Source organism: Nocardia sp. NPDC050378, assembly GCF_040655675.1.
Classification (GTDB): domain Bacteria; phylum Actinomycetota; class Actinomycetes; order Mycobacteriales; family Mycobacteriaceae; genus Nocardia; species Nocardia coubleae.
In genome coordinates this window covers 398381-513723 of record NZ_JBFAKI010000002.1, presented here as the reverse complement: position 1 = coordinate 513723, position 115343 = coordinate 398381, and the positions used below count along the sequence as shown (strand labels likewise).

The window sequence follows — 115343 nt, the reverse complement described above, 5'->3', positions numbered from 1 at the left end:
CGGAAACTCCAGTTCGTACATATGCGACTGGTCATCCATCGCGTTTCTCCTTCCTGCGCGGTCCACCAACGCTCGCGGCGGGGGAGGCTCGTCCATTGTCCCCCATGCGAGCACGACCGACGCACACGGCCGGAGGACGGCTCGTCCTGCTTCCAACAGCCGCACGCGCCCCGGCATTCCCTCCGGCGTGGCGCGCGGCGACCGCTCGGTCCGGTGGGGCACAGTGAAGAGTGTGAACGTGGCGCGCACCTCGCTCAGCAGGGCCGTTCCGACGACGGCTGGTCGTCGGCGAGTCACGGCCTGTGCCGTGCTGATGGCGGGGGCGCTGACCGGGTGCGCCGACGCGGTGAGCGGCATCCCGGTCGCCGAGAGCGTCACCTCGATGCACCATGTCGAGGCCGCTCCCACCGATCTGCTGCCCGCCCCGCACGAGTTCCCCGCCGCCTATCCGGCTGTCGTGCTCACGCCCCAGGCCGCCTCGGCCGCGGCGGAGGATCTGGACGGTGTCGGGATGGGTGCGACCGTGAGCCCGGTCGAATGCACACCGCCGGAGCCCGAGCCCGGTGCCGAGCCGCCCGCCGTGGCGGTGGGGACCGACGAGGTCAGCCGGGCCAGTCTCACCGTCGAACTGTCGCGGACCACCGAACTGCTCGCGCGGGTGCGTGACCGGTTGCGGGCCTGCGAACAGATCCGGGTGCGCCGGGCGGGAGCGGGGTCGACCGTCACCACGGAGGTCTCCGCGCACGTACCGGCCGGTGCCGACGAGGCGATGACCTTGCGGCGCAGCGTGATTCCGGATGTCGGTGGGGCCGGGCTGACGCAGACCATGTACACCTCGGTCGGGCGCGTCGGCGACATCCGGATCACCGTGACCTCGATGACCTTCGGCGCGGGCGAACCGGACGAAGCCGCCGTCGACGAGCTGTTCACCACGGCCGTGCGCTCCGTCCGCACGCGCTGATCGGCCGGTACCACGCGGCACCGACATTTCCGGTGCGCCCGGACCCGTGCCCGCGGTGGTTGTGCACAGGTTCGCCGCTGTGCACAGGGCGGCGATAAGCCCAGTTCGCGCCATCGGTGCCGGGACGGTGGGCGAGGACGCTCGAGCCATGACATCTTCGACCAACCCGACCCGCCGGGCCAATCGCAGCGGTCCCTTTCGCCGGGCGCTCACCTGTGCCGAGACAGGGCCCGGTTACCGGGATCTGCCTACCCCCGCTGTCCGCGTCGACGAGCCCGGCGATCTCATCGCCGCGCTCCCGGCGATGCTCGGTTTCGTACCCGAACGCTCCCTCGTCGTCGCCGTCCTTCACCCACACCCCACGGCCGCCGCCGCGATCGACGCGGTGGTGCGTTTCGACCTCGACGCCGTCACCGATCCCGACCACTACGAGCATTTCCTCGGCTGTCTCGGGTCGATCTGCCTGCGCGAACAGGCCAGCGGGGTATTCGCCGTCTTCATCGACGACCGCCGGCGATCCTTCCCGGCCACCGCGGCGCGCGGCCACGCGCTGCTCGCCGCGATCGGTGCGCAGGGGATCGAGGTGCGTGGGGCCTGGGCGGTGCGTGCCGTCGCCGCGGGCGCGCGATACCGCAGTCTGCTCGGAACCGGCGGCGGGCTGGTCGCCGACCCGGACTCCTCGATGGTCTCGCTGTCACATGTGCTCGACGGCAGGCAGATACGACGCTCCCGCGGCGAACTCACCGCGCTCGTCGAACCCGACGAACAGTTGTGCGCGCGGGTTCGACGCAAGCTCGGGCCGGCCGTCGCCCGCTACCGCGGCGGGCTCGCGACGGCCCAACGGGTGGGGGAGGGCGCGGTGTTTCAGCGTCGCGCGCTGGAGTGGGTGCTGTGGCAGATCGCCGACGCCGCCTCCGGACCGCCACGCGCCGATCGCGAATTCGCCAGGCTGGCCGCCACTTTGCGCGATCGGGCGGTGCGGGACGCGCTCTACGGGCTGGCCGTCACCGATCACGCCGAAGCGGCGGAAGGGTTGTGGGCACAGCTGGCCAGGGCCACCCCGGCGGGCGACCGCGCCGAGGCCGCCGCACTGCTCGGCTTCAGTGCCTACGTGCGCGGCGACGGGCCGTTCGCGGGCATCGCACTGGCCGCCGCCGTGGATGCCGACGGCGACCATCCGATGGCGGTGCTGCTGGAAACCTCGCTGCAGTCGGGTCTTCGGCCCGAACGGTTGCGCACGCTGGCCGAGTGCGGGCGCCAGATCGCCGCCGATCTCGGGGTCGACCTGGGGCCGGTGCGGCCGTGAGCGGGCCGCACCGGTCGGCCGGGTCAGCGGGCGCTGTGTGCCTTGTCGCCGAGCGAACGCAGAAATTCCCAGGCGTCGGTGACGATCTCGTCGATGTCGTTGTGCTCGGGCGTCCAGCCCAGCTCGGCGATCGCCTTCTCGCTCGAGGCGATCAGGACGGCCGGGTCGCCCGCGCGCCGGGGGGCGTCGATGGCTTCGATGGGCAGACCGGTCACCCGCTCGCACGCCGAGATCACCTCGCGCACCGAGAAACCGGTGCCGGAGCCGAGGTTGAGGACGCGGTGACTGCCCGGCTGCGAGGACGACAGGGCGAGCAGATGCGCCTGGGCCAGATCACGGATGTGGATGTAGTCGCGAACACAGGTGCCGTCGGGGGTGGGCCAGTCGGTGCCGTACACCGAGATCACCTTGCGGTGACCGAGCGCCACTTGCAGCACGAGGGGGATCAAATGAGTTTCCACCACACGGTTTTCGCCGAGCCCGGCGTAGGCGCCCGCCACATTGAAGTAGCGCAGGCTCGTCGCGGCCAGCCCGTAGGCCACCGCGTACGAGGTGATGGCGTGGTCGATCGCCAGTTTGCTCGCGCCGTAGGGGTTGGTCGGGCGGGTGGGCGAGTCCTCGGTGATCGGCACCTGTTCGGGCTCGCCGTAGACCGCCGCCGTCGAGGAGAACACCAGACGCCCGGTGCCGGTCTCGCGCATCGCGTCGAGCAGGGTCAGCGTCTTGGCCACGTTGCCGTGCCAGTACTTGGCCGGCTGCTCCACCGACTCGCCGACCAGCGACTGGGCGGCGAAATGCAGGACACCGTCGAAGGATTCGGCGCGCAGCAGCGCCGGGGCGGCCTCGGCGATATCGCCTTCGACGAATCGCGCCCCCGCCGGGACACCGTCGGCGTTACCGGTCGACAGGTCGTCGACCACGACCACCTCGTTGCCCTGCTCGAGCAACACCGCGGCGCACACGCCGCCCACATAGCCGGCGCCGCCGGTGACCAGAAGTTTCACGAATCAGACCAGCCTCACCTGGACGGCGTGCGCCATCTCCTCGGACAATTCGAAACCGTGGTGCCCGGGCACCGTGATCAGCACCGCACCCGGCTTGGTCTCCACGGTGACGCGCGCGTCGGGAACGACACCGGCCTCCCGCAACCGGCCGATGACCTCGGGGTCGGTCTGGATGTGCTCGGCCAGCCTGCGCACGACCACCGCGTGCAGCGCACCGTTGGGCAGGTCCGAGAGGCGGATGAGCTTCTCCTCCACCGGCGGCGGATCGGCGAGGCCGAGTTCGTCGAGGCCGGGGATGGGGTTGCCGTAGGGCGAGGTGGTCGGATGGTTGAGCACCTCGATCAGGCGCCGCTCCACCTCCTCGCTCATCACGTGCTCCCAGCGACACGCCTCGGCGTGCACGTTCTGCCAGTCCAGCCCGATGATGTCGACCAGCAACCGCTCGGCGAGCCGGTGCTTACGCATCACCGCGACCGCCATCGAGCGACCCTTGTCGGTCAGCTCGAGATGGCGGTCACCCGCGACGAGCAGCAGGCCGTCGCGTTCCATCCGCGCGACAGTCTGGCTCACCGTCGGACCACTCTGCTCGAGCCGCTCGGCGATTCGTGCCCGCAAGGGCACCACGCCCTCTTCCTCGAGGTCGTAGATGGTACGGAGGTACATCTCCGTGGTGTCGACCAGATCTTTCACCTGATAACCCCTTCGTCGGCACGATTCTACCCACGGGCGAACACCGGTCCGTGCGCTGGACCGGCGGCCCTATTTCTACTGCATGTCAACGTCTCACGGGGCCCGCTGCTTCCGGCTAGCGTGGCGAGCATGGTCACTGTGCCACCGAGCCGAGCGCCGGGAACTCTCGTCTGGACCGAGCGATTCCTCGGCTACACCTGGAGCCCCGAGCATCCGATGAAACCGGCGCGCCTGCGGTTCACCATGTCGCTGGCCGAAAGTCTCGGCCTGCTCGACGGTATCGAACCACTCGCCCCTGCCGAGGCTACCCAGGGCGAGTTGATGCGGGTGCACAGCAGCGCCTATATCCAGGCGGTTCGCCGAGCCGGTGCGGGACCGGCCACGCCGGAGGACACCCTCTACGGCCTGGGAACCGCCGACAATCCGGTCTTCCCGCACATGCACGAGGCCGCGTCGGTGATCGTGGGCGGCACACTGGCCGCGGCGCGCGAGATCGCGGCCGGGCGTACCCGGCGCGCGGTGAGCATCGGCGGGGGCATGCACCACGCCATGCCGGATTCGGCGGCGGGGTTCTGCATCTACAACGACGCCGCGATCGCGATCTCCTGGTTGCTGGACAACGGATTCGACCGGATCGCCTACATCGATGTCGATGTCCATCACGGCGACGGTGTGCAGCGCGCCTTCTATGCCGATCCACGCGTCCTCACGGTGTCGCTGCACCAGCATCCGGCCACGCTGTGGCCCAATACCGGGTGGCCGGAGGAAACCGGGCTCGGCAGCGCCGAGGGCACCTCGATCAACCTGCCGTTGCTGCCCGGCACCCGGGACGCGCAGTGGCTGCGCGGTTTTCACGCGGTGGTGCCCGGTGCGATCGCCGCGTTCCGGCCGCAGATCATCGTCAGCCAGTGCGGAGTGGACACCCACCGCGAGGACCCGCTCGCCGATCTGGAACTGACTGTCGACGGTCAGCGCGCGGCCTTCCTCGCCATGCGCGAGCTGGCCGACCGCCACGCCGAGGGCAGATGGCTCGCGCTCGGTGGCGGTGGCTACGGGGTGGTGCGGGTGGTGCCACGGGCGTGGACGCACCTGCTCGCGGCCGCGCTGGATCGCCCCTTGGCGCCGGACACCCCGATTCCCGAGAGCTGGCGCGAGCAGGTACGCGCGGCGGCGCCGCGGATCACCCCGCCGACGACGATGAGCGACGGTGGCGACCCCACCTACCGCCCGTGGGACGGGCCGGGTGGCACCCCCGAGATCGGTGACGCCGACGAGGTCCGGGCCCAGCGCGCGGTCGACACCGCCATCTCGGCCACCCGACGGGCCGGTTTCTCGCTGCTCGGTCTCGACCCGGAGGATCCCCGTGACTGAACCACTGCTGCCCGACACCCCCGATACCCCCGCGAACCCGCCCGCGCCGCCGCCGCAGTTGTTCGGCGATGTGCTGGCGGCCGACGGCGGGGTGGTGCGGATCCGTCCGATCGTGCCCGCCGATGCCGACGCGCTGGCGGATTTCCACGCCCGGCTGTCGGACCGCACCCGCTACCTGCGCTATTTCGGTCCCTATCCGAGAATCTCGCCGAAGGACATGTACCGCACCACCCATGTCGACTATCACGACCGGGTGGGTTTGGTCGCGGTGCTCGGTACCGCGATCATCGCGGTGGCCCGCTACGAACTGCTCGACCGGCCGGGACCGCGCGCGGCCGAGGTGGCGTTCGTCGTCGCCGACGAACACCAGGGGCGCGGACTCGGGTCGATCCTGCTCGAGCACCTCGCGGGTGCCGCCGCCGAGAACGAGGTGGAGACGTTCACCGCCGAGGTGCTGGCCGAGAACGAGGCCATGATCACGGTGTTCCGTGACGCCGGCTACCAATTGCAGCGCAGCCGCGACGGCTCCGAGGTGCACCTGGAGTTCGCGATCGACCCCACCGAGGCCTTGCGCACCGTGCGGGACGCCCGGGAGGCGGCGTCGGAGGCGCGCAGTGTCGGGAATCTGCTCGCCCCCGGTTCGGTTGCGGTGATCGGCGCGTCGCCGGAGAGCACGCGGGTCGGTGGCGCCGTGCTGGCCAATCTGCTCGCCGGGGGCTTCGCCGGCCCGGTGTTCCCGGTGAATCCGCATCGCCGGTCGGTGCGCGGGGTGCGCGCCTACGCCACCGTTCGCGAGATTCCCGACGAGGTCGACCTCGCCGTCGTCGCGGTGCCGCCCGCCGCGATCGGATCGGTGCTCGACGACTGCATGGCCAAGGGCGTCAAAGGCTTGATCGTGCTCACCGCCGGGTTCGGGGAGACCGGGCCCGCGGGACTGGCCGCTGAGCAGGACCTGGTGGCCGCCGCCCGGGGGCACGGGATGCGAGTGGTCGGACCGAGCGCGCTCGGCATCGCCAACACCGACCCGGCCGTAGGGCTCAATGCCACCCTCGCCCCGGTACTGCCGCAGCGTGGGCGGATCGGGTTCTTCTGCCAGTCCGGCCCGCTCGGCGCCGCCATTCTCGCCGAGGCAGCCACCCGCAATCTCGGGGTGTCGACGTTCGTGTCGGCGGGCAACCGGGCCGATGTGTCGGGCAACGACCTGCTGCAGTACTGGGACACCGCCGCCGACACCGAGGTGATCCTGCTCTACCTGGAGAGTTTCGGTAATCCGCGCAAGTTCTCCCGGCTCGCGCGGCGGGTGGCGCGCGGCAAACCGATCGTGGCCGTGAGCAGCGGCAGACTGGCCGCCGGCGCCGATATGGATCGCACAGTGGTGCGTGACCTGTTCGCCCAGGCCGGAATCATCCAGGTGGACTCCATCTCCGAACTGTTCGACTGCGCCGCCCTGCTGGCGTGTCAGCCGTTGCCGCGCGGACCGCGGGTAGCGGTGGTCGGCAACAGCGCTGCCCTGAACTGGCTGGCCATCGACGCGGCCACCAGCGAGGGCCTGCGTATCCACCGCCCGCCCACAGCCGTCGACCGCGGCCCCGGAGCCCGGCCCACCGAACGCGGACCGGGCGGTCCGGAAAGCGACGTCGGAGGTGTGGCGGCTGACGGGCCGGTGGATCTGGGGCCGGAGGCGACCCCTGCCGACTTCCGGGAGGCTGTGCTGGCGGCTCTGCGCAGCGAGGACGTCGATGCGGTGATCGTGGTTGTCGCGCCGCCGGTGCCGGTGCATATGGGTGGGTTCGCGGATGCGTTGCGTGCGGCTGCGGCCGCCGCACCCGACCGGGACAAACCGGTGCTCACCACCTTTGTGGCGGAATCCGGAATCCCCGATCTGCTCGCGGTGCGGTCGACCGGTGGTGCGCCAGGACGCGGATCCATCCCGTCGTATCCCGATCCGGAACGTGCCGCCCGTGCGCTGGCCAGGGTCGATCGCTACGCGCGCTGGCGGGATCGGCCCGTCTCGCCGGTGGTTCGTCCTCCTGGCATCGACACCGCCGCGGCGACCGCGCTGGTGGAGCAGTGGTCGGCCGAGTCGTCGGGACGGTGGCTCACCGATGACGAGGCGGTGCGGTTGCTCGAGTGCTACGGCATCGACATCGTCGACTTCCGGGCGGTGCGTGACGCGGAGCAGGCGGTGGCCGCAGCCGAGGAACTTGGCTACCCGGTCGCCGCGAAGGCCACCGGTGAGCTGTGGCGGCGCAGACCCGATCTGATCGGGGTGCGATTGGATCTGTGGGGGCCCGACGCGGTCCGTCAGGCGTACACCGATCTCGTCGCGATCTGCGGCGATCCCCTGCTGCACGTGCAGAAGATGGCCACCAAGGGCGTCGGCTGCGTGCTGAGCGTCACCGACGACCCGTCGTTCGGTTCGGTCGTCGAGTTCGGCTTGTCCGGCATGATCATGGACCTGCTCGGCGACCGTGCCTACCGCGCGCTACCGCTGACCGCCGACGAGGCGGCCGCCCTGATCGACGCACCGCGCGCCGCACCACTGCTCTCGCCCGGCCCGGCCGGACCGGGTGTCGACAAGGCAGCACTCATCGAACTGGCCCAACGCATTTCGGCCCTCTTCGACGACATCCCCCAGATGCGCGAACTGTCCTGCGACCCCGTCCTGGCTTCCCCCGGCTCGGCCGAGATCATCTACGCCCGCGCCCGCATCGGCCCCCAACCCACCCGCTTCGACACCGGCCCCCGTCGGCTGGCATGAACGACCACACGCCCACGTCGGCGCACCTGGCGCCCGCTCAGTGGCGGTCCATGCCACCGACGGAGCGGTGGTGAACGGACAACGCCGACCGGTTCGCGACCCCGGAGGGGGATGGAGTCACGGACACCGGTCGGCGTTTCGGAAGACGACCCCTGAGGGCCGTCAGGTCTGGGTCAGCGCCGGCAAGTCACCGTCTACACGACGACAGCGGGATCGGCACGGCGCCGACAGGGGGATCAGCTCGCGTAGGCACGCAGACGGTCGGCGCGCTCACCCTTGCGCAGCTTCGACATGACCTCGCGCTCAATCTGGCGCACCCGCTCGCGCGACAGGCCGAACAGCTTGCCGATCTGGTCGAGGGTGCGGGGCTGCCCGTCGTCGAGGCCGAAGCGCAGGCGGATGACCTGCTGTTCGCGTTCGTCGAGGGTGGCCAGAACACTGCGGACGTCGTGGTGGAGCAGGCCCGCGATCACGGCACTCTCGGCCGAGGTGGCCTCGGAGTCCTCGATGAAGTCGCCGAGGGGTGCTTCCTCGTCGTTACCGACGGGCATGTCCAGGCTCACCGGGTCGCGGCTGTGGTCGAGCAGGTCGGCGATCTTCTCCACCGGGATGCCCGACTCGTTGGCCAGTTCGGCATCGGTGGCCTCGCGACCGAGCTGCTGATGCAGTTCGCGCTTGATCCTGGCGAGCTTGTTCACCTGTTCGACCAGGTGCACGGGCAGCCGGATGGTGCGGCTCTGATCGGCCATACCCCTGGTGATGGCCTGGCGGATCCACCAGGTGGCGTAGGTGGAGAACTTGAAGCCCTTGGCGTAGTCGAACTTCTCCATCGCGCGGATGAGGCCGAGGTTGCCCTCCTGGATGAGATCGAGCAACGGCATGCCGCGGCCGGTGTAGCGCTTGGCCAGCGAAACCACCAGGCGCAGGTTGGCCTCGAGCAGGTGCGAGCGGGCGGCTTGCCCCTCACGCACCAGAACGGCCAGGTCACGCTTGCGGGCCGCCGATAACCGCTTGCCGGTCTCGAGCAGGTGCTGGGCATACAGGCCCGCCTCGATACGCTTGGCCAGCTCGACCTCGTCGGCCGCCGTGAGCAGCGCCGTGCGGCCGATCCCGTTCAGGTACACGCGTACCAGGTCGGCGGCGGGGCTCTGGGCGTCGATATCGGACTCGCTGGGGCGCACTCGAGTAGTGGCGGGGCTTGTCATGACTTGCCTCCTGTCGGTGGTGTCTCACTCCGATCAACGGACCCGACTTAGAGAAAGTTCCCGATCCCGTGCGTAATAAACCGCTCTGAGCTGCGGATTTATCCGTGCACGGCTGAGAAGTTCCTGAGAAGGACGCCGTCGTGGAACGCGTGCCCCGTCCGGCCCGGTCTACACCGGCCGTATCAATCCGTGGCGGACGAGACCGGCGACCACGCCGAGGGCCTCGGCCGCGAACTCGGGGGTCACCTGCTCGGCTCCGTCGGCGAGCGCGAGCAGTTCGATCAGTTCGTACAACGGCAGACCGTCGGCCCGCATTCCCGCGACGAGCGCGACGGTCGTCTCGTCGACCTCGTGCTGCCAGCGCGGACCGTCGCCGCGGTGCAAGCGCGCCACCTGCTCGGCCCAGCCGTCCGCACCCGGCAGGTACACCCGTTCCAGGGCAGTGGCCGGGCTCGGCGCGAAACGTGAACGCCACGCGAGGTTTTCGTCCGCGGCCACCGCTCGTAACCAGGCCGAACGGGCGAAATAGTCGCCCACTTCGGCTCCGAGCGGGTCGTCGAAGCCGTGTGTGAGGTCCTCGGCCAGCAGTTCGGTCGGCCCGTCGATGGCCCGCAGGTAGACGAAGCCGAAGCCGATGCCCGCCACGTCGGCGGCCTCGAAGGCATCGAGCCAGCGTGCCGCGCGTTCCTGCGCCTCCGGGTCGCGCGGGTCGAGGCCCGCGTCACGCAACCAGGTGCCCACATACAGTCCGGGATCGGCGACATCGCGCTGCACCACCCAGGCGTCGACGCCGTGTTCCGGCAACCACGACGACACCCGCTGGCGCCAGTCCTGCCCCTCGACATGCACCCAGGCGGCGAGCATGGCCGCCGTACCGCCGGGTGCGAGCAGCCCGGCGGCCTGCCCGATCACCAGCTCGCTCGCTCCGTCGAGCGCGAGCCCGGAGTCGCGGTAGGTGTGTTCGATGCGTGCGGGTCCCACGACGAAGGGCGGATTGGCGACGATCTGATCGAACCGCCTGCCCGCCACCGGCTCGAACCACGACCCTTCGAGCAGCTCGATCTCGAGTTCGTTGAGCGCGGCGGTGGCCTGTGCCAGCCAGAGCGCGCGCGGATTCACATCGGTGGCGGTGATCTTGTCCGCGTAAGCGGCCGCGTGCACGGCCTGCACACCGCAGCCGGTGCCCAGATCGAGCACGGTGCCAACCGGTTCGGTCGGGGTGGCCCGCAGCAGCGAGAGCGAGGCGTGGCCGACGCCGAGAACGTGCTCCTCGGTGAGGGTTCGCCTGCGCATCGAGTCGTCGAGATCGGACAGGATCCAGCGGTTCCCGTGGCCGGCGTCGAGCGGGCGCAGGTCGAGTGCGGCGCTCACCTCGTCGCCGTCGCTGGTGAGCAGCCCGGCGGCCACGGCGTCGTCGACGCGCACCGGCGCCAGCGCCGCGGCCACGTCGGCTTCGGGCAGTGCGTCGCCGAGCAGCAGCAACCGGATCAGTGTGCCGAGCTCACCGGCGTCGCGCGCGGCGCGACGCACCGGCACCGGCTCCGAACGACCGAGCGCCGCATGCACATCCGGACCGAGCGCGTCGACCAGCCCGTCGGCGGTGTAGTCGACCCGGGTCAGCGCCGCGCGCAGATCCGGGCACAGTGCGGTGAGCAGGGAACCGGTGGTGGTGGGGTTCGTAGGCACCCGACCACTCTGCCAGCCTCGGCGAACCGTGCCTCGGCCAGCTCAGGAAGGCTTGCGGGAGGTCACGCAGTAGGGGCTGCCACTGGGATCGGCGAGGACGATCCAGAACTCCTCGTCCACGAGACGGGTGGCGCCGAGGGATTCGTGCCAGGTGGCGACGGCGGACATGTCGGTGGCCGCGAAATCGATGTGGGCGCCGGGGTGCCGAGGCTCGCCGAGGCGTTGCAGCAGGAACTGCAGTGGTTGTCCGGGATCGCGCAGGCGTGTGAACTCGGGGCGTCGGGTCGATTCGGGGGACCACCCGGTGAGCGCGTGCCAGAACGAGGTGTCGGCGTCGAGGTCGGTCGGCGCGAGGTCGAGGCAGATCTGATCCAGTGCCGCGACGTTCCCATCGGGCGCCGTGACCCGTGCCATCGCATCGGTAGCGGGGGACGGGCCGGCAGGAGTGAAACAGAAGGTCTGTCCCGCAGGTGATTCCATCACTGTGTAGTCGGGATCGACCAGAACGACCTGGGCCCCGAGTGCCGTCGCCTCGGCTACCGCGGCGGGGATGTCGTCGACATCCAGGTCGAGGTGGATCCCGCCTGCGCCGCCCACCCGCTGCATCTTCAGCCACGCGGGCCCGGTCGACGGCCGCAACGTGACGAACTCGCCGTGCGCTCCCCGCGGCGGCGACACCGTCGACCCGGTCGCCTCCGCCCAGAACCGTACGCACTCGTCGTAAGTGGCCGCGGGCCGGTCGATGAACGCCCAGGTCCAACGAATCATAGTGTCTCCCTGGTAGATCGGAGGTTCGAGACACCGCCACGTAAAGCAAGGCCCGACCGTCACGAAACCGGCGGAGACCGTGCGGCACGGGCGTCGGCGGCTCCTTTCGCACGGTATGCCGTGCAGGCCGCGCTGTCGACCGAAACGCTGCGCCCGGTCGCCGCGACCCGGCCGACCGATCGAATTGGCCGGATATCGACGAAACGTGTCACTCCGGCCACTCGTTCGAAACGGCAACATCCATCATGATCACCAGGGTGACCGACCTGCGCCCACTCACTCCGCCCGCCGGTGAAGTCCCGATCGAACCCGAACCAGCGGTGGTCGGCCGGCTCGTCGACGAACCCCGCCGCGTCCTGCACCCGGCCTGGATCGTCGCGGGCGTCGGCTTCGTCGCGCTCCTCGGCGCGGCGGCGTTCCGTTCGGTTCCCAGCGTCCTGATCGAACCGTTGCACGACGAGTTCGGGTGGTCACACGCGACGATCTCGGCCGCCGTCTCCCTGAACATGCTGCTCTACGGCCTGATCTCGCCGTTCGCCGCGGCGCTGATGGACCGGTTCGGTATCCGCCGGGTGGTGTGCGCGGCGCTGGTGCTGATCGCCGCGGGCGCCGGGCTGACGGTGTTCATGACCCAGGCCTGGCAGTTGCTGATGACTTGGGGTCTGCTGGTCGGTATCGGCGTCGGCTCGATGTCCATGCCGTTCGTCGCCACCATCACCGGCCGCTGGTTCGTCCGCAGCCGGGGCTTGGTGACGGGCATCCTGACGGCGGCGGGCGCGACGGGACAACTGGTGTTCCTGCCACTGGTCTCGATGCTCGCCCACGACCACGGCTGGCGCCTGCCGTCGATGATCGTCGCGGCCGTGGCCCTGGCGGTGGCGCCGCTGGTGTGGTTGTTCGTGCGCGACTATCCGAGCGATGCGGGCGTGCGCGCCTACGGTGCCGAACCCGGCTCGGACGTCGGGGTGCGGCGACCGGTCGCCGGGGGCGCGGGCCGCGCGCTGCGGGTGCTCGCCGCAGCCGCCCGTAGGCCCGGATTCTGGTTGCTCGCAGGCGGTTTCGCGGTCTGCGGCGCATCGACGAACGGCCTGGTCGGTACCCATTTCGTCACCGCCGCGCACGACCACGGCATGCCACCGACCACGGCGGCCGGGCTGCTGGCACTGGTCGGGGTCTTCGATGTAGTGGGCACCATCGCCTCGGGGTGGCTGTCGGACCGGGTGGACCCGCGCTATCTGCTGCTCGGCTACTACTCGCTGCGCGGGCTGTCGCTGCTGATCCTGCCGTCGCTGCTCGGCCCACACACCCAGCCGAGCATGTGGGTGTTCATCATCTTCTACGGCCTGGACTGGATCGCGACGGTCCCGCCGACGGTGCTGCTGTGCCGGGAACTGTTCGGTGCCGACGGTCCGATCGCGTTCGGCTGGGTGTTCGCCGCCCACCAGGTCGGTGCGGCGATCGCGGCCACCGGCGCGGGCTTCATCCGCGACCTGAACGGTTCCTACGACCTGGCCTGGTACGTGGCGGGCGGGTTGTGCGGCGCGGCGGCGCTGATGTCGATCCTGATCAGGCGGCCCGGCCGATCACTCGAGGGCTTTGCGTGAGCGCGCCTCCAGGGCGATCTCCTCGCGGCGCCCGTCCCAGCGGCTCGGTTCGTCCTTGGTACGTGGCGGTCGGTCGTTGGCGACCAGCACCGCGATCCACGGCAGCGGTACCGACGCGGCGATGATGAGGATCGAGATGAGCGGGTTCTCGAACACGCTGTAGGCGATGGCCGCCAGGATCAGGCACGGGATCCGGAAACCCATGATGATCATGTAGCGGCGTACCCGGGCGCGATGCTGCTCGTCGAGCGAGGTCGCGGCCTCGGTGATGAGCACGGGATGCTCACCGGAGTCGCGGAAGAACCCCCGCGAGGCACCTTTGCCCGGCAGGTGCACTTCGGGTTCCGGGGTCGGATCGCCGGCGCCGGGGGACTCGCCGTTGGACTGCATGCTCCCGAGTCTCCCACTTGCCGTCGCCGGACGCACACGCGGCTGGTCAGCGAGCCACCGCCCGGATGCGGCATCATGGAAGGCATGAGTACGGACACTCTGGTACGCCCGGAAACCACGACCGACGAGACGACCGGTGACGACGTCCCCAAGTTCTTCCACTACGTGAAGAAGGACCGGATCGCCGAAAGTGCCGTGATGGGCACCATGGTCGTCGCGCTGTGCGGTGAGGTGTTCCCGGTGACCCGTTCGCCCAAGCCCGGCTCACCGGTCTGCCCGGACTGCAAGAAGGTCTACGAGCGCTTGCGCAAGGGCGGCGACTGAGCCGGTTCCGCCGTCGGTGACGCCGGCGCCTCCGTCGAGGCGTCGGCGCTTTCGTCGTGCTCGCTGTCGCTTTCGTCGTCACCCAGTACCTGACTGGTGATCCATTCCTTCACCTGTTCGATGCGGGTGGCACGCGCGGGCCAGAACTCCTGCACCGCCGCGTTGAACTCCGCGCCGAGGATCACGGCGAAGCCGAGGAAATAGGTGAACAGCAGGAAGGCGATCGGGGTGGCCAGCGCGCCGTAACTCACCCCGGTGTCGGTGATCCAGGACAGGTAGCGGCGCAGCAGGTCGCTGGCGGCCATGAAGAACACCCCCGCCACCAGTGCCCCGGCGAATAACCGGTGCCACGGCAGCGATTTGTGCAGCGCGAGCTTGTAGAGCGTGGTGAGCCCGACGATGAGCAGCAACCCGACGATCGGGTAGTAGAACGTGTCGATCACCCGCAGCCCTGGCTCCCGCCAGGCATCGGGCAGGACCCGCCCGATCCGGGTGGGACCGAGCGCGATCATCGGCAGCAGCAGCACCGCCGCGACCAGGAACTGCACGTACAGCAGCAACGCGAAGATACGCTGCCACACCGGGTGACGGGCGTCCTGCTGACCGTGTGCCTCGACGATCGCGTCGACGAAGGTCGCCATGGCCGAGGACCCGGCCCACAGCGACAGCACGAAACCGAAGGACACCACCGCGCCACGGCCACGGCCGAGCACATCGTCGACGGTGGGTTCGATCAGATCCGACACCACCGACGGGCTGAAGAAGTCCCGGCTGAACGCGATGATCTTGGCTTCCACGATCTGCACGGTGTCGGGCCCGAACAGCCCGCCCACGTAGCCGAGGCTGCCGAGCAGGCCGAGCAGCAGCGGGGCCAGCGACAGCGTCTGCCAGAACGCCGCCGCCGCCGACTTGGCGAAAATCGAGTTGTCCCAGCACTTGTGTGAGACCCGGACGATCAGCTGCCACGCCGTGCGCAGCCAGGACAGCCACCGCGCGCGTTCGCGCGGATGTTGCCCGGCGGGCAGGGGTGCGGCCACGGCACCGCCCGGTCGCGGAGTGGTCGGCGGATACGCGGCGTCGGTCGCGTGGGCCTCGTTGTTGCTCATGTCGTTGTCCAGCATCCCGCACCGATGTCGACCATGGGGTGCGGGACGAGCATCGTGTCGGTGGGTAACAGGTAAATGGCCGGTGACCTCGGCCGGGATGTGACGCCCGTCGCGCACGCCGCGTCGGTGTTGGCGACACGCCGTATCGGGCGGCTAGGGTCGTCTGCGTGACTGGGTCGGGTGGCGTCGCTGCGGCGAGAGAAGCGGGTACACCGGGCGATTCGACGGCGGGTGGTGCGTCGGGCGGTTCCCTGCGCGCCTGGCAGCGCCGAGCCCTGACGAAATACCTGGCCACCAAGCCGCGCGACTTCCTGGCGGTCGCCACGCCCGGTGCCGGTAAGACGACCTTCGCGCTGCGGGTTGCCGCCGAGTTGCTGGCGGATCGGACGGTGGATCAGATCACCGTCGTCGCGCCGACCGAGCACCTCAAGCACCAGTGGGCCGCCTCCGCGGCGCGCTCGGGTATCCAGCTCGACTCCCGCTTCTCCAACTCCACCGGCGGCACCTCAGGTGACTACCACGGTGTGGTCGTCACCTACGCCCAGGTCGCCGCGCACCCCACCCGGCACCGGGTGCGCACCGAGAACCGCCGGACCCTGGTGATTCTCGACGAGATCCACCACGCGGGCGACGCGAAATCCTGGGGTGAGGCCACCGAGGAGGCGTTCGGTGACGCCACCCGCCGCCTCGCCCTCACCGGAACGCCCTTCCGCAGCGACGATTCCAAGATCCCGTTCGTCACCTACGAACCCGACGAGTCCGGTTTCCCGCGTTCGCGCGCCGACCACTCCTACGGGTACGCCGACGCCCTCGCCGACGGCGTCGTCCGTCCCGTGGTGTTCCTCGCCTACTCCGGTGACGCGCACTGGCGCGACAGCGCGGGCGAGGAACACACCGCCCGCCTCGGCGAGCCCCTCAGTGCCGAACAGACCGCCCGCGCCTGGCGCACCGCGCTCGACCCCGCGGGCGACTGGATCTCGGCGGTGCTGCGCGCGGCCGACACCCGGCTGCGGCAGTTGCGGTCCTCCGGCATCCCTGATGCCGGTGGCCTGGTCATCGCCACCGATCAGGAACGCGCCCGCGACTACGCCGAACTGCTGGAACACATCTCGGGCGAGCGGCCCGCGCTGGTGCTCTCCGACGACCCGCAGTCCTCGCAGCGCATCGGTGAGTTCGCGAGCAGCACCCAGCCGTGGATGGTCGCGGTGCGCATGGTGTCCGAAGGTGTCGACGTGCCGCGCCTCGCGGTGGGTGTGTACGCCACCAGCGCATCGACTCCGCTGTACTTCGCCCAGGCCATCGGGCGTTTCGTGCGCGCCCGCAAGCCTGGGGAGACAGCGAGCGTGTTCCTGCCGTCGGTGCCGGTGCTGCTGGATCTCGCCGCGCAGCTCGAGTTGCAGCGTGACCACGTGATCGGCAAACCGCACCGCGAGAAGAACGCCCTCGACGACGAACTGCTCACCGAGGCGAACAAGACCAAGGACGAGCCGGGCGAGGAGGAGAAGTCCTTCGTCGCCCTAGCCGCCGACGCCGAGCTCGACCAGGTGATCTACGACGGATCCTCCTTCGGTACCGCCACGTTCGCCGGCAGCGACGAGGAAGCCGACTACCTCGGCATCCCCGGTCTGCTCGACGCCGATCAGATGCGGGCGCTGCTGCGCGACCGTCAGTCGCGTCAGCTGTCGGAGCGCAGCGCCGCCGTCGCCGCACCTCAGCCCGCCGCCGTGGCCGAACGGGTCGCGACCTCGGACAAGCTGGGCGAACTGCGCCGCGAACTCAACAGCCTCGTCGCCATGCACCACCACCGCACCGGGAAGCCGCACGGCGTCATCCACGGCGAACTCCGCCGCGAATGTGGTGGTCCGCCAACGGCTCTGGCGACAGCCGATCAGCTCACGGAACGCATCGCGGCACTGCGCCGACGGTAGCGGCCGGCGCGTACGTGGGGTTGAGCTGCTTGTCGTGCGAGCACACGTTGTGGGCCGGGCGGCGTGCTCGTCGGCAGGGGCGGGTCGCGCCCACGGTGCCGCACCACGATCTTGTCGGCCAGGGCGGTCGACAACCCCCGGTGTGGCGGTACCGGCAGTCGCCTACGTCCGGGTTCGACAGATCTAGGCGGTTCGGGCTCCGGCGAGAATCTGGAGCGCGGAGTCGGCGGCGGCGGTGAGTTCGGAGTGGCCCACGCCGTCTCGTGCCTGGACGGACAGCCCGTAGAGGACAGTGCTGAAGAAGGCGGCGAGCGCGGCGGTGTCGGTGCCCGGTGTCAGATCGCCTTCGATGACGCCGCGTTCCAATCGGGCCTGGATGTCGGCCGTGGTGCGGCGGCGGGCCTCGGTGAGGAACTCGCGCACCGAGGCATTGCGGGTGGTGTAGGTGGCACCCGCGAGGACCACCATGCAGCCCTGAGGCAGGCCGGGGTCGGTGTACATGGCGATGTTGTCGTGCAGCATGGCCGCGATCGCGGCGTAGGCGGTGGGTTGCTCGCTCAGCGCCCGCGCGGTGCGTGCTCCTTCGGAGCTGCCGTAGAGCGCCACGGCTTCCCGGAACAGGGATTCCTTGTCGCCGAAGGCCGCGTACAGGCTGGGTGAGTTGATGCCCATGGCGGTGGTGAGATCGCTCATCGACGCGCCCTCGTAGCCGCGTTCCCAGAACACCTCCATGGCCCGGCGCAGGGCGACACCCCGGTCGAAAGCGCGGGGGCGACCACGTTCTGCCATGGGAAACCTTTCTGTGCCGATCGGTAAATATACCGCGATCGCCGCGGCCCAGCATTTCTGTATCGATTGATAAGAAAAACCTTGACGCGAGCCGGTCGGATGCGCTTCTCTCTTTTATGTATCGATCACTACAGAAGTGGAGCAGCCTTCATGTCGCACAGCACCACCGTCGCCCTGGTGACCGGCGCCAGCCGGGGAATCGGCGCCGCCATCGCCCGGAAACTGGCATCTATGGGCGCGGATGTGGCGTTCACCTATCAGCGCGACGAGGTCGCCGCGAAGTCCGTCGCCGCCGACATCGAGACGCTGGGCAGGCGCGCCCTGCCGATCCAGGCCGACAGCGCCGATGCCGATGCCGTCGTCGCGGCCGTCGACCGCACCGCCCGCGAACTCGGCCGTCTGGACGTGCTGGTGAACAACGCGGGCATCTTCCCGGCCAAGCCGTACGAGAAGTTCACGCTCGCCGAGATCGATCGCGCGCTCGACATCCACGCCAGGGCACCGTTCGTCGCGGGCCAGGCCGCACTGGCCCACCTCGGCGAAGGGGGGCACATCATCTCCATCGGATCGAACCTCACCGACCGCGCCCTGTTCGGGGGCCTGGCTCTCTACAACCTGAGCAAGTCGGCCCTCAACGGCTACACCAAGGCGCTGGCCAGGGAGTTGGGCCCGCGCGGCATCACCGTCAACCTCGTCCAGCCCGGCCCCACCGACACCGACATGAACCCGGCGGCGGGCGAGCACGCACCCACGCAACGAGAGTTCAACGCGCTCGGCCGTTTCGGCACCCCCGACGACATCGCCGACCTGGTCGCCTTCCTCGCAGGCCCGTCGGCCCGCACGATCACCGGCGCAGTCATCACCGTCGACGGCGGCACCAACGCCTGACCCAGCCGGTTCGAATTACCGCCGACCATCAGGCGCCCATTTGGTACACGCCACGCGCAGCTGCCTGACACCCCACGGCATCGCCGATGCCCTACGCCGCTTGGATGTCGCCACGCCGCACCCAGCCCCCACGGGCCGAAGCCCCCGCCACGGTGCCACCTGGTGTGGCTGTTCCGCGGGGCACGGTTGGTGCCAGGGGGCGCGGTTGGTGCCACGGGGCGCGGCTGATGCCACGCGGCTCGCCCGACGCGGAGCCGCCGGGCGGGTTCAGCCGGTGACGGAGAAGAAGTAGGCAGGGTCGAGGGTGTGGATGGGGGTCCAGGGTGACTCGGCGACGGGCGCTTGCGGGTCGTGGGCGGTGTCGAAGTATCCCTGCAATTCCAATGCGAGGCGGGGGGTCTCGTCCACCTGACGGGCGATCGTGTAGAGCACCGCGAGCACGTGGAGGCAGCGCGGGGTGCGCGCGGAGCAGGAGCAGTCCGTGCTCACCAGGGTCGGGGCGGGGGAGTGGCCCGCGTCGAGCAGGGCTCGGTGCATGTCGTCGGTGACGACGGTCGCATCGGGGATCACCTGCTCGATCGCGGTCACCGCCGCGCGCGAGAGCGGCGCCACCTCCACGTGCGCGATCGAGGCCTGCCCGCCCCGATGCAGGTGCGCGCGTACCGTGCGGCCCTCGATCTCGGTGCGCACCCCGTTGTTGCGGGCGACACTGCGGGCGCGCGGCAGCAGCGGTTCGGGGCGGGTCTGGCGCAGCGGTTCGGCCAGCCGCACCCAGTCCTTACCCCACGGCGTGTACCCGAACTCGTTGTCTGCCATCAGTTCTCTCGCTTCCGTCGCAGGATGTCGACCAGGGCGTCGTCGTCGAGGCGAGCCAGTTCGGCGATGCCCGCGGCATCGGACAGGTCGGTAAGGGCCGACTTGCGGGTGTGCATGCCCGCGATGTGTTCCTCCACCGTGGTGGCGCTGGTGAGCGTGGTGACGGTGACCGTGCGCGTCTGCCCGATGCGGTGCGCCCGGTCCGAGGCCTGGGCCTCCACCGCCGGATTCCACCATCGGTCGAAGTGGATCACGTCGGCGGCGCGGGTGAGGGTGAGACCGGTGCCCGCGGCGCGCAGGCTCAGGATGAGAACCGGTGGGCCGTCGGGTGATTGGAACTCGCGAACGATCGCCGCGCGCTGATCGGCGTCGAGCCCGCCGTGGAAGAACGGCGCCCGCACCCCGAACTGTTCGGCCAGGTGGCGCACGAGCAGCTCGCCGGTCTGCCGGTACTGGGTGAAGATCAGCGTGGGATCACCGGTGTCGAGATTGGTCGCCACGATGTCGGTGCACAGCTCGAGTTTGCCGGAGCGCCCGGACAATTCGCCGAGGTCGCCGGTGACCAAGCCGGGGTGGTTGCACACCTGTTTGAGGTGCGTGAGCGCGGCGAGCACCCGGCCTTGTCGTTGCAGACCCGATCCGAAACCCTCGTCCAGGGCCGCGGCGAGCACCGTGTCGTAGGCCTTCTCCTGCTCCGGGGTGAGGTCGCACAGCAGGTCGCTGTGGATCTTGGCAGGCAGCGACGCCGCCACTTGAAGCTTCTTGCGGCCGAGAAGCACCGGTTCCACCGCGTCACGCAACCGCGCGGCCGCATCGGCCGAACCCTCCTCGATCGGCCGCACGAACCGGCGGCGGAACTGGGTGCGGTGCGCGAACAACCGGGGCACGGTGAGGTTGAGCAGGGCGAACAGTTCGTCGAGATGGTTCTCCACCGGGGTGCCGGTGAGCGCGACCTTGGCGTCGGCGGGCACCGCGCGCGCGGCCCGCGACACCTGGGTGCGCGGATTCTTCAACGCCTGCGCTTCGTCGAAGACGACGGTGGCCCACTGCTTCTCGGTCAGCGCCGACCCGTGCAGACGCAGCGTCGGATACCCGGTGACCACGACGGTCCCCGCGTCTGCGGGCACCGCACCGCCACGCCACGACACCACCGTCAGCCCGGGTGCGAACCGTGCGATCTCGTGCACCCAGTTCCCGACCAGCGAGGTCGGACACACCACCAGCTGCGGGCCCGCGGCCCGCCCCTGGAGGAACCCGATCGTCTGCACGGTCTTGCCGAGGCCCATCTCGTCGGCGAGCACCGCCCCGCCGTACGCGGCGACGGTCTCGCGCAACCACCCGACCCCACGCACCTGATACGGGCGAAGGGTTGCCTCGAGTACCCCGGCGAGGTCCGCCGCCGCGGCTTCGGTCTCCCGCACCACCCGCACCGCCCGCTCGGCCGACACGACCGCCGTTCCCACGGCGTTGGGCACCGCATGCGCCGCGATCGGCAGCTCGACCGGCGCGTTCGCGGCCGACCGTGCGTTCGCGGTCGGCCGCCCGCTCGCGCCGAGGTCGGTCGAGGCCCGCTCGTCGTCCGCGCCAGCTTCACCGGTGGTGGGCGCCTCCCGATGGCGATGGTCGACGTCTGTGCGGGCGTCGTCGAGGAGCATGCGCCAGGCCTGGGCCGAGGGGCCCAGATCGGCGGCGGGCAACTCGAGCAACTCCGAACCGGTCACGACGGCAGCGGGTACCTCGACCGGCTCGAGCGCCCTGCGCTCACCGACCGGCAGCGCCAGAATCAATGTCTCGGGGTCTCCGACGTCGTTCGGTGGGCGCCCGGCACGGAGTCCGCTCCAGGTCCACAGGGCGAACAGGTGACGATCGGGTAGATAGGTGGCCTGGATGGCGGGCAGAACATTCTCCTCTGATCGGGCAGCGCGAACAGGCTAATAACGTACACTGTACTGAATTTGTTCCCGACCGACCGGAAAGGTTCCGCGCGTGCCGACCGACGGCAGATCCACCGACCAGGCCGCCCAGCTCGTGCAGCTGCTGTGGCGTCATGCCCTGCCGGCCAAGCCCGGCGCGCGCGGACCCAAACCCGGCCTCACGGTCGACGCGGTCGTGGCGACAGGCATCGCCCTGGCCGATCGCGACGGCATCGGAAAGCTGACCATCCGCGCGGTGGCCGCCGCCCTGGACGTGCGTGCCATGAGTCTCTACACCTATGTGCCGAGCAAGGAGGCGCTGCTGGTGCTGATGGTCGACGCCGTGGCCGCCGAGGACGAGCCGATCCCCGCCGAGCTGCCGCTACGCGAGCGCATGATCGCCGTCGCGGACCGGGTCCGCGCCGAGCTCCTCGCTCACCCGTGGCTGCTCGAGGTGTCGCCGTGGCGCCAGGTCCTCGGCCCGGCGAGGATGCGCCGCTACGAGAACCAGCTGCGCGCCATCGACGGCGCGGGGCTGTCGGATCTGGCGATGGACCGCGCCATCGCGGTGCTCACCGATTTCGCCACCGGCAATGCCCGTCTCGCCGTCGCGGCGGCGGGCGCGGCCGACCAGCTCAGTGATGCCGATTGGTGGCGGGTACACGGCCCGCTGCTGGCCGAGGTGATGCCCGCCGACCAGTTCCCCCTCGCCGCGCGTGTGGGCACCACGGTGGGCGAGCACTATCAGGCCCCCGCCGATCCGGACGGCGCCTACGCCTACGGTGTCGCGACCCTGGTCGACGGCATCCTCGCCGACACCGCCTGACCCCGGACACCACAACAGCGGGCGCCGGAATCCGGTCGCCCGCTGTCGGGGGTTTTCTATTGTCGGATGTTGTTGTGTTCGGACGCGAGAGGAGTGGTCAGAGAGCTGGAGCCGATTCCGTGTCGATCACGGCTTCGAGCTCGCGCAAACGGTCCATGTGTTCATTCGCGTGGTGCTGGCAGAAGAGCAACTCGCCACCCGCGGGAAGAACGGCACGCACTCGGGCAGCCGCCCCGCAACGATCGCAACGATCGACCGCGGTCAGTGGGGTGCTGGTCAGGGTTCCTGGCATGACTCCTCCGTCCCGGCTCCCGGCGCTGCGTGGCCGTTCGCCTAGGTGTGGGCCCCGTGGTCACTCCACGTGGCTCGCGTCCGCTACTTCCCAGCAGTGGTACGACTACTCTGTCAGACGTTCGGGGTTCAGGCTTTGTTCCCGGAAGTGAATCTTTGTGTTTTCGATAACACGACCTGCGGTTTCGCTGAAAGCGAACATGCGCTGGTCGTCGATCTCGAGCACCCGCCGATCACCCGTGGCGCCGTTTCCCACCTCCTGTTCGATCCTGACACTCATCGACTGTGTCGCTCGCTGTGGTGTTGCTCGTTACGCCACGAGCTCGATCACCACCGTGCGGCCCCACCGCCCACCGTGTGACAGGGTCTTCACCGTCCGAACCTGTTGTCTACCCGGAGATTACCCGTGATATCCGACACTCACACGCTTGTTCACCTGTGTTCTTCCCAAGAGTGGCAACAATTTGCGCACGACGGGCAACGCCGCCCGCCGTCGCTGGCCGAGAGCGGCTTCGTGCACCTGTCCACCCCCGAACAGGTGCGGCTGCCCGCGAATCGCCTCTTCGCCGGTCGCACGGATCTGGTGCTGCTGTGGCTGGACGCGGCCCGGCTCGCGTCGCCGCTGAAGTGGGAGCCGGGCGTGCCCGGCGACCCGGAGTCGATGCTGTTCCCGCACCTGTACGGGCCGCTGCCGGTCGCCGCGGTGCTCGACGTCTCGCCCTATCGACCGGGCTCGGACGGCGTGTTCCATACCCCACGCCGACCGGGAGTGGCGCCGGACACAACCGGGCTCTGACGGGTCTATCGTGGATATGTGAATGTCGATGTCACAGCGCTACCGGGGATCGGAGTGCGCAAGGATTTCGAGGTCAGGTCGGGGCGCCGCGTCGGGGTGGTCGCCCATCGCGACGGTGACATCGATCTGATCGTGTCCAAGCCCGACGACCCCGACGCGATCGCCGCGCAGGTGCCGCTGTCGGTGGACGAGGCCTCGGTGCTCGCCAACCTGCTCGGCGCACCACAACTGGTGGCCAAGCTCAACGACGACCACCGCGACCTGCCCGGCATCACCACCCGTCAGCTCGTGTTGCTCGCCGAATCACCGTACGCGGGACGCACACTCGGCGAGACCGGGATGCGGACCCGCACCAAGACCTCGATCGTGGCCGTGATGCGTGCCGGCCAGCTCCACCCCTCACCAGGTCCGGACTTCACCTTCACCGAGGGCGACCAGCTCGTGGTCGTCGGCACGCCGGAAGGCCTGGACGCAGCCGCGAAAATTCTCACGCACGGCTGACGGCCGTGACCGCGCAGGCCCTGGCGCTGCTCGAACTAGGCATGATCTTGTTCGCGCTGGGGATCTGCGGCCGGATCGCGGGCCGGTTCGGCATGTCACCGATCCCGCTGTACCTGCTGGGCGGGCTGGCGTTCGGGCGTGGCGGTTTCGTGGAACTGGAGGGCGCGACCGAATTCGGTCACGTCGCCAGCGAGATCGGCGTGGTGCTGCTGCTGTTGCTGCTCGGGCTCGAATACACCGCACCCGAACTGATGACCGGGCTGCGCCGTTCCTGGACCGCCGGTGTGCTCGACCTGCTCGCCAACGCGCTGCCCGGCGCCGCCGTGGCCCTGATCCTCGGCTGGGGAGTTCTCGGCGCCGTGGTGCTCGGCGGCGTCACCTACATCTCGTCCTCGGGAATCGTGGCCAAACTGCTCGACGACCTCGGCCGCCTCGGTAACCGCGAAACCCCCGTGGTGCTCTCGATCCTGGTATTCGAGGACCTCGCGATGGCGGTGTATCTGCCCATCCTCACCATGATGCTGGCGGGCCTGAGCCTGCTCAGCGGGCTGGTGTCGCTGGCCGTCGCGCTGGCGACGATCACCGTGGTGCTCGTGGTGGCGTTGCGGTTCGGGCGGGTGGTCTCGGCGGTGCTCGACAGCACCGATCGCGAGGTGTTCCTGCTGCAGCTGATCGGCGCGGCGCTGCTGGTCGCCGGTGCCGCCTCGGCGCTGAACGTGTCGGCGGCGGTCGGCGCCTTCCTGCTCGGCATCGCGATCTCGGGGTCGACCGCGCAGGAGGCGGCCAAGCTGCTCGAACCGCTGCGCGATCTGTTCGCCGCCATCTTCTTCGTGGCCTTCGGCCTGTCCATCGACCCGGCCGCCATTCCGCCGGTGCTCGCCTGGGCGGCGGGGCTCGCGGTGGTCACCACGGGCACCAAGATGGTCGTCGGCTGGTGGGCGGCGAGCAGGCAGGGCATCGCGCGGGCGGGCCGGGCGCGAGCGGGTGCGGCGCTCGTCGCCCGCGGCGAATTCTCCATCGTCATCGCCGGTCTGGCGGTGAGCTACGGCACCGCCGACCACCGCCTCGTCGCGCTCGCGTCGGCCTATGTGCTGCTGATGGCGGTGCTCGGTCCGGTCCTCGCGCGCGTGATCGAACCCGTCGTCACTCGCGGTGGGCGCCGGAGCCTTTCGGCGACGTGACTAGTCGATGACCCGGCGTGGCCAGGCACCCGCCACGTCGTAGGCCAGTTCCTCCGTGCGGTATTCGATCGGCTCCTGCGTCCGCACCGGCGCGGGCATCGCGGGCGGCGGTACGGCACGCTTGCCCGGCTGGTGCCGGGAGGTGAGCCACATGCGTGGCAGCGCCTCCTCGTTCTCGATCTCGGTGAGGCTCACACTGATCAGTACCAGCATGGTGACGATGCTGCTCACGCCGATCAGCGGCGCGAGCAGGTCCATCGCCCCCGCGCCCGAAGGCGGGCCGCCATGATGGCCGGGGTGGGCCTTCATAGCCGCCATGCCTGTGTAATGCATGCCGGTGACGGCCACACCCATGATCAGCGAGGCGCCGATGGTGGCCAGAAAGCCCTTGACGCGCAAGGTGAACCACAGTGCGACGATCGAGGCGACCACCGCGATCACCAGCGACAGCGTGACGATCATCGCGTCGTAGGACACCGTGGCCGTGGACTTCATCGCATACATGCCCGCGTAGTGCATGGTGCCGACCCCGAGTCCGGCGATGGTGCCACCGCCCACCAGCGAGCGCAGCGTCGGCTGCGGTTTGTTCACCATGAACAGCCCGATCCCGACGACGACCATCGCCGTGACCGCGCTGAGCAGAGTCAGGGGGACGTCGTAGCGGATCTCCGCGCCCCGGATGCTGAACCCGAGCATGGCGATGAAATGCATGACCCAGATACCGGTTCCGCCGATCGCGATGGCGGCGCCGACGAGCCAGCTCACCCGTCCCTCGGTGGCGTTGCGTCCACGCGCGGCGCACTGCAGTCCGAGCAGGCAACCGGTGACGGACATGAAATAGGCGAGAACAGGGGTGATCCAGCCGTAGCTGAAGTGGTAGATGTCGAGCACGCCGCGCAAACCCTCAATGCCGGTACCGCTGACCGGTCGGCGGTAGAACGAAAAGCTGGACGTGACGATACGGCGAAAACCCCGAATTCGGTGCCATCACAGCACAATCCAGGAGTGTGGGTTTGATCACGAAACGATTACCGCGAGTTTTCTGTGGTAAACAGACCGTTCGGAATTCGGCGTGGGACACAAGAAAAGGCCCGGAACCCTTGTCACAAGGTCCGGGCCTCGTCTCGCGAACGCCTAGTCGAGGTAGTCGCGCAGCACCTGCGAACGGCTCGGGTGACGCAGCTTGCTCATCGTCTTGGACTCGATCTGCCGGATGCGCTCACGCGTGACGCCGTAGACCTGACCGATCTCGTCGAGGGTGCGCGGCTGACCGTCGGTGAGGCCGAAGCGCAACCGCACCACGCCCGCCTCACGTTCGGACAGCGTCTCGAGCACCGACTGCAGCTGATCCTGCAGCAGGGTGAAGCTCACCGCGTCGACCGCGACGACCGCCTCGGAGTCCTCGATGAAATCACCGAGCTGGCTGTCGCCTTCGTCGCCGATCGTCTGGTCCAGCGAGATGGGTTCACGCGCGTACTGCTGGATCTCGAGGACCTTCTCCGGCGTGATGTCCATTTCCTTGGCCAGCTCCTCCGGGGTGGGCTCACGGCCCAGATCCTGGAGCAGCTCGCGCTGGATGCGCCCGAGCTTGTTGATGACCTCGACCATGTGCACCGGAATACGGATGGTGCGGGCCTGGTCGGCCATGGCACGGGTGATGGCCTGACGGATCCACCACGTGGCGTAGGTCGAGAACTTGTAACCCTTGGTGTAGTCGAACTTCTCGACCGCGCGGATCAGACCGAGGTTGCCCTCCTGGATCAGGTCCAGGAACGCCATGCCACGACCGGTGTAGCGCTTGGCCAGCGACACCACCAGACGCAGGTTGGCCTCGAGCAGGTGGTTCTTGGCCCGGTTGCCGTCGCGCACGATCCAGTTGAAATCACGGCGGGTGGTCACCGACAGCTTCTCGCCCGCCTCGGCGAACTCACGCATCTTCTCCGCGGCGAACAGGCCGGCCTCGATCCGCTTGGCGAGTTCGACCTCCTCCTCGGCGTTGAGCAGCGCGACCTTGCCGATCTGCTTGAGGTAGGCGCGGACCGAGTCGGCGGAGGCGGTGAGTTCGGCGTCCTTGCGCGCCTGACGCAGCGCCTCGGATTCCTCCTCGTCCCAGACGAAATCGCCGGAGGCCTTGTCCTTCTCGGTCGGCTCGGTGGTGTCGGCGGCATCGGCGGTGTCGTCGGCGACCTCCTCGACGATGACATCACCGTCGGTGAGTTCGTCCTCGGCGACCTCGAGATCACCGAGATCGTCGAGTTCGATCGACTCGTCGTCGAGCTGCTCCTCGCCCCCCTCGGCCGCGGTCGCCTTCTTGGCCGCGGTTTTCTTCGCCGGGGCCTTCTTGGCGGCAGCCTTCTTCGCCGGGGCCTTCTTGGCAGCGGCCTTCTTCGCCGGGGCCTTCTTGGCAGCGGCCTTCTTCGCCGGAGCCTTCTTGGCGGGAGTTACGGCGTCGTCGGCATCGGCGTCGGCCGAGTCGGCGGTCTGACGGGTATTCGTGGCTACCACGTACGCCCTTTCGTGACGGTCTCGTGCGGCGTCACGCCAGAGTGGTTTCCGGCGGAGCGGTCGGTCGGGTTGCACCGGCGGTGCGTCGGTCGGGTGCTCGCCGGTTCGTTCACCGGCTTGCGCGCGACCGGCTGAGGCCGGAAGGTTTCACCGGCTCACCGCCGGACGTGTTCCATTGTAACGATCCAACCAGGGTACTCAGTGCCACGATGCCCTCCAGGCGTTGCGGCGTCGTCCTCGTGCGTTACGGCGCGATGCCCCCGGCGATAGCCATCGCCGCGCCGACGATACCCGCGGTGTTCTTCAACACGGCCGGAATCACCGGAGTTCGGTTGGTGAGCAACGGTATCCACTGCTCGTGATCGCGGCTGATACCGCCGCCCGCCACGATCACCTTCGGCCAGAAGAGGTTCTCGATGTGGATCAGGGCCGTGCTCACCCGCTGCGCCCACTCCGGGTAGGTGAGGCCGTCGCGGTCCTTGATCGAGGCGGCGGCCATGTGCTCGGCCTCCACCCCCTCGATGTCGAGGTGGCCGAGCTCGGAGTTGGGCACGAGGGTGCCGTTGTAGAGCAGCGCCGAGCCGATCCCGGTGCCGAAGGTGAGCAGCAGGGTGAGGCCGTTCAGGTCGCGGGCGGTGCCGTAGCTGTCCTCGGCGAGCCCCGCCGCGTCGGCATCGTTGAGCACCGTCACCGTCCGCCCGCCGAGCGCGGCCGAGAACAGGGCGCGCGCGTCGGTACCGATCCAGGCGGGGTCGATATTGGCGGCCGTGCGGGCGTGTCCGTCGAGCACCACGCACGGCAGCGTGATCCCCACCGGTCCCTCCCAGCCGGCCAGCGCGACGAGTTCGGCCACCGCCGCCGCCACCGCCTCGGGCGTGGCGGGTCGCGGAGTGGCGATCTTGAGCCGCTCGTGGGTGAGCAGACCGGTGTCGAGATCGACCACGGCCCCCTTCACGCCACTTCCCCCGATATCGATGCCGAATGCGTGCCCCCGAGCGGACATGGATGAACCCCTTGCCTGACGCGGTCGATGTGCCTGACGGTGCCTGACAGAAGAGAGTAGCGGTAGTCACCCGTCGCACGAGCCGCCGCATATGATCCGATGGCGTGGTGCCTCAACACAGTTCCGTTGCCCCCGCCACGACCGCCGCCGACGAACGACTACGCGAGCTCGCCGTCGAACTCGCCGAAACCGCCGCCGCGCATGTGCGCGCCCGCCGACCCGAGGTGTTCGCCGGCGGGGGACCTGTCGACGGTGCCGTGGCGACCAAGGGCCACATCACCGACCCGGTCACCGTGGTCGACACCGAATCCGAACAGCTGATCCGCGACCTGCTCGCCCAGCGGCGCCCCGACGACGCGATCCTGGGCGAGGAGGGCGGCGGCGATGTCGGCGCCACCGCGCCGGGCGCCGTCACCTGGGTGGTCGACCCGATCGACGGGACCGTCAACTTCCTCTACGGCCTGCCCGGGTACGCGGTCTCGGTGGCAGCGGTGATCGACGGCGCCCCGGTGGCGGGCGCGGTGGCCGACGTGGCGACCGCGACCACCTACAGCGCCGTGCGCGGCGGCGGCGCGTTCGCCGTCACCGCCGACGGAACCCGCACGAAACTGTCCTGCACCCAAGAGGATTCGCTGTCGGTGGCACTGGTCGCCACCGGATTCGCCTACGGCACCCAGCGTCGCGCCGACCAGGCGAGGCTGCTCACCGAGATCCTGCCGCGGGTCCGCGACATCCGCCGCCTCGGCGCCGCCGCCATGGACCTGTGCCACGTCGCCTCGGGCCACCTCGACGCCTACTACGAGCACGGGCTCAACGCCTGGGACTGGGCGGCGGGCGCCCTCATCGCCGCCGAAGCGGGCGCGGTGGTGCACGTCCCGCCGGTCACCGTCGGCGGCGCCGCAGGCGAACTGACCTTCGTCGCCGCCCCCGGCATCGCCGAAGACTTCGCCGCCCTCCTCACCGAGACCGGCGCGACGACACCCCTACCCGACTGAGAAGCCGGAGGCCCCCCGGGCCGAGAAACCCGCGGCGCCAGCCGCCGATGTCTCAGCACTTGACGGTGCGGGCGGCGTCGAGGAGATCGGGGTCGATGGAGGACGAGCTGGCGCCGGGGGCCAGGTTCTTCAGCGCGCGCAGGACCGCTTCGGCGTCGGCGCTCGGGCGGAGCGACTCGCCGAAGGCCAGGCCGAGCACCAGGTCGACCGAGTCGTCGGTGCGCGGGTCCTCGATCAGTTCGGCACAGGGCGCGACCAGCTGCACCGAGGCGGCGGCGGGCCTGCCGTTCACGCCGTAGCGGATCTGGCCGGTGCAGTTGAGGTCACCGCTGACATAGACCGGATCGTTACCGACCTGTGTCCCCGGTGCGCTCGCGAAGCCGAGGTCACCGAGCGCGGAGGCGATGTTGCCCGCCTGTCCGCTCTTGCCGTTGGCGTTGAACACCCGCACCTTGGACTCCGACAGCGCCGCCGGGTCCACCTCGTCCAGGCGCGCGGGCCCGACCCGGGTGCCGAGCGGTGCGGGCTTGGGTGCGTTGGTCGCGGTCGGGGTGCTCGGCGCGTTGCACGCCATCGGCTCGTTGTCGTCCTCGCGGGTGCGGAACGCCGCCACCCACACGAACAGGGCCACAAGAGCCAGCACGAGGACCATCGCGAGCCACAGCTCGGGGCGCCGTCGCGGAAAGGGTTTGCCGTCGCGATCGGTCGCGCTGCCTTCGGTGATCAGTGAAACCACGCGCTCACTCTACGAGTCCGCCGTCGATGCGCGAGTGCGGGAGGTCTCGGCGAGTTTCCCGGCAGGTGAAGATTCGTCGTCGGTTTCGTCGCGGCGGGGTTTTGATTGCGACATTTGTCGATAGGTCCGCTATTGTCTGGCCGCCCAGATCGAATAATCACCCGTGAAACGGTGGTCGGTCGCGGGAACAACAAGGGCATGTCCTGCGTTAACCGAACGCTGTCGGAGTAGATCGAGCAACGGTCCACCTGATAGTCGAGCGGTGTACGTGTGAGGTGCACCACCGGCGGGGCGGTCGAGCGCCGTCTCCCTGCGGGGACGTGGCAATCGAACTGATCCGGTATTTACGGAGTAAGGACTGAGGGGAAGACGACATGGCAACCGACTATGACGCACCGCGGCGCACCGAATCCGACGAAGTGTCGGAGGATTCGCTCGAGGAGCTGAAGGCCCGCCGTAACGAGGCGCAGTCCGCCGTCGTGGACATCGACGAGACCGACACAGCGGAATCGTTCGAGCTTCCCGGCGCGGACCTGTCCGACGAGGTGCTCAGCGTTCGGGTGGTCCCGAAGCAGGCAGACGAGTTCACGTGCTCGAGCTGTTTCCTCGTGCACCACCGAAGCAGGCTGGCCAGCGAGAAGGGTGGCGAGATGATCTGCATGGACTGCGCCCTCTGACGCGTTCCACGCGCAGTTGGACGGCTCAGCGTAGACGGGTCAGCCCGCGCTCGGGAGTCCGAGCGCGGCCAAGACCCGGTCGGGCCTGCGCGTGCTGATCAACCAGTACGGCGTCGGGTCGTCCGGGTCCTCGAGGACGAGCAACGCCATCGGCCCGATCCAGGGCCGGTGCTGGACATAGGCGGCGGGGTCGAGCTGACGACCCAGCGCCGCACTCTTGGCCGTCGGTGCGACGGCCGCGGCCCGCGCGACGAAGCTCACCGGCAGGTGGGCGCGGTCGACGCGCAATTCCGCCGTTCCCTCGGGGGTGACTGCCACTTCCAGCCGGTGGCGGCTCATCCACAACAGAATCCACACGGGCACCGGTGCCAGCAGCACATACGGCAACCAGGCCCGCAGCCCGGGCGCGCCCATGTGGAACTCGGCGGCGATCAGCCCGGCGATCGCGAAGCCAACCGGCCACCACCACAGCGGCACCCACAGGCGCTCCCGGTAGGGCGACACGGTGGGCGCGGCGGCCGCGCGGGCGTCGGTGTCTGCGGCGTCGGTGGTCGGAGAATGGGACTGGTCGGGCACGGTTCAAGACTAGGCGATCGTGGCAGGGTCGTGACGCGCTGGTCCGGCTCCGAGCGCGTAGTCTCGACCGATGTGAACGCACTTGCACCGATTCCGCTGCGGCGGCTCGATCCCGGCATCCCTGTGCCGAAGCGTGCCCATCCGGGTGACGCGGGCGTCGACCTCTGTACCACCGAGGACGTGATCATCGAACCGGGTGAGCGGGTGCTGGTCGGCACCGGGATCGCGCTCGCGCTGCCGGTCGGCACGGTCGGCCTGATCCACCCCCGCTCGGGTCTGGCCGCGAAGGCTGGGCTGTCGGTGGTGAACACACCGGGCACGATCGATGCGGGCTATCGGGGCGAGATCAAGGTGTGCCTGATCAATCACGACCCACGCACCGCCGTCGAGCTGCGCCGCGGCGACCGCATCGCCCAGTTGCTCGTGCAACGGGTGGAGCTGGTCGAGTTCGCCGAGGTCGACGACCTGGACGAAACCGTGCGTGGCGCGGGTGGTTACGGGTCGAGCGGCGGGCACGCGAGCCTGACCGGCAAGGAGGCGTAATGGGTCTGTTCGGCAAGAAGAAGCGCGCACCGCGCGAGGACGACGCGGTCTACGACGACGACTACGGCGACGACTACGCCGCGGACGACTACGCCGCGGACGACTACGACGATTTCGCCGACACCGACGACTACGACACCGACGAGTTCCGCCGCCCCGACTTCGCCCACCTCGATTTCGACGACGCTCCCACCGACGAGCGCATCTACGGCAACTTCGACCACGCCCCGGACGCCGCCGCGGGCCCGTACGACATCACCGAAGTGACCGACGACATGATCGCGCGCAGGCTCGATCTGGGCTCGGTGGTCATCCCGGTGCCCGAGGGTGGGCAGCTGCAGGTGGAGATGAGCCCCGACGGCACCCCGCAGGCGGTGCACCTGGCCACCCAGCACGGCAGGCTCACCGTGGCCGCGTACGCCGCACCGAAGTCGGCCGGGCAGTGGCGGCTCGTCGCGGCCGACCTGGCCGAGTCGCTGCGCGGTGACGGTGCGAGCGTCGCCATCGAGAAGGGCCCGTGGGGTCGTGAGGTGAAGGCGGTCACCGAGGGCGCCGATCTGCGCTTCATCGGTGTCGACGGACCCCGCTGGATGATCCGGCTGGTCGCCGCGGGCCCCTCGGGCGCGGTCGACGACCGCAGCCCGCTCATCACCGCCGCGCGAGCGGTCCTGGCCGACGCGGTGGTGCGGCGCGGCTCCGAGCCGCTGCCGGTGCGCGACCCGCTGCCCGTGGTGCTGCCCCAGGAGCTGGCCGAACAGCTCGCCGCCGCCCATCAGCAGCAGGTGCTCGCCCAGCAGCAGGCTATGGCCGCGCAGGCGGCCGCCGCGCAGACCCCGCCCTCGGCGGTGCCCCCGAAGCTGCCCGACGAACCGCGGCGCGGCGCCGACGGCTCGGCGATGCAGCAACTCGGCCTGAATTAGGTTCTCGCCGAGATCCCGTCGGTCGAGAGACGGTGGAGTTCGGTGAACCCGGTGTGTCCGAGGACCGCCGGGTTCGCGCCGAGTTCGTCCAGCGTGATCCGGCACAACCCGGCGGTCGGCAGCGTCGCGGCCCATTCTTCGGCGACGGCGATCGGATGCACCGGGTCGTCGCCCGCGCCGATCACCGCGACCGGGACGGGGCAGGCGGCCAGTTCCTCGACGGTCGGCCAGGAGTAGGCGGCCGCCTCGTCCAAAGCCTGCGGCAGATCGGGCCATTGGCCGCGCCAGGACTGGGTGAGAGCCGCGGCCAGCCAGGCCGGGCTCGAGGCGCGCATGCGGGCGATCACGGCGTCCAGGCCGTCGGCGCGAAGTTGCCCGGCGGTTGCCGAAGCGCTCGACGCGGCGGGGCACGAGGTGGTTTCCGGGCCCGTCCAGGCGGGTAATGCTGTGATGACACCGACAACCGCGTCGCGATGTCCGGCGGCCCACCGTAAGGCGATCGCGGCACCCAGCGAGATCCCGGCCGCCAGGACCGGTCCCCGCGCGGCGGCGGTGTGCAAAGCCGCGGTACAGCTCGCGATCACGGCCTTCGGGTCGGGTTCGACGGCACGGAATTCCAGGCCGTGACCGGCCGCGGCCGGTCCGAATGCACGGGCTGCGAAATCGGCGTCGGAGCCGGTTCCGGGCAGGGCGACCACGGTGACCTGGGGTGGGGTGCGCAACACGGACCGAGCGTAGCGGCCCGGCGTTTGCCCATCTACAGTGGCGTTGAAGGCCAACTAGCGGGAGAAGCGTGCCATGTCGTCATCCACGGGCTCACACAAGTCGGGATCGGGCCCGGACTCGGGATATTTTCGTCGACTCGGACGCCGCCTGACGGCCGATATCGATCAGCTCGACGCCGAGGAACTGGCCGAGACCGCCGACGCCTCGGGCGCCCGGCGAGCCAAGGACTGTTGTCGCGGCGAGGAAGCCACCATCGTCGGCAGGCTGCGCAGCGTAGAGGCGTGTCCGAAGGCGGCCGGTGCCACGGTGCAGGCCGAGTTCTTCGACGGCACCGACGCCATCACCCTGGTGTGGATCGGGCGCAGGCGCATTCCCGGCATCGAACCGGGCAGGCGCATCCTGGTGCGCGGCCGCGTCGGCGACCGCGACGGCCGTAAAGTGATCTTCAACCCCTACTACGAATTGCGCGGGAACAGCTGACGTATGCCCTCCAGCGACGAGTACCGCCACACCGCGGACCCTGAAGCCACCGTTGCCCTGCCGGTCGTCACCGACCACCCCGTCGACCCCGACGTCGACAAGGAGACGGCCGTGGCCGAGCAGACCCTGCTCGAGCAACTCGGCGGCATCAGCGGTCTGATCTACTCCACCCTGCCCGTGCTCGTGTTCGTTCCGGTGAACACCTTCGCCGGGCTCACCGCCGCCATCTGGGCCGCCCTCGGCGTGGCGGCGGGCGTGCTGATCTGGCGGCTCGTGCAACGCAGCCCCGTCCAGCCGGCCATCTCCGGTTTCCTCGGCGTCGGACTGTGCGCGTTCATCGCCCACCGGGTGGGAGAGGCCAAGGGCTTCTTCCTGTTCGGCATCTACACCAGCCTCGTCTACGCGGGCGTGTTCGCGCTGTCGATCCTGTTCCGATGGCCGCTGGTCGGGGTGATCTGGGGCGCGCTCAACGGCCACGGCACCGCATGGCGCGCCGATCCACGGGTGCGCAAGCTCTACGACCTGGCCACCGTCGTGTGGGTCGTCGTCTTCGGCGCCCGCTACCTGGTGCAGTCCCAGCTCTACGACACCGACCACACCACCTGGCTCGCGGTCGCCCGCATCGCGATGGGCTGGCCGCTGACCGCGATCGCCCTGGTGGTCACCGTGTGGGCGGTACGTCGCGCGGGCCACCTGCCCGCCGACAAGTCCGCTGTCGGAAGGGATTCCGCTTCCGTCTGAGGGTGGGCAGGGGTACCGCCGGAGGTGGGGAACTACCCACCCTGGGGTACCTGGTTGCCGCCGCCTGTTCGTCGCACGATCAATGCATACCGAATGACGCAGTGATCGTGAGAGGACCGGCGACCATGATGGCAACCGAGCACCGTGCAAGCGCAGCTTCCAAGCCCGGCTCAGCCCAGTCGGAGAGCAGGCGCATCGGCGCCGAACTCGACGCCCTGATCGGTCCCGCCGCCCGCGACGACCGCGACGCGATCGCCGAGATCCTGCGTCTGGTCCACCCCCTCGTGCGCCGCTACTGCTCGGCGCGGATGGGTGCCACCGGTCACCTCACGGTCACCGCCGACGATGTCACCCAGGAGGTCCTGATCGCCACCGTCGCCGCCATCCCGCGCTACCGTGACCAGGGCAAATCCTTCCTTGCCTTCGTGTACGGGATCGCCGCCAACAAGGTGTCCGACGCCTTCCGCCGGGGCAAGCACACCGCGTATCCGATGGCCGAGATGCCCGACACCGCCAGCACCGAAGCGGGCCCGGAGGACTGGGCGCTCGCCTTCGAACGACGTGCCGCCACCCGCGAACTGATGCAGGTGCTCGCCCCCAATCACCGTGAGGTGCTGATGATGCGGATCGTGCTCGGCTGGAGCGCAGCGCAGACCGCCGAGGCCATCGGCACCAGCCCCGGCGTGGTCCGGGTGATGCAGCACCGCGCGCTCAACAAGCTGCGCGCCCAGCTCGCCGCCGCCTGAGGGCGGCTCAGGGCCGGATGCCGTGCCCGGCCAGGGTGAGCCGCAGGTCCTCCTCGGCCTCCACCGAGGTGACGAACAGCAGCTCGTCGTCGCCTTCGAAGGGGTCGTCGGCCTGGGGCACGATCACCCGGCCGCCGCGCAGGATCGTCACCAGCGCGGTGTCGCGCGGCAGGACCAGGCTGCGCACCGGTTTACCGGCCAGCTGGGTGTCGGCGGGCAGGGTGATCTCGACCAGGTTGGCCTGGCCCTGGCGCAATGTCATGAGCCGAACCAGATCACCCACCGACACCGCCTCCTCGACGAGCGAGGCCAGCAGACGCGGTGTCGACACCGCCACGTCCACACCCCACGACTCGTCGAAGAGCCATTCGTTGCGCGGATCGTTCACCCGCGCCACCACCCGGCGCACCCCGAACTCGGTCTTGGCGAGCAGGCTGTGCACCAGGTTGGTCTTGTCGTCACCGGTGGCCGCGATCACCACCTCGTAGGTTTCCAGCCCGGCGTTCTCGAGCAGCGACAGCTCACAGGCGTCGGCGTGCACCCAGACCGCGTCGGGGATGGCGGGTGGGTCGATGTGGTCGAGCTGGCGTTCCAGCAGCATCACCCGATGCCCGCCACGCAGCAGTTCCCTGGCGATCGAGCGCCCGACGGCGCCGGCCCCGGCAATGGCCACCTTCATGGTTCAGTCCTCGCTCACGGGGGCCTTGGCCGCCAGCGCGACCACCTCACCGACACTGCCGGAGGTCGCCGCGACGTACACCACGTCGTCGGCCTGCACCACCGTCTTGGATTCGGGCAGCAGCCCCCGGCCGAAGCGCAGGATGAACGCCACCCGCACGCCGAGGTCGCGTTCGAGGTCGCGCACGGTGCGACCGAACCAGTCCTCGTGCAGCGTGAGCTGGGTGACGGCCACCGCGCCGGTGGGTTCGCGCCAGGTGGTCGTGGAGTTGTCACCGATCAGCGTGCGCAGGAAACGGTCGGTCGTCCACGGCACGGTGGCGATGGTCGGGATACCGAGCCGTTCGTAGACCTCGGCGCGTTTGGCGTCGTAGATCCGGGCGACCACGCGCTCCACGCCGAACATCTCCCTGGCCACCCGCGCGGAGATGATGTTGGAGTTGTCGCCCGAGGACACGGCGGCGAAGGCGTCGGCACGCTCGATTCCCGCGCGGGTCAGCACATCGCGGTCGAAGCCGACGCCGATCACTTCCTGCCCGGTGAAGCCCTCACCGAGCCTGCGGAAGGCGCTGGGATCACGGTCGATCACCGTGACCTCGTGACCCACCCGGGTCAAGGCGCGGGCCAGCGAAGACCCGACGCGCCCACACCCCATGATCACTACGTACACCGTGCACCCTCGTTCCTTGCCGAACCCGTGGCGTCCGGCTTGGACCGTACCCGCCGGAGCTTCCCCCGCCCAGTTTCCCCCTGGCGAGGCGGCGCAAACAACCTCGACATCCCGGTCCACGCCCAGGTCACGTGAGCGCGAACACATCGATGATCCCGTCTATGCTCAGCCCGGTGTCCAAGTTGACGACGGCGGCCAAACGCGTGCTGCTGGGCAGGCCCTTCCGCAGTGACTCGCTCGGCCATACCTTGTTGCCCAAACGGATCGCGCTTCCGGTGTTCGCCTCCGACGCGATGTCCTCGGTCGCCTACGCGCCGGAGGAGATCTTCCTGGTGCTGGCGGCGGCGGGCATCTCCGCGTACATGTACGCACCGTGGGTCGGTCTCGCCGTCGCGGTGGTGATGGCGGTGGTCGTCGCCAGCTACCGGCAGAACGTGCGCGCCTACCCTTCCGGCGGCGGCGACTACGAGGTCGCCACGGTGAATCTCGGCCCCACCGCCGGGCTCACCGTCGGTAGCGCCCTGCTCGTCGACTACGTGCTCACGGTGGCGGTGTCGATCTCGTCGGCCGCCTCGAACATCGGCTCGGCCATACCGTTCGTCAACACCCACAAGGTGCTGTTCGCGGTCGTCGCGATCGCGGTACTCACGGCCATCAACCTGCGCGGTGTGCGCGAATCGGGCACGGCCTTCGCGATTCCCACCTACGCCTTCATCTTCGGCATGTTCGTGATGCTCGGCTGGGGCCTGTTCCGGACCTACGTGCTCGGTGACGACATCCAGGCCGTCTCCGCCGGTTTCGGGCTCCAGGCCGAGGACGAACACCTCTACGGCCTGGCCTTCGCCTTCCTGATCGCGCGCGCGTTCTCCTCCGGCTGCGCGGCGCTGACCGGTGTCGAGGCGATCAGCAACGGCGTGCCCGCCTTCCGTAAACCCAAGTCGCGCAATGCCGCGACGACCCTGCTGATGCTGGGAACCATCGCCGTCGTGCTGCTGATGGGCATCATCATCCTGGCGCAGAAGATCGGGGTCGTCTACGCGCACGACACCTCGAACCTGGTCGGCGCGCCCGCCGATTACCACCAGAAGACGCTGATCGCCCAGATCGCCGAAACCGTCTTCCACGGCTTCCCCATCGGCTTCTTCTTCATCACCATCGTCACCGCCCTGATCCTGGTGCTGGCCGCCAACACCGCGTTCAACGGTTTCCCCGTACTCGGTTCGATCCTCGCCCAGGACCGCTACCTGCCGCGTCAGCTGCACACCAGGGGCGACCGACTGGCGTTCTCCAACGGCATCCTGTTCCTCTCCGGTGCCGCCATCGCGTTCGTGGTGCTGTTCGACGCCGAGGTCACCAAGCTGATCCAGCTCTACATCGTCGGTGTGTTCGTGTCCTTCGTGCTGAGCCAGACCGGCATGCTGCGGCACTGGACCCGCCTGCTGCGCAAGGAGACCGACCCGCAGGAGCGGTCGCGGATGAAGCGCTCGCGCGTCATCAACGCCATCGGTCTCACCCTCACCGGGACGGTGCTGGTGATCGTGCTCATCACCAAGTTCTTCGCGGGCGCCTACATCGCCATCATGACAATGGTCGCGATCTTCATCGTGATGAAGCTGATCCACAAGCACTACGACTCGGTGGCCCGCGAACTCGACGAATCCGATTGGGACGGGGTGCTGCCCAGCCGCACCCACTCCATCGTGCTGGTGTCGAAGCTGCATCTGCCCACTCGCCGGGCCCTGGCCTACGCGCGGGCCACGCGACCCGACACGCTCGAGGCGGTGACGGTGAACGTCGACGACGCCGACACCCGCAAGCTGGTGCGCGAATGGGAGAACAGCGAGATCAACGTGCCGCTCAAGGTGGTCGAGTCGCCGTATCGTGAGGTCACCAAACCGGTGCTCGAGTATGTGAAGCGGGTCCGCAAGGACGCGCCGCGCGACGTGGTCACCGTCTTCATCCCCGAGTACGTGGTCGGCCACTGGTGGGAGCAGGTGCTGCACAACCAGTCGGCGTTGCGGTTGAAGGGCCGGTTGTTGTTCGAACCGGGTGTGATGGTGACCAGTGTGCCGTGGCAGTTGTCGTCTTCGACGCGGGCCAAACAGGCGGCCGAGGTGAACGCACCGGGTTCGGTGCGTCGCGGGTTCGACCGGCCGGAGCGGCGCGAGTGAGCGTGCCCGGCCGACAACGGAAGTGGGTGTGGCTGTGAGTGATTGGCACGGACAGGAATTCGAGGTGCGCCTCGGTGCGCCCGGACACGGCGGGTTCTGCGTGGGCCGTCACGAGGGCCGGGTGGTCTTCGTGCGGCACGGACTGCCCGGTGAGCTGGTGCGCGCCCGGGTCACCGAGGACCGTGGTGGTTCGTTCTGCCGCGCCGACGCGGTGGAGATCATCGAGGCCTCCGCGGACCGGGTGCCCGCGACCTGTCCGGTGTCGGGGCCGGGTGGGGCCGGGTGCTGCGATTTCTCCTTCGCCACCCCGGCCGCGCAGCGCGCGCTCAAGGCGACCGTGGTGGCCGAGCAGTTGCGCAGGCTGGCCGGGGTCGAGCGTGAGGTCGAGGTCGAACCGATCGGTGACGAGGTCGTCGGTGGCTGGCGCACCCGGGTGCGCCTGGTGGTCGACGCCGCCGGTCGCGCGGGCGTGCACCGGTACCGCAGCACCGAGGTGATCCCGGATCTGCGCTGCCCACAGCCGGTGGCGGGCGCACTCGACGGCGTGGCCGAGCGGTCCTGGACACCGGGCGCCGATCTGGTGGTCGCCGTGGACGGTGACGGCGTCCGTCATATCGTCGAACTGGCTCCGGCCGCCGAGGCGGACCGTGCGGGCACCAGGCCTGCCACCCCGCGTGGCGGTAGTCGGGGGCGTGGGCAGCGACCCGCGCGGCACCGCGAATCGGGTCGCCCCGCCGCCGACGAACGCGGTGCGGTGCGCGACCGGGCCGCCGCCCGCAAGTCGGCGACCAACGCGCCGCGCGAGGAGTGGGTGATGGCGGGCAGCGGCCGGGCCGTCGAGTATGTCGCCGGCCGCCGCTGGGAATTGTCGGCCACAGGTTTCTGGCAGGCGCATCACGGTGCGGCGCAACGTTATTCGGATCTGGTTGCCGAATGGTCGGGGTTGGAACCGGGCGGTTCGGGCTGGGATCTCTACAGCGGTGTCGGTGTCTTCGCCGCGCGGCTGGGGGAGCAGACCGGGCAGACCGGTGCGGTGTCGGCCGTGGAATCGGCTCGGTCCGCCGTCGCCGACGGGACGGCCGCACTGCGCGACCTGCCGTGGGTGCAGTTGCACGCGGGCCGGGTCGAACGCTGGGCTCGCGAGGCCACGACCACCCCCGACGTGGTCGTCCTCGATCCGCCTCGCGCGGGCGCGGGCAAGGAGGTCGTGGCCGCCGTCACCGACGCCGACCCACGCCGGATCATCCACATCGGTTGCGACCCGGCCTCTTTCGCCCGCGACCTCGGGTTGTACCTCGACGCGGGCTACCACCTGGCCGAGCTGCGTGCCTTCGATGCCTTCCCGGTCACCCACCACGTGGAATGCGTCGCGCTGCTCGACCGCTGAGAACCCGAGGATCGCACCGACCCGGTTCCACCGCGGCTATTCCAGCGCCCAGGTCACCCGCACATTCGCGCCGACCTCGGTCTCGCCGGGGACGACCGGCACCGGAGAACTGCTGCGCGCGAACATGATCGGTGAATCCATCTCGGCGCTCACGTCGTAGGCGCGGGGTGTGGGTGAGGTGTCCTCGGTGATCTGTAGCACCGCACCCAGGCGCACACCCGCGCGCGCCGCGTACTGCTCGGCCTTGGCGAGCGCGTCGTCGTAGGCGGCGTCGCGGGCCTGGACCAGCAGTGGCGCGGGATCGGCGATGCCGCGGGTGAGTCCGCCGAGGCGCACGTCGTCGCCGCCCGCGTTCACCGCGGCGGCCACGGTCTCGGCGGGTTCGGTGCCGCTGCCCTCGCGCAGCGCGATGCTGAGTCCCGTGGACGCGAGGTAGCCGACGATCTCGTTGCGCCCGTTGTCGGTGTAGACGGTCTCGGTGCGCACACTGAGACCGCTGGTCGCCATGTCGCTGTCGCGCACCCCGGCCGTGCGCAACGCGGCGACCACCGCGTTCACCCGTTGACCAGCCCGGTCGTAGGCGCCCGCCACCGTGGCGGCGCGCGATTCCACCGTCAGGGTGACGCGGATGAGGTCGGGGACCGCGCGCACCGTGCCGCGTCCGAAGGTGGTGGTGCTCGGCTGTGGGGATCGTTCGCTCACCGCTGCTCCTGTCGGTCGAGGGCTGTTGTGCAGCCCAACGTCTCGCATCGCCGGAGGGTTCCGGTCCGGTCAGTGACTGCCGGAGATGGTGCGGACCGTGGCTTCCATCTGGGCGTACGCGCCGGCCGCGAGTCGTTGCAGCAGGGCGAGTTTGAGCTTCGGACGCACCTCGGTGAGCGAGTCGAACACCGCCGGGCTCAGTACCGCCACCCGGACCTGGGTTTCGGCGATCACCGCGTTGACGAACGGTTTGCCGACCAGCATCGGTATCTCGCCGAACGACATCCCCGCCGACAAGGTCACCAGCCGGTGCGTCCGCCCGTCGGTGCCGGGGAAGGTGAGCCGCACCCGCCCGTCGAGAATCAGGTACAGCCCCGAGCGCTGATCGCCGCGTTCGGCGATCGTCTCGCCTCTGGCGAAGGTTCGCGCGCCGAAATCGGCGGCCAGCCGGGCGCGCTCGTCGGGATCGAGTTCGGCCAGCAGCGGGTGCTCGTCGAGGGCGATCGAGGTGGTCGAGTGTGTGCCCGGTGGACGGTGCCGGGCGAGCACGATGTTCTCGCACCATTCGGTGGCGGTATCGCGATCGATGAACACCCGCCCGCGTGGATCGTCGGGCCGCAGGCTCGACACGTCGTGCCCCAGCTTGGCTTCGGGATCGACCAGCGCCACCCGCACCCCGGCCGGTACGAGCTCGGCCTGCAACGCGTCGATCATCCCGCGTGCCACCACACTCACCTCGCCTACCCGGCGCAGGTCGATCGCCAGCGCGTCGAGTTCGCCCGCGGCGGCCTCGATGGCCCGGACCGCCCGTTCGGCGCCGGAGAACAGCAGGTCGCCGTGCAGTTCGTAGACGCGGGCGCGGTCACCGTGCGCGGCGAGCACAGCGGCGTCGCCGGGGGAGCGCCGCATGCGGGAGGGCAGTTCCGACACCGAGTGCTCGGCGCGGATGGCGGTGCGCGCGGACCGGGTCACGTGACAGAAGTGCAGTTCGAGCCGCCGTGACAGTTCCCGGCATGCCGCCACACCACGCACACTGTTGCCATGACCGTCCAGGCGCGGCGAGTACACCGAGATGCCGAGCTGCCCGGGCAGCACCGCGATGATTCCGCCGCCCACCCCGCTCTTGGCGGGCAGCCCCACCGTGGTCACCCAGTCGCCCGCCGCGTTGTACATGCCGCAGGTGGTCATCACACTCAGCACCCGTTCGGTCAGTGCTGTCGACAACGCCCGCTCGTGGGTGGCCGGGTTCACGCCGTTGTCGGCCAGCGTCGCCGCCATCACCGCCAGGTCGGCACACGTCACCTCGATCGAGCATTGGCGGAAGTAGCGGTCGACGACCGCGTCGGGGTCCACGTCGATGATCCCCACCGAACGCAGCATGTACCCGATCGCCCGGTTGCGGTATCCGGTGCGCGATTCCGACTGGTACACAGCGTCGTTCACGCGCAGCTCGCGTCCGGCGAAGCGCGAGTAGCAGTCCCGCACCCGTTCGAACTCGTCGGGACCCTTGATCAGCGAGGCGGCGGTGATCGCCCCGGAGTTGATCATCGGATTGCTCGGGCGCTGGGTGTCGGGTTCGAGCGCGATCTCGTTGAACGGTTCGCCCGAGGGTTCCACATCGATGTGGCGGGCGACTTCGTCGAGCCCCCGGTCGGCCAGGGCGAGTGCGTAGGTGAACGGCTTGGAGATCGACTGGATGGTGAACCCGACATCGGTGTCGCCGACCCGGTAGACCAACCCGTCGGCGGTGGCAAGGCGCAGCCCGAAGGAGTCCGGTGCGACGGCGGCGAGTTCGGGGATGTAATCGGCGGGCGCGCCGGAGGTGTCGTCTCGGCAGGCCGCGTACACCTCGTCGAGAATGCCCGCGACCACCCCGGGATCGATCCTGTTCGGTTCGGCCACAGCGTCACTGTAGGGGGCATTGACAACGGTTCCCTGGCTGACGCGCGGGGAGATCGTGCTCACACATCGTGCCCGTCAGCCGGGGGTGTGCCCGCTGGTCGGCAGGTCGTCCCGGCTACCGTCGGACAGTGTCCGACACCGGTCGGGGGCTTTCGCCCGCGGCCCGGCCAAATACACTGGGCGGATCAATCGCCAAGTCCGGAGGGAGCGAGTTCAGGTGGGAGTGCTGTCGCGGGTGGAATCACCCGAAGATCTGCGCCGGCTGAGCGTGCCGCAGCTGCGGGAACTGGCGGACGAGATCCGCGAGTTCCTCGTGGCGAAGGTCGCCGCCACCGGTGGTCATCTCGGTCCCAACCTGGGTGTGGTCGAGCTGACCATCGCCCTGCACCGGATCTTCGATTCCCCGGCCGACCCGTTGATCTTCGACACCGGCCACCAGGCCTATGTGCACAAGATCCTCACCGGCCGCAAGGACCGCTTCGACACGCTGCGCATGCGCGACGGCCTGTCCGGCTACCCGAGCCGCGCCGAGAGCGAACACGACTGGGTGGAGTCCTCGCACGCCTCGGCCGCCCTGTCCTACGCCGACGGCCTGGCCAAGGCGTTCTCGCTCACCGACCAGAACCGCACCGTGGTCGCCGTCGTCGGTGACGGCGCGCTCACCGGCGGCATGTGCTGGGAGGCGCTCAACAACATCGCCGGTGCCGACCGCCCGGTGGTGGTCGTCGTCAACGACAACGGCCGCTCCTACGCCCCGACCATCGGTGGCCTCGCCGACCGGCTCACCGCCCTGCGCACCCAGCCGGCCTATGAGCATGCCCTCGACACCGGGAAACGTCTGCTGAAAAGCATTCCGGCCGTGGGGGATTCGGCCTACTCGATGGTGCACGCGCTCAAGGCCGGGATCAAAGACGCCGTGAGCCCGCAGGAACTGTTCGGCGATCTGGGCATGAAGTACGTCGGCCCCGTCGACGGCCACGACCTGGTCGCGCTCGAGGCGGCCATGCGCCGCGCCAAGGATTTCGGCGGCCCCGTCGTGGTGCACGTGGTCACCCGCAAGGGCAACGGCTACGAGCACGCCGAAAACCATGTCGCCGACCAGATGCACGCCTGCGACCCCATCGACCCGCTCACCGGTCGCCCTTTGGCGGGCAAGAAGGCCAAGGGCTGGACGGCGGTGTTCTCCGAGGAGCTCATCGAGCACGCCGCGCGCCGCGACGACATCGTCGCGATCACCGCCGCCATGCCCGGCCCCACGGGTCTCGCCGCGTTCGGTGAACGCTTCCCCGAGCGCATGTTCGACGTCGGCATCGCCGAACAGCACGCGATGACCTCCGCCGCCGGCCTCGCGCTCGGCGGCATGCACCCGGTGGTCGCCATCTACGCCACCTTCCTCAACCGCGCCTTCGACCAGTTGCTGATGGATGTGGCGCTGCTGAAACAGCCCGTCACCGTCGTTCTGGACCGCGCGGGCATCACCGGTCCCGATGGTGCCAGCCACAACGGCATGTGGGACTTCTCGCTGCTCGGTATCATCCCCGGCATCCGCGTGGCCGCCCCCCGCGACGGCGCCACCCTGCGCGAGGAACTGGCCGAGGCGCTCGCCGTCACCGACGGCCCCACCGTGCTGCGCTTCCCCAAAGGCACTGTCGCCGAAGACATCACCGCTGTCGAACGCCTCGACGGCCTCGACATCCTCCGTCTGGCCGTGCCCGGCGCGGGCACGGTGCAGTCCCAGCACGGTGACGTCCTGCTCGTCGCTGTCGGCCCCTTCGCCGACACCGCCATGCGCGTCGCCGAACACCTTGCCCCCCAAGGCATCTCGGTGACCGTGGTCGACCCCCGCTGGGTCCTCCCGATCTCCGACACCCTGGTCAAACTCGCCGAGAACTACCGCCTGGTCGTCACCCTCGAAGACGGTGGCCTGCACGGCGGCATCGGCTCCACCCTCTCCGCCCGCCTGCGCGCCGCAGGCCTCGACGTCCCCACCCGCGACCTCGGCGTCCCCCAGCAGTTCCTCGACCACGCCTCGCGCCCCGAAATCCTCGAGGACCTGGGCCTCACCCCCGAAGCCATCACCCAGCGCATCACCGCCTGGCTCGGCGCCCACTAATTCCTTCGCCTGGTGACGACCGCGAAGTTCAACGCGATTCGCGGTCGTCCGGGTGGCAATGTCCAACCCTGTTCGCAGGCAACGAGTTCCGGGAAGGCGGGCCAGTCCATATAGGGCAGCTCCCGCACCGCCTCGATCGCCAGTCCCGCGTCGAGCAGTGCTCCCACGACCTCACCGAGATCGTGTCGCCATTCGTGATTGGTGGTGTGGGTGATCTGCCCGGCGGAATCCTCGGTGTAAGTGCCCGAATCCGTGTACGTCCTCGTCCCGCCCCCACCGAGGTAGTCGTCGGAGATTTCCCACGGCTCGAACCCCATCGCGCCGAGAATCGGATGATCGTCCCGGATCAAGAACACTCCACCCGGCTCCAGCAGATCGTGGATCGACCGAGCCCAAGCCGAGAGCTCCGGCAACCACACAATGGTTCCCGCACTCGTCACCACGGTGTCGAACCGCCGCCCGACCAGCTCCGAAGCCCGCCGCGCATCCCCTTCGACCCAGGTGATGCCACACCCCGCGTCCCGCGCGATCCGCTCCGCGTGCCGCAACGAATTCGGCGACAGATCCAGCCCGTGCACATCCACCGCACCGAGCCGCACCCACGACAAGGTATCGATCCCGATATGACACTGCAGATGCAACAACGACCGCCCCACGATCCCGGACTTCGGCAAGTGCGGCGCCAGCACCCCCAGGTCGTTGCGCACCACCGACGAGATCCGCCCCGAATCCGCCAGATAAGCATCCACGTCATACATCCGCGACCGAACATGCACCTCGGCCCGCTCATCCCAATTCGCCCGATTGTTGGCGATCGCCTCTTCGTACACAACGATTCCTCTCGACAGTCGACACCCGACACTAGCCACGAACAAGCGCCCCGTCGATCCATTTTTCGCACAGTGCTTTACGTCTTATCGAGAAAAGAACAGAGAACGCCTATTGAATATTCGACTCAACTTCGTTCACCATGTCGGATGTCCGACGAGGATGCGTCATGAGCAGTGAGAACCTAGGGGACGAGGGACGTGGAAGAATTGGAATTTCCCGGAGTCGAGAATCGGGAACGGTTTGTGGAATTTGCGTACGCAGGTTATCGGCGACCCCGATGCTTTCGAGAATGTAACGATGCCGCGATTTCTGGAAGCTCTCGCGGCGTTCGTGGAAGATCGTCAAAGTATTCCTGTCGGAATCGATTGGAACTTCCTCGCGCTACTCTTGTATGCCGGACTGAACTTCGAGTGAATCGCGGTCGAAAGGCGAGATTCGGTGGATCGGACGCGAGCGCAGCTTGGTGGACTACCCCGTCACCCGCGGCTCGCGGCGCTTCACGGCTGCGTCTGGCGAACTGAGCTAGTCGACCTCGGGCGTCAGCGCTTTGGTCAGCGCCGGGACGGCGAGGGTTCGTTGCCATGGTCGTGCCCCACCCGCACGCAGGAACTCCTCGATCGCGGCGGAGAGCTCTTCGGGGGTGCCGACGTTCTTGTAGTCGGGCAGCCCGTCCCAGCACAGGCGACGCACCAGATCGGGGGAGAGCAGGTTCTCTACCGGGATGGAGTGTTCGGTGGAGAGTTCGCCCATGGCGTTGCGGGCGGTGGTCAGGCGGGCGGCGGCGATGGGGTCGCGGCGTTCCCAGCGGTTGACGGGGGGTGGGCCGTCGAAGGGGAGGGTGAGGGGTGGGAGTTGTTTGTCGGGCAGGGCGCGGGCGCGGTCTACGGCGGCGAGCCAGTCGCGGGAGTAGCGGCGTTGGCGGGGGCCGCCGAAGACGGGGAGGGTGCGCAGTTGGGCGATGGTGCGTGGGTCGTTGGTCGCGGCGGCGACGATGGCGGAGTCGGGGAGGATGCGGGAGGGGGCGACGTCGCGGGCGCGGGCCAGTTCGTCTCGGGTGGTCCACAGTTCGCGGACGACGGCGAGCTGGCGGGGGCGGCGCAGGGTGTGGATGCCGGAGGTGCGCCGCCAACGGTCGGCCTTGGGGGCGGGCGGGTCCATGGTGCGGACGTGTTCGAATTCCTCTGCGGCCCAGTCCATTTTGCCCTGGGCGGCGAGGTCTCCGGCGACGGTGTCGCGTAGTTCCAGGAGGAGCTCGACGTCGAGGGCGGCGTAATTGAGCCACTCGTCGGGCAGCGGTCGGGTGGACCAGTCGGCGGCGCCGTGGCCTTTGCGCAGGGAGCGGCCGAGCAGGTTCTCCACCATGGCGGCCAGGCCGACGCGCTCGTAGCCGGCCAAGCGGCCGCCGAGCTCGGTGTCGAAGAGGCGGGCGGGGCGCAGGCCGAGTTCGGCGAGGCCGGGGAGGTCCTGGTCGGCGGAGTGCAGTACCCATTCGAGGTCGTTGATCGCCTCGGCCAGCGGGGTGAGCGCGTCGGTGACGGGGATCGGGTCGATCAGGAAGGTGCCCGCGCCTTCGCGGCGGAGCTGGATCAGGTAGGCGCGCGCGGAGTAGCGGAAACCGGACGCGCGTTCGGCGTCGACGGCGAGCGGGCCGGTGCCCGCGGCGATGGATTTGGCGGCCGCGGCGACCTCGTCGGGGGAGGCCAGCACGGGTGGAACCCCCTCGGCGGGGGCGAGCAGGGGCTCTGCTGCGGTTGGTTCCTCGGCGACCGACATAAACGTGAACTCTACGTGGCGATCACGGTCTGTCGGTGTGGGTATAGGAGTCCGGCCGTAAATGCGTGATTCCGGCGGGGGGTAATCCGGCGGCGAAGGCGAGCACTTCGCAGAACGCCTCCACGTGACGGCGCATCTCGGTGTTCATCGCCGTCCACGACGCGCGTAGCTCCAGCTGGTGGGCTCGGGGTGGGCCGGCGATGTCGCCGTACCGCACCGAACTGGTGGCGGTGACGGTGCCACCGAGGGCGGTGAACGGTTCGCCGCGCGACTCGAGGGAGTCGACCAGCCAGCTCCACGCGACCTCCGGGAGCAACGGGTCGGCGGCGAGGGCGGCGTCGATGTCGGCCTGGATGTAGGCGACCAGCCGGAACACGCCGTGCCAGGCCTCGTCCCCGTCGGGGTCGTGGAGCAGGATCAGCCTGCCGAAGGCGTCGCCCTCGGAGTCGGTCGGCACGACCGGGCTGTCGGGGTGCACGACCTCCGCCCCGAGCGCATAGGAGAACGGCGCCAACCGCTGTGGGGGGCGGATAGGCGCCAGCTCGATTCGAGGGTGCACGGTTGCGGTGCCCATCGCATCGACCGCCGCCCGGAAAGAAGCAGGCTCGCGGGGCGTTCCCCCGGTCGGTGCGGCGCCGTCGCGGATGTCGAGCGGTGTCACGAGGGCAACCGTAGACGGTGGGTGTGCGGGGCGTGCGGAGGCGCGCCGCCTACGGCGGGCCGGTCGGGGGTGCGTTGCGGAGGGTGCATTCCGGGGCGCTTCGCGATGCGCGATGTGCGATGCGACCTCACCCCGCTGCTGGGGGGAGGGTCGCCCGCCTAGGATCATCGTGGTGAGCACCTACACCCGCCGCCGGTTGACCGATGCCCCTTTCCTGGCCGCCGCCACCGGCGCGACGCCGAGCAGGCGACCGGTCTGGTTCATGCGTCAGGCAGGCCGTTCGCTGCCCGAGTACCGTGAGCTGCGCAAGGGCATCGGCATGCTCGAGTCGTGCTTCGACCCGGAACTGGTGTGTGAGATCACCATGCAGCCGATCCGTCGTCACGGGGTTGACGCGGCGATCCTGTTCTCCGACATCGTCGTTCCGCTCAAGGCGGCGGGCATCGACCTCGACATCGTGCCCGGGGTCGGCCCGGTGATCGCCTCGCCGGTGCGCACCGAGGCCGATGTGCGCGCATTGCCGAGGTTGCGTCCGGAAGAGGTGGGCGCGGTCACCGCGGGCGTGCGGCTGCTCACCGACGCACTCGGTGACACCCCGCTCATCGGTTTCGCCGGTGCCCCGTTCACGCTGGCCTCCTACCTGGTGGAGGGCGGCCCGAGCAAGCAGCACGAGCGCACCAAGGCGATGATGCACGCCGACCCGCAGACCTGGCACGCCCTGCTCGGCGCCCTCACCGACATCACCATCGCCTTCTTGCAGGCCCAGCTCGCCGCGGGTGTCGACGCGGTGCAACTGTTCGATTCGTGGGCAGGGGCGCTGTCGCTGGCCGACTACCGCGAGTTCGTGCTGCCGCACTCGGAACGCGTGTTCGCCGAGATCGCCGACGCGGGCGTGCCGCGCATCCACTTCGGGGTGGGCACCGGTGAGCTGCTCGGCGCGATGGGTGAGGCCGGTGCCGATGTGGTCGGTGTGGACTGGCGGGTGCCGCTCACCGACGCCGTGCGTCGGGTCGGTGCCGGAAAGGGTCTGCAGGGCAACCTCGACCCGGCCATCCTGTTCGCCGGATTCGACGCGGTCGAGGCGGAAGCGCGGCGCATCGTGGCGGAGGCGGACGAGGCGATCACGCTCGGCGCGACCGGTCATATCTTCAACCTCGGTCACGGGGTGCTGCCGGATACCGATCCCGGTGTGCTCACGGCGCTGGTCGAACTCGTGCATTCGCTCTGAGATATCCGGCCGAGGCCCCTGCCTGACGAGCTCGTCTCTCGCGACCGTCGACTCGACGGGCGCCGCTCAGAGCCGCGATTGCGGTCGCGCATAAAATTTGCTTCCGGCGCTCGACGTGACGCTGCTGACACAGCGCGGGTGCGTCTCGTCGGCGCATCGCGCTCACGGCTACGGTCGGAGGATGCGGATCGCGGTTGTCGGGGGCGGAATCAGCGGGCTCGTCGCGGCGTACCGGTTGCGGCAGCGCCTCGGTGAGAGCGCCGATATCGTCGTGCTCGAGCAGCGTGGGCGGGTCGGTGGGGTGCTGCACACCGGTCAATTGGCCGGGGAGCCACTGGATCTCGGTGCTGAGGCGTTCGTCGGGCGCAGGCCCGAGGTGATCGAGTTGATGGGTGAACTCGGCCTCGACGATCAGCTGGTGCGACCCGCCGGGAAACGTCCACTGGTGTGGGCAGGGGGGAGTGCGCACCCGCTGCCGGGGCGGACCTTGATGGGTATTCCGTCCGATGCCGAATCGCTGCGCGGGCTCGTCGACGACGAAACCCTGCACCGGGTGGCGAGCGAGCCGGAGCGGCCGCTGCGCTGGGAACCCGGCTCGGACGTGGACGTGCAGTCGCTGGTCGCCGAACGGTTCGGTCGACAGGTCGTCGAACGCAGTGTCGATCCGCTGCTCGGCGGGGTGTACGCGGGGGTCAGCGCATCGATCGGCATCCGTGCGGCCCTGCCGACGCTGGCAGCTGCCCTCGATCAAGGCGCATCGAGTCTCACCGACGCGGTTCGGAAAGCGATGCCCGCACCCAGCTCCGCGCCGGTCTTCGGTGGACTCCGCGACGGATACGGCGCCCTGCTCACCGCACTGACCGAGGCGTCGCGTGCCCGCTTGGTGACCGATCTCCCCGCGACACGGCTGGCTCGCTCACCCCGGGGTTGGGTGGTCGACCCGCTGGGCGCTGTCGACGCGGTCGTCCTCGCGACGCCCGCGCCGGTCACCGCCCGGCTGTTGCACTACGTCGCCCCCGACGCGGCTGCCCTCGCGGACGGGATCGAACTGTCGTCCTCGGCGCTCGTCGCGATGGCACTGCCGAAAGATGCTGCGCTGCCGGATAACTCGGGCATCCTGGTCGCCACCGGAGAACCTTTGCGGGCCAAGGCTTTCACTCTGTCGAGTCGTAAGTGGCCCCACCTGGCTGCCCGCGATGTCGCGCTGGTCCGCGCCTCGTTCGGCCGCTTCGGCGACGAGAAACCTCTCACCTGGACCGACGATGAACTCCTCGCCGCCGCCGTCGAGGATCTGGGCACCGTCACCGGCACCACGATCACCCCGCTGGCCGCGATGGTCCAACGCTGGCCCGGCGGCCTACCCCAGTACGCGCCCGGCCATTCCGAACGGATCGAGGCCCTCGAAGCGGCGATCGCCCCGCTCGAAGGTCTCGGCCTCGCGGGCGCCTACCTGCACGGAGTGGGGGTGCCGGCTTGCGTTGCCACGGGCACTGCCGCCGCCGAACGCGTCGCGCACAGTGTGGGTCACTGACACGGGAAGGCAGTGCGGTTCACGACGTCTGCGGCTAGTGGTGCTGGGCGATATTGATGACGTTCCCGTCGGGTGCGCGGACGAAGAAGCGGGTGATTCCCCATGGTTCGGTGGTCAGTGGGTGGACGATCTCGAATCCTCGCCGCTGCGCCTCGGCCAGCGCGGCCTCGACGTCGTCGACTTTGACCGTCACGACCGGATTCTCCGGTGCGCTCGCGTCCCGTGTGACGACCTGCAGATGCGCGCCCGTCTCGGGTGAGGTGAACCGCGCGACCCACCCGAGGTTGAACTCCTCGTCGCCGAGGCCGAGATAGTCCGCGTAGAAGCTTCGGGCGGCGTCGATATCGGCGACGGCAAGATCGGCGACCACACTGATCACGCGCATGAGTTCCTCCTGCGGGGTTGTCGGTGACAGCGCGACGCTACGCCGTCCGAAGGCTGCGGTCGACGCGAACAGCGTGGGAGTGCACACCGAACGCGGCGTGTCTTGCGCCGTCGGCGATAGCGCTCGTGCATGATCGCCCGCTGTGACCAGTCCCGCTGAGCGACCGACCCTCATCCTCGACCCCGATCTCGGTCCCGTCGAACTACACGCGGGGGAGGCGACCACCGTGACCGCCGTCTTCCGCGCCGACGAATCCTCGCCGTGGCGTGCGGCCGAGCACCACCTGGACTGATCCCGGGCGCCGCGCGAAATCCGCGCAGTGGCACCATGGATTCATGGCGCGACTCGACTACCAGGCCCTCAATTCCACCATCCGGTACCTGATGTTCTCGGTGTTCCAGGTACAGCCGGGCGTGCTCGGCGACGACCGGGCGGCGGCGATCAAGGAGGCGCAGACCTTCTTCGACGGGCTAGCCGACAAGGGTGTGGTGTTGCGCGGCATCTACGACGTGGCCGGTTTGCGTGCCGACGCCGATTTCATGCTGTGGACCCACGCCGAACGGGTCGAGGACCTGCAGGCCGCCTACGCCGATTTCCGGCGCACCACCGAGCTGGGCAAGGCCAGCGCCCCGGTGTGGAGCAATGTGGCCGTGCACCGCCCGGCGGAGTTCAACAAGAGCCATATCCCGGCGTTCCTCGCCGGTGAGGACCCGGGCAACTACATCTGCGTGTACCCGTTCGTGCGGTCCTACGAGTGGTACCTGCTGCCCGACGAGGAACGCCGCAAGATGCTCGCCGACCACGGCAAGGCCGCACGCGGTTACCCGGACGTGCGGGCCAACACGGTGAGCTCGATGGCGCTCGGTGACTACGAGTGGATCCTCGCGTTCGAGGCCCCCGAACTGCACCGCATCGTCGACCTCATGCGCGACCTGCGCGCCACCGAGGCCCGCTTGCACGTCCGCGAGGAGACCCCGTTCTTCACCGGCCCCCGCGTGGAGGTCGAGCAGCTCGTCAACGCCCTGCCGTAAGCCCTACTCTTTCGGCTCGAGCTTCAGCGCGATCGAGTTGATGCAGTAGCGCTGGTCGGTGGGGGTGGGATAGCCCTCGCCCTCGAAGACGTGGCCGAGGTGGCTGTGGCAGTTCGCGCACAGCACCTCGACCCGGCGCATGCCGAGCGAGTCGTCGGGGCGCAGGATCACCGCGTCGGAATCGGCGGGGTCGAAGAACGACGGCCATCCGCAGTGCGAGTCGAATTTCTCTGTGCTGCGGAACAATTCGGCACCGCAGGCACGGCAGGCGTAGACGCCCTCGGTCTTGGTGTCGGTGTATTCGCCGACGAAAGGTCGCTCGGTGGCGGCCTCGCGAAGCACGGCGTATTCCTCGGGGTTCAATTTGGCCCGCCACTCCTGCGGCGTCAGCTGGATGCGCGGCGCGGGCAACGAGGTATCGGAACTCATGCCTCCACGCTAATGGTTTCGCGCCGCGCGCGCCGAAACGCTACTTCAGGGCGGGTTCGCGATCCTCGACCGGCGCCACCGGATCGTCGCGGTCAGGGGTCGGTGCGGGTGCCGGTTTCTCCTCGACGCCGTCGCGCGAGTCGGGCGCCTTCGCCATCCAGGCCGGGTCGATGCCCAACTCCAGCCTGCCCTCGCGACGGGCGGCCAGGTAGCGGTCGCCGAGCACACAGAACACCACGATCAGCAGCAGTCCCCAGCCGAAGGTCACCCGCAGGTACTCGAGGTTGCGACCGACGCTCTGCCAGCGGTCCGACAGCCATTTGTCGTAGGTCATGAACCCGAAGATCGCCAGCCAGGCGGGCCAGTTACGCAGCACGGAATTGCGCAGCACCACCGTCATCAGGAACGGGAACAGCATCATCGAGTAGTACATCTGGCCCAGCGAGAGCAGCAGGAACGACGCGGTGAGCAGCACGCCGGAGAAGGTGGTGACGAAGAACAGCTCGTCGTCGCGGTAGTAGCGCCACAGCAGCCACAGCGACACCGCGACGATCGCCGCCACCAGACCCTGCATCACCAGGACCAGCCAGTGCGGCAGACCGTAGTAGGCGGCATTGCCGCCGATCGAGCTGTTGAAGTAGTCGCGGGTCTTCATCAGGTACGGCAGCACCTCGGTGAAGAACTTCTCGGGATCCGCCGACAGCGGCCAGGCGATCGCGGTGAGCGTCACCGGCACACCGATCGCGGTGACGAACACCTTCCACTGGCCGCGCACGGCCGCGACGAGCAGCAGCGGCGCCAGCGTCGGCTTCACCGCGATACTCAACCCGAGCGCGACACCCGCCCACAGGTCGCGGCGCCGCAGTAACAGGTGGATGAACACCAGCTCCGCCAGCAGCAGGCAACCGTTGACATTGGTGAAGACCAGCGTGTTGACCACGGTCTCCGAGGTGAACATCGCCAGCAGCAGCGCGGGCGCGGCCACCGAACCCAGGCCGAACTTGAACAGCCGGAGCAGCAGGTACCAGGCGAGCAGGATCGCGACGGCGTTCAGCCCGATGAACAACCAGCGCGACAACTCGTACTCGATGGCCGCCACGGGCGCGATCAGCAGCGTCCCGCTCGGGTAGTAGAGGTAGTGCGGGTCGACCGACGAGAAATCGGCCGTGTACAGCGGCCTGCCGTTGAGGAACTCGAACGAGGCGTTGTACACCGGGCGATAGTCGTCGGTGACGAAACCGTTGATCGCCTTGATGAAGACACGGTTCAGCACGGTCATGACCGCGAACGGCCACAATGCGAACTTCATCACCTCGGCGGCGGTGCGAGCGGTGCGGGGCTCGAGCTGTCGGAACAACACTGGGGCACGGTACACCGGATCGGGTTGCGATGGTGTCGCCGGACCCGCCCGACGCGCCGCGACGCGCCGGTCGGATGACGATCAGGCGGGGCAGGCGCCACCGTCGGCGGGCAGTTTCCCATCCGCGAGATAGGCATTCACAGCCTGCTGCGCGCACCCGGAATGTGCGACCACCGGATGCCCCCAGCCCTGCCAGGTCATGGTGGCGTGCCGGGCGCCCGCGGCGCCGAGCGCGCCGGTGACCGAGGCCGCGGCACCGCCGACGACGGGGTCGGCGGCCCCGGCGAACACCAGCACGGGCAGCGACAGTTCGTCGGGCAGCGGCGGGGCGGTGGAGACGGGCCAGGCCGAGCACACCATCAGCCCGATCGCGGCGGTGCGACCGAAAACCGGATATTTGCCCGCCCAGGTGTCGGCCAGTTCGCGGGCCCGATCGGGGGTGGGCGGTTGCTGGCTGTCGGTGCACCGGTTCACGAACTCGCCGTCGGACGAGATCGCCGCCGCCTCACGCCCGACCAGTGCGATCAGCGGTCCGCGATCGCCACGGTCGGCCGCGGCGAGGATGTCGGCCAGGGCGGTGACCCGGGTGTGCTGATCCCCGCGCGGGCTCGACAGGAAACCGGTGAGGGCCGTCGCCAGGTCGGCGGCCGTCACCTCGCCCAGTCCGCCTGCCGTCGCCTTGTTCATCAACCCGACGACCGTCGCGCGCGGATCGGGCCCGAGGGCGCAATCGGCCGCCTTGCAGCGCTGGGCGAACGCGGTGAGTGCGGCCTCGGCGCCGGTGACGCGCGCCTCGGCCATGGTCGCGGCGTCGGCACCGACCGGTTCCGGTGCGTCGAGGACGAGCCGGGCCAGGTGGTCGCCGTAGCGGCGCGCGTAGCTGAGCGCGACCTTGCCGCCGTTGCCTGCGCCGAGCAGGTTGATCTTCTCGACCTGCCACTGCTTGCGCAGCTGTTCGATGTCGTCGGCGGCGTGCGGTGCGTCGAAGGTGCCCTCGTAGGGCTGCAGGAAGTCGCGGCAGGCGATGGTCGCGTCCTGACTGAAACCGGCGACGGCACCGACCTGGTCGGCGTTGCCCACCCCGGTCTGCCCCAGATCGGTCAGTACCGCGCGCAATTGGGCCGGGATGCAGTCGATGGGCTGGGAGGCGCCGATGCCGCGCCGATCGACTGCCACGACCGGCTGCGCGGTGAGCAGCGCCCGGTTGGGACCGATGGCCAGACCGGCGAGGGTGGAGGCCGAGGACCGGTCGGCGCCGGAGGTCAGCACCAGCGGGGCCACATCGGTGGGAGTCTCGGGCAGCCGGGCCCGCAGGGCGCCCGCGCGGAACGTGCCGAGCACGGTGCCCGCGGTGTCGATGGGTGTCGAGAAATCGGCGCATTCGAGCACGAGTCCGGCGGGCACGTCGCCGAAGGCCAGCGAGCTGACGGTCGACTCGGTGCAGTCGCGCCAGGTGAGATCGGATTTGGGGACCTCGGCCGTGCCGAGATCCTCGGTGGCGGGCTCCTGGGTCGCCACTCCACCGGCGCCCGGACGTTCCACCGCGACGACGGGCCGATCCGACGGTCCCGCCCCGCAGCCCGCGAGCATGATCGACAGTGTCGCGGCCGTTACCGCGGCCCGAGTCAAGCGCATGGCTACACCCTGCCAGGTTCGGCGCCGGGTTTCATCGACGGGCCCAGCGGGCCAGCACGGTGCCGTCGTCGTCGAGCACCAACTGCTTGCGTGCCATCGAGGTTCCGAATTGCTTCGCCGACAGCGAGATTCGCCCGCCCGCCCCGCCGACCAGCAGCGGCGCGGTGGTCAGGCACAGTTCGTCGACCAGGTCGGCCTCGGCCAGCTGACCGAACAGGTGCGGTCCGCCCTCGCACAGCACTCGCAGCGATCCGCGCTCGGTGAAGACCCGCAGCAGGGCCGCGGGCGTGATCGCGAACTCCGCCGCGACCACCACTTCCGCGCCCGCGTCTTCGAGCGCGGCGACGCGGTCTTTGTCGGCCTGGGCGGTGGTGAGAATCAGTGGCGGGGTCTGCGCGTCGGTGAACAGCCGCGCCGCCGGATCGAGATTCGCGCTGCCCGACACCACGGCGATCGGCGGTGGGCTGCCGTCCTCGCTGCCGCCGACCCCGTGCCGGAAATGCGCCCGCCGGTGTTCGTCGTCGGTGCGGGCGCCGCCGTAGTTCTCGGTGCGCACGGTGCCCGCGCCGACCAGGATCACGTCGGCGAGCTCGCGCAGCAGCTTGAACACCAGCTTGTCGGCCGGGGTGGCCAGTCCCTTCGTCACGCCGTCGACGGCGAGCGCGCCGTCGATGCTGCTGACGAAGTTGGCCCGCACCCACGGCCGCTCCAGGTGCCTCGGGTACGCATAGCTCCTGGCCAGTGCGTCGGCGTCGAGATCTGCGAGCTGGGTCACATTAGGGATACGCTGCATAGGTACCGATGCAACCACGTCCGTACGATTCGCACATGCAAGAACGCCTCGTCGATCGCCACCCGGAGGTCCCGGCCGACCAGCTCGTCGCCCAGATGGTGCCCCCGCCCATGTTCGACGAGGTCAGCTTCGCCTCCTACATTCCCGGCCCCAAGGAACCCAGCCAGGCGGCCGCGGTTCGCAAGGCCGAGGAATTTGCCGGTCAGGTCGCCAAGATCCACAAGGCCGCGTCGAAGAAGAGCCTTTTCGGCAAGAAGAAGGCCGTCACCGGCGCGGGCCTGTACCTCGACGGTGGTTTCGGTGTCGGCAAGACCCACCTGCTCGCCTCGATCTTCCACAGCGCGCCCGCGCCGAAGTCGTTCGGCACCTTCGGCGAGCTGACCAACCTGGTCGGCGCCCTCGGCTTCGTCAACGCCGTGGAACGGCTCTCCGCCAACAGCCTGCTGTGCATCGACGAGTTCGAACTCGACGACCCGGGCGACACCACGATGGTCTCGCGCCTGCTCACCGAGCTGTCCGCCGCGGGCGTCTCGATCGCGGCCACCTCCAACACCCTGCCGAGCCAGCTCGGCGAGGGTCGGTTCGCCGCGCAGGACTTCCTGCGCGAGATCAAGAAACTCGGCTCGATCTTCGAGCCGGTGCGCGTCGACGGTCCCGACTACCGACACCGCGACCTGCCGCCCGCCCCCGAGCCCACCTCGCCCGAGGTGCTGGCCGAACGGGCCGCCGCCACACCGGGTTCCACCCTCGACGACTACGACGCACTGCTGAAGCACCTGAGCACCCTGCACCCGTCGAAGTACGGCGCGCTCATCAACGGCGTCACCTCGGTGTTCGTCGCCGGGGTGCACCCGGTGACCGATCAGGCGGTCGCGCTGCGCATCGTCGTCCTCGCCGACCGCCTCTACGACGCGAGCATCCCGGTCACCGTGTCCGGCGCCAAGCTCGACGAGATCTTCTCCCAGGAGATGCTCGACGGCGGGTACCGCAAGAAGTACCTGCGCGCCATCTCGCGTCTGCTCGCGCTGTCGCGGTTCGAGGCCGCTACCGCGTAGGGATCACAGCTTCCGTTCGAAGACGAAATCGTCGTGCACCTGGTTGCCGACGGTCATCGTCTTGGTGCCCACCCGCACGAACCCGTGCTTGCCGTAGAAGCGTTGCGCGCGTTCGTTGTCCTGGTTCACCCCGAGCCACACCGCGTCGGCGCCCGACTCACGCGCGGAGTCGACCGCGGCGTCCATGAGCGCACCGGACACCCCGGTGCCGTGGTGGCCGGGCAGCACGTACATCTTGCTGAGTTCGACCACCGACCCCGGGCTGACCTGTGCGTCGATGGCCGGATCGGTCGGCCTGCCCGCGATCAGCATGGCGTAGCCGACGATCTCGTCACCGTCGACGGCCTTGAGGACCGTGCGATCCGGGTCGGACAGGTATTCGCCGAAACGGTCGCCCGAGAGCATCTGGGTCAGGAAGATCTCGATGTCGGCCGGGTCGGCCTGCGGGGGACAGGCCAGCGGGAACGTCACGGTCGCCACATCGCTGAGGGCTTCGGCGTCCCAGAGTCCGGCCCGGTCGACGACGACGGAGCTGTTGGTCATCGTTCCAGTACAGCACGGGCGTGGCGGTGGTAGACAGCACTGTGGGCATCGCGGCGGTGGCACCGTGACGGCGGTCCCGAGTACTCTCCTGCCCATGACTAGCGGTAGCCGCATCGGGATCGTCGGTGCGGGAGTTGCGGGATTGGCTTGCGCGAAGGTGTTGAGTCAGGCCGGATTCCCGGTCGAAGTCTTCGATCGAGCCCCTGACGTGGGCGGTGTGTGGAGCGTCACCCGCCGCTACCCGGGCCTGCGTTCGCAGAACAGCAAGCACACCAACCACTTCAGCGACCACCCGATGCCGGAGGACTACCCGCGCTGGCCCGACGGTCAGCAGATGCAGGCCTACCTCGCCGGGTACGCGCAGAAGTTCGGCCTCACCGGGAATCTGCGGCTCGGCACCGAGGTGGTCGCGGCCGACCCGGTCGACAGCGGCTGGTTGCTCGAGATCCGCGACGGGATGGGTGTGCACCGCAGCACCTGTGATCACCTGATCGTCGCCAACGGTGTGTACAGCGACCCGGTGCTGCCGGACCTGCCCGGTGCGGCCGCCTTCCGCGCCGCGGGCGGGCAGCTGTGTCACGTCTCGCAGTTCCACGATGCCGAACTGGCGCGCGACCGTTCGGTGGTCGTCGTCGGGTACGGCAAGTCGGCCTGCGATGTGGCCGAGGCGGTGAGTCATCTCGCCGACGAGACCAGCGTGGTCGCCCGCAGGCTCACCTGGAAGATGCCGCGCAAGTTCGGATTCGGGACCGACTACGAACGATTGCTGCTCACCCGCGTGGGTGAGGCGCATTTCCCGTCCCGGTTCGGCCACCGCGCCGAACGCCTACTCGACCGGCTCGCCCTGCGCGAGGCGAATCTCGACCTGCTGCAGGAACGGGTGACGCGCAAGCTGCGGCTGCGTGAGCTCGGCCTGCTCCCCGACGGTTCACTGGCCGAGATGGCGACCAGCAGCGCGGCGCTGGCCACCGAGGGGTTCTTCGATCAGATCGAGGCGGGCCGCATCGCCGTGCACCGCGACGCCGAGATCGTCGAACTCATCGGCGGGCAGCACGGGCCCGCGGTCCGGTTGTCGGACGGGACGCTGAAACTGGCCGAGATCGTGGTGTGCGCCACCGGATATCGCCAGGAGGTTCCGTTCCTCACGCCGTTCGTACGCCGCTCGCTCACCGACGAGGCAGGCGACTTCCGGCTCTACCGCCATATCCTGCCCGTCGAGGTACCCAACCTCAGTTTCGCCGGCTACAACAGCTCCAATGTGAGCGCCCTGAGCGCCGAGGTCGGCGCGCACTGGATCGCGGGGCTGCTCACCGGCGCGTTCGTGCCGCCGGTCGCCGAACTGATGAACAACGACATCGACGAACGCCTCGCCTGGTCGCGGGCCCGCAGCAACGGCGCGCACGCGCACGGTGCGTCGGTGATCCCGTTCTCGCTGGGCAATATCGACGAGATGCTCGACGACCTCGGCACCCCGCTGCCGCTGTCGGCCCGGCTCGGGCAGTGGGTGCGCCCGGTGCGGCCCGCGACCTACCGCGGCGTGCTGCGCAACCGCAACGCCGCCCCGGCGCCGACGCCGGTCGCGGCGGTCGAGGGATAACCGACACGCGGTGCTCCCCGCTTGGTGGCGAACCGGGCGTTGGTGATAATCCTGGCGTGGAAGCGCTGGATCTGAACCTGCTGCCCGCCTTGGACGCGCTGCTGGACACCAACAGCGTCACCGAGGCGGCCCGGCGACTGCACACCTCCACCTCGGCGATGAGCCGCACCCTCACCCGGTTGCGCGAGGTGTTCGGTGACCCGCTGCTCGTGCGCTCCGGCAGGCATCTGGTGCCCACCCCGCGCGCCCTGGAACTGCGCCAGGACGTGGCGGCGCTGGTCGAGGCGAGCCGGGTGCTGCTCACCCACGAGGGCGGCGGTGTTCGCAGGCAGCGGGACTTCGTGGTCCGCGTGGGTGACGCGGTGGCGGCGCGGCTCGCGGGACCGCTGCTCGGCGCGGTCGGGGCGCAACTGCCCGGCGTGACGGTGCGGCTGCTGGCCGCGGACCCCGCCGACAGCGCCGTGGCCCTGCGCGACGGACAGGTCGACATCGAAGTGGGCGTGCTCGGCCGCACCGACCCCGAAACCGTGGTGCAGCGGCTGTTCAGCGACCGCTGGGTCGGTGTCGCGGCCGCCGGCCATCCCTTCGCCGCCGACCGCCCCACCGTCGCCGCCTACGCCTCCGCGCGCCACCTCGAGGTGTCGCCCACCGGCCGCACCCACAGTCCCATCGACGACCGGCTCGCCCTGCACGGTCGCACCCGCCGCGTCGTCGCGACCGTCGCCGATCTGGCCACCGCGTTGTTCACCGTGGCGACCACCGAGCTGATCTGCCCCGCCCCCGCGGCGTTGTCCCGCCCGGCCTGCCAGGCGCTCGGCCTGGCCACCTTCGAGATCCCACTGCCGTTGCCCGCCCCCGTCGTCGCCATGGCCTGGCATCCGCGCAATACCGCCGACGCGGGCCATCGCGCCGTGCGCGAGCTCGTCGCGACGGTACTGCGCGACGCGCCGGAGGCGCCCGATGTGCGCTCGGTGGGAGTCGCCGTCTAGCCGAGGTCCTGGGTCGGCGGACCGAAGACGTCGCGACGACCCGGTGGCAGGCCCGCGGAGCGCTTGAGCTCGTCGAGCATGGCCTGCAATTTGTCCACGTGGGCAGCGGATTCGAGGTCGAAGGCGCGGTAGGTGCCGGTCACCGTGATGCCTGCCGGGTCGGTCGCCGTGGGGATGGGGGCAGGACCGAGGTTGTCGTCGGCGCTCGACGAGGCGTGGACGGCGGGCAGGTCGACTGCCGGGGCGGCGGGTCGGCCGTGCCGGGTCCCTGCCTCGTTGTCCGAGTTGGTGAATCGCGCGGTGCCGTGCGCCGCCTGGGCCGCGAGCGGACCTGTGTGCGCGTCCTGGCCGAATGGGCGGCCGGTCTCCTCGGCGCTGTGACCGTGCGGTCGGCTGGAACGCTCGCCCGAGTCGAATCGGTTGTTCGCCGCCTCGTCGGACGGGCTGGATTGCTCGCCCTGGGTGATGCGGTCCGCCGACTGGTGCGTCCGACCGGGATCGCCCGCCGCCTGGGCGGAGTGGCCCGCCTGATTCGGGTAGTCCGTCGGCAGGGCTGTGTCGCCGGACCGGTCGACGGATTCCGTCGCCGGACTGGTGCGGTAGTCGGGGCCGCCGACCGACGGCCCGGACCGGGGTGCCTGGTCGAGGTGCTCCGACGGCGCGGTGGCTCGGCCCGGCACGTACCCGGCTTCGACCTGGTGGGCCGAATCGGCGGCCGGCGGGGCGACCAACCGGGCGGGGGCTGCCGGTTTTTCGGTGGTGGTCGAATTGCGAGGCGTGAAGTCCGCGAAGACGGACTCGCCGCGCGAGTCCGTGGTGAAGCCGTTGCGGGCGTGACCGTTTCGCGGTGGGGTGGGAAGGGTCGTCTCCACGTCGTCGTCGAAGGACCACTGGATCCCGTTGGTACTGCCGTTCTTCGGCCCGGAACCCGTCCGATCGGCGAACCCGTTGAAGGTGGTCCCGTTCGTCGCGACCCGGGCTTCGATCGCGTGAGCGTCTTCGGCCGGGATGATTCCGACACGATCCTGCGCACCCGTACTCGCGGGCCCACCCGTGCCGTTCCCCGGTCCGCGCGCCGAGCTCGCCCGCTGGTCATCGCCATGACCCGACGCACGAGTGGTGCGGTGCGCATCGCCGGAATCACCGACCCGCTCGCCCGCCGTGTCGGCGTCGAATGAGCTGTGCCGCGTGTCTTCTGATCCGCCGGCGTGTTCGACGGAGGGGCGTAGGTCGGTCGCCCGGTGGGGGCCGGATCCGTTGCGCTGAGCCTGCGGATCGACTCCGTTGGGCGACCACGTCACATTGCCGGAAGTGGTGTGGCGTTCGGTGCCGCGGGTCTCGGTGGGAACCTTGCCGACCGGCCGGGCGCGTTCGACGCCGGCGGACCCATCCGAACCAGTGACGGTCTCCTCATCGTGACGGACGCCGCCGGTCGAATCGGGGAGCGCGACAGCGCGATTCGCGGTGAGACCGACACCTTGTGCCGCGATGTCGTCCGCCACTCCACGCGCGGGCGTCTCCCGCTCCGGCTGCGCGGGCAGTCGCCCGTTGACACGCTGCGCATTCGAGACCGCTTCACTCACAGGTGCTTGTGGCGCGTGTGCACCGTTCACCTTCGCTCGCTGTGCCGTGTCGCCGTGCCCACCGCTCGACGCGCGGGCCGCCTGGGGTTCAGGATCGCCGAGCCCCGACGACTGGACCGCGAACGCGGCGGTACGAGGCCCATCCTCCTCGTGCGACGCGGCCCGACTACGTTCGCCCGCAACCACACCGCTCTGCGGTTCGATCGGCGCGCGGGGGACAGGCGCAGCGGTGATGGGCCAAGTGGGATCCCCGAGGTGGTCGGGGACCGAGCGGCTCGACTGACGGCGCTCCAGCGGCGGCCGGGTGGCTTCCTCATGGGCGGCGGCCCGCTCGGCGGCCTCGCGGACTTCTCGTCTGCTGCGCCCACGGGCGGGTGGTGGGGCTGGATCGTCGCCGCCGTCGAGCGCGTCGAGCCGGGCACTGAGCCGGGAAATGTCCTGTGACGCATGGAAAGCCCACGCTTCGAGGCGGCGGATGCGGAGCTGGTCGGGCACGTCCTCGTCGTCACCGGGGAAGCGGGGGACCTCCTGGGCGACGCGCGCGGCGACGACATCGAGCTTCTCGCTGACCTCACGCAGCGCCGCGGCGATATTCGCCAGCATCGACCCGATGGTTTCGTCGTGCTCAGCGTGGTTCATGCACACCCTACTTCCGGTGGACGGCGAGCGTGCCCGCCTCGGCCGCCTGCGATCATATCCACCGGGGCCCGCCGACGCGTTGTACTGATCCTCGGCCGGTGCGCCAGGCGACGCGCCGAACCTTTTCGTAATCGGGACGAAAAGGACCGGCAACCCGGCCGGTCTGTGTATCGAAATGATCAAGATCTTCGCCGGTCCGTGCGACGTTGGCACAATGAAAGGGCTTGATATACAAGCAATGTCGTCGTTGTGATCTCGATCACCACACGGCGACGCACCCGAGTGCGGGTCAAGGGGGCTGGCGGCGTGTCGGCGGCTGCGGGAACCTGAGTGCAGGTCGTGGGCGCGGGGCGTACGGCAGGCCCTGGTGAGGGAGTGATGGTGTGAGGACGAAGCGGCGAAGCGACACCCAGGTGGTGTGCGGACGGCGGGCGCTGCTCGACGAACTCGGGATCTCCGAGGGCGGTCGTCGCGCGGCGCCCGAACGCGCCGGATACGGCTGTGGTTGCCCCGATTGCGTTGCGAAGCAATGGAATACCCAGCGGCTCGAACATTGGATCTGTGGCAGGCTGACGGCGGCGGGCGCCGACGAGGCCCAGGTGGACGCGCGGGTGGGCGATATCCCCGTCGACATCTACTGGCGCCGAGGCGAACGGCGCGGCGTCGTCGAGGTGCGCAGCGGCCCCCTCGACATCACCGCCGCCCGCGCGCACCGCGAACGCCTGCGCGAAGCGGGCATCGACGACGTGCTGTGGGTGGTCCCGCGCGGGTACTGGGTGCCGCTGGTGCCCGCGGTCGGTATCGCCGACTTCGCGCCCGCCGGTGCCGAATACCGCATCGATCAAGGCATGCTCACCGCCGGTGAGTCCGGTTTCGCCGCACCGGTGCGGGCGGGCTGGGCGCTGCGGGAGTTCCTCGAGGGCTGGGTGGCCGACGACATCGCCTGGGGTCATGTGGATGTGATGAACGGAGGGTGGGCCGAGATGGGCACCTGGGAAAAGCACACGGCGGCGCAGGCCGCGATGATCGAACGTCAGCGCAGTCAGTTGCGCGACCAGCGAGTGGAACTGGCGGTGTCGCGGCAGGCCGTGCGCGACAAGCAGCGGTTGGTGACCAGGCTGCATCACCGCATCGAACGCGCGGCCGCGGCCGCCGACGCCCATGCCATCACCCTGGCCGGGTTGCGCAGCGAGCTGGTCGCCCAGCAGCGGACCGCAGCGGGCCTGCGCGCCACGATCACCAGGATGGACCGCACCCTCGATCAGTGGCAGTGGCTCACCTGCTGCGCGATGCTGCTGGTTGTCGCGGTGCTCGCCGGGGCGATGGTGATGCGCTGAGCCGCATCGGCAACCGGTCGAACTGCCAGTCGTTGCGCAGCACGAGGGCAGCCAGGTCGAGCAGGTCCAAGCCGGTCTCGGTGAGCACGGCCGCGAGGGCGGCCCGGTCGTAGGGGCCGGTGGCAAGGTCGGTGGCGATGCGCTGCTCGGCGGCCGCGTCGACGGCGCGGGTGCGCAGTTGTGCGGTGCCGATCGCGCTGCCGGTCCAGGTGAGCGCACCCCAGCCGCGTTCGTGGGCGTGGGCGCGCATCAGCTCGGCCTGAAGCCTGTTGTGGTGGAACATGGTCCGGCCCAGCGGCACCACATCGATCAGCACCGTCCGGCCGTCGCCGAGCCGGGCGGCGACCGAGGGGTAGTGCACCTGGTTCTCACCCGCGAACGTGTAGGTGAGGGCGGCGGGCTCCTCTTGGAATGCCGCGACGGCCGGGCTGGCATCGAGCGTGCGCAGCAGGCGGGCGACCAGCGCGGAGTCGTAGGCGACGTCGCGCCCGGCCTTGGCCAGGTAGAACCGGCCGCGGCCGTCGTCGTCGGCATCGGCCACCCGCGCAGAAGCGGTGGGTAACGGGGCAGGGGAGCCGTCCGGCCAGTCGGTACCCGCGAGCACGGCGTCCAGGTCGTCGACGTCGTCGTCCGGGGCGTGCAGTTTGGCGAGGATGCTCGCGGTCTTCTTCTGCCAGCCCAGGATTCGCTGCATGACATAACCGGCGACCCGCCGGGCGTCGGTCTGGTCGTGTCCGGCCAGGCGCAACTTCAGATACGACCACTCCATGGCGACCAGGTCGGTGTCGGTCGCGTAGATCTCGGTGAGCAGGGTGCGCACCAGGCGCAGATCGCCTGCCTCACGCGGATATCGGTGTGCGAACACCTCGGCGGAGCGGTGTCCGGATCGGGCGGCCTCGCGCAGGATGCGCCCGATCGCCTTGGTGTAGAGCTGACGGGCCCGGTCGCGGGCGAGGTCGTAGCGGGCGCCGACGCGGGTGAGGGTTTCCGGGCGCTGACCGCCGATGCCCAGGCGAAGCCCAACCACCCGCGCCTCGCGTGCCGCGCGTTCGGCGTGGTCGACGAGCAGTTCGCCGACCAGCTCGTCGAGCTCCTCGAGCTCGAACGAGACGTCGGCGGCGATGTCGTGGCCCGGTTCTCTCATGATCGCGTCAGCGTAGCGGCGAACACCGACAATGTTGTGTCACAGCGACGTCAGGTACTCGCTGTAGAACAGGCACAGACCCGTCGCCGAGGCGATGCCCGCCAGCACCCAGAACCGGATGATGACGGTCGTCTCCGGCCAGTTGTCGAGTTCGAAATGGTGGTGGAACGGCGCCATCCGGAACAGCCGGGTGTGGGTGGTGCGGAAGACGACGATCTGCAGCACCACCGACATGATCTCGGCGACGAACAGTCCACCGAGCACCACCGCGAGCAGTTCGGTGTGGCTGGTGATGGACAGCCCGGCCAGCAGCCCGCCGAGGCCGAGGGATCCGGTGTCGCCCATGAAGATCTTGGCGGGCGCGGCATTCCACCACAGGAATCCGACGCAGGCCGCGGCTCCGGCCGCGCTCACCATCGCCAGGTCCAGCGGGTCGCGGACGGTATAGCAGGCGCGGCCGGGGGTGATCTCGCAGGAGTGGTCGTACTGCCACAGCGTGATCACCACGTAGGCGCCGAGGGTCAGGGTCATCGACCCGGCGGCCAGCCCGTCGAGCCCGTCGGTGATGTTCACCGCGTTCGACCAGGCGACCACCAGCAGCACCACGAACAGCACGAAGAACAGCGAGGCGAAGGTGATGGTGGGGATGTCACGCACATACGACAGGTTGCGGCCCGCCGGAGTGAGTCCGGTGGCGCCGGGGAATCGCAGCACCAGCACGGCGAACACGACCGCCGCCGAGATCTGCCCCAGGTATTTGCCCGCCGCGGTGAGCCCGAGATTGCGGTGTTTGCGCAGTTTGATCGAGTCGTCGAGGAAACCGACCACGCCGAGTGCCGAGGCGAGCAACAGCACCAGAACACCCGATGCGCTGGGACCCGGTGCGTCCCACAGTGTCCCGATCAGATGCGAGCCGAGGTAGCCGCCCCACACGCCCGCACCGATGGCGAGACCACCCATCGTCGGTGTGCCGCGTTTGGTGTGGTGGCTGGCGGGCCCGTCGATCCGGATCTCCTGCCCGAAACCGCGCCGCGCGAACACCCGGATGAGCACCGGGGTGAGCGTGATGGTGATGAACAGGGCGATACCCGCCGACAACAGGATCTGTCTCACATTGCCCCTCCGTCCCGCCTGTCCCGCCATCCGCTGCGGCCCCGGCGGCGCCGTGCCGATCCTAGGGGAGGCCACCGGGTTGCGGCGCAGGAGTGATCGGGGTTACAGGCTCTTCGGTCGCACGGTCATGGTCAGCACGTCCGGGACCGCATCGAAGGCGCGGCGTACTTCGGTGGCCAATCCTCCGGCGGTGCGGTCGTCGTGGGTGGTCCAGGCGCCGAGCGCGCAATGGAACGCGGCGACCAGGATGTCGACGGCGAGCCGTAGATGCAGGGTGCGGTCCTCGCCCACGTCCAGTTCGCGGTGCAGCAGGGTGACTGCCGCGCGGCTGGTCCGATCGCAGAATTGCAGGTTGTGTCCGGCCATCGACGGGGTGACGCCCACGAGGCGATGGCTCAGCGCGGCTCGCCGTGGCCACTCGCCGACGGCGACGCGGTCGACGGCCGCCAGCAGCGCGTCCCGGAGCACGCGCAGGAGCCCGGTTTCTCGTGGCTCTCCGCGTTCCAGCTCATCCAGGAAGGCGAGCCAGACGTCCTGCAGTGGCGCCATCGCCACGTCTTCCTTGCCTGCGAAGGTGCGGAAGAACGTGCGCTTGGAAACCTCGACGGACTCGCACAGCTCATCCAGGGTGACGGCATCGAACCCACGCTCGGTGAACAGCCGGAGAGCGGAGTCGATCAACGCGTGCCGGGTTCGTAGCTTTTTCCGTTCGCGCAGCGGCAACTCGTCTATCGCTACGTCCATCGTCTCAGCCTACCGATGACCGACAGCGAACGCCACTTGACAGCAATTGCCACTCAGTGGCACTTTTGCTGGGCGGCTGATCTGCCGTGTCGTCACAAGAGAAGGCCCTGGATATGCGAGCACTGCTGGTCGACCGTTCCGCCCCTGCCGGACTCCGCCTCGGATCGGTCCCGGACCCCGATCCGGCCCCGAATCAGGTGTTGGTGCGGGTTGCCGCGACTTCGTTGAACCACGGCGAGGTGACCCATCTCGTTCCCGGCGCCGACGCGGGCACGGTTCTGGGTTGGGACGCGTCGGGGGTGGTCGAGCGTGCGGCTGCCGACGGCTCCGGACCGGCTGTGGGCACGCCGGTGGTCACGCTAGGACCGGCCGGTGCCTGGGCCGAATTGCGTGCTGTGGATTCCGAATTCGTCGGAGTCGCACCGGTAGGTGCCGACCTCGCAGCCCTCAGTACGGTGCCGGTGGCGGGCGCGTCGGCGTTGCGCGCATTGCACCGGCTCGGCCCATTGCTGGGGCGCCGGGTTCTCGTTACCGGCGCGTCCGGTGCGGTCGGCCGTTATGTGTTGCAACTGGCACACCTGGGTGGTGCGGAGGTCGTCGCGGTGACGTCGAATCCGGATGCGCATCGCGACAGCATGCGGGAGCTGGGTGCCGGACAGGTGATAGCGGATCCGACGGAACTCGATGGCCGCGTCGACGGTGTGCTCGACCTCGTCGGTGGATCGCAGATGGTTGCCGCCTTCGAGTCGCTCGCGGAGGGCGGGACGCTCGTCTCGGTCGGGCATGCCTCGGGTGCGCCGGAGCGGTTCCCGTTCGGCACCTTCTTCGGCGATGCGGGCAGGCACGACCGCTCGATCGTGACGTTCTTCCTGCTCGGCTGCCGTGATCTCGGCCGTGATCTCACCTGGCTCGCCGACCGGGTCGCCGCGGGCGTTCTCGACCCGCAGGTCGTCTGGCGAGGCGACTGGTCCGCCGCGGATGAGGCGGTCACCGCGTTGCGCGACCGCCGACTGCACGGCAAGGCCGTCCTCGAGCTGGGCTGACCGGTCCGCGACGCAAACAAGTCAGGCCCCCTCGAAAGGGGGCCTGACTTGTGGTGCGCGATACTGGGATTGAACCAGTGACCTCTTCCGTGTCAGGGAAGCGCTCTCCCGCTGAGCTAATCGCGCGAGGTGGAGACGGGAATCGAACCCGTGTGCACGGCTTTGCAGGCCGTTGCCTCACCACTCGGCCACTCCACCGCGCAAAGGAGGATGGCATACTGCTAGTGCCTAACCTACCTCTCGAGCGGATGACGGGATTCGAACCCGCGACCCTCACCTTGGCAAGGTGATGCGCTACCACTGCGCTACATCCGCATTCACACTTCCAGAGGAGCTCGTCCCGGGGGCCTTGCTGCTCTCCGTGGTGCGATGAGAACATTAGCCGACGCGCGGCGAAGACTACAAATCGCCTGGTTAAACGGCATAAATGTGAATTACACGCATGTTGTCCGGTGGCGCGGCGATGACCGATGGCCGAACTTCGGGTACCGCGTCGACCCGCACGTTCCGAACCCTCTTCATCTACCGGGCGCGCCGCCCCGAACTTCCCGTTCACAAGGCGATTTGGTGTCTCCCGGGTACCCCGTGCTAATGTTTCGTCTCGTTCGAGAGGCCGCACAAACAGCCCTTCGCAACCATCCCGGTCCTATAGCTCAGCGGGAGAGCGTCCGCCTCACACGCGGAAGGTCGCTGGTTCGAAACCAGCTAGGACCACCATAAAGTGCAGGTCAGAGCATTATTGGCGATGGCCTGCACTTTTCGTGCAACTTACGTGCAATAGCGTTCGTCACGAGGGTGCTGAATCTGGGCCGATATTCATCCAGGCATTGCTCGGCATCCGGATGCCGAGGCCGGGTGTGCAAGTCGGTTGGGCGGCGATGACGCCCGAGCAGGTCGCCGTGCTCCGGCAGCGATTCGCCGCATGCTCGGGGCGGGCAACGCCCTCACCGGGCACCGCGTAGTCATCGGCGATTTGCAGATCCAGCTCGCCAGCCGACACAGAGGTCGGTGTCAGCCGATCTGCTCGTCGAGGTTGACGGTGATTTGGGGCGGCCACCTCGTCGCCGGTCAGGATCGATTCGGGGACGGGCGAACGAACCGGCTCGTGTGATCGTCACCGTGCCGAACTCGCCGCCCCGCCGCTGCCCGCTCGCAGTGACTGTTGGTCAGTGCGAGCAGTAATCGGGCCCGGAGCCTGCCGTGGCGGCGGGAACACCGAATTTTGATCTGGACCGCGACGGTGACGGCCTGGAGCACCTACAGCGTGATGCCATGAGCCGCGGGACATTCGAGGTGAGGTTCTGGTGCGGTACCGGCACAGTTGAATCCGACGACTTCGTCGAGCTCGAGTGGGACGAGGGGCCCTCGCCCGCACCGACAGATACCACGACCTAGACTACTTTACCAGGACAGATGCTCCGATTCTTGCGTTGTCAGCCCTTGGCAGGCTGAATTATTGCAGTTCAGAGCACCTTTCGCGATTTCTGGCGCAGGTCAGATGCTATTGCCGTGGAGGGCGAGGCTAACTGCGCGTCGGCCACGGTCAATTGCCCAAGACGGTGTTGAGCACAAGCAGGGCCAGCGTGAGTGAACCGGCGAAGGCTGCCCCGCCGTGGAAAATCGCGTTCGCCCAGCGCACCCCGTTGTGCCGGGACAAGGCCGCAGCACCGAAGGCGATCAGTAGCGCGAACAGGGTGGCGATGACGAGCAAAAGCAGTTTCACGGTCTGGGGATTCGAGTCGGTCATGGAGGGTTCCAGTCGGTCGCGGAGGCACGGAGCTGCAGGAGCCGTTGCCATTTGGGCGCCGGCCAGTGGTTCTCATCGAGCACAGCCTTCCCGGTGCGCACGCCTAGGTCAAGAGTGTAAAATGGCGATTTTCGCCAATTGGTGGTTTCCACCGACATCGCGGTAATGTGGGGTCGTGGCGAAGCAGGTCGGTGCTCTCGGTCCTACTGGGATCCGGTTGAGCAAACGAGTACAAGACCTTCGACAGGCCCGCGGGCTCACACTGGGCACCCTCGCACGGCGATTGGGTGATCTGGGTAGACCGATCGATCTGTCGGCCCTGGCAAAGGTGGAGAAGGGGCAGCGCCGCGTCGATGTCGACGACCTGGTCGCGCTTGCGCTTGCGCTGGATGTGTCTCCGAACTGGCTGTTGCTGCCCGACAACGCATCCCACGAGCAAATCGAGCTGGCAGAAAGGTTCCGCCTGACTAGCAGTGATGCCTGGGAATGGGCCGTACGTGACCAGCCACGCGACTTGTCGTCTCCAGCAACGGAAGTTCAACAGCCCAGCGGGCTGTCTGCAGGGCGGACTACGTCGTTCTTTCTGCGGAATGAGTGGGCGGATCACGGCGCTTCCGGAGTTGCGCGGGCGACCCAACTACGAACCATCTTGCACCGCGCGGTTCTTGCCGATCTAGCAGCAACCCGGCCCAAACGCCTGATGCGCGCTATGGAGTACCAAGCCGAGGATATCGGTGGCGCGGCACCGTACGCCGATGAGGAAGACCTTCTGTGGTTCCTCACGTCAGCGGGACCAGAAGACCCGTTGATCGAGGCTTGGCGCAAGCAGTTTGGGTTATGGGACCGTATGGAGCACCCAGCCTGGTCGCCCGCCCAAGCACGTACCCTGCAGCGACGGGCCGACGTCTACGGTGGGCTGGCTCTGGGAAGGGAAGTTCGCGACGCGTTCGACAGTGTCTGTCCGGTGGACGAGGCGTCACCATCCGTGGTGGTCAGCACGGCATTCGCGCCGTGGTACACCCCGGCCTCACAGCAGCAGAGGGCCTGGTATTGGCCGCGGTACCGGGAGCACCTGAACAGCAAAGGTTGGCCGACGCAGACGATACACAGCCTCGACACTATGACCGACGCTGTTGTCGAGCGACTGGCCGATCCGACGCAGCCGCAGGCCTACCAGTCGAAAGGCTTGGTCGTCGGCTACGTCCAGTCAGGTAAGACGGCCAACTTCACAGGCGTCATCGCGAAGGCGATGGATGCGGGGTACCGACTGGTAATTGTGCTCGGTAGCACGTTGAACCTGCTGCGGGACCAAACCCAGCGCCGGCTGGACCAAGAACTCGTGGGCCGCGAGAATATCCTGCGCGGTGTCAGCGAGTACGAATCCGACTACTGCGACGACCCTCAGTGGGTGCAGCGCAAATTCATCGAATTCGGTGGCATGCCATCGTCTCTCGGTGGCTTCGACATCGTCCGCCTCACCACCCGTCACAACGATTACCGAACGCTCCCGTACGGAATCGGTGCCCTCGAGTTCGAGAAGCAGGAACCCGACCTCCCGCTTTACGACATCCGCAACCTACACCGCTCCCCGGCCCGATTGATGGTGGTCAAGAAGAGCAAAACCGTCCTAAGAAGGCTGGTGAAGGACCTGCATTGCATCGGTACCCCTCTCGATGAGATCCCGGCCCTGATCATCGATGACGGATCCAACGAGGCCCCGCTCAACACCACCGGCCTCAACCCGGATACCGAGCGCAGCGCCATCAATCAAATGATCTCCCATCTGCTGGCTCAGCTGCCGCGGGCCCAGTACGTGGGATACACCGCGACGCCGTTTGCGAATGTCCTGCTCGCCCCGGAGGGCAACGCCGAGATCTTTCCCAAGGACTTCATCGTCTCCCTACCGCGTCCCGACGGGTACATGGGTGCCCGTGACTTCCACGACTTCGGTGCCGCGCCGCCGCAGCACGAGCGCACCTTCGCCAATTCGAACGAGCTTGCTCATGTCCGCGACGTGGAGTTTTCCCGCGAAGACGACACCCAACAGCTCCAGTGTGCAATCGACACTTTCGTGTTGACTGGAGCTATGAAGCTGTTCAGACAAGATCGAGACAGTCTGGGCGACAGCTATTTTCGACATCACACGATGCTCGTCCACGAATCGGCCTTGGTCGAGGCGCACCGTGAGATGCTCGGTAGGATCACCAAATTATGGTGGGAGGCTGGATATTCCGACTCTCAAAGCCACCAACGGCTCCGCAACCTGTTTGATACCGATATCGCACCTGTGTCCGCCGCCCGCGCTGGCGCCCACGCCGTCCCTGCCTCCTTCGACGAATTGATGCCCTACATAGTCTCAGTCGTCAAGCGCATCGATGCCGACCAAAAACCAATCATCGTCGTCAACAGTGACAAGGACCTGGACACAGGCGACACCGACTTCGACCGCCGCCCCATCTGGAAGATCCTGATCAGTGGCCAGAAGCTGGCGCGTGGCTTCACAGTCGAGGGCCTGACTGTCTCCTATTTTCGGCGTCGCCCCACCGATCCGGCTGCACTGATGCAGATGGGTCGTTGGTTCGGCTTCCGCAATGGGTACCAAGACCTCGTGCGGCTCTACATCAGTCGTGACGAAGCACAGGGCAGCCAAGGGATCGATTTGTATCAGGCGTTCGAGGCGGTGTGCGCAGGCGAGGAGGCCCTCCGCGCCGAACTTTCCCGGCATTCGATAGCCCTTGAGGGTGCGCATCCGCTGACCCCCGACAAGGTTCCGCAGTTGCTGGCACAGCATGTGCCGCTTCTGCGGTCGCGAATCTTCAACAAGGCGGACGGATAATCGGATCGATCAAATTGGAGCAGCCCGGTCCGCGACGCTTATCGAGGCGCAGAATTCCGGGCCCTGCGGCCGCTGACCTGATCGACCCGTCTCACTGTCGGCAGCCTGCTTCAGTTGCGTCGCTACTGCTTTTCGACAACCCATTCCGCGGAATTCGCGCCGGCCATGGGGCAGTCCGCGAGAGACCGCGAGTTCACCTGCCGCTCAGCATTAAGCGGCCAGCAGGAGCTTACGGAAGATCAAGGCATCGAGGCTATCCTAGCCGCGGCTACTGCGGATCTGTGAGGTCATCGGCGAGTTTCGAGATGTTCGTTGCAAGAGTTTGCGCGCGTCCCGCAGCGACTTTCTGGTACCCATAGCGGTTTGCGGGTTCTTGTGGCGGAGTCGTTCCATGACTTCGGGCAGTGTGCCGCCTGCTTGAGCGGCGAGAGTTCCGCCGGTGTGGCGTTGTTCGCCTGGCCGGAAGTCGGGTCGGCCGATATCGGTGCATGCCTGGTTGAACATGCGGCGGTAGACCCACTCGCGCATGGTTTGGCCGGTGTCGGGGTCGGCGAATAGTAGCGAGTCCGGTTCTGGGCCAACGTGGTTGTTGAGGTGTGCGCATATGGTGGTGAGGATGTGGTGGGGAATCAGTTCTTCTCCGGTCGATCCGTCTTTCGGGCGGTCAATCACGGTCTCGCCGTTGCGGTAGGCGCGGCGAAGGCGACGGTGAGGGTGGAGCAGTCGGTATCGAGGTTTCGGCGGCGTAGTTCGAAGGTTTCCGATGGGCGCAGCCCACACCATGAGGCCAACAGCACGGATGCGGAAAGCTGTTCGGGCATCGCGGCTGCGAGGGCGTCGATCCCTTGCGGCGTCAGCGCGGCGGTGTCGTGTGCGGGTTGGACGGGGGTGGCGCCTTTAATTCGGCAGGGATTGTGGTCGATGTGGCAGTCCTCGACCGCGACGTTGAGGACCATACGAAGGACTTCGTAGGCGCGGGCTCGTGTCGTGGGCACAGTGTCGTCGGCGTCGATCGCCTTGGACCTGGATTGTCGTGGGCGGACGCGGGTGATGGTGCTGTACCAGTCGCGGACCATCTCGAGGGTGATGTCGGTGACGGGTGTGGTTTCGAATGTGGGGTTGATGTGTTCGCGGAGTAGGTAGGTGTAGGAGTCGACGGTTCGTCTGGCGAGGGGTCGTCCGCGTCGCGACACTCGTTTGCGATGACTCGTGCGGCATACTGTCCGAATTGGACCGGAGTTGGTGGTGGTTCGGTCGAGGCGCGGGTGTTCGGGGGAGTCCAGATGTCGCGTTCTATGAGTTCGTATTCGGCGGCGATCCAGCCTTCCGCGTGTATTCGGATGGTGAACGTGGCGGGGGGCTTTGTGGATGGCTTTGTCCGGTCCGGTGTAGTTGGCTTGCCAGCGGCCGGAGGGGAGTCGGCGTATTCCGCCGAATGTGCGGCGGGTGCGTTGCGGGGTTCGTTTCTGGGTGGTCATTTGGCCTCCCACCGGTGCCACGATCGGACCGGCAACGGCGGATGGTGGTGGCAGAGACATTCCGACAGGGGTCGGCAGCGATCGGTTGTCGTCCGGGACGTCGGCGCTGGATGACTGGATGTGCGCATGAGGTTGGTTCCTCGACCGCGCGCACGCGTAGGACGGTCGTGTGCGGTGACGCTGAGGGCGCGTGAACTACCTGGCCCGCTTGACGACCTGCGTCGGCGGGCGCTGTCCGCATTGTGCATCGGGCACCTGTCCTGTTGCCCGATCAGTGGCTCTTCCACCGTCGAGGAAACCTGGAACTTCGAGCAGTTCGCTACTGGCCACCTGGCTCAGACTGGATGGTCAGCTGCTGATCGTGCAGCAGAGCCGACGTTGGGCGGCCGGACCTATCGATCGGGGTCGTGAAGGATCCGGCCAGCGGTGCTTTCGACAGTGGGTTCGACCTACGTGCTTGCCCAGCTGAATGTCCTAGCTGTCAGATACGTTCGACGCTATGGCGATTAGGCAGAGCGACAGGCCGCAGGTCGCACTACTGGTTACTGATCTGGACAACACCCTGTGGGACTGGTTCGACACCTGGTACACCTCGTTCTCCGCCATGCTGCACAGACTGGAAGAGATGAGCGGGATCGCCCAGAGTCAACTCGAAAAAGAGATCAGAACAGTACACCAACGACGAGGCACAGCTGAGTACTCGGCGCTTCTGCTGGAACTTCCATCGCTTCGAAGGCTGCATCCAGATGAGGACTTGCTGCAGGTCTATGACTCTGCGATCCATGTTCTCAACTCCGAACGTCTCCGCACTACGCGTCTGTACCCAGGGGTCAAGGAGACCATCGAGGAGTTGAGTCGACGCAACGTGCCGGTCGTCGCGTACACCGAGTCGGTTGCGTACTGGTCGGAGTGGCGGATCAAGAAGACTGGTCTCGACGGTCTCATATCGACGCTCTACACCGCTCCAGACCACGACCTCCCTCAAGGCCTCACAGTGGACGACCTACGAAGACTTCCTGCCGAGGAATACGGGTTGAACGCTACCGACCATCTGCATGTCCCGAAGGGCGTGCTCAAGCCGGATGTCAGTATTCTGCGCAAGATCATCACAGATCGTGGCCTCCAGCCTGACCAGGTCGTGTACGTCGGAGACAGCCTAATGAAGGACGTGGCGATGGCACAGCGGGCAGGAGCCCACGACGTCCATGCGCAGTACGGCGTTGTGCAGCATCGGGCAGAGTACGAGCTTCTTCGTCGTGTGTCGCACTGGACCGACGCGGATGTAGAGCGAGAACGGGCGATCGCTGCAGGAGATGACATCCAACCCAATTACACTCTCGCGAAGGGTTTTTCGGAGTTGCTGGTACGTTTCGACTTCAGGGAGGCGTAGATGCGGGAAGAGGACATCCCCCACTACCTTGAGATGTGGAAGAAGACCGTCGAGGTGCAGCAGCACTTCAACGATCTTGAGTGGCGTATCCGTGGGTTGGCCATGACCGTACTGACCTTCGCGTTCGGCGCGGCGGCGGTAGCCGCGAAAGACGGCACGACAGTCAAGGTTTACGGCTACCCGCTTCAGCTGTCCTGCCTCGTGCTTATTTTGGGTTGTGTTCTGTGGGGAGCGTTCTACTTCGTCGACAAGGTCTGGTACCACCAACTTCTGGTCGGTGCGGTAGCGCACGGCGTCGAGCTCGAGCAGGAGCTTAAAACCCAACTTCCGCACGCAGGCCTCACCGAGCAGATCGGCAAGAGCAGCCCACAGGAGATCAGAATCCTCTTGTGGAAGAAGGAACTCCGCTCGACCGAAAAGCTTCGCCTCTTCTACGTCATTGGAGCCACAGCACTCCTCCTCGCGGCCACTGCCCTTCAGTTCGGATCGAAACCGGTCTCCGAACCCACGAAAGCAGAGACCGCAACGTCGACACCGGCCGCCACCGAGTCCTCAGCGACGCTCACCCACACACCCCTGCAACCCGTGCCCACCATGCCGGCGCCTACCGGGAGGTAGAGCGGGTCATCGAGGCGACCTTCCTTGGGGTTCGGACGGTACGTCGGTTATGTCGTGGGAGGACATGTCCAAAATCCCTCGGACGCGAGTTCAGCGGAATAGCCGGGCGCCAGATGCGATCTTGAGCGGCTGAGCACGGAGCTCTACGGGCGTGCGGCCGAGATTGAGGGTTCCTCGCACTACGACCTGTACGACAAGCCCGGCCTCGTAGGGAAGCACTGGAGAGCCTGGTCCCGTTCTTCGGTAAGCACCTGAGCTGGCGCGCCTCTCCAGAGCTTCGGTCACCGTGAACGCAAGTGGCTCTCGTCGGCACGGTATTCCACTCAGCCATGGATGTCTGTTTGAGGGGGTGTGGCTGGTCGTGCGTGCAATATACGTGCAATAGCGCAGCCCGATCCTGCCTGCCCATTGATGCGTACGCTTGCTTGAGTGGGGTGGCGCACGATCGCCCTGGTAGAGCCCTATATTTCGAGGTAGCGGCCGGTTTCGGCGACTTAGCGTCGGCGGGTTCGAAACCAGCTAGGACCACCTATGATGACTGGTCAGGCATGGTTTCATGTCGACCAGTCATTTGTGCAATTTGCCTGCAGAAGCGCTACCTGTGCACCTGCGGTTTCCAGAATCCGGCAGGTGATACGGAACCGGACGGTATGTGACTGTAGTCGCAATCGGCAGTACTGTGCCGACCGTAGAGCTCTCGCTGCGCGCGCTGAGATGGGCGTCTGGGTGTGGGATCGGCGACGTACGCTGGACTCCACCTGCTCCGTTCACTACAGGCGGGTCATGCTGCAGGCCGGACGAAACGACGAGTCTCGCGTCGCAGTCCGACTGCCTGCCTGGTACGCCCTGTGATGCCGCGAGGCGCGCTGTTCGAAGAGGTTTCTCGACGTGCACTCTTGAGGCCAATGTCCTGAGACTGATAGCCCCAGTCGACCTGGGGTCGTAGACGAGCCGGACATCTGTGGCTTCACCGCCGACTTCGGCGACCGCGTGCCCGACGTGCTCGCCGCTGACCGGGCCGGGCGAACGACACAGTATTCAGAGGCGAAGTCTCACTGCAAAGCGGGAACCTCGCTCGACCGGCGAGGCTGAGCGGGAAGGATCGCAGTCAGGTCGGGGTGGGTGTAGGTGGCGGTGTTCATGAGGACCGCCCGCAAACCCGGACGGCAGGTGCCCGTGGGGTGCCCGCATCGCCACCGCTGTCTCGGTATCGCCCCCGGCGCTTCAATCTCGGCCTACATCACACGAACCGTCGCGCAAGGCTGTTGTCGTTTGGGAGCCCAAAGTCGCTGAAATTACCCCTGATGCGGCTGATAGAGCAGGCGCACCAATCTGCCGTTGTGGATGATGACGATAGACGACAGAAGAGTGGTCTTGGCCTCCCGCAGGCTCCAAATGGGGACCTGTCCACTGAGCATCCAGTCGGCGAGTATGGCGGGGAGCGTAAAGCTCAGACGGAAACGGGCTGCGTCATCGACGGGGACGATTGTCCAGTCTCGGCTGAGTGGCCGGTTATCGCGGCGATCACGGGGATATTCGAGATGAACCCAAATATCCGAATTGCGTGGGTTATCGATGTACTCGGCGAAAGTATCCGGATTTTCGACTTGCAGGATGAGAACGAAAGGGGCTGAAGGGAAGCCGAGGATCAGCCTGTCCAGCCCGAAGTCGTCGAGGTCGACCACGATGGCAGTCAACTTGTCGGTGGGCAGTTCACGGGCCGGCAAGTCCTGCTCCTCGTAATCTGCTTCCATACGCCGCAGCGCCACCTCCAGCCCAGCCCGCGCTCTGTCATGCGTGACTGCAAGCCCCAACGTCGGTGACGAGAAGGTTGGCATTCCGGTGTGATCGCGCACCTGTTGGATGCGGGATGCGAGGTCAGGGAATGTCTCATCGTCGACGTTGGCCGGCCAGGTGCCCAGCGCATGTCGAAGCGCATGTCGAATCTGGTTGAGCGGCAACGATGTAAGTCCGGTTCGCTCGGCTAGGTCGACGATCCGGACGGCAAGGTCGTCCACCGATGTCAATAGTTCGTCGAAATCTGGGCTGGACAGATCAACCAGCGAAATCTGCTGTGCCAGAGCATATTCCTGTGCTGGCTTCGTGAAGCCGCTGGCGGAGAACAAGGCGTACTGGTACTGATACCTCTTCATCGGGATGTGGTACGTCCCGGGAGTCTTCGCGCTATAGTGCTCGTTGACGTCACGGATCGTTCCATACGCGTTTCGCGCATGCTCAATACCTGTGGGCCTCGCGCGATGTTTGGCCTCCACAAATAGGCGCAATGGCAGTGAGAACGGTAGCGGTAGGTCCAATTCGCCAAGCACGTCAACCTGATGGGTCGTGCCGCGACCGTGGACCAGCAATCCCCTGCCGCTGTCCTTTAGGGCCTCGGGATCCTGCTCCTCTGTGACGAGCAGTCGATAGCCGTTGTCCTGCAACAGCTTGGCCAGTAGCTCTTCAAGAACATATCCCCGAACCGTTGCGATACTGATCGGCACGTTACTCCTCGGTTCGTCTGATTTGTTAGCCGGACCCCTCGTCGCTCGTCGACTGTACCGACTCTGGGCCCCTGTGGCGGATCCTCTGTGGGTCTGCGAGAAGTCGCTGTGCTCAGTTGATGTCCTTCGGCTAAGGGTCGATGCGGTTGTCGAGGTGGCCGCTGGGTCCGTTCGAGCGGGTAGCCAGGCACGTTCCGCTCGATGCGGTCGGCCGACAACCACACAGTTGATCCCCATCGGGACATACGAACGACCTCCGCGACGAGACCATCGCAATGGAACTTAAACGGCTACAATCTCTTTCGAGTCCGAGGCGCGTGCGAGATGGCGCAATCAGCGATCTGTGTTCATGAAATGGGGAGTCGTGTACTCAGCGGAGATCAATCGCAAGCAGCCGGCGTTGTTGATGTTGCTGGTGGACCAGTCGTTCTCGATGTCGGAGCCCGCCGGGCAGGGGCAGGGCACGAAGGCTGATGTGCTGGCGCAGGCGGTGAACAACCTGCTCGGCAACGCCGTGCTGCTGTGCAGTCGCGGCGGCGAGCGGATCTACAACTACTTTGAGGTCGGGGTGGTGGGATATGGCGCGAAGATCGGGCCGATCCTGCATGGTGCCGACGCCGACCGGCCAGTGTTGCCGGTCAAGGAACTGGCCGAGAATCCGTGCCGCGTCGATGCGGTAACCCGCCGAGTGCCAGACGGTGCGGGCGGCGTCGTCGCGGTCGACCAGCAGATGCCGGTATGGGTCGATCCGCTGTCGGACGGCGCTACACCCATGGTGTCGGCACTGACCTATGCCGAACCGGTGATCGCGTCGTGGTGCGCGAAACATCCGTCGAGTTTCCCGCCGATCGTGATCAATGTGACCGACGGTGCCAGTACCGATGGCGACCCGCGCGACGCGGCCAACCGAATCCGCGGCCTGTCCACCGACGATGGTGCGGCCCTGGTGTTCAACCTCCATTTGTCTGCCTTCGGCGGGCAGGCGGTGACCTTCCCGGACACCGCGGCGGGTTTGAGTGACCCGAACGCTCAACGGCTCTTCGAAGCTTCGAGCCTTTTGCCACCGTCGATGCTGGAAGCCTCCGCTTCACTGGGCTATCCGGTGCGTACGGAATCACGTGGATTCCTTTACAACGCTGATGTCACGATGGTGATCGACTTCCTCGACATCGGTACTCGAGCGGTCACTCCGACCGGGCTGAAGGATCTCATGAGCCCGACCGCCGATGACGCGGCTTCGGATGACGGTGACGATGCGGCCGATGGTGACAACGACGGGAGTGCCCGCGCTGACGGCGATGAGCCGACCTGGTGATCGACCCGGAAACCCGTTCGGGCACAGAGGGTGCGATGACAAGCGCTCCAGTGGCGCGCCTGGCTACCCGGCATAAGGAAGGGCGTGACCCGGACGAGAACGATGATCGCGCGATCGGGGGCACCGGGTCGCGTTTCGCGCTCGCCGACGGCGCATCGACCACCGCGCGCGCTGAGGAGTGGGCGGAGCTGCTCGTAGCCGCCTACGCGATTGATGGCCTGGACATCTTGGAACTCGGCGTGCTGGATGCGCTCAGGTCGCAGTGGCGGGAACGGGTCGACACAGCGGGCCTTCCCTGGTATGCGCAGGAGAAGCTGCGGCTGGGTGGCGCGGCGACATTCATCGGGGTGGATGTCGACGTGGCGCAGCAGCGGTACCGAGCCATCGGGATCGGCGACGCGTGTCTGCTGCACCTACGTGACAGGGAGGTGATCGCAGCGGGTCCACTCGATCATCCGCTCCAGTTCGGTCGCACCCCGGCCTTGATCACCACCCACACCGGGGACGCCTCCCATCGAGCAGCGCTCTGGGAGCACGGCGACGGCTACGTGGGTGGTGATCACCTCGTACTCGCCTCCGACGGTCTGGCCAAGTACCTGCTGGAACTGCATCGCGGTGGCGCGCCCATCGACGTGGCCACGATCCCCGGTAACGACGACGAGTTCCGGACGTGGGTGGCGCACGCGCGCCGCGCGGGCATGGACAACGACGACACGACGATCTGCACGGTGCAACTATGAGATTGCCGAGCCTGCTGAATTACCAAAGCGCCGTGGCTAATCCACCGATCGCTTTCCGTAACGTCGACCTGCTCCGAACCGGTGAGCCCGTGCGCAACGCACAGGGCATGCCGTCGGTTGCCTCGGGTGGATTCGCAGCGACGTTCGCTATCGACAGCGCTTCGAAGCAACGCTTCGCGGTGCGCTGCTTCCACAAGCAAGGCCACGATGAGCGCCGACTGCGCGACCGCTACGAGCACATTCACCGGTTCGTCGCCGGCCACCCCAATCTGACGTTCCTGATCGACGCGGTGTACCAGGCCGATGGGGTCATGGTGAACGGCACCGGTTTTCCGACCGTGCGTATGCGGTGGTCGACCGGCGAGATGCTCGGCGTGTGGGTGGAGGACTGGATCGAGGGCGACCAGGATCCCGTCGCTATAGAGAAGGTACGCGTCGCGATCGCGGACGCGGTGGTCGCGTTGCGGGCCGCGGGCGCCGCACACGGCGATCTCCAGCACGGGAACATCCTTGTCGGCCAGGACCTTTCGATCACCCTGATCGACTACGACGGTATGTATATCGATACGTTCGCCGGTACCGGGTTGCCCGCTATCGAACAAGGTCATCGCAACTATCAGCATCCTGGTCGTGGTGGCCGTTTCGACAGCGGCATCGATACTTTCGCGGCCGCGGTCATCGATGTGTCGCTGCGTGCGATGCGGCACCAGCCGTCGCTGTGGGATGACTTCGGCGGTACCGGTGAGAACCTGATCTTCACCGCGCGCGACTTCGTCGACCCAGAGAACTCACCAGTGTTCGCGGCACTCGCCCGCATCAGCGGTGTCGCCGATGCTGCCGCTCGGCTGCAGCGGGCCTGTCGCACCGACTACGACTATGTCGAAGCTGTTTTGGCGGGAACCGGGGCGGGCGCACCGACCGCGGGTGATTTCGAACTGGCGCTCGGTCAGATCGTGGCAGGCGGGGAACGTGATGAGCTGCTGCGCCGCGCGGGTGAAACCATCACGGTCTACGGGAGAATCCAGTTCGGCATTGTCAACAAGGGATTCGAGGGCCGCGATGTGGCGTTGATCAACCTCGGTGACTATCGGCGGGGCGATTTCACCATCGTCGCTCACGACGACGTCGCAGGACAGCTCTTCGACAAGTACGGTGCGCTCAGCAAGCATGGGAAACGCCTCCTGCCGAAGCTGAAAGGCTGGCAGGTCGCGATCACCGGCACCGTCGTGACTTACATGAACAAGGGCGTGTCTGTCCCTCAGATCGAACTTGTGCGGGTTGGCCTACTACGAAATCTCACGGATCAACAGATCGTCGCGCTGAAATCCCCGCCACCGCGCGTTGTACGGATACTACCCAGACCTACCAGCGCACCGAAGACCCCAGTCGTGCAACAGAATCCGTCATCGGCACGAGTCACAACGGTCGTGCCGCCCACAGATCGTTCAGCGGCACAGACGCGCATGCAAGCGGAGTTGAGCAGGTTGTACGAGAACCCGGCCATGAGGGCGCGTCCCCCAGCGGCTCCGGTACGACCCTCCTCGCCATCGGCCGCTCCGCCGAGGGTGCGCAGACCGGACACTTCACCACCGCAGACACGGGCGTCGCGGCCCGTGCGTCCAGCCCCCGCCACTCCCGCTGTACGGTCGGCGCCTGCCACTCCATCCGGACCGTCGGCGACCGCCCCGGGGCTCCGTCCGCCACCGCATCGACCAGCTCTTCCGCCCCCTCCAAGGCCACCACAGCCACGGTTACCCGCCCAGTGGCCCCCGCCGGTGAACCATCCGGGACGCCGGAGGGCGTCGGTGCGTTGGGATTGGGTGGTGTTCGGGCTGGCGATCCTCGGCCTGCTGATCCTGTTGATCCTGGTGGTCTAGGTGACGATCAACGCACGTGAAATCGCGGTGATCGTCCGAGAGCGGGACGGGAGTTCCGTCAAGAACAAGACCGTCGAAATTGCGGGCTATCAGATAGAGGGCAATCTGGTCCATGTCAATTACGCACGCGGGGGCACCTATCGCTACGGTCGGGACCGGGTCTACCTCGCGGGCCGCCCGCGACAACTGTCACCGGACCCACAGACTGAGATCCTCGTCGATGGCGTGATCTGCGACAGTTCGGGTGGCGCTTACCATTTCAACACCCCAGACGGTGGCTGGTGGCACATCTTCACCCAGGCTGGGACTTTGCGTGCCTGCCCGACCAGCGAGGTCGAGATCATCCGCAACGGCGCCGCGAATCCGGAATCGGCTGCAGTACTGCAGTACTGGCGCGAACTTGCGGGACTACTGCCCGCAGAGGGCCGCCTCCTGCGGGAGGGGCTCGAAAAGCTCACCTTCCTCCACCCGGACAGCGTGCTGCAGCGGTTTCTCACCGGTACCCGCGTGGACCAGCGCAAAGACGGGCCCGCGCCGCGCATCTACCCGTTCCACACCAATGTCAGCCAGCGGGAGGCAATCGACAACGCGCTGCGCTTCCCGATCTCGGCGGTCGATGGCCCGCCCGGCACCGGCAAGACGCAGACCATCCTCAACTTGATCGCCAATATTCTGCTCGACGAATCGAAGACCGTGGCGGTCGTGTCCTCGAACAACGCCGCAATCGAGAACGTGCGGGAGAAGCTCGATGACGTCGGGATCGGCTATGTCGCAGCGAATCTGGGCCGCTCAGAGAAGCGGCGAGAATTCCTCAGCACACCGTCACAGGCAAACCGGAACAGCCTCGTCGCACGACTTGTCGCGACCGACAGGGTCGAGGTCGGCTCAGCCACAGAGATCGCCACCCTTGATCGGCGGTTACGCCGCCTCCAGGCCACGCAAGGTGAGCTCGCCCAACGGCGATCCGAACGCGACGGCTACGCGCTCGAACGCGAACACTTCATGACCCATTTCGATCGGCAATCGCTGCCAGATCCGCAGTTGTTGCCGGTGTTGCGATGGCCTGCGGACAAAATCCTGGACTACATCGCCGACACCGATCCCGAGTTGGCACTGCCGGGTGCGTTACCCGAAGTCCTCGACAGGATCACGCAATGGATCAGGTACCGATCGATGCGGGCGGTCGATGCCAGCGATGTCGAGGTCGTCCTGCGCCTGCAACGACTCTACTTCGACAAGAGGATCGACGACCTCGACGCCGAGATCGTGCGGCTCGCCGACACATTGAGCTCGGCGAAGTTCGATGAGTTGACCGATCAACACCGTGAGTTGTCTCTGCTGTGGCTCACCGACAGCTTACGGCGCCGCTACGCCCAGCGCCGGCCAAGTACCTACAACCACAACTATGTGCGCGAATGGCAGACGTTCAGCCGCGACTATCCGGTGATCCTCAGCACATGCCATTCCCTGCAGCGCAGCATCGGGCCCGGCCGGATGCTCGACTACCTCATCATCGACGAAGCCTCACAGGTGAATTTGCTCGAAGCCGCGAACGTGCTCGCCTGCTGCAAGAACGTGATTGTAGTGGGGGATCTGAAACAGCTGGCCCATATTCCTGGTATCCAGCCCGAGGATTGTCCGCCGCCACCACACCCGGTGTACGACTTTCACCGGCACAGCATCCTGTCCGCGTTTATCGAGCTGTACGCAGACGCGCTGCCGCGCACCATGCTTCGCGAGCACTACCGCTGTGACCCCGACATCATCGAATTCTGCAACAGAAAGTTCTACGACGACGAACTGATCACCTTCACCACCAGAGTTCCCGGCTGGGAATCGATGATTGTCGCACGGACCGTCGAAGGCAATCACATGCGCCGCCACACGGCCGGAAGCCGGTCCAACCAGCGAGAAATCGATGTGATCGAACGCGAGATCCTCCCGAAGTACTGTGCGGGCTTCGCGGCGACGGACATCGGCGTCACCACGCCCTACCGTAAGCAAGTCAGCAAGGTGACCGACGCGCTGGTGGACGCGGTCGAGGCCGACACGATCCACCGGTTCCAAGGACGAGAGAAGGACGTGATCGTGATGACGACGGTGCTCGACGAGACATCGTCGAACCCCGATGACAAGTACGGGCTCGGGTTCCTCGACGATCCGCAGAAGGTCAATGTGGCTGTCTCCCGGGCGAAAAGGCGCTTCGTGCTCGTCACCAACCATGACATGCTTCCACGCAGCCGCAATCTGCGCGACCTCATCGGCTACATCGGCTACCGGAACCCGAGCAGCGCGGTTTTCGACAGCTCGATCGTCTCGGTGTTCGATCTGCTCTACCGGGACTACTCTGCGCGGCTGCGTCCGCTCATGTCCCGGATCCGGCGACGTTCCCGATTCCTGTCCCAGGACATCATCGCCACGGTGCTGGAAGAGCTTGTACGGGAAGAGAATTACCTGGGTCTAGGCGTCCAGGCGGAAGTGCTGGTCCGAAATCTGCTGCCCGACACCACCAGGCTGACGGTCGCCGAGGCGCGGTACGTGAACAATCGCGCAAGCTTCGATTTTGTCGTATTCAATCGTGTCACCCGCCGATGGGTCTGTGCGATCGAGGTCGACGGGTTCGAACACCATGAGAACGACCCGGTTCAGCTGGCCCGCGACGCGTTGAAGAACAAAATATGCGTCAAGTACCGCATCCCGCTGCTGCGCCTACCCACCACCGGTAGCGCCGAGATTCCCCGGATTCGAGCTGCTCTCGACAGGGTGCTCACACCCGGGTTCAACACTGGTGGGTTGCTGTGATGCCAGATTGTGCGCTGGTACTGGTGATCGCCGCTAACCGCACATGTGGGCAGTAGTTTCGGCCCATGACGAAGAAAACCGTTGAATGAGGGAAGTGCGCGCTTCAACACAACCCGACTGGTGGAGTGCCTTTGAATGAGAGCCTATGTCGCTCGAACAAGGCGCCTGTCGGGGCTGGCGGCATATCGGGGCGAACGCACCTGCGGATTCAGCAGTTCTGTTGGAATGGGTAGCACCCGTGGGGGGCCGCCTTCGTCACCGGCGCTGGCGCCGGAGCTGGGGATGTGGGGGCCTGTTCAGGATTGTCGGCGACCTCCGGCGAGGGGTAGGGATCCTCCTGCTCGACGGTCGCCGTACGGCCGGTTTCGGCCGGTGCATCTGCCCGGTCGTCGGGGGTCAGCAGTAGCCAGACCCCGATACCAAGCGCGGCGAATACCGCAGCGGCGGCGACCAGCATTCCGGTATGGGCGGGTGTTCGTGGCTGGCACGCGACGGATCGAGGCGGTTCGGGATCGGTGTGAGGCCTGTTCTTTGTGGGGGCGTGTCCGAGGTCAGATGGCTGGGATGCGGGCGACAGCAGGGGTACCTGTGGTGGTTGCTGTCGCACCATGGGAGGAACGAGAGGCGGCGGGGTGGGGTTGTGGCGACGGACAGTGCCCGAAGTACGGGGTATGGGCAAGGCTCTAGCAAGGGCGGTCCGCGGGATCGTCGACGGGAAGGGGATCTGGTCCCGGCTGATCTGTATGTGTTGGACGTGTATCTCCTCCGTCAGGCGGTTGAGACGGAACCGGCCGACGGCGAACCAGTCGTCGTATACGCCTTCGCCGCCGTGGTGTTGGCCGGCACAGATGCAGACGCATTTCCAGACCGTTTCCGCGTCGGCGGTTTGGCAGCTGTGGCTGCATTCCATCGCCGGTGAGACCTGGATACGCATCTCGATCTCGCCGTAGCGATCAGCCATTGCCGCTGCCAACGGCAGCAGATGGTTGGCGCTGAGCTCCCACACCCGGACGCCAGCGTTGGTGGCCGACTTGATCGGCGCCCCCTTGCCTACGACTGCCCTGATCCAGGGCTTGTTCGAGACCCCCTCGTAGGGCAGACACACCCGCAACGGACCGTACCGGGCGCTGGTCCGAGATTCGCCTGTCCGCGATCCCCCGAGCAGCATCGTCCGCTCCAGCCACGGCCTATTCGACATCTCGATCCCCTTGTCTAACCTCGGCAACAACGAATGCTTTCGTCGGCCGCGTCTGATCGATGCCAGTGTGCTCTTGGCCACCGACAAACATCGATCACTTCTGCTGAAAGTGTCTCTACAACAACCGAATACAGTCCTCGATTCGACCGTGATCACGGTCGGCGCTAACCACTTTGTGAGCCACGGCCACGTCTCCCGACACGGCGTCTTGCTGTGTCTATCGAGATTGGTTGACGTTCAACAAGATTCGACATCTAGGCTTGCGGGGTGCGGTCCGGTAGCCTCGCAAGTACGGCACTCGTCATTCGGCGGCAGGGCTTTGGGGAGGGTGAGTGTGGCTGGTAATGCGATCTCGGCTCTAGCGGTTTTGGCTGGGGTTCTGCTCGGCGGATGGTTGACCATCCGGAATCACGACCGGCAGTGGCGTCGTGAGCATCAGCGTGAGTGGCGGGAGATCCGTCTGCGGACCTACAACGAATTCGTTACCGCGTACCGACAGTATGTCGCGTTCGCCGTTGATCCGGCGGCGCACATCACGGCTGTGCCGCATCCGTGGCACACCGGCCAGCTCATGCCGTTCTTCGACGAAGCGGGACGCCCATACAAGGAGCGACTCGAGTCGGCTTGGGTCTCCACCAGACTGACCTACGAATCGATGGAAGCCGCGAGTGCCAGCTTGCGTGTGCTCACCGCCGCGCGGCAGGTCGCCGCGGCGAGGGGGACGTCGGCCGCCAGCGATATTCCATCGGAGCTGTTCAAGGAGCTATGGGCCGCGCAGGACGCATTCGTCGCTGCTGCGAGGACTGAGTTCGGTCTTGCGGTGCTGCCTGAGGCTCAGGACGCTAGTTCCGAAGGGCTGCTGCCGTAGTTCGCTCGACGTCGGTCGTTCGACCATACTTTGCCCGAGTAGTTCGTCGTGCAACATACGTGCAATAGTGCAGCCCAATGTTGCCTATCGGTGCGTACATCTCCGCGATCGCGATCGCGATCGCGATGGCAGGGCAAAGTTCCAGGTAGATGCCGGTTGTTCGAGGTGGGAGCGGGGTCGGTCTCCTGGCGTCTGCCGGTTCGAAACCAGCTAGGACCACAGAATGAGCAGGTCAGCACCTTTTCGGTGAGGGCCTGCTTTTTTCGTATCCCGAGGGTGGCCACTTACGATCGCAGCTCTGTCGCGATACAGACGAGGTCGGCGACAGTCTTGGATCTGCTGTGCGGCGGCCAGCAGATGACCGTCGTCACTGGCGGTGCATCCGGCACCGGCACGACCGCGAACGCGTCGCTCAGCTGAGCCCGAAGCGACTCGGGTACAACCGCGCAAGCCCGCCCCAGCGCGATCAGCTGCAACAGCTGGCTGTAATTGCGAACCTCAGGGCCGCGGCCGTCCGGGAAACTTCCATCGCGCCGAAGCCAGCGCGGCAAGGGCAGATCCGACAGTGCACCGATCTCTGCCATCGACAGGTGGGACCGGCCGCCCGTGGAGTGCCCCGCGGGCAGCACAACGACCTGCGGCTCGGTATGCAGATCCTCGGCGTCGAACCCAGCCGTCGAGTCGTACGGCCGATGCAGCAGAGCGACATCGGCAGACCCGTTGCGCAGCAATGTTTCCGGTTCACCGGGCCCGCACAGCACCACCTCGACAGGCACAGCGCCGACCTCGGCGGCGTACACCTCCAACAGCCTCGACAACAGTTCGCTCGACGCACCCGCCTTGGCGGCCAGCACCACACCCGGGCGATCGGCAGCGGCCCGGCGAGTACGGCGCTCGGCGGCGTCGACCGCGTCGAGCGCGACCCTGGCCTCCCGCAGCAGCACCGACCCGGCCTCGGTCAACGCGACCGCGCGAGCGGAGCGCCGCAAAAGAACCGTTCCCAGCCGCCGTTCGAGCCGCTGGATCGCCCGCGACAGCGGCGGTTGCGCGATCGCGAGCCGCCGCGCCGCCCGCCCGAAGTGCAACTCCTCCGCGACGGCGACGAAGTAGCGCAACTCCCGGGTCTCCACCAGCGCATCGTAACCAGCCACCACCACCGTCGATACCGCTGCGGTATCGCTGCCGACCTAGTTGGTATTGGTCACGCCGCCCGGCCGCGCCGCAGCATCGAGAGGCCGTCACTACCGATGACGGCCATCGCTCGAACACAGGAGTACCGATGATCAACGTCGCAGTGATCTACTACAGCCGCACCGGGAGCATCAAGGGGCTGGCAGAAGCCGCAGCCGAAGGCGCTGTCGGTGCAGGCGCCCAGGTGCGCTTGCTCCCGGCGGACGCGGCAGGCAACACCGACCTGGAATGGGCCGATGTCGTCCTGTTCGGGACGCCCAGCCACTACGGCACGATCGCCGCGGGGCTCAAGACGTTCATCGACGGCACCGGCGACCTCTGGCGGACCGGCCGACTGGCCGACAAGGTGTACGGAGCCTTCGTCTCCAGCGCGAGCACGCACGGCGGCCAGGAGACCACCCTTGCCTCCTTCACGACGATCTTCACCCACTGGGGCGGGATCATCGTGCCGCCCGGCTTCACCGCGCCGGTGCCTGTCGCCGAACAGATGCGGTCCGGCAACCCCCACGGCGCCGGACACGTCGCCGGCTTCGGCAACCCACCAACGGAGTTCGCATTGGCCGCCGCCCGCCATCAGGCGGGACGCGCTGTCGGGGTGGCGGCCCAACTGGCATCGGCCACCGCATCGGCTCGGTAGTGAACTCGCGGGTAGCCATCTCGATGCTGTCTCCTGAACCGTCAACGTGCGTTACCCGGATTCGGCCGTTCCGCATTCTGGACCGCTATGTTTTCCGATGCGTGAGCGATAGGGGCCAGGTGACCGCGGGGAGCGCGGCGCGGTGCGGTCAATGGAGCCGGTGGGCGCCGGATCGCCCGCCTCACCAGGCGCCGCGGCGGTCGCACGGAGCCCATGCGAGTTCGGTACGGAATGCCCGAATTCGGCCCAGGCGTGACCGCGCCATGCCGAGGGATCCGAGATGCGTTTGCTGAAAGTGTGCTGTCGGTATCCTTTGCGCGTCCTGATAGCCAGGGCCGATCGGATATCCGTTCGGCCTCATGAGAATCGGAGGTCTGCGCGCACATGGTTCCGCATCGCTCGGTCCCGCGTCCGGCGGTACTCACGCCCGGCGCTGCGACATCGCAATTCCGTCCCGTGCTGTTCGACGCGTCGAGCCGCGAAGGACTGCGTGACCTGGAAGCGCTGGCGGCATCGGATGCTGTCGGCGCGGTGCACGACACGATCGAAGATCAGCTCGACGAACTGATTCGCAGCGAGGACCCCGCTGTCGCGCACTCGGCGGACTCGCTGGCGGCGGCGCGTCACCGAATCAGTGGCGGCATGCCGCTGTGGCAGTGGGGGACATGGGTGTTCTATCCGTGGAACGGCCGCCTGGTGCATGTGCTGCCACGCGAGCATTTCCAGCGGCTGCGCACCGACCGCAACCGCGACAAGATCGACCGGGCACAGCAGCACGACCTGCGCGGGCGGCGGATCGGTGTGGTCGGCCTGTCGGTGGGCAACAGCGCGGCCGTCACGTTGGCCATGGAAGGAATCGGCGGGTCCTTCCGGCTGGCCGACTTCGACAGCCTCGGGCTGTCGAACCTGAACCGGCTGCGGGCCGGGGTGAGTGATCTCGGTGTTTCCAAGGCCGTGCTGGCGGCACGCCAGATGTTCGAGATCGACCCCTACCTCGACATCGAGCTGTTCACCACCGGGCTGACCGAGGAATCGATCGGGCCGTTCTTCGACGGCGCCGACGGCACCGCTGCGCTGGATCTGCTGGTCGAGGAATGCGACACGGTGTGGGCGAAAGTCGCCGCTCGCGAATACGCGCGGCGCCGAGGAACCCCGGTCCTGATGGACACCAACGATCGGGGCCTGCTCGACGTGGAACGGTTCGATCTCGAACCCCACCGCCCGCTGTTCCACGGCCGGATCGGTGAATCCACCTCGTCCGATGTCGCGCGGATGAATCGCGGCGAACTGCTGTCGCTCCTGCTGGCGATGGTCGACGAACCACGGCTGAGCCCGGCGATGCGCGACGCCATCGGTGAGATCGGTCGCAGCCTGTCCAGCTGGCCCCAGCTCGCCTCCGGCGTGATGCTCGGCGGCGCTCTCGTGGCGGACACGGCTCGACGCATCCTGCTCGGCGAGCTGATCCCGTCGGGGCGAACCTATATCGACCTCGACGAACTCATACCCGCGCTGGGCCAAGCGATCTCGCCGGAACTCGTGCGGGCGATGGAGGAAGTCCGATGACCATCGACCTGCGCAACGTGGAACTGATCGGCGCGCGGCTGCGACTGCGCGATCTGCGTGCCGACGACCTCGATGTCTACCAGCGGATCTTCACCGACCCACAGCTGACCCGATACATGGGCACCGACAGCCTGGGCGTCCAGGCGGCCGCCGCGTCGTTCGACGCCGCCCTGCGCTCCCGGGGCGAAACTCCGCGCCGCAAGTACACATTGGCGATCACCGCGCCGGACGACGACACCATGGTCGGCACCATCGGCCTGCTGGTGGAGGATTTCGGCAGCAACGCGATGATCGGCGGTCTGGTCGTCGTTCCGGAGGGCTCGCTGCGCGCGGGCGGTATCGAGGCGGGACGGCTCGTGGCGGCATTCGCCTTCGGGCCGCTCGGAATCCACCGGGTCTGGGCGGGGCATCGGCACGATCATCCCGTGATGGACACGGTGATGGCGGGAGTGGGCTTGACACCGGAGGCGCGGCTGCGGCAGCTGTATCGCACCCAGGGCCAGTGGCGCGACGTATGCACCTATGCGGCCTTGCGACCGGAATGGGCTGCGACGGCGACCGCCGCCGAACGTCGAATCCTCGCATCGCGGCCCGCCGGCGCACGGGAACACGCCGCCGCCGGGCGCTGAAATCCGTTGCGTGACCCTGCCGAATCGGGCTCCGGGTTCGCAACGGCGCGATAGCATCGCCGACTACAGGCCCCCGTGCAATCACCTTTGCCCGAATTGCCACCACCCGATGCGCGCAGCGGCCGGCGACGGGAGGGTCTCCACCGCCGGCGAGGATCCGAAGTGGAGATCACCGATGGCAGTGCTGATCGATTCCGACTACTTCACGCCGGCGGACCGGCGGGAGGCGGTCACCGCCATCCTGCAGGAAGCCGATATCGGTGCGAACCTGCGGATGTGGGATTCGCCCGCCGAAGTGGTCAGCAGGCACCAGGCCTGGATGCTCGGCCCGATCGCGCTCACCCGTTCGGAGGTATCCGGTCACCAGGTCTGGCGCACCAGGCGGCATGAGCGGACGACGCCGAGCGACACGTTGACGGTCACAGTCCAGAACGGGCAGGTTCGCAGGCACGAACAATTCGGCGCGCAAACGCTGATCGAACCCGGCGCGTGCGAAGTGATCGACCTGGCGACCACATTCGCCTCCGGCTGGCACGGTCTCGGCGGAACGCTGTGCCTGCAGCTGTCGAGAGAGCGCCTCGGCATCTCCCCGGAAACGGTCGTCGCGGCGCACGGGCGGCTGGCGGCATCGCCGCTGTATCCCATGGTCACTGCACAGATCCAGCATCTCGTGCGGATCGCCGACCAGCTCGAAACCGATCCGGCCGCCGCCTCGGTGGGCGAGTCGTGTCTGGAAATGGTTCGGGCACTGCTGATCTCGGCGGCCGGTCGCGGGCCGGGCGACGGTGCCGCCATCCCGGAGCAGCTGCTGATCGAGCAGATCCTCGGGTACGTGCGGACACATCTGTCCGATTCGACCTTGAAGATCCCCGCGATCGCCGCCGCCAACAACATCTCCGTGCGGCATCTGTACAAGGTGTGCGCCCAGTCCGGGATCAGCCTCGAGCAGTGGATCATCGAGCAGCGTCTGGTCCGGGCCCGTGACATGCTGGTCGACAGGGGCTACGCGCACCGGTCCATCGGTGCGGTGGCCGGTGCCGTCGGCTTCCGCGACGCCGCGCATTTCGCCCGGCGATTCCGCGAGGCGTTCGGCATGACACCGAGGGACTGGCGCCGCAGCGCCACCGATCCGGACAACCCTCCGAAATAGCCGGATTCGGCGCCCGAATGCACGTACGTTTGTGCGTGCACAGTCAGTGGCCGTGCAGTCACAGCCTCCTTCACGGGCCGATTCCCCGATACCTTTCGAATGTGGCTGCGCGAGACCGCATTAGGAGTTCGAGTGTTCGCCGATGGACACCCGCGCCGATGTGGTTCGTGCCGAGGGCATCGAGAGAGAGGGGAGACCATGTCGGCGATCGGCAAAGCGATTCGGGCGGCAAGGATGGCCTCCGGATTCACCCAGGCGGAGTTGGCCGACTGGATCGGAATCGCGGACGGAAACCAGATCAGCCGCTGGGAACGCGGTGTGGTGACACCCAGTGCCGACAATGTCTGCGAGTTGTCGAGGGTGCTGGGGGTGCGTCTCGACAAGTCTGTCGGAGACGCGGTGTCGTGCTGATCTGATGCCGTCGCGCCGGCTCGGGGCAGGTCGAGTCGGCGCGACGGTCGGTGTTCGCCACAGGCTACGAAACGACCTGTGAGCTCAGGTAGCTCAGGAGGATGGGGACGTCGTCGTCGTAGTCGATGTGGGCGCGGGAGGCGTAGAAGTTGGCCATGTCCACACCTTGGCGAGCCAGTTGGACGAGTTCGTCGGTGGTGGCAGGGTCGGTGAGGCTCAGCAGGGTTCGGGTGGTCGCGTGGAGGTCGGCGCGGATGCTCGCGGCGACCGGGCCGAACACGGAGCCGGTGAGGTCGGCGCCGTCGGCGACCAAGGACGCCAGTTCGGCAGCGGCCCCGAGGTGGTCGTTGCGGTCGAGGGATTCGACCGCACGCCAGAGTGTTTCTTGAGTTCGGCCCGCTCTGTCGGCGATGCCGAGCAGGTCGATGTGCGCGAGGGCGTCGGCGATGACACCGACCGCCGCCGTCCGTCCGGTGGGGTCGACGGCGGCAGCCGCGCGGACGACCTCGGCGACCAGCACACGATCCACACCCGCGGCGGCCTGGACCAAGGGTGACAGGGCGGCGTTCAGGGCATCCGCGGCCCGGCGCGCACTGCGGATATCACCCGCCGTGATGAATTCCGGGAGCCGGGTCAGGTTGTCGGTGATGGTCGGCAGGTTCGCCGCGGTGGCAGTCCAGCCGGCGCCCATCGTGACGGCTTGCGCGATCAGCGTGTTCGGATCGACCGTAGGGGGAACGAGGTTCGCGATCGGCCCGGGATCACCACTGAGTACGCGGCCGACCACGGCGAGGAAGGGGGAGGTGGCGGAATCGAGGGCACAGTACAGATCGCCGTCGGCGCACAGAGTGCGGACCCGGTCGGTCAGCGCGCCGAAATCTCGGTCCCGAGCCCCGGCGATACCGTAGCCCGGTTGCGGATCACCCAGAGAGAGCGTGGTATCCGGATCGCGATGCGGATCGGCGAGCAGCCCGACACCGACCACTCGATCGGCATCGATGGGACCGTCACCATGGCCGATCGCGGTCGCGAGATCACCGACACCGTCCGCGCCCTGGCTGTAACCGGCCAAGACCACCCTCGTCGAGTCGCACAGGCCGCGCAGCATACGGTCCAAGCGGGATTCCAGGGTGCTCAGCGACTCCGCGTAGCTCAACCCCAGATCGAAAGCGCTTGCGGCATAAGGGACGTAGAGCACCGTGATGTCACGCCCGAACCGCTGTCGCAGGCCCTCACCGACCGGCCGCAGCATTCCGACGGGCACCTCGGGATCGGCGTCCGGCGTCGTCTCCCAGGTCCCCGGCGCCAGAATCGCCGTATACGGGGTACAGGGTTGCGTGCCAGGCGTTTCCGCCCGCGCGACACCGGCCACCGCCGTCCCGACCGCGACAACCGCGACGGCCAACGCCACCACACTGGATCTGGACAACCTGTTCATCGACCAATTCCTCTGTTGCCGAAGCATATTCGCGACGCTGCCGAACCGTGCCGACCCGTCGTGACCAATTCTCGACGTCCGCAGCCGGTTACGTCGACACTTTCAGGCACAGTTTCATTTCAGATTGGAATGCCGGGAGCGCTGTGTGTCAGCGCTGAGCCGGCTCGAGCAACGCCGCGCGCAGATCGGGGCGGGGGCCGGTGGGGTCGAGTTCCCGGAGGACGGCGACGGGGCGAGGGTCGGTCGACACCAGCGTAGGAACGACCGACCGGTCGCTCAATGGTGCTCGAGTCAGTCGTGCAGGTACTTGTGGACGAGCATCACGGCCATGGAACCCTCGCCGACCCGACATCTCGGCGGCCGGTGACGAGCCGCGGATCAGCATGATCACCCGGGCCGCACCCTCGGCGAAGTAGATCGCCGCCTGCCCGGCCGAGTTCGCGCCGCCGACGATGTACACCACGGACCCCGCGCACAACGGTGCCTCGGTGAGCGCCGAGAAGTAGTACACGCCGCGCCCGGTGAACCGGTCGATGCCGGGTGCGTCGAGGGTGCGGAAGGTGGCGCCGGTCGCGATGATCACCGATTTCGCCGACACCTCGAGACCGCCCGTGCATCGCACGGTGAAGCCGTTCGGAGTGACGTCGAGTCGCTCGGCGCGGGAACTGATCACCAGCTCGGCGCCGAACTTGCCCGCCTGACGCCGTTCGCGGTCGGTGAGCTGGGCGCCCGGCGCGACGGTGCGCAGCCCCTCCGACGCGCCGTAGACGGCGGCCGCCATACCTGCCGGGCCGCCGCCGACGATCATCAGGTCGTAGTCGCCGGAGCTGGGCTCGGTGTGTAACCCGACCCATCGCGCCAGCTGTGCCTCGTCCATCGGTCGCAGGGCCCGCCCGGCGGAGTCGATCAAGACGGGCGTGTCCTCGGCGCCGAACCCGTGATCGGCCAGCAGTCGGCGCGCCTCCGGATCGGCGAGTTGTCTCCAGCGGCAAGCGATTTCGTTGCGGCTGAGAAATGTCCGGACCGCCGCGCACGCCGGTGACCACAGGTCGCCGACGACGGTGAGCGCCGTGGACCCGTGCTCGTCGCGCGAGGTAGAGGCCATTTTTCGAGGGTAGTCCTGGCCGCTGCGACGGCTGGGGAAGCACGACGTCGAGCATGTCGGCGTCGGCGGTGCCACCCCGGCCGATCACGGCGGTCGCCGAGAGATGAGATCACCGCTGCCGCTTGTCGCCTGGCGGCCGATTGTGCATACTCGGCTGATGACGACAAGTGGAAAGGGCGTCCTCCGCCCGGGCCGTTGAGCCCCTCGCCGGTCCTGGAACCGGCTTCCTGTTCGCTCGATTCCCGCCTCGCCCTTTGGTCACGTGTGCGCGAGTTCGCCGTCCCACCGGCGATGATCGATGCGGCCACCGCTCGGCGCGGTGTCGGTGATTGGGCGGGGGCCTGCGCTGCGGCACACGTCGATACCGACATCGATCTGCGCGCGCTGGCCCGGAAACACGGCCGCGAACTCGCCGCTCGGGTGCGCACCGACCTGCGGTGTCTGGCCCCGGATCTGTTGCGCTGGCACCTGCCGAGAGTCGCACCCGACGGATTGCTCCGGCCGGGCCTGACCCTGACATTGGCTCGATACGCGCGCGAAACATCCAGTGGCCGAGACGGATTTGTGCATCTGGTGGTGCGGACGGCGCCGGCGTGGGCCGATGCGGGTCAGCGCATCAGCCTCGCCGTATGGGACGGCTCCGACACCGCGCCGAGCCTGCACCCGCACCCGCGACCGAACCGGCGCTACCGACTCGACCTGCACCGCCACCTCTGGGACGCCCGGCGAGCGGGGGAACTGGGGATGCGGTGCGGGGCATCACCGGGCGAGACCGGTGATCCGGGTGTCGCGGCGAGATTCGTCTCCGGCGCGACCTCGCCCGCCGATCGTGGGCTGATCGAAGTGCCGACGAATTGTGCGGTCGAGCAGTGGGCCACCGAGGCGGTCCGGCTGCTTCGCGCCGAGCAGCGGCCGATGGTGTCGCGCACCGAGAAGGCTTCGGCGCAGCCGGTTTCCGCGGGCGCGGGACCAGTGTCGTCCCAGCGGGTACTGGTCCGATTCGGTGCTCGACGGCATGTGGTGCTGGAGGTGGAACCCGCAGCGACAGCATCGAAAGAACCGGCGCCGGGGTGGGGTCCGGTCGTGCGAATCGTGACGGACCACCCACGCGGCCGCCTGACCGCTTTGCCGATCCTGCCCGATGCCGCCACCTGGGCACTTCCCGACCTGGACCTCCTGCGCGCCGGTGCCATCACAGCCGACCGGCTCCACCCGCTGGTCGCCGAGGCGCTCGCCCCGATGGCGGATCGATCCCCTACCCGAACGAGGACCTCGCCCCCACGAACACACCTCGTCGAATGCCGAGGCGAGACGCATCGGATCGGCTTGGTGAACGGGGTGCTCAGCGCGCTCGATCACGACTTGGCCGAGGTCGCGCGGGAGGAACTTCTGGTGGCTTTGACCGGTATCGCCCTGCCGTGCCTGCGCGTCATCGATGCGGCGCATCGTCGACCCGACTGGATCGACGGTGTCCGTGAACGTCTCGACCACGGCGACACCGCCGGAGCCCTGACCGTCGTCGAAGACCTGCTCGGCGCGGGTGCCGTGCTGCGGGACGGACCGTTGCGCGACGCCATCGACCGGGCGGCACGCCGCCGGATCACCTACGGCCTGTATCGATCCGGGAGCTTCGCGGGTCTCGGCAAGGACGCCCCGCGCACCCTCGCCGACCGCCTGCAGCGGGCAGGGCTGCGCCACGGACGCGACCGCAAGCTCCTCCAGCGTCTGGCCCGCCACGACAACCGCCACGTCCTTTCCTGACCCTGCCGCCGGGCCCACCGGCGCGCAGTGCACCCATCAGGCACCCGAACTCTCACACCCCCGAGGTGATTCATGACTGTGCAGTTTTCCGATCTGTCCACGCAGTACGCCGCGACTCTGCCGGCCCCGATGCCCGATCCGGCATCACCCGACCGCCGAGGTGAATCGACCGCACCCCGACCACCTACTGCCCAACTCGATGTCGCCGACGAACTCCTGGACCTGCTCGGCCGCACCACCACCGAACCACGCCGCAATCCGCAACTCGAGGCGCTCACCCTGGCCGTCGCCGCCGATCTGCCGGTACTGCTGTGGGGTGAACCAGGGATCGGCAAGACCGCCGCGCTCACCCAGCTCGCCGAATCACTCGACCTGCCACTCACCACCGTCATCGCGAGCGTGCACGAGCCGTCGGACTTCTCGGGTCTGCCGATTCCCGGCGCCGACCCGGCCGTCGACGGTGTCCCCATGGCGCCGCCGGACTGGGCGGTGCACCTCGCCCGGGCCGGCCGCGGGCTGCTGTTCCTGGACGAATTGTCCACCGCCCCGCCGGCCGTACAAGCGGCGCTGCTGCGGCTGGTGCTCGAACGGCGGGTCGGTGCGTTGCGGCTGCCTCCGGGAGTGCGCATCGTCGCGGCGGCGAACCCCCGGTCGTCCGCCGCCGACGGCTGGGAACTCAGCCCGCCACTGGCCAACCGTTTCGTACATCTGCACTGGACCCACGACCCTGAGGTGGTGGTACGTGGTCTCGGCGGTACCTGGCCGAAGGCGACGCTGCCGCGACTGAATTCCGAAAAGCTGCCGGAGGCAGTCGCTTTCGCGCGCAGATCGGTGTGTGCGCTCCTCACCGCACGCCCCGCGCTCGCACATCGGCTGCCGACGACCGAAACGCGGCGGGGCGGGGCGTGGGCCTCACCACGCAGCTGGGAGATGACGATGCGGCTGATCGCCTTCGCCACCGCATCAGGCGCCGACCGCGAGGTCCTCGCACAGCTGATCCGCGGCACCGTCGGTGACGGACCGGGATTCGAACTGCTCACCAGCATGGACCGGATGGATCTGCCCGACCCGGAAACCTTGCTCGCCGATCCGGCGGCCGCCGACCTGCCCGAGCGCGGCGATCTGCGCCAGGTGGTTCTCGACGGCGTTGTCGCCGCCGTCCGCAACCACCCGAACCGGGCGCGATGGGACGCGGCCTGGGCACTGCTGGTGCGGGCCGTCCGGACGGGTGCCCCGGACCTGGTGGTCGTGCCCGCCACCACCTTGGCCACTCTGCGCCGCGACGACTGGGTGGTGCCCGCCGCGATCGAGGAACTCGCTGGCGTGGTGTCGATCTCGCAACGCGCGGACCGGGCGGCCGCCCGCGTCGCGGCGAAGGTGACGCGATGAGCTTCGACATCGACAAGCTCTACGCCGCCCGCCTGCACGCGGTCCGGGCGCGCCCCTACCTGGCGACCGCACTGTTCGCTCTGCACCTCGTCGAATCACGGCAGGTGCCGACGATGGGCGTCGACCGGTACTGGCGGTGTTATGTCGCACCGGGTTTCGTCGACCGCACACCGGTCGAGGAACTGGCCTCGGTGCTGGTCCACGAGGTCTCGCATCTGTTGCGCGAACACCACGAGCGCGGCGAGCGCTTCGCCCGAGCACACGATCTGGACGGACCGGCCGAGCAACTGCGCCGCAATATCGCCGCCGACGCCGAGATCAACGACGACGCCTTCGGTGACGGCCTCGTCGTGCCCGAGGGCGCGGTCACGCCCGCACGGTTGGGGTTGGCCGAGGGCGAACTGATGGAGGAATATCTGCGGCAGTTCCGTCTCGGTCGCCGCACCGAGGACATGGCCTGGCTCGACTGCGGTAGCGGCGCTGACGGGGCGGACCGCCCCTGGGATCTCGGCCCCGACGGCGCCGCCGGGCTCGACACCCAGGAACGCGACGCGGTGCGCTTCCGCGTCGCCCAGGCCATCATCGGCCGACCAGGTGACGCACCCGCGGGCTGGCGGCGCTGGGCGAAGGACGCGCTGCACCCACCGCAGCCGTGGCGTGATCTGCTCGGCGCGGCCCTGCGCTCGGCGGCGACCGCGGCGGGCGCGGGTGCCGACTACCGGTACGGGCGACCGGCCAGGCGCGCGGCGAGCCTGCCCCGGGTGGTGCTGCCGAGTCTGCGCCGGACACCACCACGGGTGGGGGTGATCATCGATACCTCAGGATCGGTCAGCGACGACGAATTGGGCAGTGCCCTACTGGAAGTCGCCGCGATCACCCGCACCCTCGGTGGCCGCCACGACCTGCTCACCGTGTGGTCGTGCGACGCGGCCGCCCGCATCGCCGACCCGGTGTGCCGCGCCGAGGGGATCACCCTGATCGGCGGCGGCGGCACCGATCTGCGGACCGGTTTCACCCGGGCCCTGCGTACCCGACCGGACGTCCTCGTCGCGCTGACCGACGGCCAGACACCGTGGCCGTCGGCGCGCCCGTCCTGCCGGACCGTCGTCGGTCTGTTCCGCCGGGAAGGTGCTGTGTCGGAGAACGATCCGTACTACGTGCCCGACCAACCGCCCGGGTGGGCCAGAGTGGTCCGGATCGGCTGAGGTCATCGCTCGGTGTCGCCGCCCGCCTGTCCATGACCAGTCCTCGATCAGGCGGTGCGGCGTGCCGGGGATCGGCGCGACCAGGCGATCAGCCGGTGCGCCCGGCGAACCTGGCGGTTGTGTTCACGGCGAAGACATCTCCACGCCTGGATCGCCGGAGCTTCCCGATTACTGGTCGCTTCGGCATCCAGTGTCAGATGTGTCGCACATCACAGTTGCGTAGCGATTCGGGTCAGAACCTTTTCGCGAGCTTGGGTAAGTCTTTACTATTGATCCCGGCCCGCTTCCGAGGGCTCTTCTCGCAGCTCAGTGTCTGTTGCCAGTGCATGTTCGACCGATGAACCGGACGCCTCACCGCTCCGGCGAAGGAGAATGATGGCTACCTTCAATGGTTCGGGCGTTGTGAATCCTGCGCTGCCGCACAGTGTTACGACCGTTCGGCGCGTCACTGTCGCGGGGTGGTGTGTCCCGGCTCACCGATAGCGAATTGCTGTGGGCCACAACACGATGGCCGCGAGATTATGGCCACTCCCACTGTTGTTGCGGCACACTGGTTTTGCCAACTCTTTACCAATAGATTGATCATCGATGCCATTCCTTCCCGGTTCGCCGTCGCACCGGGGTTCCCTGCGCGAAGGAGAGACATGTCCGTAGATCAAGATCTCGCTCCGCCCGAGCCCGAGGTCGCGCCGCAACCCGAAAACCCGTCCCGCCCACCGCGATGGCAGAACGTAGTGCGTCATGATCTGCCCGCTTCCATTGTCGTCTTCCTGGTCGCGTTGCCGTTGTCGCTCGGCATCGCGGTCGCCTCCGGCGCACCGGTCGCCGCCGGGCTCGTTGCCGCCGTGATCGGCGGTATCGTCGCCGGCTCGCTCGGCGGTTCGGTCCTGCAGGTCAGTGGTCCCGCCGCCGGACTCACCGTCGTCGTTGCCGAATCTATTACCCAGTTCGGCTGGCGGACAACCTGTTTCATCGTCGCTGCCGCCGGTGTGCTGCAGATCCTGTTCGGGCTGAGCCGGATCGCGCGCGCCGCTCTCGCCGTGGCGCCCGTCGTGGTGCACGCGATGCTCGCGGGTATCGGAATCACCATCGCGCTGCAGCAGATCCACGTGCTGCTCGGCGGTTCCTCGCACAGCAGCGCATGGCGCAATCTCGTCGAACTGCCCGGTCAGCTGCTGTCGGTGCACGGCGGCGGCGCCGTCGTCGGTGCCGTGGTGATCGCGGTGATGCTGGGCTGGAAGTACGTCCCACCGGCATTGCGCGCGGTGCCCGGCCCGCTCGTCGCGGTGGTCGTCGGCACGCTGATCTCGTTCCTGTTCACCGACATCGACCGCATCGTCCTCGACGGCTCGATCTTCGACGCCCTGCAACTGCCGCAACTGCCCTCGGGTAATTGGGCGGGTGTGGCCATGATGGTGCTCACCATCGCGCTCATCGCCAGCGTGGAGAGCCTGCTCTCGGCGGTGGCCGTGGACAAGATGCACACCGGTCCGCGCACCGATTTCGACCGTGAACTCGTCGGCCAGGGCTCGGCGAACGTGCTCTCGGGCCTGGTCGGCGGTCTGCCGATCACCGGTGTGATCGTGCGCAGTTCGGCCAATGTGGCCGCGGGCGCGCGCTCGCGTGCCTCGGCCATCATGCACGGTGTCTGGGTGCTGGTGTTCTCCGTGGCGCTGGTCGGGCTGGTCGAGCAGATCCCGATGGCGGCGCTGGCCGGTCTGCTCATCGTGATCGGCATCCAGCTGGTGAAGATCGCCCACATCCGGTCCGCCAAACGTACCGGCGACCTGCTGATCTACCTCGTCACGGTGCTCGGGGTCGTATTCCTGAACCTGCTGGAGGGCGTGCTGCTCGGACTCGGGCTCGCCTTCGCGCTGCTGCTGTGGCGGGTGGTGCGTGTGCAGGTGAGCGCGGTGCCGGTGGGGGCGCGCTGGCTGGTCCGCATCGACGGATCGTGCACCTTCCTCGCGCTGCCCAAGCTGTCCTCGGAACTGGCCAAGGTGCCCGCCGGTGCCGAGGTGACCGTGGAGATGACCGTCGACTTCCTCGACCACGCCGCCTTCGAGGCCATCGAAGACTGGCAGCGTCAGCTGGAAAGTTCCGGTGGCCGTGTCGATTTCGTGGAGATCGGCAGTGCGCGGATGGCCGGTGCCGACGCGGCGCCGCCCGCCCGTGGCTTCGGGCGGCAGGTGTGGGACGAGTTCCTCGGACCGTGGCGCCACCGCGCCTCCGGCGGCGACGCGCTGCGGGCCGGTGTGTCGGCCTTCCATCGCAGCCACGCCCACGTGGTGCGGCCGCACCTGGACGGATTGCGCGACCGACAGGACCCCGACTCGTTCTTCCTCACCTGCGCCGATTCGCGGATCGTGCCCAACGTGATCACCTCGAGCGGTCCGGGTGACCTGTTCACCGTGCGCAACGTGGGCAATCTGGTGCCGATCACCGGCGACCACTCCGTCGAGGCGGCACTGGCGTTCGCGCTGGACGAACTCGCGGTGCGCACGGTGGTGGTGTGCGGGCACTCCGCGTGCGGGGCGATGAAAGCGGTCTACACCGGCGCCGACGCCGAGGGCGGGCTCAGTTCCTGGCTCGCACACGCTGAAGCCAGCCTGGAGCGGTTCCGCGCCGGCCATCCGGTGGTCCGGGCGGCCAGGGCGGCGGGCTTCGACGAGGTCGACCAGCTCAGCATGGTGAACGTTGCCGTACAGGTGGAAACGCTGCGTCGTCATCCCGCGGTGCGGCGTGCCGTCGAGGAGCGTGGGCTGGTCGTGTCGGGGCTGTTCTTCGACATCGCCGGTGCCCGGGTGCTCGAAGTGACCGCCGACGGCGTCCGAACCATCGACGGTGACATCGGCGTCGGACTGTGACCGGCCGGCGGTCGGCTCGTTAGGCTGAGACAATGACCAGCGAGCCGACCGCCGACCGCGCCGAATCCGACACCGTGGCCACCGCCTCCGGCTCGCCCGGACGGTGGGACGCGATCAAGGATCGCTGGCGCGCCTTCCGGGAAGGCATCGCCGCCCGCCCTATCCTGAACGCCGGCTATCGCGTCGCCGTCGGCGTGATCGGTGGGTTGGTGCTGATCGTCGGGATCGTCACGATCCCGTACCCGGGACCTGGCTGGGCGCTCGTGTTCGCGGGCTTCGGCATCCTGGCCACCGAGTTCATGTGGGCGCACCACACCCTCACCTGGGTGCGTGGCAAGTACCGGATCGTCATGGACTGGTACACCTCACGCGGCTGGGTGATCAAGACACTGGGCGCGGTCGCCACCTTCGCCCTCGTCGTCGTGACGTTGTGGCTGCTCGGCACATATTCGATGGTCGGCGGGTGGATCGGAGTCGATTGGCCATGGTTGCGCAGTCCCCTGATGTCGTGAGCACGGCCCCCGGCCGCGCGCTCACCGATCCCGCCTGGATATCGGCCAGGATCACCGAGATGAGCCGCTCGTGGGGCACCGAGACCCGGCGCGTCGGCGGCACCCTGTGGTGGTGCATGGTCGCCTCGGCGCTGGTCGAGCCGATCACCTCCGCCTACGCGAAGGGCTATCCCGCCCCGCTGGCCGTACTCGACGAATTCGAGTGCGAGATCCGGCCGGACGGGGGAGTGGAGCGAATGCGGTTCCGCGCCTTCGCACCTGCCGCGCCGGGTGCCGCCCGCGAGCCCGTGCCATCGCCGACCCCCGCCGACGCTGTTGTCGGTGCCGCCCTGCGCGAGACGCTGGCAGCGGTGATCCCGCAGGTAGCGGCGGTTTCGGGGGCGGCGGTGCCCGCACTGTGGGCCATCGTCACCGACGCCATCGGCAATCGGGCCCTCGACGCGGGCGCCCGCGAAGCGGGCACGAAGCTGGCCGGTGAAGTCGGTTCCCGCCTGCCCGCCCCACGCTTCGTCACCCTCGCCGACCGCACGTTCGTCAAGCGGATCTCGTGCTGCCTGGTCTACGAGGTCCCCACCTGCACCATGTGCACCAGTTGCCCCAAACGCCCACCCGCCGAACGCACGGCCTTGCTGTCGCAAGCCTGATCCCCGGGATCCATCCCACCCCCAGTAGAGTTGGGCGCGGTGCGGGGATGGCCCGCACCGCTGTGGGGTCCGCCCCACAGAACGCGACGTCAAGGAGAGCATTCCCGTGACCACCTCTGCACCGATCAGCCCAGTCGCGCTCGTCACCGTGCCGGCCGGGACTACCGCGGGCGCGGCGGTGCGGGAAGCGGGTCTGCCGACCAAGGGCCCCGACACCGTCGTCGTCGTGCGCGACGCCGACGGCGCCCTCAAGGACCTGTCCTGGGTTCCCGAGGAAGACGCCGAGGTCGAGCCCGTCGCCGCGAACACCGAGGACGGGCGTAGCGTGATCCGGCACTCGGCCGCGCACGTGCTCGCCCAGGCGGTGCAGCAGGAGTTCCCCGAGGCCAAGCTCGGCATCGGCCCGCCGATCAAGGACGGCTTCTACTACGACTTCCGCGTCGAGCGGCCCTTCACCCCCGAGGATCTGGCCAAGCTGGAATCCCGGATGAAGAAGATCATCAAAGGCGCGCAACGGTTTTCGCGCCGCGTGGTCGAGGTGGAGGACGCGCGCGCAGAGCTGGCGAACGAACCGTTCAAACTGGAACTCATCAGCGACAAGTCCGGCATCGACGACCCGGAGATCATGGAGGTCGGCGGCAACGAGCTGACCATCTACGACAACCTCGACCCGCGCACCGGCGAGAAGCTGTGGGGCGACCTGTGCCGCGGCCCGCACATCCCCACCACCAAGTTCATCCCCGCCTTCAAGCTCACCCGCTCCTCGGCCGCGTACTGGCGTGGCGACCAGGACCGGGAGGACCTGCAGCGCGTCTACGGCACCGCCTGGGAATCGACCGAGGCGATGGACGAGTACCTGCACCTGCTGGCCGAGGCCGAGCGCCGCGACCACCGCAAGCTGGGCCTCGAGCTCGACCTGTTCTCCTTCCCCGACGAGCTCGGCTCGGGCCTGCCGGTGTTCCACCCCAAGGGCGGCATCATCCGCAAGGAGATGGAGGAGTACTCGCGTCAGCGCCATATCGACGCGGGCTACGAGTTCGTCAACACCCCGCACATCACCAAGGGCGCGCTGTTCGAGACCTCCGGCCACCTGGACTGGTACCGCGACGGCATGTTCCCGGCCATGCACCTCGATGCCGAACTCAACGACGACGGCACCGTGCGCAAGCCGGGCCAGGACTACTACGTCAAGCCGATGAACTGCCCGATGCACAACCTGATCTTCCGGGCGCGCGGCCGTTCCTACCGTGAGCTGCCGCTGCGGATGTTCGAGTTCGGCTCGGTGTACCGCTACGAGAAGTCGGGCGTGATCCACGGCCTGACCCGCGTGCGCGGCATGACCCAGGACGACGCCCACATCTACTGCACCAAAGAGCAGATGCACGGCGAACTCACCACCACCTTGAACTTCGTGCTGTCGCTGCTCAAGGACTACGGCCTCGACGACTTCTACCTGGAGCTGTCGACCAAGGACCCGAAGAAGTTCGTCGGCTCCGACGAGCTGTGGGAAGAGGCCACCGAAACCCTGTCGAAGGTGGCGTCGGCCTCCGGTCTCGAGCTGGTCCCGGATCCGGGTGGCGCCGCGTTCTACGGCCCGAAGATCTCCGTGCAGGCCAAGGACGCGCTCGGCCGCACCTGGCAGATGTCGACCATCCAGCTCGACTTCAACCTGCCCGAACGCTTCAACCTCGAATACACCGCCTCCGACGGCACCAAGCAGCGCCCGGTGATGATCCACCGTGCCCTCTTCGGTTCCATCGAGCGGTTCTTCGGTGTGCTCACCGAGCACTACGCCGGTGCGTTCCCCGCGTGGCTCTCTCCGGTGCAGGTCGTCGGCATCCCGGTGGCGGAAAACTTTGTGCCCCACCTGGATTCGGTGATCGAGCGGCTGACCGACGCCGGTGTGCGTGCCCAGGTGGACCGCAGCGACGACCGCATGCAGAAGAAGATCTTCAACCAGACCGCGCAGAAGGTGCCCTTCATGCTGCTGGCCGGCGCCCGCGACGTGGAGTCCGGCGCGGTGAGCTTCCGGTTCCGCGACGGCACCCAGGTCAACGGTGTGCCCGTCGACGACGCGGTGGCCACCATCGTGGCCTGGGTCGGCAACCGGGAGAACGCCTCACCGACCGCGGAGGGCTTCGAGATCGTCAAGGCGAGCTCATGAGCGAACAGGCCGAGGCGTCGGCGGGCTCCATCGTCGACGCCGGGGCGGGCAGGCCCGACCGGTTGCAGCGGATCTGGACGCCGTATCGGATGTCCTACATCACCGGCGAGGTGAAGCCGAAGGACGCCACCGGGCACCCGTTCACCGACATCCCCAAGATGTCGGACGAGGACGGGCTCATCATCGCGCGCGGCGAGCAGGTGTACGCCGTGCTCAACTTGTACCCGTACAACCCAGGGCACATGATGGTGGTGCCGTACCGCCGGGTAGCCGACCTGGAGGACCTCACGCCCGCCGAGAGCGCGGAACTGATGTCGTTCACCCAGCAGGCCATCCGCGTGATGAAACGGGTCTCCCGGCCCGCCGGATTCAACGTGGGACTCAACCTGGGCGGGGTGGCCGGTGGTTCGCTCGCCGACCACCTGCACCAGCACATCGTTCCGCGCTGGGGCGGGGATGCGAACTTCATCACCGTGGTCGGCGGGGTGAAGGTGATGCCTCAGTTGTTGCGTGAGACGCGGCAATTGCTGGCGGAGGCATGGGAGGCGTAGATGTGTGATCATCGCGAAGCCGCGCACCTCGCAGCCGATCGGGTGCGGGTGCCCCGCAAGGCGCAGGAGGAATAGGACACCGTGCTCAGCTTCTTCGGGCGGCAGACGTTTGCCAAAGCGACTGCGCCGCTGGGCAAAGCGCTCGTCAAGACCGGGCTCACCCCCGACACGATGACCCTCATCGGCACCGCCGCGACGATCGTCGCGGCGGTGACGCTGTTTCCCAGCGGTCACCTGTTCTGGGGAACGATGGTCATCTGGTTGTTCGTCATGTTCGACATGCTCGACGGTGCGATGGCGCGCGCCCGCGGCGGCGGCACGAAGTACGGCGCGGTCCTCGACGCCACCTGTGACCGGGTGGCCGACGGCGCGATCTTCGCCGGTCTGGCCTGGTGGGCGGTCTACCACGAGCACAGCAAGCAGCTGTTCGTCGCCACGCTGATCGTGCTGGTCACCTCGCAGGTGATCTCGTACGCCAAGGCGCGGGCCGAGGCCAGTGGGCTGTCGGCCGACGGCGGGATCATCGAACGGCCGGACCGGCTGGTGATCGTGCTCGTCGGCGCCGGGCTCACCGGAATCGGCGGACACTGGGGCATCGGCTGGCTCACCTGGGCGGTGTACGTGGCCATGTGGGTGCTGGCGGTGCTCAGCACCGTCACCGTGTTCCAGCGGGTGCTCGCGGTGCGCAACTCGCCGGGCGCGCGCACGGTGATCCCGCCCGCGCCGCAACAACAGGCAGGGGAGACGGCGTCGTGACCATCAGCGAACGGCTCAGCGACTGGGGCTACGCGGCGGGATGGCGTCTGGTCCGTTCGGCGCCGGAATCCTTGGCGCGCAAGGCTTTCGACTTCGGCGCCGACCGTGCGACCAAGGACGGCGGACCGCGCCAGCTGCGCCGAAACCTGGCCCGGGTGCTCGGGGTAGCACCGGCGGAGGTTCCCGACGACCTGATGCGGGCGAGCATGCGTTCCTACGCCCGGTACTGGCGTGAGGCGTTCCGGCTGCCGAGCATGGACCACAGCACCATCGACTACTACGTCCACGGCCTGGAAAACGTCGACGCCGGCCTCGAAGCCGGACGCGGCGTCATCTTCGTCCTGCCGCATTCCGGCAACTGGGACATGGCCGGGGTGTGGCTGGTCCAGCACTACGACACCTTCACCACCGTCGCCGAACGGCTGAAGCCCGAATCGCTGTTCGAACGGTTCGTGACCTACCGCGAGAGCCTCGGCTTCGAGGTCTTCCCGCTCACCGGCGGTGAACAGCCACCGTTCGTACCGCTGACCGAACGGTTGCGCCAGAACCGGATCGTGTGCCTGATGGGTGAACGCGACCTCACCGGCCGCGGTGTGCCGGTGAACTTCTTCGGTGAACGCACCTGGATGCCCGCGGGTGCGGCCAAACTCGCCATCGAGACCGGCGCCGCGCTGATGCCGGTGCACGCCTGGTTCACCACCGAGGCCGACGGCACCGAAGGGTGGGGTTTGAAAGCCGGTGCGCCGCTGGACGTCTCGGGTGGTGTGGCCGCGACGACCCAGCTGCTCGCCGACGAGTTCGCGGCGAACATCGCCCGGCACCCGGCCGACTGGCACATGCTCCAGCCCCTGTGGGAAGCCGACCTGTCGCCGGAACGACTGGCCAGGATCGCCGCGGCCAAGGCAGGTGACGTGCGGTGAGGATCGGCATGGTCTGCCCGTACTCCTTCGACGTGCCCGGCGGCGTGCAGGCACACGTGGTCGAGCTGGCACGGGTGTTCATCGAGCGTGGGCACCGGGTGAGCGTGCTCGCCCCCGCCTCCGACGACACGCCGCTGCCCGACTTCGTCGTCTCGGCCGGTCGCGCCGTCGCCATCCCCTACAACGGGTCGGTGGCGCGACTGTCGTTCGGACCCATGGCCTACACGCGCATCCGCCGCTGGATCGACAGCAACGACTTCGACGTGCTGCACATCCACGAACCCAACGCACCGAGTCTGTCGATGCTCGCGCTCAAGATCGCCGAGGGCCCCATCGTGGCCACCTTCCACACCTCGACCACGAAGTCGTTGGTGCTCAGCACTTTTCAGGGTGTGCTCCGCCCATACCACGAGAAGATCAGCGGGCGGATCGCCGTGTCGGAGCTGGCCAGGCGCTGGCAGGTGGAGGCGCTCGGGTCGGATGCGGTGGAGATCCCCAACGGGGTCGATGTGTCGGCGTTCGCGCGCGGCCCGCTGCTCGACGGCTACCCGCGCGCGGGCAAGACGGTGCTGTTCCTCGGCCGCTACGACGAACCACGCAAGGGCATGGACGTGCTGCTCGCCGCCCTGCCCGCGCTCGTCGAACGCCATCCCGGCGTCGAGATCCTGATCGTCGGGCGCGGCGACGAGGACAGGCTGCGCCGCGAGGCGGGCCCCCATGCCGGGCACCTGCGCTTCCTCGGCCAGGTCTCCGACGCCGAGAAGGCCGCCGCGCTGCGCAGCGCCGATGTGTACGTGGCGCCGAACCTGGGCGGGGAGAGCTTCGGCATCATCCTCATCGAGGCCATGGCGGCGGGCACGCCGGTCGTGGCCAGCGAACTCGATGCCTTCCGCCGCGTACTGCGCGACGGCAGCGCCGGACTGCTCACCCCCGTGGGTGACGCGGTCGCGCTGGCCGAGGCCATCGACACCCTGCTCACCGACGACGACACCCGCGACCGGTTGGTGCGCACCGCCACCCAGGTGGTCGCCGCCTACGACTGGCCGGTGGTCGCCGAACAGATCCTGCGCGTGTACGAGACCGTCACCGTCGGCGACAACGGGGTGCGGGCCGCCGGATGATCACCTTCTCCGCGACCGCGATCCTCGTTCTCGGCCTGGTCGCTCTGTTCGTGCTCGCGCTCGGTGTGTGGGCGGCGTCCACCGCCAACCGGCTCGACCGGCTGCACGTGCGCTCGGACCGGTCCTGGCAGGCCCTCGACGCGGCACTGGCCCGGCGCGCGGTCGTCGCGCGCGCGGTCGCCATGGCCATCGCGGGCCCGGCGAGCACCGACCCGGTGCGGTCCGAGCGGGCCGGACAGCTCGCCGCCCTGGCCGACTGGGCCGAACGCGCCGAGCGGTGCGATCGCGAGACCATCGAGAACCAGCTCTCGGCCGCGCTGTCGACGATCGACATCGGTCAGCTGCGACCCCAGCTCGTCGCCGAACTGGCCGACGCCGAAGCCAGGGTGCTCATCGCGCGCCGGTTCCACAACGACGCCGTGCGCGACACCCTCGCCCTGCGCACCCGCCGGCCCGTGCGCTGGCTGCACCTGGGCGGTACGGCGCCGCTGCCGACCTATTTCGAGATCACCGAACGCGCGACACCGGCCGCGTCCACCGGGCTGGAGGTGCACACCACCCGCACCTCGGCGCGGGTGGTGCTGCTCGACCGACAGGACCGGGTGCTGCTGCTGCGCGGACACGACCCGATGGTTCCCGAGGTGGCGTTCTGGTTCACCGTCGGCGGCGGTGTGGAACCGGGGGAGACCCTGCGCGAAACCGCGGTGCGCGAGGTGTACGAGGAGACCGGGCAGCGGATCGACCCGGCCGCGTTGCGTGGTCCGCTGTGGCGGCGGGTCGCGGTGTTCCCGTTCAACGGTGAACTCATCCGCTCCGAAGAACTGTTCTTCGTCCTGCGCGCCCCCGATTTCGCCTGGCGGCCCGCCGACCTCACCGCGCTGGAACGGCGAACCATCACCGGCCACCGGTGGTGCACGCCCGCCGACATCCGCGCCCTCGACGCCACCGGCGAGGCGGTGTACCCGTACCACCTCGACGAGTTGCTCGCCGAGGCGATCGGCGTCGCCGACGACGACACCGAACCGGTGGTCCGGTCCATTCGCTGATCCGGGCCGTGTGTGTCGCCTCACGCCGCGCGGTCCGCAGCCGGTCCAGATGCGGCGGTCGACGGCATCGGCCCAGGTCGCGACCAGTCCAGTGGGCTCCGACTGGCTATGAACGCTGATTCGGCGGCCACCTAGAATCGCAGGAGACCACACAGTCTGCCCGTTAGGTGCACATGACCCAGGAGAATGCCGTGACTACGCCCGAGACCACATCCACCGTCGGCACCGCCCGCGTGAAGCGCGGCATGGCCGAGATGCTCAAGGGCGGTGTGATCATGGACGTGGTCACCCCGGAGCAGGCCAAGATCGCCGAGGACGCAGGCGCCGTCGCGGTCATGGCACTCGAGCGGGTGCCCGCCGACATCCGCGCCCAGGGTGGCGTGTCGCGGATGAGCGACCCGGACATGATCGACGGCATCATCTCCGCGGTCTCCATCCCCGTGATGGCCAAGGCCCGCATCGGCCACTTCGTCGAGGCGCAGATCCTGCAGAGCCTCGGCGTGGACTACATCGACGAGTCCGAGGTCCTCACCCCCGCCGACTACGCCAACCACATCGACAAGTGGAACTTCACCGTCCCCTTCGTCTGTGGCGCCACCAACCTGGGCGAGGCCCTGCGCCGCATCACCGAGGGCGCGGCCATGATCCGCTCCAAGGGTGAGGCGGGCACCGGTGACGTCTCCAACGCCACCACCCACATGCGCACCATCCGCGCCGAGATCCGCCGCCTGACCTCCCTGTCCGAAGACGAGCTCTTCGTCGCCGCCAAGGAACTCCAGGCCCCCTACGAGCTGGTCCGCGAGGTCGCCCAGACCGGCAAGCTGCCCGTCGTCATGTTCACCGCGGGCGGCATCGCCACCCCCGCCGATGCCGCCATGATGATGCAGCTCGGCGCCGAAGGCGTCTTCGTCGGCTCCGGCATCTTCAAGTCCGGCAACCCCGAACAGCGCGCCGCCGCCATCGTCAAGGCCACCACCTTCTACGACGACCCCGACGTGCTGGCCAAGGTCTCGCGCGGCCTGGGCGAAGCCATGGTCGGCATCAACGTCGAAGAAATCCCCCAGCCCCACCGCCTCGCCGAGCGCGGCTGGTAATCCCTTCGGGCACAAGCAAACCTGGTGGGCGGCGCATCACGCGCCGCCCACCGTTCGCGTAGAACGACGCCTACTTCGTTTCGTTCGGGTGGCTGGTGTGCACCTGTTCCAGGAAGACGGTGTGCTCATGGACGTAGAACCAGATACGCGCGGTGCCTTTCGCTGTCGGCTTGTGCTGCCAGCGTTCGTGCCGCGCTCCACCGCGTGAGATCGTGCCCAGCTCGCCGCGCAGGGGGTAGTTGGTCGGTGTCGTGAACAGCGGCGTGCGCGTGAGGAAGTCCCATGCTTCCGCCATCGGGTTGCGGATGGTCGCGACTCGATCCCGCCAGCCCTTCTGAGCGTCTGCGGTGGCGAAGCGGATCTCGTACTCGGTCTTTCGCGCGGGGCGTGGGACCAGCTCGCCCTTCTTGGCGGCCGCCACTATGGACGCTCGACAGTGTCGTCGCCGTCCAGCCACTCCAGGTCCGTACTGCCCAATCCGGCGGCGATCGCGGTTGCCGTCTCCTTCCAGGAGGTCAGTTCGGCGATCGCGAGGTGCGGCTGGTCGGTGGAGAACGATGCGCGGGCGGCGTCCACGAGGTCCTGTGCGCAGGTGTCGCGGTCGGCGGGTGACAGCGCGAGCATCCATGGGAATGCCTTGGACATGCGCTCGGCGAGCGAGCCCTTGTCATCGAGGGTGACGGTGATGAGCTGCGCGGCGAACTCGAGCAGGCGCGCGCGCCCCTCTGCCTCGCGCTGCGACATCAGCACAAGCGCCTCGCCGTCGCGGCGGGTCACCGTGACGGGATGGTTCTCGGCCTCGGCGAAGACCTCAGCGGAGTGTTTGCTCAGGTCCGAGGAGCGGCGGGTCCGGGCAGGTAGGCCTGACGTGCGCATGCATCCATCGTATTCGGAACGTGTTCGGAAGTCCAGGTGTGAGCGGAAGGGCCAGCGATCACCCCTGGGGCGCTGCCGAATGGGCGTACCGTACAGTCGGTCTGTGACCGTGCTCGACTTCTTCTTGCTGGTCGTCGCGGGATTCTTCACCGGGTTGATCGGGTTCGTCACCGGGATGGCGTCGATCGTTTCTTATCCGGCGCTGCTGGCGGTCGGATTGCCGCCGGTGACGGCGAACGTGACCAATACCGTGGCGATGGTGGCCGTGGGGGTGGGGGCCACCGCCAATTCGGGGCGCGAACTCACGGGGCGGGGGCGGACCCTGGTGTGGTGGGCGGGGTTGTCGGCGCTGGGCGGATTGCTCGGTGCGCTGGCGTTGCTGGTGGCGCCCGAGGGCACCTTCGAGGTGGTGGTGCCCTTCCTGGTCGCGGCGGCGTCGATCGCGTTGCTGGTGCAGCCGGTGGTCCGCGAGCATGTGGGGGAGCTCAGCGCGCCGTGGATCGTGCCGCTGGGGATTCTGCTGATCTCGGTGTACGGCGGGTACTTCGGGGCCGGTGCGGGTGTGATCTATCTGTCGATGATGCTGCTGTGCACGTCCGAATCCGTGTGGAGCGCATCGGTTCTCAAGAGCTTCCTGCTCGGCATCGCCAATCTTGTCGCGGCTCTCGGCTTCGCGATGTTCGGGCCGGTGCACTGGTTCGCGGCGCTCGGGCTGGCGATGGGGGCGCTCGTCGGTGGGTGGTGCGGTCCGCCGGTGGTGAAGGTGATCCCGCCGAACCTGTTGCGCGTGACCGTCGGCGTGCTCGGACTCGGGCTCGCGGTGTACCTGGCGCGCTGAACCCGCCCCGGGCGTCACCGGACTCCGTAACCTGAGAACGGTGCACCACTCCGATGTCGAAATCGCAATCCACGCAACAGAACTCGCGTCACAGGTGATCCGGTCGTCGTTCCACGCACCCGTCACCCGCTACGCCAAAGAGGGCGACGACTTCGCCACCGAGACCGACCTGGCCGCCGAACGCGCGATCCTCGAGATCCTCACCGCGGCCCGTCCGCACGACCGGTTCGTCGCCGAGGAGTCCGGCAGCACGGGACCGCCGGACAGCGACCGCACCTGGTACGTCGACCCGCTCTGCGGTACAAGGAATTTCGCGGTCGGCACCCAGCTCGTCGCGGTGAACGTCGCCTTGCGCATCGGCGACACCATCCGCGCCGCGGCCGTCGGCGCCCCGTTCACCGGCGAGGTGTTCTGGACCTCGGGCGAGAACGCCTATCGCCGCCACGACGGCTCCGACACCGTCCTGCGCCCCGACGCGAGCAGCCGCCTGATCGACATCGACCTCGACAACGCGCTGCCCTGGTCCAGGCCCACCCGCCTGCTCGACAGCGTCGCCGCCGACTTCCACCCGCGCGTGCTGTCCACCTCGCTCGCCCTGGTCTGGGTCGCCGCGGGCCGACGCGCCGCCTATGTCACCGGCGGCGACCTGCGCGGCGACGTCCACTTCACCAGCGCGGTGGAGATCTGCCGCGCGGCGGGCTGTGTCGTCACCGGAATAGCAGGTCAACCACTGCATTCCGTCCCGCACGGGCTCATCGCCGCCGCCGATGCCGACACCCACGCCCGCCTCGTCGACGCGGTGCTCGCCCTACGCTGAAAGGGGCCTTCACAGGCGCGGTATCGGCACGTCTCAGACTTTCCTCAAAAACGCTGGGTAGCGTCCTGGCCGAGGCACCGTGGCCTGCGTCGTGTGGCGCCGGTACCGTGCCGTTGGCGCCCACAGGGCGAAAACCGTTGACCCGACGCAAAGGACGAGTGGATGAAGCTTCGTAGGACCGGACGTGTGGCGATCGCAGGCCTGGCCGTGGTCGCCGCACTGGGAATGAGTGCGTGCAGTGACGACAAGGGCGACAAGCCCGCCGCCAAGTCCACGACCAGTGCTCCGGCCACGACCACGGCCGCTGCCGCGGACCTGCCCCCCGTGCCGACGGTGGAGGAGCTCAACGCCCAGCTCAACACCGCGCTCGACCCGTCGGTGCCCAACGAGCAGAAGCTGGACTTCGTGCAGGGCGGCGAGGCCGATCCCGAGCTGCCGAACCGCCTGGCCGTCGCCGCGCGCGACGCC

Annotated in this window: 106 protein-coding genes and 4 tRNA genes (2 of these 110 running past the window's edge); 61 read left to right on the top strand and 49 right to left on the bottom strand. The window is 68.1% G+C overall.

Annotated features, from left to right (window positions below; translation table 11 throughout):
• A protein-coding gene (locus AB0I35_RS06335) for a PAC2 family protein (protein WP_357394695.1) crosses the window boundary here: on the bottom strand, nt 1-39 show its start. The gene continues 897 nt to the left of window position 1, outside the view; the window shows 39 of its 936 coding nt (coding positions 1-39); its start codon is at nt 37-39; its stop codon lies beyond the left edge, outside the window.
• Nucleotides 40-232: 193 nt separating this feature from the next.
• Here AB0I35_RS06335 and AB0I35_RS06330 point away from each other — a divergent pair, with 193 nt between their 5' ends.
• Entirely contained in the window at nt 233-961 is a 729-nt protein-coding gene (locus tag AB0I35_RS06330; protein ID WP_357394694.1) for a sensor domain-containing protein, read from the top strand.
• Between the two features lie 148 nt (nt 962-1109).
• The gene (locus AB0I35_RS06325) at nt 1110-2267 is read left to right on the top strand and encodes a DUF4192 domain-containing protein (RefSeq protein ID WP_357394693.1); all 1158 of its coding nucleotides are present in this window, start codon (nt 1110-1112) and stop codon (nt 2265-2267) included.
• A 23-nt stretch (nt 2268-2290) separates the two neighbouring features.
• Here the strand turns inward: AB0I35_RS06325 and galE are convergent, their stop codons facing one another.
• Nucleotides 2291-3271: a UDP-glucose 4-epimerase GalE gene (gene galE, locus AB0I35_RS06320; RefSeq protein WP_357394691.1), complete on the bottom strand. Its 981-nt coding sequence runs from the start codon at nt 3269-3271 to the stop codon at nt 2291-2293.
• 3 nt (nt 3272-3274) lie between these two features.
• The gene (locus AB0I35_RS06315; RefSeq protein ID WP_067636271.1) at nt 3275-3961 is read right to left on the bottom strand and encodes a metal-dependent transcriptional regulator; all 687 of its coding nucleotides are present in this window, start codon (nt 3959-3961) and stop codon (nt 3275-3277) included.
• Between the two features lie 129 nt (nt 3962-4090).
• Here AB0I35_RS06315 and AB0I35_RS06310 point away from each other — a divergent pair, with 129 nt between their 5' ends.
• Nucleotides 4091-5332, top strand: a complete 1242-nt coding sequence (locus AB0I35_RS06310; RefSeq protein ID WP_357394690.1) for an acetoin utilization protein AcuC — start codon at nt 4091-4093, stop codon at nt 5330-5332.
• Nucleotides 5333-5339: 7 nt separating this feature from the next.
• Entirely contained in the window at nt 5340-8093 is a 2754-nt protein-coding gene (locus AB0I35_RS06305; protein ID WP_357395014.1) for a GNAT family N-acetyltransferase, read from the top strand.
• A 236-nt stretch (nt 8094-8329) separates the two neighbouring features.
• Here AB0I35_RS06305 and AB0I35_RS06300 read toward each other — a convergent pair whose 3' ends face one another.
• The 3 genes from AB0I35_RS06300 to AB0I35_RS06290 form a co-directional block, all read right to left on the bottom strand.
• The gene (locus AB0I35_RS06300) at nt 8330-9298 is read right to left on the bottom strand and encodes a sigma-70 family RNA polymerase sigma factor (RefSeq protein WP_067492821.1); all 969 of its coding nucleotides are present in this window, start codon (nt 9296-9298) and stop codon (nt 8330-8332) included.
• A 168-nt stretch (nt 9299-9466) separates the two neighbouring features.
• Nucleotides 9467-10984, bottom strand: coding sequence for a methyltransferase (locus AB0I35_RS06295; RefSeq protein ID WP_357394689.1), 1518 nt, complete (start codon nt 10982-10984; stop codon nt 9467-9469).
• Between the two features lie 42 nt (nt 10985-11026).
• On the bottom strand, nt 11027-11752 hold the full coding sequence (locus AB0I35_RS06290) for a VOC family protein (protein ID WP_357394688.1): 726 nt from the start codon (nt 11750-11752) through the stop codon (nt 11027-11029).
• 245 nt (nt 11753-11997) lie between these two features.
• Here AB0I35_RS06290 and AB0I35_RS06285 point away from each other — a divergent pair, with 245 nt between their 5' ends.
• Nucleotides 11998-13356: an MFS transporter gene (locus AB0I35_RS06285; protein ID WP_357394687.1), complete on the top strand. Its 1359-nt coding sequence runs from the start codon at nt 11998-12000 to the stop codon at nt 13354-13356.
• On the opposite strand, the gene AB0I35_RS06280 is transcribed toward AB0I35_RS06285, so the two are convergent.
• Complete coding sequence (locus AB0I35_RS06280; RefSeq protein ID WP_356984023.1) at nt 13336-13746, bottom strand: DUF3099 domain-containing protein; 411 nt, start codon at nt 13744-13746, stop codon at nt 13336-13338. The two genes, AB0I35_RS06285 and AB0I35_RS06280, sit on opposite strands and share 21 nt — an antisense overlap.
• 84 nt (nt 13747-13830) lie before the next feature.
• On the opposite strand from AB0I35_RS06280, the gene AB0I35_RS06275 reads away from it, so the two are divergent.
• Entirely contained in the window at nt 13831-14070 is a 240-nt protein-coding gene (locus AB0I35_RS06275; protein WP_067493022.1) for a DUF3039 domain-containing protein, read from the top strand.
• Here AB0I35_RS06275 and AB0I35_RS06270 read toward each other — a convergent pair.
• Entirely contained in the window at nt 14040-15176 is a 1137-nt protein-coding gene (locus AB0I35_RS06270; protein WP_357394686.1) for a YihY/virulence factor BrkB family protein, read from the bottom strand. The two genes, AB0I35_RS06275 and AB0I35_RS06270, sit on opposite strands and share 31 nt — an antisense overlap.
• 251 nt (nt 15177-15427) lie before the next feature.
• Between AB0I35_RS06270 and AB0I35_RS06265 the strand changes: the two genes are divergently transcribed.
• Nucleotides 15428-17104 (top strand): DEAD/DEAH box helicase, encoded by a 1677-nt coding sequence (locus AB0I35_RS06265; protein ID WP_067493026.1) that lies wholly within the window; start codon nt 15428-15430, stop codon nt 17102-17104.
• A 183-nt stretch (nt 17105-17287) separates the two neighbouring features.
• Here AB0I35_RS06265 and AB0I35_RS06260 read toward each other — a convergent pair whose 3' ends face one another.
• Nucleotides 17288-17893: a TetR/AcrR family transcriptional regulator gene (locus AB0I35_RS06260; protein ID WP_357394685.1), complete on the bottom strand. Its 606-nt coding sequence runs from the start codon at nt 17891-17893 to the stop codon at nt 17288-17290.
• Between the two features lie 150 nt (nt 17894-18043).
• Here AB0I35_RS06260 and AB0I35_RS06255 point away from each other — a divergent pair, with 150 nt between their 5' ends.
• Nucleotides 18044-18781: an SDR family oxidoreductase gene (locus AB0I35_RS06255; protein WP_357394683.1), complete on the top strand. Its 738-nt coding sequence runs from the start codon at nt 18044-18046 to the stop codon at nt 18779-18781.
• A gap of 267 nt (nt 18782-19048) precedes the next feature.
• On the opposite strand, the gene AB0I35_RS06250 is transcribed toward AB0I35_RS06255, so the two are convergent.
• Both AB0I35_RS06250 and AB0I35_RS06245 read right to left on the bottom strand, forming a co-directional pair.
• Nucleotides 19049-19597, bottom strand: a complete 549-nt coding sequence (locus AB0I35_RS06250) for a hypothetical protein (protein ID WP_357394682.1) — start codon at nt 19595-19597, stop codon at nt 19049-19051.
• Entirely contained in the window at nt 19597-21456 is a 1860-nt protein-coding gene (locus AB0I35_RS06245) for a DEAD/DEAH box helicase (RefSeq protein WP_357395013.1), read from the bottom strand. The genes AB0I35_RS06250 and AB0I35_RS06245 overlap by 1 nt, the downstream gene beginning before the upstream one ends.
• A gap of 127 nt (nt 21457-21583) precedes the next feature.
• On the opposite strand from AB0I35_RS06245, the gene AB0I35_RS06240 reads away from it, so the two are divergent.
• Nucleotides 21584-22336, top strand: a complete 753-nt coding sequence (locus AB0I35_RS06240; RefSeq protein WP_357394680.1) for a TetR/AcrR family transcriptional regulator — start codon at nt 21584-21586, stop codon at nt 22334-22336.
• A gap of 97 nt (nt 22337-22433) precedes the next feature.
• Here the strand turns inward: AB0I35_RS06240 and AB0I35_RS06235 are convergent, their stop codons facing one another.
• Both AB0I35_RS06235 and AB0I35_RS06230 read right to left on the bottom strand, forming a co-directional pair.
• Nucleotides 22434-22628, bottom strand: a complete 195-nt coding sequence (locus AB0I35_RS06235) for a hypothetical protein (protein ID WP_029903635.1) — start codon at nt 22626-22628, stop codon at nt 22434-22436.
• Nucleotides 22629-22733: 105 nt separating this feature from the next.
• Nucleotides 22734-22907 (bottom strand): hypothetical protein, encoded by a 174-nt coding sequence (locus tag AB0I35_RS06230; protein WP_357394679.1) that lies wholly within the window; start codon nt 22905-22907, stop codon nt 22734-22736.
• Nucleotides 22908-23033: 126 nt separating this feature from the next.
• Between AB0I35_RS06230 and AB0I35_RS06225 the strand changes: the two genes are divergently transcribed.
• From AB0I35_RS06225 to AB0I35_RS06215, 3 genes are read left to right on the top strand one after another with little or no spacing between them, the layout of a single operon-like run.
• The gene (locus AB0I35_RS06225; protein ID WP_357394677.1) at nt 23034-23423 is read left to right on the top strand and encodes a DUF952 domain-containing protein; all 390 of its coding nucleotides are present in this window, start codon (nt 23034-23036) and stop codon (nt 23421-23423) included.
• Nucleotides 23424-23441: 18 nt separating this feature from the next.
• Nucleotides 23442-23924 (top strand): TrkA C-terminal domain-containing protein, encoded by a 483-nt coding sequence (locus tag AB0I35_RS06220; RefSeq protein WP_067492837.1) that lies wholly within the window; start codon nt 23442-23444, stop codon nt 23922-23924.
• 5 nt (nt 23925-23929) lie between these two features.
• A complete protein-coding gene (locus AB0I35_RS06215; protein WP_357394676.1) occupies nt 23930-25105 on the top strand; it encodes a cation:proton antiporter in 1176 nt (391 codons plus the stop codon).
• Here the strand turns inward: AB0I35_RS06215 and AB0I35_RS06210 are convergent, their stop codons facing one another.
• From AB0I35_RS06210 to ppgK, 3 genes are all read right to left on the bottom strand, one after another.
• On the bottom strand, nt 25106-25996 hold the full coding sequence (locus tag AB0I35_RS06210) for an MHYT domain-containing protein (RefSeq protein ID WP_357394675.1): 891 nt from the start codon (nt 25994-25996) through the stop codon (nt 25106-25108). It abuts the gene before it with no gap.
• A gap of 243 nt (nt 25997-26239) precedes the next feature.
• Complete coding sequence (locus tag AB0I35_RS06205) at nt 26240-27685, bottom strand: RNA polymerase sigma factor (protein ID WP_357145669.1); 1446 nt, start codon at nt 27683-27685, stop codon at nt 26240-26242.
• 169 nt (nt 27686-27854) lie between these two features.
• Nucleotides 27855-28613, bottom strand: a complete 759-nt coding sequence (gene ppgK, locus AB0I35_RS06200; RefSeq protein WP_357394674.1) for a polyphosphate--glucose phosphotransferase — start codon at nt 28611-28613, stop codon at nt 27855-27857.
• 104 nt (nt 28614-28717) lie between these two features.
• Between ppgK and AB0I35_RS06195 the strand changes: the two genes are divergently transcribed.
• Nucleotides 28718-29608, top strand: a complete 891-nt coding sequence (locus tag AB0I35_RS06195) for an inositol monophosphatase family protein (RefSeq protein ID WP_357394673.1) — start codon at nt 28718-28720, stop codon at nt 29606-29608.
• A gap of 52 nt (nt 29609-29660) precedes the next feature.
• Here the strand turns inward: AB0I35_RS06195 and cei are convergent, their stop codons facing one another.
• On the bottom strand, nt 29661-30344 hold the full coding sequence (gene cei / locus AB0I35_RS06190; RefSeq protein ID WP_357394672.1) for an envelope integrity protein Cei: 684 nt from the start codon (nt 30342-30344) through the stop codon (nt 29661-29663).
• 374 nt (nt 30345-30718) lie between these two features.
• Between cei and AB0I35_RS06185 the strand changes: the two genes are divergently transcribed.
• Nucleotides 30719-31021 carry a DUF4193 domain-containing protein gene (locus tag AB0I35_RS06185; RefSeq protein ID WP_067492847.1) on the top strand — a complete coding sequence of 101 codons (303 nt, stop codon included), beginning with the start codon at nt 30719-30721 and terminating at the stop codon, nt 31019-31021.
• Nucleotides 31022-31060: 39 nt separating this feature from the next.
• On the opposite strand, the gene AB0I35_RS06180 is transcribed toward AB0I35_RS06185, so the two are convergent.
• Entirely contained in the window at nt 31061-31525 is a 465-nt protein-coding gene (locus AB0I35_RS06180) for a DUF3093 domain-containing protein (RefSeq protein ID WP_357395012.1), read from the bottom strand.
• A 144-nt stretch (nt 31526-31669) separates the two neighbouring features.
• On the opposite strand from AB0I35_RS06180, the gene dut reads away from it, so the two are divergent.
• Nucleotides 31670-32140 (top strand): dUTP diphosphatase, encoded by a 471-nt coding sequence (dut, locus tag AB0I35_RS06175; protein WP_357145677.1) that lies wholly within the window; start codon nt 31670-31672, stop codon nt 32138-32140.
• Nucleotides 32140-33060: a DUF3710 domain-containing protein gene (locus AB0I35_RS06170; RefSeq protein ID WP_357394671.1), complete on the top strand. Its 921-nt coding sequence runs from the start codon at nt 32140-32142 to the stop codon at nt 33058-33060. The genes dut and AB0I35_RS06170 overlap by 1 nt, the downstream gene beginning before the upstream one ends.
• On the opposite strand, the gene AB0I35_RS06165 is transcribed toward AB0I35_RS06170, so the two are convergent.
• The gene (locus AB0I35_RS06165; RefSeq protein WP_357394670.1) at nt 33057-33785 is read right to left on the bottom strand and encodes an alpha/beta hydrolase; all 729 of its coding nucleotides are present in this window, start codon (nt 33783-33785) and stop codon (nt 33057-33059) included. The genes AB0I35_RS06170 and AB0I35_RS06165 overlap by 4 nt on opposite strands.
• Before the next feature lie 73 nt (nt 33786-33858).
• Between AB0I35_RS06165 and AB0I35_RS06160 the strand changes: the two genes are divergently transcribed.
• The 3 genes from AB0I35_RS06160 (at nt 33859) to AB0I35_RS06150 (ending at nt 35753) form a co-directional block, all read left to right on the top strand.
• Nucleotides 33859-34266 carry an OB-fold nucleic acid binding domain-containing protein gene (locus tag AB0I35_RS06160; protein WP_067492853.1) on the top strand — a complete coding sequence of 136 codons (408 nt, stop codon included), beginning with the start codon at nt 33859-33861 and terminating at the stop codon, nt 34264-34266.
• A 3-nt stretch (nt 34267-34269) separates the two neighbouring features.
• Nucleotides 34270-35007, top strand: coding sequence for a DUF3159 domain-containing protein (locus tag AB0I35_RS06155; protein WP_357394669.1), 738 nt, complete (start codon nt 34270-34272; stop codon nt 35005-35007).
• Nucleotides 35008-35135: 128 nt separating this feature from the next.
• Nucleotides 35136-35753 (top strand): sigma-70 family RNA polymerase sigma factor, encoded by a 618-nt coding sequence (locus AB0I35_RS06150; protein WP_357395011.1) that lies wholly within the window; start codon nt 35136-35138, stop codon nt 35751-35753.
• 7 nt (nt 35754-35760) lie between these two features.
• Here the strand turns inward: AB0I35_RS06150 and AB0I35_RS06145 are convergent, their stop codons facing one another.
• Nucleotides 35761-36432, bottom strand: a complete 672-nt coding sequence (locus tag AB0I35_RS06145) for a TrkA family potassium uptake protein (RefSeq protein ID WP_067492857.1) — start codon at nt 36430-36432, stop codon at nt 35761-35763.
• Nucleotides 36433-36435: 3 nt separating this feature from the next.
• On the bottom strand, nt 36436-37101 hold the full coding sequence (locus tag AB0I35_RS06140) for a TrkA family potassium uptake protein (RefSeq protein WP_067492859.1): 666 nt from the start codon (nt 37099-37101) through the stop codon (nt 36436-36438).
• 173 nt (nt 37102-37274) lie between these two features.
• On the opposite strand from AB0I35_RS06140, the gene AB0I35_RS06135 reads away from it, so the two are divergent.
• Both AB0I35_RS06135 and AB0I35_RS06130 read left to right on the top strand, forming a co-directional pair.
• Entirely contained in the window at nt 37275-39272 is a 1998-nt protein-coding gene (locus tag AB0I35_RS06135) for an APC family permease (RefSeq protein ID WP_357394668.1), read from the top strand.
• 34 nt (nt 39273-39306) lie between these two features.
• Nucleotides 39307-40659, top strand: coding sequence for a TRAM domain-containing protein (locus AB0I35_RS06130; protein ID WP_357395010.1), 1353 nt, complete (start codon nt 39307-39309; stop codon nt 40657-40659).
• A 36-nt stretch (nt 40660-40695) separates the two neighbouring features.
• Here AB0I35_RS06130 and AB0I35_RS06125 read toward each other — a convergent pair whose 3' ends face one another.
• Complete coding sequence (locus tag AB0I35_RS06125) at nt 40696-41361, bottom strand: SIMPL domain-containing protein (RefSeq protein WP_357394667.1); 666 nt, start codon at nt 41359-41361, stop codon at nt 40696-40698.
• 69 nt (nt 41362-41430) lie between these two features.
• A complete protein-coding gene (glsA, locus tag AB0I35_RS06120; RefSeq protein WP_357394666.1) occupies nt 41431-43263 on the bottom strand; it encodes a glutaminase A in 1833 nt (610 codons plus the stop codon).
• 217 nt (nt 43264-43480) lie between these two features.
• Here glsA and dxs point away from each other — a divergent pair, with 217 nt between their 5' ends.
• On the top strand, nt 43481-45376 hold the full coding sequence (gene dxs, locus AB0I35_RS06115) for a 1-deoxy-D-xylulose-5-phosphate synthase (RefSeq protein ID WP_357394665.1): 1896 nt from the start codon (nt 43481-43483) through the stop codon (nt 45374-45376).
• Here dxs and AB0I35_RS06110 read toward each other — a convergent pair.
• From AB0I35_RS06110 to AB0I35_RS06100, 3 genes are all read right to left on the bottom strand, one after another.
• The gene (locus AB0I35_RS06110; RefSeq protein WP_357394664.1) at nt 45373-46125 is read right to left on the bottom strand and encodes a class I SAM-dependent methyltransferase; all 753 of its coding nucleotides are present in this window, start codon (nt 46123-46125) and stop codon (nt 45373-45375) included. The genes dxs and AB0I35_RS06110 overlap by 4 nt on opposite strands.
• Nucleotides 46126-46729: 604 nt before the next feature.
• Nucleotides 46730-47980: a ribonuclease D gene (locus tag AB0I35_RS06105; protein ID WP_357394663.1), complete on the bottom strand. Its 1251-nt coding sequence runs from the start codon at nt 47978-47980 to the stop codon at nt 46730-46732.
• A gap of 22 nt (nt 47981-48002) precedes the next feature.
• Nucleotides 48003-48641 carry a DUF3000 domain-containing protein gene (locus AB0I35_RS06100; protein ID WP_084456455.1) on the bottom strand — a complete coding sequence of 213 codons (639 nt, stop codon included), beginning with the start codon at nt 48639-48641 and terminating at the stop codon, nt 48003-48005.
• A gap of 163 nt (nt 48642-48804) precedes the next feature.
• Here AB0I35_RS06100 and hemE point away from each other — a divergent pair, with 163 nt between their 5' ends.
• Together hemE and AB0I35_RS06090 are read left to right on the top strand one after the other, a co-directional pair.
• On the top strand, nt 48805-49869 hold the full coding sequence (gene hemE, locus AB0I35_RS06095) for a uroporphyrinogen decarboxylase (RefSeq protein ID WP_357395008.1): 1065 nt from the start codon (nt 48805-48807) through the stop codon (nt 49867-49869).
• A 181-nt stretch (nt 49870-50050) separates the two neighbouring features.
• On the top strand, nt 50051-51400 hold the full coding sequence (locus tag AB0I35_RS06090; protein ID WP_357394662.1) for a protoporphyrinogen oxidase: 1350 nt from the start codon (nt 50051-50053) through the stop codon (nt 51398-51400).
• 34 nt (nt 51401-51434) lie between these two features.
• Here the strand turns inward: AB0I35_RS06090 and AB0I35_RS06085 are convergent, their stop codons facing one another.
• On the bottom strand, nt 51435-51785 hold the full coding sequence (locus tag AB0I35_RS06085; protein ID WP_357394661.1) for a VOC family protein: 351 nt from the start codon (nt 51783-51785) through the stop codon (nt 51435-51437).
• A 142-nt stretch (nt 51786-51927) separates the two neighbouring features.
• Here AB0I35_RS06085 and AB0I35_RS06080 point away from each other — a divergent pair, with 142 nt between their 5' ends.
• Both AB0I35_RS06080 and hemQ read left to right on the top strand, forming a co-directional pair.
• A complete protein-coding gene (locus tag AB0I35_RS06080; protein ID WP_357394660.1) occupies nt 51928-52077 on the top strand; it encodes a hypothetical protein in 150 nt (49 codons plus the stop codon).
• A 43-nt stretch (nt 52078-52120) separates the two neighbouring features.
• Nucleotides 52121-52816, top strand: a complete 696-nt coding sequence (gene hemQ, locus AB0I35_RS06075) for a hydrogen peroxide-dependent heme synthase (protein ID WP_357394659.1) — start codon at nt 52121-52123, stop codon at nt 52814-52816.
• 3 nt (nt 52817-52819) lie between these two features.
• Here the strand turns inward: hemQ and msrB are convergent, their stop codons facing one another.
• The 4 genes from msrB to AB0I35_RS06055 form a co-directional block, all read right to left on the bottom strand.
• Nucleotides 52820-53245 (bottom strand): peptide-methionine (R)-S-oxide reductase MsrB, encoded by a 426-nt coding sequence (gene msrB, locus AB0I35_RS06070; RefSeq protein ID WP_067980946.1) that lies wholly within the window; start codon nt 53243-53245, stop codon nt 52820-52822.
• Nucleotides 53246-53285: 40 nt separating this feature from the next.
• The gene (locus AB0I35_RS06065) at nt 53286-54605 is read right to left on the bottom strand and encodes a glycosyltransferase family 87 protein (RefSeq protein ID WP_357394658.1); all 1320 of its coding nucleotides are present in this window, start codon (nt 54603-54605) and stop codon (nt 53286-53288) included.
• An 81-nt stretch (nt 54606-54686) separates the two neighbouring features.
• Nucleotides 54687-56240, bottom strand: a complete 1554-nt coding sequence (locus AB0I35_RS06060; protein ID WP_357394657.1) for an alpha/beta hydrolase — start codon at nt 56238-56240, stop codon at nt 54687-54689.
• A 31-nt stretch (nt 56241-56271) separates the two neighbouring features.
• Nucleotides 56272-57015: a pyrimidine reductase family protein gene (locus AB0I35_RS06055; protein ID WP_357394656.1), complete on the bottom strand. Its 744-nt coding sequence runs from the start codon at nt 57013-57015 to the stop codon at nt 56272-56274.
• 53 nt (nt 57016-57068) lie between these two features.
• Between AB0I35_RS06055 and zapE the strand changes: the two genes are divergently transcribed.
• Nucleotides 57069-58088 carry a cell division protein ZapE gene (gene zapE, locus AB0I35_RS06050; protein WP_357394654.1) on the top strand — a complete coding sequence of 340 codons (1020 nt, stop codon included), beginning with the start codon at nt 57069-57071 and terminating at the stop codon, nt 58086-58088.
• A 3-nt stretch (nt 58089-58091) separates the two neighbouring features.
• Here the strand turns inward: zapE and AB0I35_RS06045 are convergent, their stop codons facing one another.
• Nucleotides 58092-58631: a GNAT family N-acetyltransferase gene (locus AB0I35_RS06045; protein WP_357394653.1), complete on the bottom strand. Its 540-nt coding sequence runs from the start codon at nt 58629-58631 to the stop codon at nt 58092-58094.
• Between the two features lie 94 nt (nt 58632-58725).
• Between AB0I35_RS06045 and AB0I35_RS06040 the strand changes: the two genes are divergently transcribed.
• Complete coding sequence (locus AB0I35_RS06040; protein WP_357394651.1) at nt 58726-60228, top strand: NAD(P)/FAD-dependent oxidoreductase; 1503 nt, start codon at nt 58726-58728, stop codon at nt 60226-60228.
• Nucleotides 60229-60284: 56 nt separating this feature from the next.
• On the top strand, nt 60285-61217 hold the full coding sequence (locus tag AB0I35_RS06035) for a LysR family transcriptional regulator (RefSeq protein WP_357394650.1): 933 nt from the start codon (nt 60285-60287) through the stop codon (nt 61215-61217).
• Here AB0I35_RS06035 and AB0I35_RS06030 read toward each other — a convergent pair.
• A complete protein-coding gene (locus tag AB0I35_RS06030) occupies nt 61214-63439 on the bottom strand; it encodes a hypothetical protein (protein ID WP_357394649.1) in 2226 nt (741 codons plus the stop codon). The genes AB0I35_RS06035 and AB0I35_RS06030 overlap by 4 nt on opposite strands.
• A 383-nt stretch (nt 63440-63822) precedes the next feature.
• On the opposite strand from AB0I35_RS06030, the gene AB0I35_RS06025 reads away from it, so the two are divergent.
• Entirely contained in the window at nt 63823-64776 is a 954-nt protein-coding gene (locus AB0I35_RS06025; protein ID WP_357394648.1) for a hypothetical protein, read from the top strand.
• Here AB0I35_RS06025 and AB0I35_RS06020 read toward each other — a convergent pair.
• The 3 genes from AB0I35_RS06020 to AB0I35_RS06010 form a co-directional block, all read right to left on the bottom strand.
• Nucleotides 64715-65920, bottom strand: a complete 1206-nt coding sequence (locus AB0I35_RS06020; RefSeq protein WP_357394647.1) for a hypothetical protein — start codon at nt 65918-65920, stop codon at nt 64715-64717. The genes AB0I35_RS06025 and AB0I35_RS06020 overlap by 62 nt on opposite strands.
• Before the next feature lie 39 nt (nt 65921-65959).
• Nucleotides 65960-67033: a phospho-N-acetylmuramoyl-pentapeptide-transferase gene (gene mraY, locus AB0I35_RS06015; protein ID WP_067493047.1), complete on the bottom strand. Its 1074-nt coding sequence runs from the start codon at nt 67031-67033 to the stop codon at nt 65960-65962.
• A 102-nt stretch (nt 67034-67135) separates the two neighbouring features.
• Nucleotides 67136-67777: a TetR family transcriptional regulator gene (locus AB0I35_RS06010; RefSeq protein ID WP_357394645.1), complete on the bottom strand. Its 642-nt coding sequence runs from the start codon at nt 67775-67777 to the stop codon at nt 67136-67138.
• Between the two features lie 113 nt (nt 67778-67890).
• Between AB0I35_RS06010 and AB0I35_RS06005 the strand changes: the two genes are divergently transcribed.
• Complete coding sequence (locus AB0I35_RS06005) at nt 67891-68820, top strand: zinc-binding dehydrogenase (RefSeq protein WP_357394644.1); 930 nt, start codon at nt 67891-67893, stop codon at nt 68818-68820.
• A 51-nt stretch (nt 68821-68871) separates the two neighbouring features.
• Here the strand turns inward: AB0I35_RS06005 and AB0I35_RS06000 are convergent.
• The 3 genes from AB0I35_RS06000 to AB0I35_RS05990 form a co-directional block, all read right to left on the bottom strand.
• A tRNA-Val gene (locus tag AB0I35_RS06000) sits at nt 68872-68946 on the bottom strand.
• 1 nt (nt 68947) lies between these two features.
• Nucleotides 68948-69018 (bottom strand) — tRNA-Cys (locus AB0I35_RS05995).
• A gap of 45 nt (nt 69019-69063) precedes the next feature.
• Nucleotides 69064-69135, bottom strand: a tRNA-Gly gene (locus tag AB0I35_RS05990).
• A gap of 327 nt (nt 69136-69462) precedes the next feature.
• Here AB0I35_RS05990 and AB0I35_RS05985 point away from each other — a divergent pair.
• Nucleotides 69463-69537: transfer RNA gene (locus tag AB0I35_RS05985), tRNA-Val, on the top strand.
• Nucleotides 69538-70363: 826 nt separating this feature from the next.
• Here AB0I35_RS05985 and AB0I35_RS05980 read toward each other — a convergent pair.
• Entirely contained in the window at nt 70364-70567 is a 204-nt protein-coding gene (locus AB0I35_RS05980; protein WP_357394643.1) for a hypothetical protein, read from the bottom strand.
• A 175-nt stretch (nt 70568-70742) separates the two neighbouring features.
• On the opposite strand from AB0I35_RS05980, the gene AB0I35_RS05975 reads away from it, so the two are divergent.
• Nucleotides 70743-73403 (top strand): Z1 domain-containing protein, encoded by a 2661-nt coding sequence (locus AB0I35_RS05975; protein WP_357394642.1) that lies wholly within the window; start codon nt 70743-70745, stop codon nt 73401-73403.
• A gap of 258 nt (nt 73404-73661) precedes the next feature.
• Here AB0I35_RS05975 and AB0I35_RS05970 read toward each other — a convergent pair whose 3' ends face one another.
• Together AB0I35_RS05970 and AB0I35_RS05965 are read right to left on the bottom strand one after the other, a co-directional pair.
• Nucleotides 73662-74075, bottom strand: a complete 414-nt coding sequence (locus AB0I35_RS05970; protein ID WP_357394641.1) for a hypothetical protein — start codon at nt 74073-74075, stop codon at nt 73662-73664.
• Nucleotides 74072-74596, bottom strand: coding sequence for a hypothetical protein (locus AB0I35_RS05965; RefSeq protein WP_357394640.1), 525 nt, complete (start codon nt 74594-74596; stop codon nt 74072-74074). Before AB0I35_RS05965 ends, AB0I35_RS05970 begins: the two co-directional genes overlap by 4 nt.
• Before the next feature lie 784 nt (nt 74597-75380).
• On the opposite strand from AB0I35_RS05965, the gene AB0I35_RS05960 reads away from it, so the two are divergent.
• Nucleotides 75381-76271 (top strand): HAD family hydrolase, encoded by an 891-nt coding sequence (locus tag AB0I35_RS05960; RefSeq protein WP_357394639.1) that lies wholly within the window; start codon nt 75381-75383, stop codon nt 76269-76271.
• Complete coding sequence (locus AB0I35_RS05955) at nt 76272-76889, top strand: hypothetical protein (RefSeq protein ID WP_357394638.1); 618 nt, start codon at nt 76272-76274, stop codon at nt 76887-76889.
• A gap of 1295 nt (nt 76890-78184) precedes the next feature.
• On the opposite strand, the gene AB0I35_RS05950 is transcribed toward AB0I35_RS05955, so the two are convergent.
• Nucleotides 78185-79390: a hypothetical protein gene (locus tag AB0I35_RS05950; protein WP_357394637.1), complete on the bottom strand. Its 1206-nt coding sequence runs from the start codon at nt 79388-79390 to the stop codon at nt 78185-78187.
• A 349-nt stretch (nt 79391-79739) separates the two neighbouring features.
• On the opposite strand from AB0I35_RS05950, the gene AB0I35_RS05945 reads away from it, so the two are divergent.
• The 4 genes from AB0I35_RS05945 to AB0I35_RS05930 are packed head-to-tail and all read left to right on the top strand — an operon-like array spanning nt 79740 to nt 86124.
• Nucleotides 79740-80705 carry a vWA domain-containing protein gene (locus AB0I35_RS05945; RefSeq protein WP_357394636.1) on the top strand — a complete coding sequence of 322 codons (966 nt, stop codon included), beginning with the start codon at nt 79740-79742 and terminating at the stop codon, nt 80703-80705.
• 35 nt (nt 80706-80740) lie between these two features.
• A complete protein-coding gene (locus AB0I35_RS05940; RefSeq protein WP_357394635.1) occupies nt 80741-81445 on the top strand; it encodes a hypothetical protein in 705 nt (234 codons plus the stop codon).
• Nucleotides 81442-83322: a hypothetical protein gene (locus tag AB0I35_RS05935; protein WP_357394634.1), complete on the top strand. Its 1881-nt coding sequence runs from the start codon at nt 81442-81444 to the stop codon at nt 83320-83322. Before AB0I35_RS05940 ends, AB0I35_RS05935 begins: the two co-directional genes overlap by 4 nt.
• The gene (locus AB0I35_RS05930; RefSeq protein WP_357394633.1) at nt 83323-86124 is read left to right on the top strand and encodes an AAA domain-containing protein; all 2802 of its coding nucleotides are present in this window, start codon (nt 83323-83325) and stop codon (nt 86122-86124) included.
• Nucleotides 86125-86332: 208 nt separating this feature from the next.
• On the opposite strand, the gene AB0I35_RS05925 is transcribed toward AB0I35_RS05930, so the two are convergent.
• On the bottom strand, nt 86333-87403 hold the full coding sequence (locus AB0I35_RS05925; protein WP_357394631.1) for a hypothetical protein: 1071 nt from the start codon (nt 87401-87403) through the stop codon (nt 86333-86335).
• Nucleotides 87404-87656: 253 nt separating this feature from the next.
• On the opposite strand from AB0I35_RS05925, the gene AB0I35_RS05920 reads away from it, so the two are divergent.
• Nucleotides 87657-88190, top strand: a complete 534-nt coding sequence (locus AB0I35_RS05920) for a hypothetical protein (protein WP_357394630.1) — start codon at nt 87657-87659, stop codon at nt 88188-88190.
• A gap of 284 nt (nt 88191-88474) precedes the next feature.
• Here the strand turns inward: AB0I35_RS05920 and AB0I35_RS05915 are convergent, their stop codons facing one another.
• The gene (locus tag AB0I35_RS05915) at nt 88475-89341 is read right to left on the bottom strand and encodes a LysR family transcriptional regulator (protein ID WP_357394629.1); all 867 of its coding nucleotides are present in this window, start codon (nt 89339-89341) and stop codon (nt 88475-88477) included.
• Nucleotides 89342-89469: 128 nt separating this feature from the next.
• Here AB0I35_RS05915 and AB0I35_RS05910 point away from each other — a divergent pair, with 128 nt between their 5' ends.
• The 5 genes from AB0I35_RS05910 (at nt 89470) to AB0I35_RS05890 (ending at nt 93771) form a co-directional block, all read left to right on the top strand.
• Complete coding sequence (locus AB0I35_RS05910; RefSeq protein ID WP_357394628.1) at nt 89470-90018, top strand: NAD(P)H-dependent oxidoreductase; 549 nt, start codon at nt 89470-89472, stop codon at nt 90016-90018.
• Between the two features lie 384 nt (nt 90019-90402).
• A complete protein-coding gene (locus tag AB0I35_RS05905) occupies nt 90403-91581 on the top strand; it encodes a ThiF family adenylyltransferase (protein WP_357394626.1) in 1179 nt (392 codons plus the stop codon).
• Nucleotides 91578-92210 carry a GNAT family protein gene (locus AB0I35_RS05900; RefSeq protein WP_357394624.1) on the top strand — a complete coding sequence of 211 codons (633 nt, stop codon included), beginning with the start codon at nt 91578-91580 and terminating at the stop codon, nt 92208-92210. The genes AB0I35_RS05905 and AB0I35_RS05900 overlap by 4 nt, the downstream gene beginning before the upstream one ends.
• A gap of 175 nt (nt 92211-92385) precedes the next feature.
• Nucleotides 92386-93360, top strand: coding sequence for a helix-turn-helix domain-containing protein (locus AB0I35_RS05895; RefSeq protein ID WP_357145768.1), 975 nt, complete (start codon nt 92386-92388; stop codon nt 93358-93360).
• A 198-nt stretch (nt 93361-93558) separates the two neighbouring features.
• Nucleotides 93559-93771 (top strand): helix-turn-helix transcriptional regulator, encoded by a 213-nt coding sequence (locus tag AB0I35_RS05890; protein ID WP_067492902.1) that lies wholly within the window; start codon nt 93559-93561, stop codon nt 93769-93771.
• Between the two features lie 64 nt (nt 93772-93835).
• On the opposite strand, the gene AB0I35_RS05885 is transcribed toward AB0I35_RS05890, so the two are convergent.
• On the bottom strand, nt 93836-95209 hold the full coding sequence (locus tag AB0I35_RS05885; protein WP_357394622.1) for a cutinase family protein: 1374 nt from the start codon (nt 95207-95209) through the stop codon (nt 93836-93838).
• A 148-nt stretch (nt 95210-95357) separates the two neighbouring features.
• On the bottom strand, nt 95358-96314 hold the full coding sequence (locus AB0I35_RS05880) for an NAD(P)-binding domain-containing protein (protein ID WP_357394620.1): 957 nt from the start codon (nt 96312-96314) through the stop codon (nt 95358-95360).
• Nucleotides 96315-96578: 264 nt separating this feature from the next.
• Here AB0I35_RS05880 and AB0I35_RS05875 point away from each other — a divergent pair, with 264 nt between their 5' ends.
• The 13 genes from AB0I35_RS05875 to pdxS all read left to right on the top strand — a co-directional run bounded on the left by AB0I35_RS05875 (nt 96579) and on the right by pdxS (nt 112344).
• Nucleotides 96579-98075, top strand: a complete 1497-nt coding sequence (locus AB0I35_RS05875; protein WP_357394619.1) for a hypothetical protein — start codon at nt 96579-96581, stop codon at nt 98073-98075.
• A gap of 129 nt (nt 98076-98204) precedes the next feature.
• Nucleotides 98205-99464 carry a MoxR family ATPase gene (locus AB0I35_RS05870; protein WP_357395007.1) on the top strand — a complete coding sequence of 420 codons (1260 nt, stop codon included), beginning with the start codon at nt 98205-98207 and terminating at the stop codon, nt 99462-99464.
• Nucleotides 99461-100669 carry a VWA-like domain-containing protein gene (locus AB0I35_RS05865; RefSeq protein WP_357394617.1) on the top strand — a complete coding sequence of 403 codons (1209 nt, stop codon included), beginning with the start codon at nt 99461-99463 and terminating at the stop codon, nt 100667-100669. Before AB0I35_RS05870 ends, AB0I35_RS05865 begins: the two co-directional genes overlap by 4 nt.
• A gap of 644 nt (nt 100670-101313) precedes the next feature.
• Nucleotides 101314-103536, top strand: a complete 2223-nt coding sequence (locus tag AB0I35_RS05860; protein WP_357394616.1) for a SulP family inorganic anion transporter — start codon at nt 101314-101316, stop codon at nt 103534-103536.
• Between the two features lie 32 nt (nt 103537-103568).
• A complete protein-coding gene (locus AB0I35_RS05855; RefSeq protein ID WP_357394614.1) occupies nt 103569-104048 on the top strand; it encodes a TIGR02611 family protein in 480 nt (159 codons plus the stop codon).
• The gene (locus tag AB0I35_RS05850) at nt 104045-104692 is read left to right on the top strand and encodes a (2Fe-2S)-binding protein (protein ID WP_357394613.1); all 648 of its coding nucleotides are present in this window, start codon (nt 104045-104047) and stop codon (nt 104690-104692) included. The genes AB0I35_RS05855 and AB0I35_RS05850 overlap by 4 nt, the downstream gene beginning before the upstream one ends.
• 106 nt (nt 104693-104798) lie before the next feature.
• The gene (gene thrS, locus AB0I35_RS05845) at nt 104799-106856 is read left to right on the top strand and encodes a threonine--tRNA ligase (protein WP_357394611.1); all 2058 of its coding nucleotides are present in this window, start codon (nt 104799-104801) and stop codon (nt 106854-106856) included.
• The gene (locus AB0I35_RS05840) at nt 106853-107407 is read left to right on the top strand and encodes an HIT domain-containing protein (RefSeq protein ID WP_067636189.1); all 555 of its coding nucleotides are present in this window, start codon (nt 106853-106855) and stop codon (nt 107405-107407) included. The genes thrS and AB0I35_RS05840 overlap by 4 nt, the downstream gene beginning before the upstream one ends.
• A gap of 81 nt (nt 107408-107488) precedes the next feature.
• Nucleotides 107489-108163 carry a phosphatidylinositol phosphate synthase gene (gene pgsA / locus AB0I35_RS05835; RefSeq protein WP_067636187.1) on the top strand — a complete coding sequence of 225 codons (675 nt, stop codon included), beginning with the start codon at nt 107489-107491 and terminating at the stop codon, nt 108161-108163.
• Entirely contained in the window at nt 108160-109083 is a 924-nt protein-coding gene (locus AB0I35_RS05830) for a phosphatidylinositol mannoside acyltransferase (RefSeq protein ID WP_357394610.1), read from the top strand. Before pgsA ends, AB0I35_RS05830 begins: the two co-directional genes overlap by 4 nt.
• On the top strand, nt 109080-110204 hold the full coding sequence (locus AB0I35_RS05825; protein ID WP_357394609.1) for a glycosyltransferase family 4 protein: 1125 nt from the start codon (nt 109080-109082) through the stop codon (nt 110202-110204). Before AB0I35_RS05830 ends, AB0I35_RS05825 begins: the two co-directional genes overlap by 4 nt.
• On the top strand, nt 110204-111250 hold the full coding sequence (locus tag AB0I35_RS05820; protein WP_357395005.1) for an NUDIX domain-containing protein: 1047 nt from the start codon (nt 110204-110206) through the stop codon (nt 111248-111250). The genes AB0I35_RS05825 and AB0I35_RS05820 overlap by 1 nt, the downstream gene beginning before the upstream one ends.
• A 173-nt stretch (nt 111251-111423) precedes the next feature.
• On the top strand, nt 111424-112344 hold the full coding sequence (gene pdxS, locus AB0I35_RS05815) for a pyridoxal 5'-phosphate synthase lyase subunit PdxS (protein WP_174550208.1): 921 nt from the start codon (nt 111424-111426) through the stop codon (nt 112342-112344).
• A 70-nt stretch (nt 112345-112414) separates the two neighbouring features.
• Here pdxS and AB0I35_RS05810 read toward each other — a convergent pair whose 3' ends face one another.
• Together AB0I35_RS05810 and AB0I35_RS05805 are read right to left on the bottom strand one after the other, a co-directional pair.
• Entirely contained in the window at nt 112415-112765 is a 351-nt protein-coding gene (locus AB0I35_RS05810) for a hypothetical protein (RefSeq protein ID WP_357394607.1), read from the bottom strand.
• Nucleotides 112765-113220 carry a prevent-host-death protein gene (locus AB0I35_RS05805; protein WP_357394605.1) on the bottom strand — a complete coding sequence of 152 codons (456 nt, stop codon included), beginning with the start codon at nt 113218-113220 and terminating at the stop codon, nt 112765-112767. Before AB0I35_RS05805 ends, AB0I35_RS05810 begins: the two co-directional genes overlap by 1 nt.
• 103 nt (nt 113221-113323) lie before the next feature.
• On the opposite strand from AB0I35_RS05805, the gene AB0I35_RS05800 reads away from it, so the two are divergent.
• The 3 genes from AB0I35_RS05800 to AB0I35_RS05790 form a co-directional block, all read left to right on the top strand.
• Complete coding sequence (locus tag AB0I35_RS05800; RefSeq protein WP_357394603.1) at nt 113324-114058, top strand: sulfite exporter TauE/SafE family protein; 735 nt, start codon at nt 113324-113326, stop codon at nt 114056-114058.
• 40 nt (nt 114059-114098) lie between these two features.
• Complete coding sequence (locus AB0I35_RS05795; protein ID WP_357394602.1) at nt 114099-114875, top strand: inositol monophosphatase family protein; 777 nt, start codon at nt 114099-114101, stop codon at nt 114873-114875.
• Nucleotides 114876-115037: 162 nt separating this feature from the next.
• Nucleotides 115038-115343, top strand: partial view of a hypothetical protein gene (locus AB0I35_RS05790; protein ID WP_067636177.1) — the 5' portion only. 195 nt of this gene lie beyond the right edge of the window; the window shows 306 of its 501 coding nt (coding positions 1-306); its start codon is at nt 115038-115040; its stop codon lies beyond the right edge, outside the window.

Bases quoted from the DNA above. Each gene is read 5' to 3' on its own strand.
- zapE (WP_357394654.1), top strand. From the start codon at position 57,069: ATGCAAGAACGCCTCGTCGATCGCCACCCGGAGGTCCCGGCCGACCAG.
- AB0I35_RS06260 (WP_357394685.1), bottom strand. From the start codon at position 17,893: ATGGCAGAACGTGGTCGCCCCCGCGCTTTCGACCGGGGTGTCGCCCTG.
- AB0I35_RS05805 (WP_357394605.1), bottom strand. From the start codon at position 113,220: ATGCGCACGTCAGGCCTACCTGCCCGGACCCGCCGCTCCTCGGACCTG.
- AB0I35_RS05945 (WP_357394636.1), top strand. From the start codon at position 79,740: ATGAAATGGGGAGTCGTGTACTCAGCGGAGATCAATCGCAAGCAGCCG.
- AB0I35_RS06255 (WP_357394683.1), top strand. From the start codon at position 18,044: ATGTCGCACAGCACCACCGTCGCCCTGGTGACCGGCGCCAGCCGGGGA.
- AB0I35_RS06030 (WP_357394649.1), bottom strand. From the start codon at position 63,439: ATGAACCACGCTGAGCACGACGAAACCATCGGGTCGATGCTGGCGAAT.
- AB0I35_RS06160 (WP_067492853.1), top strand. From the start codon at position 33,859: ATGTCGTCATCCACGGGCTCACACAAGTCGGGATCGGGCCCGGACTCG.
- AB0I35_RS06170 (WP_357394671.1), top strand. From the start codon at position 32,140: ATGGGTCTGTTCGGCAAGAAGAAGCGCGCACCGCGCGAGGACGACGCG.
- hemQ (WP_357394659.1), top strand. From the start codon at position 52,121: ATGGCGCGACTCGACTACCAGGCCCTCAATTCCACCATCCGGTACCTG.
- AB0I35_RS06270 (WP_357394686.1), bottom strand. From the start codon at position 15,176: ATGAGCAACAACGAGGCCCACGCGACCGACGCCGCGTATCCGCCGACC.
- AB0I35_RS05900 (WP_357394624.1), top strand. From the start codon at position 91,578: ATGACCATCGACCTGCGCAACGTGGAACTGATCGGCGCGCGGCTGCGA.
- AB0I35_RS06185 (WP_067492847.1), top strand. From the start codon at position 30,719: ATGGCAACCGACTATGACGCACCGCGGCGCACCGAATCCGACGAAGTG.
- AB0I35_RS05870 (WP_357395007.1), top strand. From the start codon at position 98,205: ATGCCCGATCCGGCATCACCCGACCGCCGAGGTGAATCGACCGCACCC.
- AB0I35_RS05890 (WP_067492902.1), top strand. From the start codon at position 93,559: ATGTCGGCGATCGGCAAAGCGATTCGGGCGGCAAGGATGGCCTCCGGA.
- msrB (WP_067980946.1), bottom strand. From the start codon at position 53,245: ATGAGTTCCGATACCTCGTTGCCCGCGCCGCGCATCCAGCTGACGCCG.
- AB0I35_RS06010 (WP_357394645.1), bottom strand. From the start codon at position 67,777: ATGGACGTAGCGATAGACGAGTTGCCGCTGCGCGAACGGAAAAAGCTA.
- AB0I35_RS05865 (WP_357394617.1), top strand. From the start codon at position 99,461: ATGAGCTTCGACATCGACAAGCTCTACGCCGCCCGCCTGCACGCGGTC.
- AB0I35_RS06145 (WP_067492857.1), bottom strand. From the start codon at position 36,432: ATGAAGGTGGCCATTGCCGGGGCCGGCGCCGTCGGGCGCTCGATCGCC.
- AB0I35_RS06230 (WP_357394679.1), bottom strand. From the start codon at position 22,907: ATGAGTGTCAGGATCGAACAGGAGGTGGGAAACGGCGCCACGGGTGAT.
- AB0I35_RS06090 (WP_357394662.1), top strand. From the start codon at position 50,051: ATGCGGATCGCGGTTGTCGGGGGCGGAATCAGCGGGCTCGTCGCGGCG.
- AB0I35_RS06290 (WP_357394688.1), bottom strand. From the start codon at position 11,752: ATGATTCGTTGGACCTGGGCGTTCATCGACCGGCCCGCGGCCACTTAC.
- AB0I35_RS05860 (WP_357394616.1), top strand. From the start codon at position 101,314: ATGTCCGTAGATCAAGATCTCGCTCCGCCCGAGCCCGAGGTCGCGCCG.
- pdxS (WP_174550208.1), top strand. From the start codon at position 111,424: ATGACCCAGGAGAATGCCGTGACTACGCCCGAGACCACATCCACCGTC.
- AB0I35_RS05980 (WP_357394643.1), bottom strand. From the start codon at position 70,567: ATGACCGACTCGAATCCCCAGACCGTGAAACTGCTTTTGCTCGTCATC.
- AB0I35_RS05880 (WP_357394620.1), bottom strand. From the start codon at position 96,314: ATGGCCTCTACCTCGCGCGACGAGCACGGGTCCACGGCGCTCACCGTC.
- AB0I35_RS06275 (WP_067493022.1), top strand. From the start codon at position 13,831: ATGAGTACGGACACTCTGGTACGCCCGGAAACCACGACCGACGAGACG.
- AB0I35_RS06155 (WP_357394669.1), top strand. From the start codon at position 34,270: ATGCCCTCCAGCGACGAGTACCGCCACACCGCGGACCCTGAAGCCACC.
- AB0I35_RS05960 (WP_357394639.1), top strand. From the start codon at position 75,381: ATGGCGATTAGGCAGAGCGACAGGCCGCAGGTCGCACTACTGGTTACT.
- AB0I35_RS06105 (WP_357394663.1), bottom strand. From the start codon at position 47,980: ATGTCGGTCGCCGAGGAACCAACCGCAGCAGAGCCCCTGCTCGCCCCC.
- AB0I35_RS06285 (WP_357394687.1), top strand. From the start codon at position 11,998: ATGATCACCAGGGTGACCGACCTGCGCCCACTCACTCCGCCCGCCGGT.
- AB0I35_RS05905 (WP_357394626.1), top strand. From the start codon at position 90,403: ATGGTTCCGCATCGCTCGGTCCCGCGTCCGGCGGTACTCACGCCCGGC.
- AB0I35_RS05895 (WP_357145768.1), top strand. From the start codon at position 92,386: ATGGCAGTGCTGATCGATTCCGACTACTTCACGCCGGCGGACCGGCGG.
- AB0I35_RS06045 (WP_357394653.1), bottom strand. From the start codon at position 58,631: ATGACCAACAGCTCCGTCGTCGTCGACCGGGCCGGACTCTGGGACGCC.
- AB0I35_RS06005 (WP_357394644.1), top strand. From the start codon at position 67,891: ATGCGAGCACTGCTGGTCGACCGTTCCGCCCCTGCCGGACTCCGCCTC.
- AB0I35_RS06325 (WP_357394693.1), top strand. From the start codon at position 1,110: ATGACATCTTCGACCAACCCGACCCGCCGGGCCAATCGCAGCGGTCCC.
- AB0I35_RS05940 (WP_357394635.1), top strand. From the start codon at position 80,741: ATGACAAGCGCTCCAGTGGCGCGCCTGGCTACCCGGCATAAGGAAGGG.
- AB0I35_RS06060 (WP_357394657.1), bottom strand. From the start codon at position 56,240: ATGCGCTTGACTCGGGCCGCGGTAACGGCCGCGACACTGTCGATCATG.
- AB0I35_RS05955 (WP_357394638.1), top strand. From the start codon at position 76,272: ATGCGGGAAGAGGACATCCCCCACTACCTTGAGATGTGGAAGAAGACC.
- AB0I35_RS05910 (WP_357394628.1), top strand. From the start codon at position 89,470: ATGATCAACGTCGCAGTGATCTACTACAGCCGCACCGGGAGCATCAAG.
- AB0I35_RS05885 (WP_357394622.1), bottom strand. From the start codon at position 95,209: ATGAACAGGTTGTCCAGATCCAGTGTGGTGGCGTTGGCCGTCGCGGTT.
- AB0I35_RS06280 (WP_356984023.1), bottom strand. From the start codon at position 13,746: ATGCAGTCCAACGGCGAGTCCCCCGGCGCCGGCGATCCGACCCCGGAA.
- ppgK (WP_357394674.1), bottom strand. From the start codon at position 28,613: ATGTCCGCTCGGGGGCACGCATTCGGCATCGATATCGGGGGAAGTGGC.
- AB0I35_RS06040 (WP_357394651.1), top strand. From the start codon at position 58,726: ATGACTAGCGGTAGCCGCATCGGGATCGTCGGTGCGGGAGTTGCGGGA.
- AB0I35_RS06250 (WP_357394682.1), bottom strand. From the start codon at position 19,597: ATGGCAGACAACGAGTTCGGGTACACGCCGTGGGGTAAGGACTGGGTG.
- AB0I35_RS06310 (WP_357394690.1), top strand. From the start codon at position 4,091: ATGGTCACTGTGCCACCGAGCCGAGCGCCGGGAACTCTCGTCTGGACC.
- AB0I35_RS05935 (WP_357394634.1), top strand. From the start codon at position 81,442: ATGAGATTGCCGAGCCTGCTGAATTACCAAAGCGCCGTGGCTAATCCA.
- AB0I35_RS06020 (WP_357394647.1), bottom strand. From the start codon at position 65,920: ATGAGAGAACCGGGCCACGACATCGCCGCCGACGTCTCGTTCGAGCTC.
- AB0I35_RS05855 (WP_357394614.1), top strand. From the start codon at position 103,569: ATGACCAGCGAGCCGACCGCCGACCGCGCCGAATCCGACACCGTGGCC.
- AB0I35_RS06235 (WP_029903635.1), bottom strand. From the start codon at position 22,628: ATGCCAGGAACCCTGACCAGCACCCCACTGACCGCGGTCGATCGTTGC.
- AB0I35_RS06150 (WP_357395011.1), top strand. From the start codon at position 35,136: ATGGCAACCGAGCACCGTGCAAGCGCAGCTTCCAAGCCCGGCTCAGCC.
- AB0I35_RS06300 (WP_067492821.1), bottom strand. From the start codon at position 9,298: ATGACAAGCCCCGCCACTACTCGAGTGCGCCCCAGCGAGTCCGATATC.
- AB0I35_RS06085 (WP_357394661.1), bottom strand. From the start codon at position 51,785: ATGCGCGTGATCAGTGTGGTCGCCGATCTTGCCGTCGCCGATATCGAC.
- AB0I35_RS05840 (WP_067636189.1), top strand. From the start codon at position 106,853: ATGAGCGAACAGGCCGAGGCGTCGGCGGGCTCCATCGTCGACGCCGGG.